Here is a 115,343-nt window from a genome sequence, read left to right on the forward strand (position 1 = left end):
CACCACCGTCTGGCGATCTACTCGCACTGACTGCCCCATGACTGAGAGAGTAACGAAGTCACCGGCACCACTCGGATCAGCAGTCACCTGACCTACCGGACCACGCAATGTATCGTCGTAACTGAGCTTCTCAGCGGTTCCCGTACCATCATCACGCCATTCGCCTTCGACCCTGAGGATCATTCCCTCGCTCAGCAAGCTCTCAGCGGTGATGCCATCGTCGCTTTCGACTTCCCGGTTCGGAATGTCATCGGTGCTGAACTCGACGCCATTAACGAACACACTGCCGAACCCGGAAACCGGCCCGACACTGGACCCGGTACCGCGTATACCACCATCGGCAACATCCAGCCCTCCCCCGCCCGCGCCACCACAGGCGGAAATCACCCCGAAGGCCACGGTTCCGGCGGCCAGCCCGATAACACGATTGCGGATGTGCCGTTTCATAATTGATCTCTCCATACCCGGCATTCCTGGCCGGACTTTATTAAATAGCATCATTGAAGCGCCTGCGGGGAATTTCATCCTCGGATTCATGAACCTGGCCAACTCGGGATGCCCCCGTAAGCCACGGCTGCGCTGGCGCATAGACACTTCGCCTCAGCATGAGGTAACCACTATCCAGGGGCTCGACCACACCCTTGCGAAGCAGTTCATTGAGAACCACCGTGGGGGCGAAATCAGGATTGGTCGCTTGCACCAGATTGCGGAAAGAATTCGTTGCGTGATTGTCCATCAACAGCATGACAGGGTCGTGATGCTCATCGAGAAAATCGCTGGAGCTGATCCACGAACGAATCACCTGTCGGGAAGATGCAGAAAGTATTGTGCTTGCAAGCTCCGTGGGCTCCCAGCGACAAACAATGTTCGGTGGCCTCGTGAGACTCATAGCACTCAATCTCCTTTCGGCTCTTTACCGGCACGCTCTTCAAAGAAGAAGATGCTGACGCCGGTGCGGACCGGATCCCCGGATTCACTGCCAGACTTTTGCCCTGAGATATCGCGATCATGGGGACCAAGCCATTTGTCCAGCTGTTCCAGCAGTGCCTGGGACTGGGCAGCGGCATGCTTGCGCCAGCGCTCCATCACTTCCGGAGGGATGTTGTTGTAGGTCAGGGTTCTCTGGAACAGCGGTGGCTGCCCGGATTCTTCACTGACCAGATTATGATCAATCGTCGCTATGAGATCTGATACGTCTTCACCGAATATCTGGAGCATTTCCTCGCTGTCTCCAGCCGGTACATAGGCCCTTTGCTGCAGGATCAGCCGGCCCGATTCGCCGTCTATCGACACCACGCCGACCCGAAGCAGTTCATCCAGCACGGCGCGGGGCGGCATATCACCGCTGTAGCGCTTGACCAGTTCACTGAAACTGCTCGATCCGTCGAAAGACAGCATGGCTGGCTCTCCGTCTTCAGCCTGGAAACCAGCATCGTGGACCCAACCTGAGACCACCCGGGACGCCCGGTTGGCATGAATGACATCGCGGCTCCCGGCATCTTCCCCTGCCAGGATTTCCCGCTGGCGTTTTACTTCCTTACGGGTCAGCCCGGTCATAACCGCAGCCCGAGAATCCGTGGGCTTTCGGCGGCCGTCGGCAAAGTCTTCCAGGGCGGCTTCCACGTAGGCACGTTTCACCAGCTCCGAGAACTCACCGAAGGGTATGCCGTTCCGCAAGAGCAACCTCGCCAGAGGGCGCAGAATGCGGAACAGCGCTTGATGCAGGGGGTTGGTCTTTTTCATGTTTGGGATTGTATTCCCATAGCGACTTCGAAAGCCAGGAGTCGGGCCGACAACCGTCTGGCCCGCACCCTCGGCTCACTGGTCAATCATCATCACTGTCGTCGTCACTGTCGTCGTCGACTTCAACATTATCGGTCAGTTCATACTGACCACCGCTGGTCTGGCGGTAATCGATTTCCACTTCATCACCAACCTGGGCGCCTGAAAAGCTGTAGCCGTTGCGGAGCACCTCAAGATTCATGATGGTGATCGACTCGGCGCCGATCGCAGTCACCCGTGCTTCGAGTTCAAAATCGTCATCATCGTCGTCATCCTCACGCTCGATGCTGAGGGCTTCGAGGAATCCGCCCTCACTGCTGCGCTGGCGGCCTTCAATCTCGAGATAGTCACCCACCTGCAGGCTCTGGACGTCCTGAACTCGACTGCGACGGTCATCGTCATCATCATCGTCGTCATCGATCAGGGTATTGCTGGTGAGCTGAACCCGAACGCCACTGACGAGCATGGATTCATTGGCCAGATCAATGGACTCGATACGGCCATCCAGCTCTGCGTCGGACTCCCGGCCTTCGATTTCTTCAGCCACCAGGACGCCTTCGCGGAAATCCCCTTCCACTTTCACAAACAGGCCATCGGCGAGGCTGCTCTCGCGGAGATCGTCGAACTCGGTGCCGCCGTTAATCTGAACTCGTACCCCATTTATCGAGAACTGACGGCTGGCAGAGTCATAGTCGTAAATGCTTCCGGAGATTTCGACATCATTGTCATCGTCGAATAGGTCGTCCTCGTCGTCGATTTCCTCGGCCATGATGGTATTGCCGTCCAGGTAGCCTTCCACTTCCACCACGATTCCATCTGCCAGATCATCCAGGGAGAAGTCGTCATCGCCGACAGCACTGGTGTAATCGATCAGGAAACCGTTGATGGTGAAAGTTTCTGCGCTTGTATCCAGGTTCGCGACAACGCCTTCAATTTCCACTTCGTTGTCGTCATCGAAATCGAGGCCGATGGCACGAGCGCCAACAAAGCTGGCCCGGAAGCTGCCATCCTCCAGGCGCCAGGCGCTGACCCTTACCCGATATCCCTGGGGATTGCCGGCGAGAGCCGTCGGGGTGGCGCCGCGGAAGACCGTTTTGCCGTCCAATGAGATAGTCTGGCCCAGCATCGTCAGGCTTCCGGTGCGAGTCACCTCGTCCCAGCTCATACCGGAAATCGGGCCGCGCAGGGTATCGTCATAGCTGACCCTGTCGGCCCGGCCCTGGCCACGGTCATCCCAGTTGCCCTCAACTTTCAGGATCATGCCCTTTTCAAGCTGATCCTCGCGTTCCAGGCCGTCATCGCTGCTAACGCTCCCACTGGTTTCAAAGCGAGTACCGTTAACGTAAACACTGCCGAAGCCGGAAACCGCCCCGACACTGGTGCCCGATGAGGTGCCACTGGTAGAGGTGTCTTCCGAGCCACCGCCACCACAAGCGGCGAGGGCACCGGCCAGAGCCCCTGTCATGGCCAACTTCACTGCGATTGTTAAAGGTTTGCGATTCATCGTTCTTCTCCAGGCTTGTTATTGCGTCCGCGGGCAGTCACCGAGAACCACCCAAACCCTGATTGGGATTATTTTCCCAAAACATTATTTGGGAATTTAATCCCATATTTTCGAGCTGTCCAGTTTTTGATCATGAAAATTTTGTGAACTTTATGGGGCAGAGAGCGTAAAGCTCTGAACAGTCAGCCAAAACAGGGTCATCACCATGCTGGGATTTTTGAAAGGCGATCCGAAGAAAAAACTGCAGAAGGAATACGAGGCCAAACTTGCCAAAGCACTGGATGCCCAGCGCAACGGCGATTTGAGAACTCACGGTACGCTTATGGAAGAGGCGGAAAAAATCTACGCCGAGATTCAGGCGCTGGAAGAAAAGAAGTAAGCGGGGGAGCGTTTACTCCCCCATCAATTGCCGGATGCGATGATTGAGACGGCCCACTTCCCGACGCATTTCCTCCACCTCGTCGAGCAACTCCAGTGACATGGCCAGACCGGGCAGATTCATTTTCAGGTCCCGCTGCAGCCTCTGGGCCTTGCGCAACCGGCTCAGGGCGACGACATCGAACTCCCATTGCCGTGCTTCCGGTGACTCCTCAACCGGGGCAATGATGCCGTAGTCCACCAGCTTGATGACAAACTCTGCATGGCACTCACCGCGCTCGCAGATTTCACGCAGGGTGAAGGTGCTGCCATCCTGATCGAGCACCTCGACCGTCAGAATATGATCTTGCTTGCTCATACCTTACTCCCGCTCACACGTGAAGCTTGCTGCGTGGATTGAAGTTCTTCTCGGCCTCCGCAAGTTGCTCGTAGAGCTTCTCCGCTTCGGCGCTGTGTTTCTCGGGCATGGCGATCTGCAGGATAACAATCTGATCACCCGGATGTTTGCCCGGAAAGCCCTTGCCTTTGAGCCGAAGCTTACGGCCACTGGTGGAACCTTTGGGCACTTTCACATTCACCTTCGAGCCAACAGTCGGCACCGTCACCGTTGCCCCCAGAGCCGCTTCCCACGGCGCTATCGGCACAGTCACCATGACATCCCGGCCCTCCACGGAAAAATGGGGATGCGGCGCAAACTCGACTTCGATGAACAGATCACCCGGCTCTCCGCCGCCAATACCCGGCGAGCCCTGGCCCCTAAGGCGGATATTCTGGCCCTCGCGCATGCCGGCGGGAATCTTCACTTTCAGGGTCTTTTGCCGGGGAATCACCCGGCCATGCTCATCAGTCTCATGGACCGCGAAAGACACCTGTTTTTCACAGCCATGAAACGCCTCTTCCAGGAACAGCGCAATCCTGGCGTGCACGTCCTCACCACGCATTCTCATGTTCTGGCGGAAACCGCCGCCACCGAAGCCACCGGAAAAGCCGCCGCGACGGCCGCCACCGAAGATCTCCTCGAAGAAGTCGCTGAACTGGCGGGCGTCGGCTTCGGTGTAACCACCGCCACCGAAGCCGGATGCGCTTTGCCAACCCGGGGGCGGCTGGAAGGAGCCATCCGCTCTGGCGCCGTACTTGCGCAGCTGATCGTATTCTGCCCGTTTCTCAGGATCTTTCAGTACTTCGTAAGCTTCACCAACATCCTTGAATTTGGTGTCCGCATCTTCCTCCTTGCTGACATCCGGATGGTACTTCCGCGCCAGCTTCCGGTAGGCCTTTTTAATCTCCTCGGCGGAGGCAGACTCACTCACACCGAGTACGGCGTAATAGTCTTTGAAGTCCATGGCACTCCTCGTTACTGATCATCATGGTGATCAACAATTGATCTCAGTTACCTATAGTTGACGCTGGCAGCGAAATTACAAGCACCCGGTGCTGCGCAGTTGCGGTAGATCAAACACGTGAGAGCTTGTGACCCACCCCACTGTGATAATTCGTATGGCATCTCGTTCCGGTAGAGGTGAGAATTACCGGTTTTACTCTTTAAACCAGCGCCAGGGAGAGCTTTTTGAGTAGCGAACCAGCCACACGACTCCGGATTTTCCTGATCGAATTCGCATTGGCACTTGGTGGATTTGCCATCGGTACCGGTGAATTCGCCATCATGGGTCTGATGCCAAATGTGTCGCAGGATCTCGGCGTCACGGAGCCACAGGTGGGACATCTGATCAGCGCCTATGCGTTGGGGGTTGTCGTGGGCGCGCCACTGCTGGCCGTGATCGGAGCCCGCTTTTTCCGGCGCCAGCTGCTGATCTGGCTGATGGCCTTTTATGCGGCAGGGAATCTGGCGAGCGCCCTGGCGGAAGACTACACCGGGGTCATGATTGCCCGATTTGTAGCCGGCCTCCCTCACGGGGCGTATTTCGGCGTTGCCTGCCTGGTGGCGGCGTCCCTGGTTCCAGTCCATCAACGGGCAAAAGCGGTCAGCCGCGTCATGATGGGGCTGACGCTGGCGCTGCTACTGGGCAACCCCATGGCCGCCTGGATGGGGCAGTCTCTGGACTGGCGTTACGTGTACATGTTCGTGGGGCTCATTTCCGTACTCACGCTGACCATGGTGATTTCGGTGTTGCCAACTGATCCGCAGGAACAACGGAAGGGAGCATTCAGCGAGATTCGCGCGTTCAACCGCGCCGGCATCTGGTTCGCCCTGGCGATCGGCGCCATCGGTTTCTCGGGTATGTTTGCCGTGTTCAGCTACCTGGCGCCGACACTGCTGGAAGTCACACAAGTTGAAGAGTACTGGATTCCCCTGGCATTGGCCGTGTTCGGGCTCGGCGGCTTCACCGGCAACCTGCTGGGCGGCTGGTTGTTCGATCGCCTGGGGTTCCGGGCGGTCGGCGTCATCCTGTTGCTGAGCGCCTGCATCCTGGTGGTATTCCCCTCCACCACCGGCACGCTTCCGATACTGCTGGTTGCCTGTTTCCTGATCGCCATGATGGGCGCCCTGGGCCCGGCGCTGCAGACCCATCTGATGGATGTGGCGCACGGCGCCCAGAACCTGGCAGCCGCCTCTCACCATGCTGCCTTCAATGTTGCCAACGCCCTTGGGCCCTGGCTGGCAGGCATGGCTATCACCGCTGGTTTCGGCTGGTCTTCGACAGGCTATGTCGGGGCCACGACGGCAACCATCGGTCTACTCATTTTCCTTGCGGCCTGGCGCTACAAACAAAAAGGCCTCCGCAATGCGGAGGCTGATTCGGTTCCAGTCTCTTAAGCTTACTTGACCTTGGGATCCAGCTCGCCAGAGGCGTAACGCTCGAACATGCGCTCGAGGTTAACCGGCTTGATCTTGCTGGCGTTGCCGGCACAACCGAAGGCTTCGTAGCGTGCAACGCACACGTCGGTCATGGCCTTCATGGTTTCCTTGAGGAATTTGCGCGGGTCGAACTCGGCCGGGTTTTCGGCCAGGAAGCGACGGACGGCGCCAGTGCTGGCCAGACGCAGGTCGGTGTCGATGTTGACCTTGCGCACGCCGTGCTTGATGCCCTCTACGATTTCTTCAACCGGCACACCATAGGTTTCCGGAATCTCGCCACCGTATTCGTTGATGATCTTCAGCCATTCCTGGGGTACGGAGCTGGAGCCGTGCATAACCAAGTGGGTGTCCGGGATGCGGGCGTGGATGGCTTTGATCTGGTCGATGGCCAGGATGTCGCCCGTCGGCGGACGGGTGAACTTGTAGGCGCCGTGGCTGGTGCCGATGGCAATGGCCAGGGCATCAACGTGGGTTTTCTTGACGAAGTCCGCCGCTTCTTCCGGGTCGGTCAGCATCTGGCTGTGGTCCAGGGTGCCTTCGGCACCGATGCCGTCTTCTTCACCGGCCTGGCCGGTTTCGAGGGAGCCCAGGCAACCAAGCTCGCCTTCTACGGAGACACCACAGGCGTGGGCCATTTCAACCGTGCGACGGGTAACGTCGACATTGTATTCGTAATCGGTGGGGGTTTTGCCATCTTCACCGAGGGAGCCGTCCATCATCACGGAGCTGAAGCCCAGCTGGATGGAGCGCTGGCACACGGACGGGCTGGTGCCATGGTCCTGGTGCATGACCACCGGGATGTGCGGGAATTCTTCGATGGCCGCCAGGATCAGGTGGCGCAGGAAGGGGGCGCCAGCGTACTTACGAGCACCGGCGGAGGCCTGGACAATTACCGGGGAGTCGGTTTTGTCGGCGGCTTCCATGATGGCGCGCATCTGTTCCAGGTTGTTGACGTTAAAGGCTGGCACACCGTAACCATGCTCGGCGGCGTGATCCAGCATTTGCCGCATCGAAATCAGGGCCATGGGTCGTCTCCTTCATTTGGACTATGGGTAGTTGAATTCTGTTTCTGTGCAGGACTCGTCTGGTTTGGCCTGGGAGTCTGCTGCGGCAGGTGGGGGAACCCTTCCCGGGACACGCTGTTAATACGTCCCTGTACGCTTGACTGCAGCATCCATGCTGCAGACAGTCCCGGGAAGCGATCCTCCACCTGCCTTGCGATTCTGGTCTTGTTGTAGGGCCCGATCAGAACCGCTTCTGTTTGTTTACTCGCCGCGTTCTTCCAATACCGCTACTGCCGGGAGTGTCTTGCCTTCTACGAATTCCAGGAAAGCGCCACCACCGGTGGAGATATACGAGATTTTGTCAGCAACGCCGTACTTGTCAACGGCGGCGACGGTGTCACCACCGCCGGCGAGGGAGAAGGCGTCACTTTCGGCGATGGCTTCGGCCAGGGCTTTGGTGCCGTTGCCGAACTGGTCGAATTCGAAGACGCCAACCGGGCCATTCCACAGGATGGTTTTGGCGTTTTTCAGCAACTGGGCGAATTCGCCAGCGGTTTCCGGGCCGACGTCGAGGATCATGTCGTCGTCGGTGACGTCGGAGATGTTCTTGACGGTGGCGGTGGCGGTCTCGGCGAATTCGCTGGCAACAACCACGTCGACCGGCAGCGGGATTTCAACGCGGCTGGCGATGTCTTTGGCGGTATCTATCAAATCGTGCTCACACAGGGATTTGCCCACCGGGTGACCGGCCGCTGCCAGGAAGGTGTTGGCGATGCCGCCGCCGACAATGATCTGGTCGCAAACTTTCTCCAGGGCGTTGAGCACGTCCAGTTTGGTAGAAACCTTGGAGCCGCCAACAATGGCAACCACCGGTTTGGCCGGGTTATCCAGGGCTTTGCCCAGGGCTTCCAGTTCCGCCGCCAGCAGGGGGCCGGCGCAGGCTTCGGGGGCGAATTTGGCAACGCCGTGGGTGGAGGCCTGGGCGCGGTGGGCGGTGCCGAAGGCGTCCATCACGTAGACGTCGCACAGGGCCGCGTATTTCTTGGCGAGGTCTTCGTTGTCTTTCTTTTCGCCCTTGTTGAAGCGGACGTTTTCGAACAGGACGACTTCGCCATCGGCCACTTCAACGCCGTCCAGATAGTCCTTGATCAGGCGAACTTCCTGACCCAGTACTTTGGTCAGGTGATCGGCAACAGGCTTCATGGAGGAAGCTTCGTCGTACACGCCTTCTTCCGGACGGCCCAGGTGGGACATCAGCATGACTTTGGCGCCGGCGTCTTTGGCGGCCTTGATGGTCGGCAGTGACGCGCGGATGCGAGCGTCGCTGGAGACTTTGCCGTCCTTGACCGGCACGTTCAGGTCTTCGCGGATCAGCACTCGCTTGCCGGCGAGGTTGAGGTCGGTCATTCTTTTGATGGCCATAACGTTCGTCCCTTCAACAAAATTTCAGATTAAGAATGTTTGGTTAACCAGCTTTTGCTGACATCGAGCATCCGGTTCGCGAACCCCCACTCATTGTCGAACCAGCACAGTACTTTCACCATGGTGCCCCCGGTTACCCGGGTCTGGCCGCCGTCCACCACGCCGGAATGGGCGTCGTGGTTGAAATCGGAGCTTGCCAGCAGTTCGTCGGTGTAGCCGAGTATGCTCTTCAACGGGCCATTGGCGGCCTCTTTTAGCAGGCTGTTCACCGCTGCCACATCGGTGCTCTTGCGCACATTCACCACCATGTCGATGGCGGACACGTTCATGGTCGGTACCCTCATGGCCACCGAGCTGAACTTGCCTTCCATGTTGGGCAGCAGCCGCTCGATACCCTTGGCGAGACCAGTTTCCACCGGGACGATGTTGTGCAGGGCACTTCGAGTGCGCCGCAGATCCTGATGGTGGTAGGCATCGATGACCGGCTGGTCGTTCATGGCGGCATGGATAGTTGTGGTGCTGCCCTGCTCCACACCAAACGCGTCGTCCAGCACTTTGATCACCGGAACGAGGCAGTTGGTGGTGCATGAGGCGGCGGCCACGATCACATCATCAGCTGTGAGATCGGCGTGGTTCACACCGTAGACCACGGTGCGGTCTACATCTGACTCGGCCGGCTGCGAGAACAGCAGCTGTTTGGCGCCAGAATCGATATGTTTCTGGGCCGTGGCGCGATCTGAGAAGGCGCCGGAACATTCCAGTACCAGATCGACATCAAGCAGCCGCCAGGGCAGTTCTGCCGGGTCAGCATGACTCAACACGCGGATCGCATCGCCATTGACCATGAGATCCTGGCCCGATACCGAAATATCACCCTGAAAACGACCGTGGGTGGAATCGTATCGGGTCAGGTGGGCAATGGTGTCGATATCCGACAACTCGTTAATCGCGACCACCTGCAGGTGGTCGCGGAAGCCGTTTTCATAAAGCGCACGCAACACGCACTGGCCGATTCGGCCGTACCCGTTGATGGCGACACGAAAAGGCGCAGAGTCTGTCATCAGGCGTCCAGCAGCTCAGCCGCCACTTCCAGGACATTGTCCACGGTAAAGCCGAATTCCTTGAACAGTTCGCCAGCAGGGGCAGACTCACCAAAGGTGGTCATACCGATGATGCGACCGTCCAGGCCAACGTACTTGTACCAGTAGTCGGCAATGCCGGCTTCGATGGCGATGCGGTTGGTCACGTCCAGCGGCAGAACCTGCTGCTTGTACTCAGCGCTCTGGGCGTCGAACACATCGGTGGACGGCATGGAAACAACGCGCACCTTCTTGCCCTGCTCCCGCAGCTTGGCAGCGGCGTCCTGGGCCAGGGCCACTTCGGAACCGGTGGCAATCAGGATCAGATCCGGAGTGCCCTCGCTGTCGGAGAGGATGTAGGCGCCTTTAGCCACGTCAGCCAGTTGCTGGGCGTCGCGATCCTGGGCCGGCAGGCCCTGACGGGAGAACACCATGGCGGTCGGGCCATCTTTGCGCTCCAGTGCGGCTTTCCAGGCCACCGCAGATTCAACGGTGTCAGCAGGACGCCACATGCTCATGTTGGGCGTGGTGCGCAGGCTGGCCATCTGCTCGATCGGCTGGTGTGTCGGGCCGTCTTCGCCCAGGCCGATGGAATCGTGAGTGAACACGAAGATGGAACGCTGCTTCATGAGCGCGGCCATGCGCACGGCGTTACGGCAGTATTCCATGAAGATCAGGAAGGTCGCACCGTAGGGCACGAAACCGCCGTGCAGGGCGATGCCGTTCATGATGGCGGCCATGCCGAATTCACGAACACCGTAGTAAATGTAGTTACCGCTGGCATCTTCCTTGGTAAGGCCCTTGGTGTCGGACCAGATGGTCAGGTTGGAACCAGCCAGGTCGGCAGAGCCGCCCATCAGTTCCGGCAGCAGTGGGCCGTAGGCATTCAGGGTGTTCTGGGAAGCCTTGCGGGAAGCCACGGTCTCGGCCTTGTCCTGGCATTCCTGGATGTAGGCCTGGGCCTTCTCGGCAAAATCGGCAGGCAGGTCGCCGGCCATGCGGCGCTTGAATTCTGCGGCAAGCTCCGGCTCGGCCTTCTCGTAGGCGGCGAACTTCTGCTCCCACTCGGACTGGGCTGCGGCGCCTTTCTCACGCGCATTCCAGGCACTGGCAATGTCGGCCGGGATTTCGAACGGGCCGTGCTGCCAGCCCAGTTGCTCGCGGGTCAGGGTGATTTCGTCGTCACCCAGGGGAGCCCCGTGACAGCTTTCCTTGCCCTGCTTGTTCGGGGAACCGAAGCCGATGATGGTCTTGCAGCAGATCAGGGTGGGCTGATCGGTGTTGGCCCGGGCTGCTTCGATAGCAGCGCGGATGGCATCGGCGTCGTGGCCGTCGACGGCGGGAATCACCTGCCAGCCGTAGGACTCGAAACGCTGCGGGGTGTTATCGGTGAACCAGCCTTCAACCTCGCCATCGATGGAGATGCCGTTATCGTCATAGAAGAACACCAGTTTGCCGAGACCGAGGGTGCCGGCCAGGGACGCTACTTCATGGGAGATGCCTTCCATGAGGCAGCCGTCGCCGAGGAATGCGTAGGTGTAGTGATCAACGATCTCGTGACCCGGGCGGTTGAACTGAGCCGCCAGGGACTTTTCGGCAATGGCGAAACCAACGGCGTTGGCGATCCCCTGCCCAAGCGGACCGGTGGTGGTTTCAATGCCCGGCGTATAGCCGTACTCGGGATGGCCCGGCGTCTTGGAGTGCAGCTGACGGAAGTTCTTGATGTCGTCGATGGAAACGTCGTAACCGCTCAGGTGCAGTAGGGAGTACTGCAGCATGGAGCCATGACCGTTGGACAGCACAAAGCGGTCACGGTTGGCCCACTGAGGGTTGGCCGGGTTGTGGCTCAGGTAATCGTTCCACAGAACCTCGGCGATATCCGCCATACCCATGGGCGCACCCGGGTGGCCGGACTTGGCTTTCTGAACCGCATCCATGCTCAGCGCGCGAATGGCGTTGGCGAGATCTTTACGAGACGGCATTGACGTTTCTCCAGTGTTTTGCAGGAAAAGAATTCGTAGTGATTAAAGGGCGATCAAAATGAGGCGCGTATTTTCGCCGATTAGTGTGTGCCGGGGCAAATCGGCATACGCCTGTTTCACGATTGTTTGCCTGTGGATTTCCGAAAGGGTCTGATTTCAAAGAATGATAAATCTATATCAAAATTTTTTGATATGCCTATTGATTGGCCACCCGAAGCACCCTACACTTCGTTGCCATGACATCCATGAACGCACACGCCGATAACCCGTCCTCCGTGGACGCACTGGCCCCGATCTTCAAAGCGAGCGGGGATCCATTGCGCCTGGAGATTTTGCGTGTGTTGAGAAGGGATACCTTCGGGGTACTGGAACTCAGCCAGTTGTTCGATATGCGCCAGTCCGGCATGAGCCACCACCTGAAAGTGATGAACAAGGCCGGTCTGCTGGAGCCACAGCGCGAAGGCAATGCGATCTTCTATCGCCGCCCGCTGCATCTGGACAGCGACAAGCCAACCGACCAGACCATTCGCCAGATATTTGAGGTGGTCGACCGGGTGCCGCTGCCGCCGCACCTGCAGGAACGGATTGAAGCCATTCGCACCCAGCGTGCCGATCAGTCCCAGGCCTTCTTTGCCCGCCATGCAGAGCAGTTCCGGGAACAGCAGGAGCTGATCGCGGCCTTTGACCTTTATGCCGAGCCGGTGGCGGAGATGATCCGTAAGCGGTCTCGCAAGCACCAGTGGCAGTCGGCCCTGGAAATCGGCCCCGGTGAAGGCGCCTTTCTTCCTGTTCTGGCTGAACTTTGCGGACACGTGGTTGCCCTTGATAACAGCCGGGACATGCTGGCCAAGGCAACCCGCACGTGTATTGAAGAACGGTTGAACAACATCGATCTGATTGAGGGCGTAACCGACACCCTGCTGGCCCGGGGCGATGCCTTCGACCTGGTGGTTGCCAACATGGTGCTGCACCACGTGCCCAGCCCCGCTGACATCTTCCTGGATGCCGCGGCACTGATGAACAACGGCGGCTGCTTTGTGATCAGCGACCTGTGCAGTCACGACCAGGACTGGGCCAAAGAAAACTGCGGTGATCTCTGGCTCGGTTTTGAGCCTGAAGAGCTTACAAGCTGGGCAGCGGACGCTGGCCTGGTAGCCGGGGAACAGCTGTTCATCGGCTTGCGAAACGGTTTCCAGATCCAGGTTCGCGAATTCTGGAAACACAGCGGCCAGATTTGACGACCTGAATCGCAATATCAACAAATTTTGATATACGGATACGTAGTTTTACGTATCCTTACACAGACCACCAAACCGGATACCGGAAAGCGCTTTAAGAAAGCCACTTACCGGCCTGAATTTGAATCGCTCACAGAGGAGCATGCGTTATGGCTGACTACAATATCTTCACTTCCGAATCGGTCTCTGAAGGCCACCCGGACAAACTGGCAGACCAGATCTCTGATGCCGTGCTGGACGCCATTCTGACCGACGATCCCCACGCCCGCGTTGCCTGCGAAACCATGGTAAAAACCGGTGTGGCCATCGTTGGCGGTGAAATCACCACCAGCGCCTGGGTCGACCTGGAAGACCTGGTGCGCGGTGTGATCAAGGACATCGGCTACACCTCCTCGAAAGTGGGCTACGACGGCGACACCTGCGGCATCATCAACATCATCGGCAAGCAGTCGGTGGATATCGCCCAGGGCGTTGACCGCCAGAAGCCGGAAGACCAGGGTGCCGGCGACCAGGGCCTGATGTTCGGCTACGCCAGCAACGAAACCGACGTGCTGATGCCGGCACCGATCACCTTCTCCCACCGTCTGGTGCAGCGCCAGGCCGAGGCCCGCAAGAGCGGCCTGCTGCCGTGGCTGCGTCCGGACGCCAAGAGCCAGGTAACCTGCCGCTACGAGAATGGCCGTGTTGCCGGTATCGACGCGGTGGTTCTGTCCACCCAGCACGATGAAGACGTGACCCAGGAAGACCTTAAAGAAGCGGTGATGGAGCTGATCGTCAAGCATGCCCTGCCCGCTGAACTGCTCCACAAGGACACCCAGTTCCACATCAACCCGACCGGCAAGTTTGTGATCGGCGGCCCGGTGGGCGACTGCGGCCTGACTGGCCGGAAGATCATTGTCGACACCTATGGCGGCATGGCTCGCCACGGTGGTGGAGCCTTCTCCGGCAAGGATCCGTCCAAGGTAGACCGTTCCGCCGCTTACGCCGGCCGCTACGTAGCCAAGAACATTGTTGCCGCCGGCCTGGCCGACAAGTGCGAGATCCAGGTGTCCTATGCCATCGGCGTTGCCCAGCCGACATCGATCTCCCTGAACACCTTCGGCACCGGCAAGATCAGCGATGACAAGATCATCCAGCTGGTTCGCGAGAACTTCGACCTGCGCCCGTATGCGATCACCAACATGCTCGACCTGCTGCATCCGATGTACCGGGCCACGGCAGCTTACGGCCACTTTGGCCGCGATCCGTACGAAATGACCGTGGGTGGCAAGACCTTTACTGCCTTCCCATGGGAGAAGACCGATCGCGCCGCCGCTCTCAAGGATGCTGCTGGTATCTAAACCGATTTGGGGCGTATGTCACCAGACATATGCCCAAGCCAAACTGACTGACAGGAGAACACCATGAGCACTCCCGCAGAAAAACTGAACAGCTTTGACGACTACAAGGTTCGCGACATCTCCCTCGCCGGCTGGGGCCGGAAGGAAATCAACATCGCTGAAGGCGAAATGCCGGCCCTGATCAAGCTCCGTGAGAAGTACAAAGCAGAGCAGCCGCTGAAAGGCGCCAACATCATGGGCTGTATCCACATGACCATCCAGACCGCCGTGCTGATCGAGACACTGGTGGAACTGGGCGCCAACGTGCGCTGGTCTTCGTGCAATATTTTCTCAACCCAGGATCAAGCTGCTGCGGCCATCGCGGCACAAGGCATTCCCGTGTTTGCCTGGAAAGGCGAGACCGACGAAGAGTACGACTGGTGCCTTGAGCGCACCGTGGGTGCCGACGTTGACGGCTGGGAGCCGAATATGATCCTGGACGACGGCGGCGACCTGACTGCCCTGCTCCATGAAAAATACCCGGAGATTCTGGCCAAGTGCCACGGCGTGACCGAAGAGACCACCACCGGCGTGCACCGCCTGCAGGAAATGCTGCGCGAAGGCACCCTGAAGGTTCCGGCCATCAACGTGAACGACGCGGTCACCAAGTCCAAGAACGACAACAAGTACGGTTGTCGCCACAGCCTGAACGACGCCATCAAGCGCGCGACCGACCACCTGCTTTCCGGCAAGAAAGCCCTGGTAATCGGTTACGGCGACGTAGGCAAGGGCTCTGCCGCCTCGCTGCGTCAGGAAGGCATGATCGTGAAAGTCACCGAAGCCGATCCGATTTGCGCCATGCAGGCGTGCATGGACGGGTTTGAAGTGGTTTCTCCGTACATCGACGGCGTTAACACCGGCACCGAGGCTGGCGTGGACCGTGATCTGCTGCAGAACACCGACCTGCTGGTCACCACAACCGGCAACATGAATGTGTGCGATGCACACATGCTCAAGGCCCTGAAGAGCGGTGCCGTGGTGTGCAACATCGGCCACTTCGATAACGAGATCGATACCGCCTACATGCGCAAGAACTGGGAATGGGACGAGGTGAAGCCGCAGGTGCACGTGGTGTACCGCGACAAGGCCACCAACGACCACCTGATCCTGCTCTCCGAGGGCCGCCTGGTAAACCTGGGCAACGCCACCGGTCACCCGTCGCGGATCATGGATGGCTCCTTTGCCAACCAGGTTCTGGCCCAGATATACCTGTTCGAGCGCAAGTTCGCCGACTTGCCGGAAGATGCGCGTGAGAAAGGCGTGTACGTTCAGGTTCTGCCCAAGCACCTTGACGAGGAAGTGGCCCGGGCCATGGTGGAAGGCTTTGGTGGCGTGATCACCAAGATGACGCCGGAGCAGGCCAAATACATCGGTGTACCGGTCGAAGGCCCGTACAAGCCAGAAAGCTACAAGTACTGATCGGGTAAACAGATGCAATCCCAGAAACAGTTCAAGCGCCGTTTCAGCTTTGAGTTTTTCCCGCCCAAGACCGATCAGGGCAAGGAAAAGCTGCAGAACGTGCGCAACCAGCTGGCCGAGGTGAATCCGGACTTTTTCTCGGTCACCTTCGGCGCCGGCGGTTCCACCCGGGACCGCACCATCGAGACCGTGCTCAACCTGCATAGCCAGGGCATTTCCACGGCTCCGCACCTTTCCTGCGTCGGGGGCACCCGCCAGGAAATCGGCGAGCTGCTGGATCTTTACAAGGAGCATGGAATCAACCGGATTGTCGCCCTGCGGGGCGACATGCCCTCTGGTATGGGGGCAGCCGGTGAGCTGCGCTACGCCAACGAGCTGGTGGAGTTTATCCGCGAGCACAGCGGCGACACCTTCAACCTGGAAGTGGCAGCGTACCCTGAGTTTCATCCCCAGGCCCGCAACGCCGAAGAAGATCTGAAGAACTTTGCCCGCAAGGTTCAGGCTGGCGCCAACAGTGCCATCACCCAGTACTTCTTCAACGCAGACAGCTACTTCTATTTTATCGACCGTCTGGAGAAGATGGGCGTTACCATTCCGGTGGTGCCGGGCATCATGCCCATCGTCAATTTCTCCAACCTGGTTCGTTTCTCGGACATGTGCGGCGCGGAAATCCCCCGCTGGATACGCAAGCAGCTCGAGGCCTATGGCGACGACAGCGATTCCATCCGCAAATTCGGTGAGGAAGTAGTCACCGATATGTGCGAGAAGTTGTTGAAGGCCGGCGCGCCGGGCTTGCATTTCTATACCCTGAACCAGGTGGAACCCAGCATCAGCATATGGAAGAACCTGGGCATCAGTGAGCGGGAGAAGATTGCTTTCTGATGTGCGTAACCGGTGTCGGATTACGGCCCGTTGGGCCTAATCCGACCTACCTCTCTCCCTCAAATTCAAGCCACTCACCGTAGGTTGGATCAGGTCCAAAGGACCGTAATCCAAAAACTCCCGCCACCCGCACCTCCCCGCCAAGCATTTGATTTCCTGTGTCCATCTGCGTAATAGTCTAGAGTGTATGTGATGCAGTTCCATCAACGCTCCCCGGAGATCGCAGTCAACAGCAGTGATTGGTCCGGCTTGCCTTACCGGGCAAATGGAGCCTCATAAGAAAGAAAAGGAGAATGTATGAGCACGAAGTGGCTAAAGACCGTAAGCGCCAGCCTGGCACTCACCGTTGCCGCAGGAACCGTCAGCGCAGAGACCCTGCGCGTCGTCACTGACCCCAGTTTCGTTCCGTTTGAAATGATGGATCAGGAAACCGGCGAGATGATCGGTTTTGACATGGAAATCATCCGCGAGGTGGCCGACCGTGCCGGTTTCGAGATTGATCTGAACACCATGGATTTCAACGGCATCATCCCTGCCCTGCAAACCGGTAACGTCGACATTGCCATTGCCGGCATCACCATTACCGAAGAACGTGAAGAGATCGTCGACTTCTCAGACCCGTACTACGATTCCGGTCTGCGCATTCTTGTTCGCGAGAGCAACGGCGATGTCAGCGAATTCGACGACCTCGAAGGCAAGAAAATCGGCACCAAGATTGGCAGCACCAGTTACGACTACCTGGTCAAGAATCTGGAAGCCGATGACGGCGTAACCCCCTATCCGGGCAGCTCGGACATGTACATGGCGCTGATGTCCCGCTCCATTGATGCTGTCTTCTATGATGCGCCGAACGTTGGCTACTTCGCCCGCACCAAAGGTGAAGGGAAGGTGAAAACCGTTGGCCCGCTGTATGAAGGCCAGCAGTACGGTATCGCCCTGAAGAGTGGCAGTGAGTGGGTTGATGACGTTAACGAGGCCCTGGCCGCCATGAAAGAAGATGGTACCTACAAGACCATCTACGAGAAGTGGTTTGGCCCCATGCCCGAAGACATGTAAGGCCTCCCGGACCCTATTGGTCTGATTCCCTGTGCCGGGGCACCATTGCCCCGGCAATCCGTGACTCCAAAACTCTGCGGAGACTCTCACTGTGGAATTCCAGTTTCAGTTCGACTGGCAGGCAGCCATCGACTCCATCCCTTTTCTGATCAAAGGGATCCCCTACACCCTGCTGATTTCTTTTGGCGGTCTTCTGATCGGTTTTGCTCTGGGCATTGTCTTTGGCCTGCTGAGCATCAACAAGAAGTGGTTCCTGCGGTGGCCGGCAACCGCCTACATTGAAATCTTTCGCGGCACGCCGATCCTGGTTCAGGTGCTGTTCATCTTCTACGGTCTGCCCGACCTTATCGGCGGCCCGATTGATCCCCTGACGGCCGGCATCGCGGCGATCGCATTGAACTCCGGCGCCTATATATCCGAGGTGGTCCGTGGTGGTGTGCAGTCCATCGACAAGGGGCAGACCGAAGCCGGGCTTTCCCTTGGGCTGTCCCGCACTCAGACCTTCTGGTCTGTGGTCTGGCCCCAGGCGTTCCGCCGGATGATTCCGCCGCTGGGCAACCAGGCCATCGTCAGCATCAAGGACACGTCACTGTTCTCGGTGATTGGTGTGGGTGAGCTGGTTCGCCAGGGTCAGATCTATATTGCCAACACCTTTACCGCGTTTGAGGTGTACTTTGTGGTCGCGATCCTCTACCTGGCCATTACCCTCTCATTGTCACTGATTCTCCGCTTCGTTGAGCGGCGCGGTCTGGCTTCTGTCTGAAGGAACGTTACCCATGACTCAGATTGTAAAAATGAAGGGCATGAACAAGTACTTCGGCAAACTGCATGTCCTGAAAGATATTGATCTTACTGTCGAAAAAGGCGAAGTGGTGGTGATCATCGGTGCCAGTGGCTCCGGTAAATCCACCCTGATCCGCTGTGTAAACGGTCTTGAAGAGTTCGAGTCCGGCACCCTGGAGGTGGATGGCCACCCGCTGGCGCCCAAGAGCGGCAACCCGAAATCCCTCGCGGAAATCCGCAAGGAAGTGGGCATGGTATTCCAGCAGTTCAATCTGTTTCCGCACCTGACGGTGAAGAAGAACATTATGCTGGCACCCCAGAAGGTGAAGAGCACGTCTCAGACCGTAGCCAACGCGACCGCCGAACGACTGCTGAACAGGGTGGGCATTGGCAACCAGGCCGACAAATACCCAAGCCAGCTGTCCGGCGGCCAGCAGCAGCGGGTCGCGATCGCCCGGGCCCTGGCCATGGAACCGCGCCTGATGCTGTTCGACGAACCCACCTCAGCCCTCGATCCGGAAATGATCGGCGAAGTGCTGGACGTTATGCGCGAGCTGGCCAAGGAAGGCATGACTATGATGGTCGTGACCCACGAAATGGGCTTCGCCCGTGAAGTAGCCGACCGTGTGATCTACATTCACGAAGGCCAGATTGTGGAACAGGGCAAACCGGACGATGTGTTCGACAACCCGCAGAATGAGCGCACCCAGGCATTTCTTTCGCGGGTGTTGGCACACTGAGCCAGGCCAGCTTCGAAAGCCTCCGCTTGCGGGGGCTTTATTTTATCTGTCGCCAACAATGACAGTCCCCGACCCAATAGTCACCCCACCACATGAAATCGAACCGCCTGTCACCGCTGCCGGCCTGCCATTGATCAGGACAGTCGACGAACCTCCTGTGATGGTCCTCGGATGAGGCGGATGCTTAGGTTTGGAGTGGGGTGCCAGCGGGTCGCCCACCCGGGCAACGGGCTTGCCATCAATCAGTACATCGGGGGAACCGGCAATCACCGGCGTGGGCGGGAAACCTTCGTGATCGGAGCCGAGGTCTCCGAGCAGAACAATCGCTTTACTCATGTCGCGTCCTTTGCGTTTTTGCAGAGCCATCCTGGCTCTTTAGCAGTGAACCGGCAGTTTATACTGAAGCTCTCTGCCAGCCAAACCCTTCGATCTCACAGTGTGATGGAATCAAGGGGTAGGAAACGTCAGGCAATTCCGGGCCAGGTCGACCCGAAATCCGGGTGGCCGATATCCGCTGTTAACTGTAACATCCGCACAGGTTAACAGCGACAACCCAGAATCAGACCGTCTGACGGAGAATTATCATGCGCAATGCTGACCTCGTCACCCGTGGCCTCAAGTCCGTGTGGCACCCCTGCACCCAGATGAAAGACCACGAGGGCGCCGTGCCCCTGGTGCCCATCAAGCGGGGCGAGGGTGTCTGGCTGGAAGACTTTGAAGGCAATCGCTTTATCGATGCCGTCAGCTCCTGGTGGGTCAATCTGTTTGGCCACGCCAATCCGAGAATCAACGCGGCAATCCAGAAGCAGATTGGCGAACTTGAGCACGTTATCCTTGCCGGTTTTACCCACGAGCCGGTCGTCAATCTGTCCGAGCGTCTTATCGAAGTCACTCCACCGGGCCTGAACAAGGTTTTCTACGCAGACAACGGCTCCTCGGCCATCGAAGCCGCCCTGAAGATGAGCTTCCACTACTGGAAGAACCACGGTAAACCGGGCAAGAAAAACTTCGTGAACCTGAGCAACAGCTACCACGGTGAAACCCTTGGCGCTCTGGCCCTCGGCGATGTATCGCTCTACAAGGACACCTACCAGCCATTGCTGATGGAGGTAATGACAGCCCCTTCCCCAGACGCCTTCAACAAAGAGCAGGGTGAGACCGATGAGGCCTACGCACTGCGCCAGTTTGAGGCCATGGAAAAGCTGTTGGCAGAAAAGCACGACGAAATCTGCGCCGTGGTGGTGGAACCGTTGATCCAGTGTGCCGGCGGCATGCGGATGCATCACCCCATCTACCACACCAAGCTTCGGGAGGCCTGCGACCGCTATGGCGTGCACCTGATTGCCGACGAAATCGCCGTTGGTTTTGGCCGTACCGGCACCCTGTTTGCCTGTGAACAGTCCGGCATCACTCCGGATTTCATGTGCCTGTCCAAAGGACTTACCGCCGGCTACCTGCCACTGTCCGTGGTATTGACCACCGATGATGTCTATAACGCCTTCTATGACGACTACGAAACCCTGAAGGCCTTCCTCCACAGCCACAGCTATACCGGCAACCCCATTGGTTGCGCCGTGGCGTTGGCGACCCTGGACATCTTCCGTGATGACAATGTCATCGAGAGCAACCACCGGCTATCTGCCTGCATGGCCGAATCCGTCGCCCATCTTGTGGACCACCCCAATGTCGGCGACATCCGCCAGCATGGCATGACCCTAGCGGTGGAAATGGTGAAAGATAAAGCCTCGAAAACGCCCTTCCCCTGGCAGGAACGCCGTGGCATTCGTGTTTACCAGCATGCATTGACTCGCCAGGCCTTGCTTCGCCCCCTGGGTAATGTGGTTTACTTCATGCCGCCTTACGTGATCACCGAAGAACAGATCCGCCATCTGGGCCAGGTTGCAACGGAAGGCATTGAGATCGCAGTTCGCGACTGACAGCCGCCCGGAACCTGAGAGACCAGCCCATGCGTATACCCCGCATCTACACCGATTCCGCCCTCACGGAGGGCGGCACCGCAGCACTTGATGACAACGCGGCGCAACACGTCGGGCGGGTATTGCGCATGCAACCGGGGCAGGAACTGTTGCTTTTCAACGGCGATGGCAACGACTACCCCGCCACCATCACCAGCGCCAGCAAGAAGAACGTGGAAGTCCAGGTGGGCACTCCACAGGCCAACGCCACAGAATCCCCCCTCGAAATCGTCCTCGGCCAGACTCTCTCCAAGGGCGACCGCATGGACTACGCGGTGCAGAAAGCCGTGGAAATGGGTGTTACCCGTATCGTGCCGCTGACAACCGAACGATGCGACGTAAAACTGAAGGGCGACCGGGAAGACAAACGCCTGCGCCACTGGCAATCCGTTGCCATCAGCGCCGCCGAACAGTGCGGGCGCGCCCGGGTACCAGAGATACTGCCGGTGATGACGGTTTCCGAGTGGCTGGAACACAGCCGCGATTGCGAAGTCCGCCTGGTTCTCCACCACCGCACCGAACACGCCCTGAAGTCCATTATTCCCCCAGAACGGGTGGCTCTGATGATCGGCCCGGAAGGCGGACTTTCGCCCGAGGAAATCGCCCAGGCCGAAAAAGAAGGTTTCCTGCCGGTAGCCCTTGGCCCCCGGGTGCTGCGCACCGAAACCGCACCGGTTGCGGCCATGGCGCTTTGCCAGTGGCTGTGGGGTGATATCGGCAGCTGATCGATCCCGACCGTGCCGCCGTCTCATGTCGGCACGCAAGTCATTGACATGGAGGGGTGTCAACAACATTATCCCTGTCGACTCCGACATCAAAAAAACGATCACACGCGAGTAACGGGATGACAAGCCTGCTAAGCACCCAAGAATTCTGGCAATACCTCAGTATCCCGGTTATTGCCGCCCTGATCGGCTGGACCACCAACTGGCTGGCCATCAAAATGACTTTCTATCCCCTGGAATTCATTGGCAAACCACCGCTGCTCGGCTGGCAGGGCATCATCCCCTCGAAGGCCCGGAAAATGGCCGCTATCAGCGTCGACGCCACCATCTCGAAGATCGGCACCGTTCGGGAAATCTTCCAGCAGATTGACCCCAAGGTTCTGGCCACCCACATCGTTCACTCTGTCGACCCCCGAATCGAGGAGTACGTGGACGAGATGATGCTCAAGGAATACCCCACCTTCTGGGAAAACCTGCCCGCCTCAGCTCGCAAGATGGTCTACGATCGCGTCCGCAAATCCACCCCTCAGCTGGTGGACAACCTGGTGGAAGACGTCTCCGACAACATCGAAGACCTGCTGGACATCAAGGGTATGGTCATTGACCGCCTGGCCAGCGACAAGGAGTTGCTGAACCGGATCTTTATTGAATGCGGTGAGGTCGAATTCCGCTTCATCATCAACTCGGGCCTCTACTTCGGCTTCCTTTTTGGCCTTATCCAGATGGCGGTCTGGTATGTCTACCCGATCTGGTGGGTGCTGCCCTTCTTCGGCCTGCTGGTGGGCTGGGCGACTAACTGGATTGCGCTGAACGTGATTTTCCGGCCGCTGCACGCCAAAAAAGTCGGCCCATTCCGGATTCAGGGCCTGTTCCTGAAACGCCAGCCGGCCGTGGCGGAGTCCTTCTGCCACATTGTGACCCACGAGATTCTTACCGTGGGCAACATCATTAACGCGATTCTCGACGGCCCCAAGGGCGACCGCGCCCGCAACATGGTCAAGAAACACATTAAACCGCTGGTGGATGAAACCGCTGGCATGGGCAAGGCGCTGACGCAGATGGCCTTTGGACCCACCGGCTTTGCAACGCTTAAGAACCAGGTGGGCGAAAAAGCCATCGAGATATCGCAGACATCGTTCAACAACCCGGTGTTCGAAAAGGACCGGGCCCAGGCGGTCGAATCAATCATGGTCGAGCGCATGATTGCCCTGTCTTCCGAAGAATTCCAGGACCTTCTCCGACCCTGCTTCCAGGAGGATGAAATCAAACTGATTCTGGTAGGCGCTTTCCTGGGCTTTGGTGCCGGCATCTGCCAACTGGTGTTCGTGTTCGGAGAATCGTTACTGTAGATTTCCGTAGTAATTCACGGGCTTGAAACCTGTGCAAGGATGCGTCGTACATCTATACTCTCGGAAACGGAGGTTCATTACTTCGAACAGGTTCGACCCGGAGGCAACGGATGCCAGGTTTTCTCTCCTGGATTTCAGGATTATTCGCGACACAACAGCCGGCACCACCAGCTCCAGAAGCGAGGTTGTTCAATCCATCCCCGGACAACCCGGCCAAAGATACCCCGGACACAGGCCCTGAACTGGCTAAACAGTTGGAAGAGCACCTGTTCTGCTGGCTGCTCGACGCCGAACCCGCGGCGTTACGGGCTGACCTTTCGTCTTATGACGAGGTACTGGCGGAACTCTATCAGCGCCTGTCCAACAACAAACTGGAAGAACTTCCACGGCAACCCATGAGCCTGCCCATGCTCATGCGGGCTCTCTCCGATGAATCGACCGACCGCCATCGGCTGACCGAAATCATCCTGGGTGATCCATCGCTGACCGACCAGCTACTGCAAATTGCCAACAGCCCCTACTTCCGCACCAGTGACCATGCGATTGAATCCGTGGACCAGGCGGTGTTCGTACTTGGGGTGGATGGCATCAGGAACGTTATTTCCGCCGCGGTAATGCGCCCCATGATGGCCGCGAGGAACAGCCGCGAAGCACTTTTCGGGCAACGCGTCTGGCGCTGGGGCCTGACCTGCGCACGATCGGCGGAATTGATTGCAAGGACTCAGGGCGAGGATACCAGTGCACATTTCATGGTGGGTTTGCTGCCTGCACTTGGGTACATCACCATCCGCCGGGAACTGCAACGGATTTGCCGCTCACTCTCTGCCGCAGGAGAACCAGAGCCAGCGCTTATCCGCCACGCTCTGGCAAGGTACCAGTGGGCGACCTGCCAGTTACTGGCGAACGAATGGAACCTTCCCCCCAAGTATCATGCCTACCTTCTGGCGGCCGAACGGCCGGCGCCGAGGCAGAAGCACACGCCGCTAACGGATGGCATGGTCATTGGTACCCGAGAAGTACTCAGGCACGCACACCAGCGGAATCTTGCCGAAGAGCAGTTGCCAAAACTGGTGCGTCTAACCCCGGAGCAAATCAGCGACGTGCGCAACGCGGTGCAGAAGATGCTCCGGGAAGGCGGGCGCTCAACTGTCAGGAGCTGACACCGGCTCGGGTTCGGCCAATGATGTGGTCGTTTCCTGCTCATCATCAGCTCGCAACAACTCGGCGAATGTTCGCGTTTCCTCAACCTTGCGCGAGCCAGTTAATTCAGCCGGGATCACCGCTGGCAACCGGTCAACGATCCGATCCTCATCGTTGCGAACCACTTTCAAGACTTCCCCCACGGTGATGAGATCCAGCGCACGCCCCGGCACGAGTCGATCGCCCTGGCTTCCGGCCAGGCTAAGCAAACCCGCCCGGATCAACTTGTCACTGAGCGCACGGGTCACTTCGCCTGGCACTCTCAACTGGTGCTCCAATACTTCCTGCTGAGGCGCCGGCTTCCCCTCGCTGAAGGGTTTGGCGACCAGCCACATGGTTGCAAGCGCTACCTTCTCCTGCAGTTCCGGCGCCAATTGCACCTGGCGTCGCTTGGCCACTGATCCGGGATTCTGCAGATAAAACGCCAAACTGGCACCGAGTAGCAGAATCATCCAGTTCAGATAAATCCAGATCAGCAGGATGATGCCGATGGCGAAACTGGAGTAGATCGCGGCGTACTTGGCCGAACCCGCCACAAAAGAGGCAAACAGCATTCCGCCAGCCTGCCAGGAAACCCCGGCCACCAGACCGCCGATGGCTGCGTAACGCAGTTTGACCCGGGTATTGGGCATGAACACGTAAACGAAGGTGAATGCGCCAACCACCAGGAAAAACGGCGTGAAGCGGCTGGCAACCAGAATGACCGAACCGAACGGCTCGATTTCAATCAGTTTCTGGACAATGGTGGAGGAAAAAATGGTCGCGCTCACACCAATGGCTGAAACCATCAGCAGAGGCCCCACCATGATGACGCTCAGGTAGTTGCTGAAGCGCTGCGCCATGGAGCGCATGTCTGGTACGCGCCAGATCATGTTGAAGGAGCGTTCGATTTTCTGCAGCAGGGAAACCACCGTGTAGACCAACAACGCCAGACCCACAGAGCCGAGCACCCCAACCTTCATGTTATCCACGAATCCGAGGATCTGCTCGGCGAGCTGTATCCCCTGGGGGCCCAGGGGTTCAAAGAACTGGAACAGGAACGGTTCCATCCGCTGATGCACACCCAGCGCCTTGAGAACCGAAAAGCTCAAGGCAAGAAGCGGCACGATACTCAGCAGCGTGGTGTAGACAAGGCTCATGGCATGGAGAGTGAGCTGCCCGCTGAGTACGTCCCGGGCCATGGCATAGGCCGTGCGCCCGACCTTGTACAACCAGGTCCAGGGCCAACTCTGGGGCGGGTTGGGATTTGCCAGAATCCAGCTTTCAGCGGCCTGAAGCCGTTCTTTCAATTGGAATGCAGCCACTTTAGGTCCTGTTGTTCCATGTTTTGTTCAGATTATCAGTCAGATATCCGGTCTAACCAGAGTATGGCCGATTAATAGTCGTTTGCGAGGGCGATGCCTTCAATATAACCATATCAGCATTTATTACTTCCCCTTATAACAGAATTTGTGTAAAACGACCGCTAATTCCGATATGACGTTTTCCTGATCAGGTATGTTCTCATGCGAATCAAGCTTGCTCTGGGAGTGGCCGCACTCACGGCCCTCTCTCCTTTGACCGCCCAGGCCACCAACGGCTACTTCAGTCATGGTTATGGCACCATCAGCAAAGGGATGGCCGGTGCTGGCACTGCTCTGTCCCAGGACAGCATTGCAGCGGCGACCAATCCGGCGGGCATGGCGTTTGTTGGCAATCGCATTGATGGCGGTCTCGAAGTGTTTTCTCCCAGGCGGGAATACACAGTAGAGGGTCCGGTCTCTCCTCCCCCCGCGTTCTCCCTGCAGCCGGGCACTTACAAAAGCAGCCGCAACGGTTTCGTTATCCCCCACCTGGGCTTTAATCGGGAACTGTCCGACACCACAAGCTTCGGCGTTTCGGTGTTTGCCAATGGTGGCATGAACACCGACTACTCCGGTGAAAGCGGTGGTCCGTTTTACGCGGGCCGCACCGGGGTCAACCTGGAGCAGCTATTTATTGCGCCTACCTGGTCCTGGGAGTTCTCAGATAACCAGGCCATCGGCATTTCGCCCGTTATTGCCTATCAGCGTTTTGAGGCAGAAGGCCTGCAAAGCTTCGCACCCTTTTCCTCAGACGCCAGTGCCCTTTCCAACAATGGCACTGATGACGCCTGGGGTTACGGCTACCAGATCGGCTGGCAGGGCGAAATCACCGACACCCTCCGCGGCGGCGTAAGCTGGCGCAACATTCTGAAGATGAACGAGTTCGACAAATACCGCGGCCTGTTCGCCGAGCAAGGCGACTTCGACATTCCACAGATGTTCAACGCAGGCATTGCCTGGTCTGGACTCGAAGACCACTGGTTCCTGCTGGATATCCAGCATATCCGCTACAGCGAGATCAACAGCGTGGGCAATCCGCTCCTGCCCAATCTGCAGACGGCTCAACTCGGCGACGATGACGGCGCAGGCTTTGGCTGGGACGACATGACCATCGTCAAACTGGGCTGGCAGTGGCAGCAAACAACCTCCCACGCATGGCGGGCCGGCGTAAGCTACGGAGAGAATCCCATCTCCGATGAAGATGTGCTGTTCAACATCCTCGCACCGGGAGTCCAGGAATGGCACTTTACCGGCGGATTTACCCACAACTTCAGCGAAAACCTGGATGTGTCGGGTATGGCGTTTTACTCACCAGCCAAGACCGTGACCGGATCCAACCCGCTGGCACCGAACCAGACCATCGATCTGGAAATGTACCAGTTGGGTGCCTCTGTCAGCGTCGGCTGGAAGTACTGAGCCAACCCTAGCTAGTCCCAAAAGCCCCGGTTCGCCCGGGGCTTTTCTTTTACAGCACCGAATTGAGATTCGCCGCAGTAATACCAACAATCCGCTGCCTCGCCTCACGGCTGGCCCAGGCAGAGTGCGGGGTAATAATCAGGTTCGGAATATCGTCCGCCAGCAGGGGATTGCCGTTGCGGGGCGGCTCCTCGGTCAGCACATCGAACCCGGCACCGCCGATCTCGCCGGCACGCAGCGCGTCTGCCAGCGCCTGCTCATTCACCAGGCCGCCGCGGCTGGTGTTGATCAGCAACGCGTCCGGCTTCATCATTTTCAGTTCACGGGCACCGATCAGATCCCGGGTTTCATCCGAGAGCAGGCAATGCAGTGAGAGCACATCCACTTGAGGCAAGAGTTCATCCAGGGGGATCCGGGAATACCCGTCCACCTCTCCGGCTTCCTGACCCGGTCGGGCCCCCAACAAGACCCGCATGCCAAAGGCCGCAGCCCGCTCCGCCACGCCTTCACCCAGATCGCCGTAGCCGACAATACCAAGCGTGCGCCCCTCCAGCTCCATAATCGGATGATCCATCAGGCAGAACATATCACTCTTGCCCCAAAGCCCGGACCGCACATCCCGGTCGTAATCCAGCAGCCGGGTGGCCAGCGCCAGCATCAGAGCCATCGTGTGCTGGGCCACCGTCGAGCGGCCGTAGTTGGTCACGTTCATCACCTTGATGCCATGATCCCTGGCTGCCGCCTGATCAATATTGTTCAAACCGGTCGCAACCACCGCGATGGTTTTGAGCTCCGGGCACGCCTCGAAATGCTCTCTGCCCAGCACCACTTTGTTGACCAGCACGGTGTCGAACCCCCGGATGCGCTCCAGCACGTCATCCGGCGCAGTTCGCTCATACTTTTCAAGCCCGCCGGTCACCGACTCGATGGGCGAGAGATCCACATCATCGCCAAGCGTTTTGGCATCAAGGAACACCGCTTTCATACTTTTCTCCTGAATCCAGATGGCCACAGATTAGGGTAGACTGAGGTAAACGTCCAAGACTCAAAATGTCCAAGCAATAACAGGGTGTGAACCATGGAACATGAATTCTGGCACGAACGCTGGGCCAAAAAGGAAATCGGATTCCACGAGGGCACGGTCAACCAGTACCTCCACGACCACTGGCCGGAACTGGCCGGCAAAGGCACTGAGGCCGTTTTCGTACCCCTGTGCGGCAAAGCCCACGACATGTGGTGGCTCCACGACCGCGGCCACCCCATCATCGGCGTGGAACTCAGCGAACTGGCCTGCAAGGACTTCTTTGAAGAAGCCGGCGAAAAAGCCAAGGTCCACCCGGGCGAGCCCTTCATCACCTTCAAACACGACAACCTGCAACTCTGGTGCGGCGACTTCTTCCAGCTGGTTCCAGACGACCTCAAACACGTGCGACTGGTCTACGACCGCGCTGCCCTGATCGCCCTGCCGCCCCACATGCGCAAAGACTATGTAAACCACCTCACCGCCATCATCCCCGACGGCACAAAAATCCTGCTGATCACCCTGGACTACGACACAGAGATCAAAGGCCCCCCGTTTAACGTCAGCGACGAAGAGGTGCGGGAGCTCTACCAGGACGACTACAAAATCGAACACATCCTGACCAACACCCTGGCCAAGGATCATCCGTTTACCAAACGGAAAGGCCTGGAAAACGCCTCGGAAAGCGTGTTCCGTCTGACCAAAATCTAAGCTGCCTTCAAGCGGTCGCATCCGTAGTCCGATCGGAGTGTATCGGGGGTCTTTCTGAAAACGAATTTGATGTCTGAGCGCAGCGAGTTGCCAATTCGTTTTTAGAAAGACCCCGGTGCACTCCAGCCCCTCATTTCGACTCTCCGAGAACTAGGCAAGCTACAAAACCAACACACCCGCCTAACATAATTTAATGAACCTTAACCACTCACACACTGTCCAACTCCCGAACCGTGAACTAAGCTCAAAATAACCAAGCCGGCCACGAGTTGATCGTTCACAGGCTTGTAAGTATCCATTCCTTCCACCCATAACTAAACGAACCGCCCGGATGGGCGGAGCCGACTGCAACGGGGAAATTGCGTGAATTGAAAGCTGAAGATACAGCGAGCGAGGGCAATCTATGAGCATACTGCAGCACTTCAAAGACCGGTATGAGAGTACCCAGGAAGAAGAATACAGCCTGGAGGAATACCTGGAGATCTGCAAAAAGGACCCAACGGCCTATGCCACGGCCGCTGAGAGAATGTTAATTGCCATTGGCGAACCAGAGCTCGTCGATACTTCCAAAGATCCGAGGCTTTCAAGGATATTTTCCAACAAGGTCATCAAGCGGTACCCCGAGTTTTCCGAGTTCTATGGCATGGAAGACGCCGTGGAAAACATCGTTTCCTTCTTCCGCCACGCCGCCCAGGGCCTGGAAGAAAAGAAACAGATCCTCTACCTGCTGGGCCCAGTGGGCGGTGGTAAATCGTCCCTGGCGGAAAAACTCAAGTCACTGATGCAGAAAGTGCCCTTCTACGCCATCAAGGGCTCGCCAGTAAACGAATCTCCCCTGGGTCTGTTCGACCCGGCCGAAGACGCCCAGATCCTCGAAGAGGAATATGGGATTCCTGCCCGTTACCTGAAAAACATCATGTCGCCCTGGGCCGTGAAACGCCTGCATGAGTACGGCGGCGACATCAGCCAGTTCCGGGTTGTAAAAATGTACCCCTCGGTACTCGACCAGGTTGCTGTTTCCAAGACCGAGCCCGGTGACGACAACAACCAGGACATTTCCGCCCTCGTCGGGAAGGTCAACATCCGCATGCTGGAGGATTTCTCCCAGGACGATCCGGATGCCTACAGCTTCAGCGGTGGCCTGTGCAAGGCCAACCAGGGGCTGATGGAATTCGTGGAGATGTTCAAGGCACCCATCAAAGTGCTGCACCCATTGCTGACCGCGACCCAGGAAGGCAACTACAACACCACCGAAGGCATGGGCTCTGTCCCGTTCGACGGTGTGATCCTGGCCCACTCCAACGAATCGGAGTGGCAGACCTTCCGCAATAACAAGCACAACGAGGCGTTCCTTGACCGGGTCTATATCGTCAAGGTGCCCTACTGTGTGCGGGTGACCGAAGAAATCGAGATCTACAAGAAACTGCTCAGCAACAGTTCGCTCGAAGGCGCTCCCTGCGCGCCAGACACCCTGGACATGCTGGCCCAGTTCTCGGTGCTCTCGCGCATCAAGGAGCCGGAAAACTCCAGCATCTTCTCCAAGATGCGGGTTTATGACGGCCAGAACATCAAGGATACCGACCCGAAAGCCAAATCCATCCAGGAGTACCGTGACGCCGCTGGCGTGATGGAAGGCATGGACGGGCTCTCTACCCGCTTCGCCTTCAAAATCCTGTCCAAGGTCTTCAACTTCGACACCACCGAAGTGGCGGCGAACCCGGTACATCTGCTCTACGTTCTGGAAAAACAGATCGAACAGGAACAGTTCCCGCCGGAGACCCATGAGAAATACCTGAGGTTCATCAAGGAATTCCTGGCGCCGCACTACGTGCAGTTCATCGGCAAGGAAATCCAGACTGCGTATCTGGAAAGCTACAGCGAATACGGCCAGAACCTGTTCGACCGCTATGTCACCTATGCCGACTTCTGGATCCAGGATCAGGAATACCGGGATCCGGACACCGGCGAAATCCTCGATCGCTCCTCCATCAACGAAGAGCTGGAAAAAATCGAGAAGCCCGCGGGCATTTCCAACCCGAAGGATTTCCGGAACGAGGTGGTCAACTTTGTGCTGCGGGCCCGGGCCAACAACGGTGGCAAGAACCCGTCCTGGCTCAGCTACGAAAAGCTGCGCAGCGTGATCGAGAAGAAGATGTTCTCGAACACCGAGGATCTGTTGCCGGTGATTTCGTTCAACCCGAAAGCAAGTCAGGAAGACCAGAACAAGCACAAGCAGTTCGTCGAGCGTATGGTCGATCGAGGCTACACGGAGAAGCAGGTCCGGCTGTTGGCCGAATGGTACCTGCGGGTTCGCAAGTCTCACTAAGTCAGTGACCATTCACTGATCTGGAGTAACGCCATGGGAATGACCCACATAGTCGACCGGCGACTGAACGGTAAAAACAAGAGCGCGGTGAACCGGGAACGGTTCCTGCGCCGCTACCGCCACCACATCAAGCGTGCGGTGTCGGATGCGGTTCAGAAGCGCTCAATCACCGATATAGAACGGGGCGAGAAGGTCAGTATTCCGTCCCGGGACATTGAAGAACCCATCTTCCACCACGGCCAGGGCGGCAAACGGGAGGTGGTGCACCCCGGCAATCAGGAATTTGTGGCCGGCGACACCATCCCCAAGCCAGAGGGCGGCGGAGGCCAGGGCTCCGGACAGGGCCAGGCCAGCCCGGACGGCGAAGGTATGGATGAGTTCGCCTTCCAGATCACTCAGGAGGAATTCCTCGATTTTCTGTTCGACGATCTCGAACTGCCCAACCTGGCCCGCAAGAAACTCAAGGACACCGAGGCCTTCAAGTATATCCGCTCCGGCTTCAGCACCGAGGGGGTGCCGGCCAAGCTGGATGTCGTACGCTCGTTGCGCGGTGCCCACGCCCGACGCCTGGGCCTGGGAGGCGCGCGCAAGAAGAAGATCCGGGATCTGGAAAAACAGCTGGAAGCACTGAAATCAGCGCCGGAAGACCTGGATCCCGCGTTCAGCCACGAAGACCAGATTCAGGTTCTGGAGGAGGAAATCGCGCGACTGAAGGCGAATGTTCGCCGCATTCCCTTCATTGATGAGATCGACCTGCGCTATCGCCAGCACGTGAAAAAGCCACAGCCGGCCACCAGTGCCGTGATGTTCTGCCTGATGGACGTGTCCGGGTCCATGACCCAGATGCACAAAGACATTGCCAAGCGCTTCTTCATCCTGCTGTATCTGTTTCTGAAGAAGAACTACAAGAAGATTGAAGTGGTCTTCATCCGGCATCACACCAGCGCCAAGGAAGTGGACGAGGAGGAGTTCTTCTATTCCCGGGAAACAGGCGGCACCATCGTCTCCAGCGCCCTAAAGCTGATGCACAAGATTATCGAATCCCGGTATTCCCCTGCCGAGTGGAACATTTACGCTGCCCAGGCATCGGACGGTGATAACTGGAACGATGACTCGCCGGTGTGCGGGAAGATCCTGGCAGACAATATCCTGCCCCTGGTGCAGTATTTTGCCTACGTGGAGATCACACCCCAGGACCACCAGATGCTCTGGTACGAATACGAGAAGATCCAGGAGCAATTCCCACAGAGCTTTGCCCTGCAGCAGATCGCCGACCCCGGCGAAATTTACCCGGTATTCCGGCAGTTGTTCGAGAGGAAAGCCGCATGACTAACCTCATGGACCGTCCAAATTCGCCCGAAAGCGATCAGCCCAGAGCCCGGGAGCCGATCTCTACCGGTTCTGAATGGACGTTCGAGCTGATCCAGAAATACGACGACGAGATTGCCAAGTGCGCCGCCGAGTTCGGCCTGGACACCTACCCCAACCAGATCGAGGTGATCAGCGCCGAACAGATGATGGACGCCTACAGCTCCGTGGGCATGCCGGTTGGCTACCATCACTGGTCCTTCGGCAAGCAGTTTCTCAGTACCTCCAAAGGCTACCAGCGCGGCCAGATGGGCCTGGCCTACGAGATCGTGATCAACTCCAATCCCTGCATCGCTTACCTGATGGAGGAGAATACCCTTCCGATGCAGGCGCTGGTCATTGCCCACGCTTCGTACGGCCACAACTCGTTCTTCAAGGGAAACTACCTGTTCCGCACCTGGACCGACGCCAGCGCGATCATCGATTACCTGGTGTTTGCCCGCCATTACGTTGCGGAGTGCGAGGAGCGCTATGGCGTGGATGCCGTCGAGGAAATCCTGGATTCCTGCCATGCCCTGATGAACTATGGCGTAGATCGCTACAAGCGCCCTGCACCGATATCGGCTTCAGAAGAAGTGCGGCGCCAGAAGGAGCGTGAGGAGTACCAGCAGCGGCGCATCAACGATCTCTGGCGCACCATTCCGAAAATGGACGACGAGGATGACCCGGTTAGACGCGGCAAGCGCTACCCGGAAGAGCCACAGGAGAACATTCTCTATTTCATCGAGAAGAACGCGCCCTTGCTGGAGACCTGGCAGCGGGAAATCATCCGTATCGTGCGGAAGCTGGGCCAGTACTTCTATCCCCAGCGCCAGACCCAGGTGATGAACGAGGGCTGGGCCAGCTTCTGGCACTACACCCTTCTACACCGTATGTACGACAAGGGCCTGGTGACCGACGGCTTTATGCTGGAGTTTCTCCAGAGCCACTCGGCAGTGGTGTATCAGCCACCGTTTAACAGCCCCTGGTACTCCGGCCTGAACCCTTACACTCTGGGATTCTCGATCTTTAGCGATCTGCGCAGAATCTGCGAGAACCCCACAGACGAAGACCGGGAGTGGTTCCCGGACATCGCCGGCGGCGACTGGCTGGAAACCCTGCATTTCGCGATGAAGAACTTCAAGGACGAGAGCTTCATCCAGCAGTTCCTCTCACCCAAGGTGATGCGGGATCTTAAGCTCTTTGCGATCCAGAACGACGATCAGGAAGACGTCTACCGGGTAACCGCCATCCACGATGAACCTGGCTACCGGGACCTGCGCGAGAAACTGGCGCGCCAGTACAATCTCAGTTATCGGGAACCCAACATCCAGGTATGGAATGTGGATGTGCGCGGCGACCGCTCCCTGACCCTGCGCCACATACCGGTAGACCGTGTGCCACTGGGCAAGGAAACCGACGAGGTTCTGCGCCATGTGCACAGGCTCTGGGGCTTTGATGTGCATTTGGAAAGCGTGGACGATGGCACCGTGGTGGAAGACCACCACTGCCCGCCAAGGGAACTTGAGGAGGACTGAATCTGGAGCCTGATGGCAAATTCGGGCCGGTACTGGCCGGCCCGATTCTACGTCATTCCGCGCCGGACTCGCTTGTTCTGTGGCTGGTAACCAGCGAACGGACAGCGCTCGCCGTTCAGGTATTCAAAGGCAAAGAGCTCCTGCTGGATCGTCCGCTAGCCGAATCAGAGGTTTCACGGCTTCGAATTGGTACCCGTGCCTGGCTGAACCTTCTGACCATCACACCGGACTCCGCTCTGCCCCGGGACACCCCGCTTGAGTACGACCTGGGGCTCACTGGTGACGGATCCGCCCCACCCCGATGGATCCGCAGCTGGGCTACGCATCTTTGCCCGGAGAGCCGCGATCGCCCTGGCTTTACCCTGAAGTCGAAACTGGATCGCATACTCCATGGCTCCTGCCGGAGACCTCACCATCCCTCGCGAGACGGTTTGGTTCGGGTGGATGAGGAACTGCAGAAGGCACAGAGACTAGAGGACGTTCCGTCTCTGCTGCTGATGACCGGCGACCAGGTCTACGCCGATGATGTGGCCGGTCCGATGTTGCACGCCATCCAGTGCGTTATTCACCAGCTGGGTCTTTACCAGGAAGTGCTGGAAGGCGCCTCGCTTTCACACAGCAAGGAACTGACTTCGGTAGCAAATGCCTATTACCACCGGGATGAACTGCTGCCGGAATCCGAATTTAACGAGGACCTCACCGAGCGTTTCTTTGGTGGCGTCCGCAAGCCAGTGTTCACAACCGCCAACGCCGGCAATCACCTGATCTCGTTCGCCGAGGTGATGGCCATGTACCTGCTGGTGTGGTCGCCGGAGCCCTGGCACCTTGTTACCAGCGCGGAGCCAGTCGAAGATCCGGACGAACTGGCGCGTTATCGGAAAGAACATGCCGCTATCGACGAGTTTCGCAGAACCCTTCCGCGGGCAGCGCGGGCCATGGCTAACGTGCCCGTCTATATGATCTTTGATGATCATGACGTTACCGACGACTGGAATCTCTCGGCCCTCTGGGAAACCACCGCTTATGAACACCCCTTTTCCCGGCGCATCATCGGCAATGCCCTGCTGGGCTATCTCTTGTGCCAGGGCTGGGGTAACCAACCGGGTAATTTCGGGGACCTGATCGAACAGTGTCAGAAGCTGTTCGATTCCAGTGACGGACAACACGAGCTGGACAAGGCCATCCAGGATGAATTGATCGACCAACTGTTTCACTTCCAGCACTGGCATTACAGCCTGCCCACCTCGCCCAGACTGGTGGTTCTGGACACCCGCACGCACCGCTGGCGCAGTGAGATCCGGCGCAGCCACCCGTCCGGCCTGATGGACTGGGAATCGCTGACCGATTTCCAGCATGAGATCATGGGCGAGGACGCGGTCGTGGTGGTCTCCCCGGCGCCCATGTTCGGGGTGAAGCTCATCGAGATGATCCAGCGGGTGTTTACCTTTTTCGGCAAACCCCTGCTGGTAGACGCTGAAAACTGGATGGCGCATCGAGGCGCCGCCAGTGTACTGCTCAATATTTTCGGCCACCCCCGAACGCCCAGACACTTCGTGATTCTTTCCGGGGATGTCCACTATTCGTTTGCCTATGATGTTAGGCTGCGCCACAAACAGAACGGTCCACATGTCTGGCAGATCACCAGTAGCGGCATCAAAAATGAATTCCCCAACACCCTGCTGGAATGGCTGGACCGGCTCAATCGCTGGCTGTTTGCGCCCTGGTCGCCCCTGAACTGGTTCACCAAGAGACGGCGAATGTGGATCTCTCCCAGGCTACCGGAGGGCCGGGAGGCCGGTGAGCGGCTGTGGAACGGAGCCGGCATCGGAGATGTGCGGCTGGATGAAGAAGGCGCACCCACCGCCATCCGGCAACTGGATGCCGGCGGCGGGGGTACGATTTTTCAGCGGCGCGCTAAAGACGACTGATCAGGCGTTGACCGAAGGCAGTCCGGACAGCGCCATCGCCAGTTCCTGTTCGTCGTATTCGTGGTCGCTCAGTTCACCGGCGAAGTAGGAGGTATAGGCCGCCATATCGAAATGGCCGTGACCGCAGAGGTTGAACAGAATCACCTCTTCCTTGCCTTCCCGCTTGCAGCGCAGGGCTTCATCAATGGCGCCCTTGACCGCATGGTTGGCTTCCGGAGCCGGCACGATACCCTCATTCTTGGCGAACAGCACACCGGCCTCGAAGCACTCCCGCTGGGTATAGGACACTGCATCAAACAGCCCCAGCTCCTTGGCGTGGGAAACAAGTGGTGCCATACCGTGGTAGCGCAGGCCACCAGCGTGGAAGCCGGGCGGTGTAAATCCGGAGCCCAGGGTATGCATCTTGGTGAGCGGGGTCATATGGGCGGTATCGCCGTAATCGTAGGCGTATTTGCCCCGGGTCAGGGTGGGACAGGCCGAGGGTTCCACCGCCACAATCCGGGATTTCTCACCGCCTCTCAGGGCGTGGCCCATGAACGGGAAGGCAATACCGGCAAAGTTGGAACCACCGCCGGTGCAACCCACGATCACATCCGGCCAGCAGTCCGCCATTTCCATCTGCTGCATGGCTTCCAGACCGATGATGCTTTGATGGAGCAGCACATGATTGAGTACCGAACCCAGGGCGTACTTGGTGTTCGGATCCTGCACAGCCAGCTCCACCGCTTCGGAGATTGCGATGCCCAGACTGCCGGTGTGGTCAGGATTCTCGGCCAGCACTTTGCGGCCGAACTCGGTCAGCTCCGAGGGTGAGGCCACACATTTGGCGCCATAGGTTTCCATGACGGCCCGGCGATAGGGTTTCTGGTTGTAGGAAACCCGCACCTGGAAGACGGTAACGTCGATATCAAACAGGGAGCCAGCAAACGATAGCGACGTGCCCCACTGCCCGGCACCGGTTTCAGTGGTCAGGGTACGAATGCCCGCTTCCCGGTTGTAGAAAGCCTGCGGAATCGCGGTATTGGGCTTGTGACTGCCCGCCGGGCTAACGCCCTCGTACTTGTAGAAGATTTTTGCCGGCGTGCCGAGGGCCTTCTCGAGGCGATGGGCCCGGTACAGAGGCGCTGGACGCCAGAGATTGTAGACGTCACGCACCGGCTCCGGAATCTCGATTTCCCGCTCGGTGGTTACCTCCTGTTCGATCAGCGCCATCGGGAACAACGGCTCCAGATCCGACGGTTCCACCGGTTTCTGGGTGCCCGGGTGGAGTACGGCCGGCAACGGCTCAGGCAGGTCCGCCTGCAGGTTGTACCAGTATTTGGGCATCTGGCTCTCTTTGAGAAGGAACTTGGTTTGCATGAATAAAAAATCCCTACTGTTTGTGTTGTTATAGGTATTCAGAATACCCATTCCAGGCCCGCATAAAAAGTTCTTCCGGGACCTGGTTCGAAATATCCCCGGTCTTCCACCGGGCGGTTCGCATTGGCGTTTATGCGCACATTACTGAAATAACCCTGATCCAGCAGGTTGCGAATGCCGGCATACAGGTTCAGGGTCTGATCCGCCATGCGAATTGAATCGCCGGCCCGCAAACCAGCCAGCCAGTAATCACTGACCAGGGTCTGGTTACTGTTCTCGGCGTAGAACTCGCCCACATACTGCCACTCGAGGGCCGCAAAACGGCCGCCTGTTCCGCGCCACTCCAGTTCGTTCACCCAGAGCTGCTCGGGCAGACCGGGAATGGCATTGCCGCTGGCATCGTTGCCCTGCTCATCGGCAAAGTCCCGTAATTCGTAATCCGCCAGGGTCAGCGCGCTGGTTACCCGCCAGGCGTAGGACAGCTCCCAGGCCAGCCCCAGTTCGAAGCCATTGCGACGGGTTTCACCGGCGTTTTCATAGAAGGTCTGATCGCCCACGTTGAAGGGCAGGATCTCGTCCTCCACCCGAATGGAAAACAGCGCCATATCATAGCTCAACCCTGCACCCAGCATGCCGCGCATACCCAGCTCGCGATTCAATGCCTGCTGGGGCTCCAGATCGGGATTGAAGCCACCGCCGTTGGGGTTGGCAAACTCGGTAAAGGTGGGGGATTCGAAGGCGGTACCCAGGGTGACGTATACCTGGTGCCTCGGTGCCAGTTTGTAGCTGATTCCGGCAACACCACTGTACTCCCGGAAGGTCCGGTTGCCCGAATCATCGCTACCATCCTGCAGCCATTCGTCGTCGATGGCCATACGCAGCCGGTCGAACCGCACGCCCAGGGAGACATTGAGTGCGTCGCTCAGGGCCAGATCGCCCTGGCCAAATACCGCTACATTGGTGGCACTCTGGTTTTCGGCCTGGGTCTGACCGGTAATATCGCCATCAATCGATACCGAATAGCGACGCCGGTCGTCGGACTGATGATGTGCATCCAGGCCAGTAACCCAAACCAGAGGCAATCCGGCCAGCATCAATTCCTGCTGGTACTGGGAACTGATGCCGTAAAAGTGCCGGTCGTAGGCTATCCGGCTGCTTCCGGGAAACGGCAGTTGCTGCGCGAAATCCCGGTGGGTGTAGAAGGTATCGAGGGTGAGCTGACCGGGCAGCAAAACGGGATCCTCCCATCTTACACCCAGGGTCTGCTGGTTCACGGTCTGGCTGCTGTCCAGTCGCTTGGCGAGCGCGGTGGCCTGCTCTGGATCCTCTTCGGCCTGGGCCAGGGTAAGCCCGCCGGGGTCTTCGGATTTCGGGTTATGCAGCGCGTTGAACGTTACGGTCAGACGCCTTCCTGACTCCAGATCCCGCGCGACACGGGCGTTGAACAGCGCCTTTTCCGCCTCGCTCTGCTCCCTGTGGCCATCGAATGTCAGCCACGAAAGCGTCGCTATGCCACTGGTATCGCCATCCACGCCGTTGCCCTGTATGGCAGCCTTGCGATAGTCGTCACTGCCGCCATCCAGCCGCAGCCGACCACCCTCAGGCAACTCATCTCCCAACGCAGTGGAAATATCGATGACACCGCCGGCAGCGTTTCCGTACTGTACCGAAGCAGGCCCCCGAATGACCTCGATGCGCTGGGCCGAATCCAGATCAATGGCATCAATCTGCGACTGGCCGTCCGGCAGCGTGTAAGGGATGCCGTCCACCTGGATCCGGATACCCCGAATACCGAAAGGCGCCCTCGCCCCGAACCCGCGAGTGGACAGCCGAAGGTTCTGGGCAAAGTTGTAGCGGTTCTGGAAGAACAGGCCGGGGACGGTATTGAGAGATTCGTCCAGCTGCAACCGCTGCTGTCCCTCACGGATGTCCGGAGCATTGACCACGGAGACCGCTGCGGGCGTTTCATACAGGTCCCGCACCAGCCTCGGAGACGTAACCTCCAGAACCAACTCTTCCTCTTCCTGGCCTGCCGTTGCTTGGGCCGTCACTACAGGGGAGACTGAAAAGCAGATGGGAACCAGTGCCAGAGTTGCAAGGTAATTATTCTTGTTCAAAGGGCCTCCAGGGGACTCGTTATCAAGAACTTCTCCTGACAACGGGTACGCCAGCAATCGGAAAATGGTGTCATCCCATTCAATCCGGCGGAAAGCCAGTTTTAAATAATCATTTCATCTGTTTTTTATAGGACTTTGGTTGCAGGTACAAGGCGGCGAAATCAGGCGGGGATCCAGACCGCAAGCAGATCAACCAGCCAGGGAACCAGCAAAGCCGTTGCGAACGCCGAAAGTGCCATCGCCAGACCTGAGAAAGCCCCCATCTGGGAGCTTACCTGAAACGCCCGGGCGGTTCCGATACCGTGGGCTGCAACACCCATGGCGATGCCTTTGGCGGTGTCATCGCGAACCCGGATCCACTCGAAGAGTTTTGTGCCCAGAACGGCGCCGGTGATGCCCGTTATCACGACCAGGACGGCCGTCAGAGACGGGAGCCCGCCAATTTTTTCAGAGATACCCATGGCTACCGGTGCCGTTGCCGATTTCGGGGCCAGGGACATCTGGATCTCCGTAGACCCTCCGAGAACGCGGGCCAGACCAATGGAACTGCCGGCAGCGATGACGACGCCGCAGAGGAGCGAGATCGTCACGGGCAGCCAGAGCTGTCGCAGCCGGGAAAACTGCTGATACAGGGGAACAGCCAACGCCACCGTCGCCGGACCCAGCAGAAAGTGAACAAACTGGCCGCCTTCAAAATAATCGCTGTAGGAGGTGCCTGTTGCCAGCAGCAGGATGATGAGCATGGCGACGGACGTGACGACCGGATTGGCCAGGGGATTGGAGTTGGTTTTCAGGTACAGCCGGTAGGCCAGACCATAGGCCACCAGGGTAATGGTCAGACCCAGGAGCGGCGACGTGGAAAGGTAGACCCAGATGTCTTTCAGCCCCGGCTCAGTCATCATCAGCCTCCTTTTCCGAAACGGGCGACGCAAACCAGCGCGTGGTTACCTGCATGATCAGGGCCGTGGCAACCATGGTTATGACCGTACTCAGCAGCAGCGCGAGGGTTATTGGAATCCACTCGTCGGCGATGCGGCCGAAATGCGCCATCATGCCCACACCAGCCGGAACGAAAAGAAGCGAAAGATGGCTGAGCAAGGCGGTAGACGCCTGGTCAACGGACTCCGGGGCTTTGCCCCGGATCATCAGCGTAATGAACAGCATCACCATACCCAGCACCGGCCCTGGAATGGGCAGCCCCAGCAATCGAACCGTGATCTCACCCACCAGCTGATACACCAGTAGCAGGGTAATGCCGTTCAGGAACTGCATGGCGCAGGACTCCAGTCAGGGTTTGCTTTGTAAGGTCGAAATGGGAATGATACTCCGGCCATACATGGCCAGGACAAAACCGATCGGGAACATCAGCACTCCATATACCGCTGCCGGAATGGACATGGCGCTGTACTCCAGCAGGGTCAGGGTAACCATCAGGGCAATGGTACCGTTCTTTACCCCCAGTTCCACCGCCACCGCCAGCGACTCCCTTTGGGTCAGACCCGCCAGGCGACCGGCAGCAAGGCCCAGCCCGATACCGGCCACATTCAACAGAATAGTAGCCGGCCCTGCCTGCTTCAAAAGCTCCCAGATCTGGTCACGAACCCCGTACACCAGGGCCACAATCAGGACGGCCAGCACAATACCGCCGAAGATGCTAACGATGCTTTCTGCCTTGCGGGCAACTTCAGGGTTGCGGGTACGAACCACCATTCCAATGGCTACCGGGAGGAGCACAATACCAACCAGCATGCCGATGGTCTTCCACACCGGCAGCACAATGTCTTCCTCGGTTCCCATGTAATGCTGAAGGGCAATGTTGGTGAACAGCGGCAGGGTAAGGATGGTGATCAGGCTGGCACTGACCGTCAGCACAATAGACAGTGCAATATTACCCCGTGAGAGCAGCACAAACAGATTCGATGTGGTGCCCCCGGGGCACGCGGCAATAATCACCAACCCAACGGCGATGGCCGGTGGAACCGCCAGCAATGTGGCCAGCATGAAAGCAATGAGGGGCATGACCAGAATCTGGGCAACGGTGCCGACAATCATTCCTTTCGGATACACCGCTACCTGGCGGAAGTCACGTATCGTCAGGGTCATGCCGATACCGATCATGATAATGAACAGAGCAATCGGCAGTCCTGCCGAGATAAGCGGGCTGGATTCCACAACGCCTCCGGATGTTTTTGTTTTTACTGCAACCAACCGATGAAAAGTAGCACACACTGTGCCCTTTCGGGAGCTTTCAACGGCAACAGCGTGTAACCGTCAAACGCTGTAAAACCGGGAACTTTGTGGCCGCAAGCATCGTGTCCAGAAGCAGTTGCACGTATACTTGCATCAGACAATTAAAATACCTGGACACTGGTGGAGACACACAAGGAATGAAACGCCTGGGAACCCTGGATGCCTCTTGGCTGGCCGTAGAATCTGAAGACACCCCCATGCACGTGGGCAACCTGCAGATTTTTTCGCTACCGGAGGGCGCCCCTGACACTTTTCTGCGGGACATGGTGACCCGTATGAAGGAGACCGGCGATGTAGCGCCTCCCTGGGGTTACAAGCTTGCCTGGTCCGGATTGCTGGGCCGGGTTCTGGCGCCGGCATGGAAAGTCGACAAGAAAATCGATCTGGATTATCACGTTCGCCATTCCGCCCTGCCGCGCCCTGGCGGTGAGCGGGAACTGGGTATCCTGGTATCGCGCCTGCACTCCAATCCCCTGGATTTCGCCCGCCCGCTGTGGGAATGCCACGTTATTGAAGGTCTTGAGAACAACCGGTTTGCGCTCTACACCAAGATGCATCATTCCATGATTGATGGCATCAGTGGTGTGCGCCTGATGCAACGGGTACTGACCACTGACCCTGACAAACGGGATATGCCGCCCCCCTGGTCGGTACGTCCGGAGCGTCGCCGCGGCAGCAAATCCGACTCCGAGGCCAGCGTGCCCGGCGCGGTTTCACAGGCCATGGAAGCCCTGAAGCTGCAGGCGGATATGGCGCCACGCCTGTGGCAGGCGGGCAACCGGCTGGTGCATTCGGTGCGTCATCCCGAAGACGGCCTCACCGCGCCGTTTACCGGGCCCGTTTCCAAGATCAATCACCGGGTCACCGGGCAGCGCCGGTTTGCCACCCAGCATTACCAGCTTGACCGCATCAAGGAGCTTGCCCACATCTCCGGCGGCTCCCTGAACGACATTGTTCTGTACCTCTGCGGTACTGCCCTCCGACGTTTTCTGGTGGAGCAGGACGAGCTGCCAGACATTCCGCTGACCGCCGGTATCCCGGTGAACATTCGCCCCTCCGATGACCAGGGCACAGGCACGCAGATCAGTTTCATGATCGCATCCCTGGCGACCGACGAGGCGGATCCATTAACGCGGCTGCAGAACATCAAGACATCCACCCGCAGGGCCAAAGAGCACCTGCAAAAGCTGCCCAAAAGCGCCCTGACCCAATACACCATGCTGTTGATGTCTCCCTACATCCTGCAACTGATGTCGGGTCTCGGCGGACGGATGCGACCGGTGTTCAATGTCACGATTTCCAATGTGCCGGGCCCCCAGAGGACCCTCTACTACGAGGGCGCGAAACTGGAAGCCATGTACCCGGTGTCCCTGATCGCACACGGCGGTGCGTTGAACATCACCTGCCTGAGTTATGACGGATCACTGAACTTCGGCTACACCGGCTGCAGGGACACACTGCCAAGCATGCAGAGACTGGCGGTTTACACCGGTGAGGCGCTGGACGAACTGGAAAGCCTGATTCTGCCGCCAAAGGCCAAATCAGAAGCGGCGGCCAAGCCCAAGGCACCACGAAAGCCGGCGACAAAAAAGAGTAAAGCAGACTGATCGAGCGTAAGATCAGCCCGCGCTTTGCCAGTGGGCAGCGCCCACGAAAATCAGCTGAAGGAAGCGGGTGGTCCGCTTCCGGATCTGCTCGATCTGGTAGTCGTCATCGGCCGAGACGCCGAGCAGATCGGTCAGGCTGAAGGCCACACTGCGCACTACCAGATCACAGGTCATGTCCAGATCCTGGTCGGTGAGGTGATCTACCATCCTCAGCCTGCGCAGGTCGTTGGCAAGCTCACTGGCAAAGAAACGCATCTCGCTCCGGATACCTTCCTGCACCGCCCTGCTTTCACCGGCCAGCCCTTGAGCCATAAACAGGAAAAAGCTCCGGTTTGCCTGGGCGTGACTGATAAAAATGGCCACCGATTCCTCAATCAGTTTATCCGCCTGCGACACGTTGGCCCGGGCCTCTCGCATCATTCTGCGCAACACCAGTCCCAGCTCATCCACGAGCTGAAGCCCCAGATCGTCCATATTGCGGAAATGCCGGTAAAACGAGGTTGGCACCACACCCGCCTGACGGGTCACTTCCCGGATACCAAGACTGGCGAAATGCCGCCCCTTGCCGACCAGCGTTAACGCCGCGCTCATCAGTTTTTCGCGGGTTTCGCCGGGCTTTCTGCGTTGTTTTTCCGCCATCTTTTGTCCGTACCGCCTGCCGTCAACGAATGGTTCACAAGTGTACACATCCAAAAAAATAAAAGTACAGAATGCTTGTCATTTCGAGCCATTACCAGCTGATCCGTTGTCACTTTCATTCGTCGTGTGTACAGTCGTACACATAAGTGAACACTTGTACACATGGATAACCGAAAGCCTCAGGGAGGCACTCAGCATGTTAGCGAGAAACACCCAGCACAAAGCTCTGCAATGGCTTGGCAGACAGCTGTTCAACCGAAACGATCCAGAGGCATTTTTCGACCCTCTGCTTGAGCGCATCAATCCGATGTGGGTACAAGAGTACACACCGGCCCGAGTAGAGCAGGTTCTCTCTGAAACCCATGACACCAAAACCCTGGTTCTGAAACCGGCCCGACGCTGGTCCGGCTTCAGCGCCGGCCAACATGTGAACATCTGTGTTGAAGTCGATGGAGTCCGCCGCAACCGCACGTTCAGCCTCTCAAGTTCGCCCCTGCTCTGGCGGGAGCAGGGGCTGGTCACCCTGACCATCAAACGCCTTCCGGGCGGCCTGGTGACCAACTGGCTTCACGATCATCTGCAAACTGGTGCGGTAATCGGTATGGGCGAGGCCTTTGGCGACTTCCTGATACCAGAACCTGCCCGACCGGTCCTGTTCATTGCCGGCGGCAGCGGCATTACGCCAGTCCTGAGCCAGCTTGAGAGCATGGCGGCACAGGATTATCGGGCACCGGTGACATTGCTTTATTTCGTTCGAACCCGTGAAGACGTCATCGCCCGGGAAAAACTGCGGGCACTGGAGGCACGCTATAGCGCACTGACGCTGAATATCATTGCCACCAACGAGTCAGAAGAACCCCGCTACCTGCGTGACCGGGATCTGGAAGCGGTGCCGGGCATCAAGGCACGGCAGGTCTATCTGTGCGGACCGAAGGGGCTCATGGATCTGGCCCGGGACCTTCTGTACCGGAGGGGTATTGCTGACTCGGATATCCACAGCACCTTTTTCTCGGTGCCAACGGCGGATCTGGACAGAGCAACGCTTGGTGGCGAGGTTCAGTTTGAAACCAGTCAACTGGAAGTCGGATCCGAGGGCGATGCCACCTTGCTGGAGATCGCCGAGGCCGCAGGCCTGACTCCGCGCCACGGCTGCCGTATGGGCATATGCCACCAATGCAGTTGCCGGAAAACCACGGGCACCGTCATCAACCGCCTGACCGGCCAGGCCTCCGGCCCCGGCGAGGAAAACGTTCAGCTTTGCATCTCCGTACCCCGGGGCCCGGTGTCACTCGACCTTTAAGCCTATCACCCGATTTTATCGTGGAGCCTTGATGCTCCGCAGGGAGAATCACCATGAAAAAGATGACTGAAGCGCAACTCGCAGAACTTGAAACCGATCTGAACGCGATCCGGGACGAGGTTCTAGCAGACCTCGGCGACCGGGACGCGCGCTATATCCGGCGGATGGTCCGCCTGCACCGAAGTCTCGAAGCCGGCGGCCGGCTCATGATGCCGTTTGGCTTTATACCGCCTGTATTCGTTGCCGCGACGGTGACCCTGGGCATCGCCAAGATTCTGGAAAACATGGAGATCGGCCACAACGTCATGCACGGCCAGTATGACTGGATGAATGACCCGAGCCTCCACTCCCAGACCTACGAATGGGACACGGTGTGTACAGCAGATTCCTGGCGCCGCACCCACAACTACGAGCATCACACCTACACCAACATCATCGGCAAGGACCGTGACTACGGCTACGCCGTGCTGCGACTCACGGATGAGGAGCCCTGGAAACCCTGGCACGCACTTCAGTTCATTAATTACATCCTGCTGAGTGTGTTTTTTCAGTGGGGCGTGGGGCTGCACGAACTCGAAACCGAGAAACTTCGCAGCCGGGAAATCAGCTGGCGTGAAAAGCTTCCGTTTCTCAAAGAGTTTGCTCGTAAGGGTGGCCGGCAGGCGTTCAAGGACTACGTCTTCTTCCCGCTGCTCACGTTTCCGGTGGCCCCGATTGTTCTGGCGGGGAACGTGGGCGCCAATCTGATCCGTAATCTCTGGTCGTCCACGGTAATTTTCTGCGGCCACTTTACGCAGGATGCGGAAACCTTCACGGAAGAGGAGTGCGAGGGTGAAAGCAAGGGCCACTGGTACCTGCGCCAGCTAACAGGGTCCTCAAACTTTACCGGAGGCCGCTGGCTTCACATTCTGAGCGGGCACCTGAGCTACCAGGTGGAGCACCACGTATTCCCGGACCTGCCCGCCCACCGGTATCCGGAAATTTCCGGGAAGGTTCAGGCCGTGTGTCAAAAGCACGGCATTCACTACAACACCGGCCGCTTTGCGAAGCAGTACGGCACAGTGTTGAAGCGGATACTCCGGCACTCACTGCCTGAAAAGGTGACCGGAATGGCCAGAGCGGCTTGAGCAGACCCGACCGGCCAGTCGCTTAAAGGCGGCTGGCCGGATCAGGCTATCTGAAGCAATCTCAAAAGCTGGGGTCTGTGCTGATCCTGGATAACGTCGGCCAGAGTGTATTTGTCGAGCACTTCCAGAAAAGCCTTCAGAGCTTCACCAAACATCGATTTCAGACCACAGACGGGAGTTATCTTGCAGGCATTCTTGGAGGAAAAGCACTCCACGATGCTCAGATCCTGTTCGGTTTCCCGAACCAGAATACCGATACTGATGTCAGAAGGGGAACGGTGCAGGCGCATGCCTCCTTTCTTGCCCCGGATGGTTTCAATGTATCCCTTCTTGTTCAACTGATGCACCACCTTCATAAGGTGGTTCTTGGAAATGTCGTAGCTGTCGGCGATTTCCTGAATGGTGGCCAGACGATCACCCTGAACTGCCAGATATATCAGTACTCGAAGTGAATAATCCGTGTAGCGGGTGATGTGCATTCAATACTCCAGTTATTGTCACAATCGTTCAGTAAGAAGGTCGGGTTAACAGATAGCAGGCTGTGCCACACAGAAATACGCCAGAGATACCCAACACCACTCCGGACGCCCCAAGCGCAAACAGCATTCCCCAACTCAGCGCCATCATGCTGCAGGCCAGCACCTTCGCCCGTGCCGGCACGGCTCTGCGTGTGCGCCACTGATCAATGGCCGGACCAAACCTGGGATGGTCTTCAAGCCACTTGGCAAAAGCCGGAGACCCCTTGCTAGCGAAAAATGCAGCCAACAGAACAAAAGGCGTCGTGGGCAACAGTGGAAGCACGACACCAGCGGCAGCCAGCGCAACAGACATATACGCAAGAATTCGGAATCCGGTTTTCCCAAAACGGTCGCCCATTGCGGGGTTCTCACCAAGGTTGATAACTGCATCTATTCTACCGGGATTCAATGAACAGGTCTGCCCAAACGGCTCAGAAAAACCAGACGCGCCACATAGGCCACCTTGACACCAACTGCAAAAACCAGGGTTCCGATGTGCGCGGCAATTTGCACAGAGAGCAACAGCGCGTCCGCAAGCGGGTAGGCAAGCAGAATCGTAGCCAGCAAACCGAAGACGGACAGTCCGAGAGCACCGTTTGCTGCGAACAGCCATTTTTCATAGTCAGCCATGACAAACCTCTTTAACATTTACTCTAAATGCATTTTAATGATATGACCACTTCCTCAGAAAATCAAACCGGAGAGGTTCACCTGCTCTTCTCAGAAGCTCTACGGGCAATACCTCATCGGATATACCCATAAATTAAATTTGACACCTGAAATGCACCTAATCAAAATCCCGCCATAAAGATTTATTTTGTATGAATGTTAAAGAGGAGAAGTTTCATGAAGTTCAAAGAAGCCTACACAAGCCGACTGGAGGGAGCGCACCATGGCTAAATATCGCCGCCTGTGGTTTTTGCTGATCGGAATCCTGGCAGTAACTTTCACGCTACTGGGGTATTTCGGTGCGGAGGTGTATCGCGAAGCACCGCCAATTCCGGAGCGGGTTGTATCCGCCGATGGCGACACCCTGATGACCGGGGAAAGTATTCTTGATGGCCAGACAGCCTGGCAGTCCGTCGGGGGTATGCAGCTTGGCTCAATCTGGGGCCACGGCGCCTACCAGGCACCGGACTGGACCGCCGACTGGCTGCACCGGGAACTGCAGACCTGGCTGGAAATCGCTGCCCGGGAAGAGTACGGACAGAACTGGCACAGCCTCAGCGGGCAACAGCAAAACGCCCTGCAGTACGCCCTGAAAACCGAGTACCGCACCAACACCTACGACGCCGCAACCAGCACCCTGCACCTTTCCGAGCGCAGGGTCGAGGCCATTGCCGAAACCGCCGACTACTACAGCCGACTGTTCAGCGATGCGCCGGAACTGCAGTCTACCCGTGAAAACTACGCCATGAAGGAAAACACCCTGCCCAGCGCCGAGCGTCGGGAGCGGATGACCGAGTTTTTCTTCTGGACCGCCTGGGCCGCCGCTACCGAGCGCCCGGACAGTGACGTTACTTACACCAACAACTGGCCCCACGAGCCGCTGATCGACAACCGGCCAAGCGGCGAGAACGTGGTATGGTCGTTGATCAGCGTGGTTCTGCTGATTGCCGGTGTCGGTGGCCTGATCTGGGCCTGGGCCTTCCTTCGCAAAGAGGACGAGGAGCCTGAGGCGCCAGTCCAGGACCCGCTGACTGCCGTTGGCCTCACGCCCTCCCAGAAGGCACTGGGCAAGTATCTGTTGCTGGTGGTTGGCCTGTTCACCTTCCAGGTAATGCTGGGTGGCTTTACCGCCCACTATACGGTGGAAGGTCAGGGCTTCTACGGCATTGAAACGTCCGAGTGGTTCCCCTACTCCCTGATGCGCACCTGGCACATTCAGTCGGCCATGTTCTGGATTGCCACCGGCTTCCTCGCCGCCGGCCTGTTCCTCGCCCCCATTATCAACGGCGGCAAGGATCCCAAATTCCAGAAACTGGGTGTCGATGTGTTGTTCTGGGCACTGGTGGCTGTGGTTGCCGGCTCGTTTATCGGCAACTTCCTGGCCATCAACCAGATCATGCCGGCCAACCTCAGCTTCATGCTGGGCCACCAGGGGTATGAGTACGTCGACCTGGGCCGCCTCTGGCAGATCGGCAAGTTCCTCGGCATCGTGTTCTGGCTGGTGCTGATGCTTCGCGGCATTGTGCCCGCCCTGCGACAGCCCGGTGACAAGAACCTGCTGGCCCTGTTGACTGCGTCGGTCGTTGCCATCGGCCTGTTCTATGGCGCTGGCTTCTTCTACGGCGAGCGCACCCATATCTCGATCATGGAGTACTGGCGCTGGTGGATCGTCCACCTGTGGGTCGAAGGCTTCTTTGAAGTGTTCGCAACGGCGGCCCTGGCGTTCATTTTCTGCAGCATGGGCCTGGTATCCCGCACGGTGGCGACAGCTGCCAGCCTGGCTTCCGCCAGCCTGTTCATGCTCGGGGGTGTACCCGGCACCTTCCACCACCTGTACTTCTCCGGCACCACCACACCGGTCATGGCAGTGGGCGCCACCTTCAGTGCACTGGAAGTGGTACCGCTGGTGGTCCTCGGCTACGAAGCCTGGGAAAACTGGCGCCTGAAATCCCGTGCCCCGTGGATGGAAAATATCCGCTGGCCGCTGACCTTCTTTGTGGCCGTAGCCTTCTGGAACATGCTGGGTGCCGGCGTGCTCGGGTTCATGATCAACCCGCCCATCGCGCTGTATTACATCCAGGGGCTGAACACCACGCCCACCCATGCCCACGCAGCCCTGTTCGGTGTCTACGGCTTCCTGGCACTGGGCTTCGCACTGATGATCCTGCGATATATCCGCCCGCGCATCGTCTTTGACGAGCGGCTGATGAAAGTCGGCTTCTGGTGGCTGAACATTGGCCTGGTTCTGATGCTGTTCACCAGCCTGTTGCCGGTCGGGTTCATCCAGTTCATTGCCAGCGCCAGCGAAGGTCTCTGGTACGCACGCAGCGAAGCCTTCATGCAGAGCGATATCCTGCAGACCCTGCGCTGGGTAAGAACCATTGGCGACGTGGTCTTCATCGTCGGCGCCCTGGCCGTCACCTGGCAAGTGGTGAAAGGGGTCTTCTTCCCGGATCTCGAGCCGGTTGCCCTGGAAACCGATGAAAAGGGCGCTGCCAGCGAGCTAAGCGCCTGATCAAACAGAGGAGGGGCCAGGGACGGCCCACTCTGGAATACCGGATGGGAGGCTTACCTCCCGAGGGGTATCGGAATTGGTGATCTGATCTGTAATACTTGGTCTATAATCAGGTTAAAAAACAATCGGCAACAGGACCAACCCGATGCCCCAGAACAAGCTGACAGACCGTTTTGGCCGCACCGTCAACTACGTGCGTCTGTCCGTCACCGACCGGTGTGACTTCCGCTGCGTGTACTGCATGGCCGAGGACATGACTTTCCTGCCCCGTCAGCAGGTTCTGACGCTTGAGGAAATCGCCCGCGTTGCCCGCAACTTTGTTGATCTGGGTACCGAGAAAATACGCCTGACCGGCGGCGAGCCCCTGGTTCGCAAGGATATTCTGGAACTGGTCAAGGAAATCGGCACCTACGGGCTGCGCGATTTCGCCATGACCACCAATGGCAGCCAGCTACCTGCCATGGCCGAGCCCCTGCGCAAGGCCGGTATGCATCGCCTGAACATCAGCCTGGATTCTCTGGATGCGGATAAATTCCACAACATTACCCGCACCGGCAAACTCTCCCAGGTGCTGGACGGCATTGATGCTGCCCGGGAGGCCGGCTTCCGCGGCATCAAGATCAATACCGTGGTGATGAAAGGCCGCAACGATGAAGAGGTCCCCGATTTGGTCGAGTTCGCCCGGAAGAAGAACGTGGACATCACCTTTATCGAAGAAATGCCCTTGGGTGAGATTTCGGAGCATGATCGTGGCCTGGCCCTGTGCACCAGTGAGGAAGTGCGGGACATCATCCGAAAGCACCACGAGCTGGTGCCTGCCACCGAGGATACCGGCGGTCCTGCGCGTTATTACCGCATGGAAGATAGCAAGACCCGGGTCGGTTTCATTTCACCCCATTCCCACAACTTCTGCTCCACCTGCAACCGAGTGCGGGTAACCGTCGAAGGGCGGCTGCTACTGTGTCTGGGCAACGAGCACTCGGTGGATCTGCGCCGCGTGCTGCGGGGCAATCCGGTGACCGATGACAAGCTGCGGGAGACCATCATCAACGCCATGGATCTGAAGCCGGAGCGGCATCACTTCTCCAGCAATGGGGATGTGCAGATTCTTCGGTTCATGAACATGACTGGCGGTTGAACAGCCAGCACAAAAAAGGGGTCAGATGAAGGCTTTCATCTGCCCCCTTTTTCATTTCTAGTGATCCATTCCACCCATACTGTGCATTGCCATGCCGGAATTCAGGTGATCCATCGTGATCTCCGGGAAAGCCATAGTCTCTCCGCCGTATTCCATTGCAAACTTCTCGGCTTCGGCCTTTGCTGCAAAGGAAGCTAGCGTTGGGCCCATGGCTCCCTTGCGGTTGGAACCGACAACATAGAAGGCTTCGCGGGCGTCGATCAGGGCGATGTCGTCCGGGCTTGCCCACTCGGTTTCGGCCATGTCGTGTACGTACAGGGTATGATTGCGGTTAACGTTCTCTGGCTGGAGCGCCCACGCGAACATGTCCCGGGTGGAGCAGAATTTGCGCACGTGCTGGTCCTTTTCGGTGATCGCCTGGCCCTTGGGACCGGGGAAGTTGGTAATGACCATGCCGCAGACGTGGCACTCGTCGCCGGTTGCGAAATTGACCGGGGCGGCTTTGGCAGTTGTTTGTTCTTCGCTACCTGAGCAAGCGGTCAATGCGAAGGCTGCCAGGGCGACCAGGAGCCAGTTGGATTTACTTCTGTTCATCGGGATAACTCCGTTCAGATACGGCGGTTTCGGAAAAGTAACAGAGCGCCTGCCAGCGGGATGGCAAACCACAACACCAGGCCAATCCACAGGCCTGCGGCGCCGACGGGCAGATCGGCGCCAAGGCTGAGCACGCCACTGAGCTGGGCGCTGTCGCCAAAGGCAACGATATTGAGCAGGCGGTAGATATCCGTGGGGTTAAGCATCAACAGCCAGGGCAGCAGTTCCGCGCTGAACTGGCCTTCGCTGGCCACCAGGGTACCCAACAGCATCAGGTCGAAGATCAGCACGAAGAAGAACCAGATCGCCAGGGCCAGGCCGGCGGCGATGGGCTTTTCGCTGACCCGGACACTGATCACATAGGCAAGGGCAATAAAGCCCCACCCCAATAGCACGGTAGAGCCGATGAAGCGCAGCATGGCTGCCGCGAGACTGGCGATGGCCACGTCTTCGACCAATACCGCAATGGCCACGCCCGCTACGCCGAAACCAATTACGGTGGCCAGCGCGAGGGTCAGACCATGGCCCAGAAACTTGCCGAGTAGCAGTTGGCTCCGACTCAGTGGGTAGGTCAGCAGCAACAAAAGGGTTCCGCCCTCTTCTTCGCCCACGATGGCGTCGTACGCCAACAACAATGCGATCAGTGGAATGAGGAAAATCCCGAGGCTCGCGAGGCTGGCAATGGTGGCCGGCGTGGAGGCATACCCCACCTGCCCCGACGCTGCGGCGCCAAACCAGGCGATGCCCAAAGCCAGGGTCGCAAACACCAGGGAAATGGCCATCAACCAACGATTGCGCAGGCTATCGCTGAGTTCTTTTCGGGCAATGGTCCAGATACTGTTCACTGGCTGCCTCCCCGGTGGGCCAGGCCACCAGAACCGATAAAGTGCACGTAGATGTCCTCCAGGCTGGGCTGATGAATGCTGATATCGGCCACTTCCCCCGAGGCCATTACGGCATTCAGCAGCGTCATCTTTTCCCTCGGCTGCACATCTACCTGCAGGCGCCCGCTGTCAGTCCTGAGGATCAGGCCGTTGTTACTCGATGCCCTGTCAATTGCCTTTTCCAGCGCCGAGATACTGTTCGCGGGTTCCAGAGACAGGGTTACCGGCATGTTCGCCTGCCGCCTCAACGCGGCCAGATCCCCAGCAGCCTTCAGCGCACCATTGGTAAGAATGGCGGCACGATCAATGTAGGGCTCGACACCGGGCAGGACGTGGGAACACAGCACAATGCCCGTGCCCCCATCTCGCAAATCCCGTAGCAGCCGGTACAGGTCTGCCGTGGCGACCGGATCCAGTCCAACGGTAGGCTCATCCAGCATCAGCAGCTTGGGCTCGCCCAGCAGCGCCTGAGCCAGACCAAGACGCTGGCGCATGCCCTTTGAATAGGTCTTGGTACGGGCATTCATGGCATCGCCCAGGCCCACCTGTTCAAGCAGTCGGGGCACTTGCTGCAATGACGCACCTTTCAGCCGGGCAAAATGGGTGAGAATCTCCCGCCCGGTCAGCTGCGGATAAAACATCACATTCTCTGGCAGGTAACCGATATGCTGGCTCACCTGCGGATCTCCGGCGTGACCACCCAGCACGGAAACCGAGCCCTGATTGGGCGTCATCAACCCCAGGATCAGCTTGATGCACGTTGTCTTTCCGGCCCCGTTGTGACCAAACAGTCCCAGGATCTCGCCCGGCTCCAGGCGCAGATCAATTCCGTGCAGCACCGGGCTCTTGTCGTACCGGTAACTCACATTTTCAAGGTAAAAACAGCTCATCGGATCTCCGGTTGAAGCTCTGCGGGCATCCGCATCAGAGGGTGGGAATCGGTGACACCGGCGGCCTTGACCACCGGAAACGCATCCTGCACCCAGCGCAGGGTATCCACCGCCGGGCTGAACATCAGAACCTTGGCTTCCGGGTATTTCCACAGCAGCCGGTCCACGTTGTCATTGGGCTCATAGGGCACATCGCCAACGCCATCCTGATTCCGGTCCCAGCCCAGGTAATCACTCCAGAAATTGCCGCTATTCCCTTTCGACCACTCCTGGGTGCGGGTGGCCACATACTTGACCTGCCGCTGATTGTTCACGAACGCATTGCCAAAAACCTCGTTGTCTTCCGAGCCCGCCGTCAGGTGAATGCCGATATTACTGTCAGCGAAAACATTGCCCTCAAACGTGTTGTACAGGGAGTTATAGATAAACACCGCCTTGCCTTCGGCGCCCTCAATCGCAACACCAGCTGTCTGCCCCTGGGACACCCCCGTCACCACATTCCCCCGCAACTCTGACTGGGTAATGAAATTCATCAGAATCCCGTAGTTCTCATCATTCACCGACCGGTTGTTGATCACCGTCAGACGCTTGCTCTGCATCAGCGCATAACCCGTTCGGGTGTTGCGGGTAACGTTGTTCTCCAGCAGATTGTTCATCGAGTACATGTAATGAATGCCATAACGCAGATCCGCCATCTCATTGCCGCGGATCGTATTGTTATTCGCCGTCTCGATATAGATCGCATCCCGGGTCTGACGAATGTCATTACCCTCAATCAATGCCCCCGTCGTATTGAACAGATGAATCCCGTTACCCCGGTCATTCGGACGCAGCGAGTCATCACCTCGAATCGTATTATTGCGAACCGTCACATCCGGCGTTGCATCGAGCCACACCCCAAAACCCGGCCCCTCTAACCGGTTGTTCTCCACCACGGCACGACGCGCCTCCCGGGCCACAAAAATCCCCGCATCCAGCTCGTTCAGATTGCTGCCCCAGTTGCGAACGGCACAGCTGGAAAACGTCACCCCCTCGGCGACGATATCCACCGCATTGCCCTGCCCGCCCGGGTCAATCACTGTTTCTTCATGACAAGACACAGACACCCCGGGCACCCGGATTGCCAGAGACGAAATCTGCTCAGGGGGAAGCTCAAAGCTCGCACCCGGTTCCAGGGCATCAAGCTGTTCTTGCAGGTCCGCTTGCGCGGTCAGCGATAACAGAGCGACTGTCAGGGCCACTCCATAACGCAACTGTGGATACATCAATGTCTCTCTATAAAACGAAAAGGTTGCAGAGGCCTGCACTCAAGCTTGGCGAACCAAGAGGGAAGCCCTTTCCAAAACTGTGCGGAGCCATGGATGGCGGAGCCCAAGCGCCACAGGGATGTGCCGCCAGGAGCGTGTTTTGGAAAGGGCTTCCCTCTTGGTTTGCTTCTCCGAAGTCGGTGGATGGAGTGCCGGGGCCCGTTCAAGAGCCCCGGCAAGCTAGAGACCTATCAGGCCTTCTCTACAATCATGCGACCGCGCATCTCCATATGCAGCGCATGACAGAACCAGTTGCAGTAGTACCAGTGCACCCCGGGACGATCCGCCTTGAAGGTCACTGAAGACGTCTGCTGCGGACTGATCTCCATGCTCACGCCATGGTTCACCATGCAGAAACCGTGGGTCACATCCTCAATGGTGTCCAGGTTGGTCACATACACCGTAACCTCATCACCCTGCTTCACCTTGAACTCAGTCATCCCGTACTGCGGCGCAATCGAGGTCATGTAAACACGAACCTTGTTGCCATCCCGGATAACCTTGTTGTCGGCTTCCAGAGTCACACCATCCTTCTTGGCCTGCTCAACAGCAGAGGCAAAGAACGGATCGTCGCGCTCGTAGATCTTCCGTGTCTTGATCTGATCACGACGTACAAGGATGCAGTCGTGGGGCTCAGCGAAGGTCGGGCCGTCGTGAACCAGCTTCATCTCCTCGCCGGAGATATCGATCAACTGGTCGTTCTCCGCGTGCAGAGGTCCAACCGGCAGGAACCGGTCCTTGGAGAACTTCGACAGTACCACCAGCCACTTGCCATCCGCATCCCGGGATTCGGTCAGGGACGCGTGGTTGTGGCCCGGCTGATAATGCACGTCCAGCTTCTGGCGGATGTAGTTCACATCCTCGCCGTTGTAGTGCCTGATGGCATCGGCAATGTTCCACTTGGCCACCTGGCTGTCGATAAACAGAGTGGTGTAGGCATTGCCACGGCCGTCAAAGGTTGTGTGAAGGGGCCCAAGACCCAGTTCTGGCTCGCCCACCACGGTATCCCGCGGCTCGATCTTGCCATCAAACAGATCATCCAGCTTGTCGATCGCAATGATGGTCACCGTCGGAGACAGCTTGCCGTTGGCAATGAAGTATTTGCCGTCCGGGGAGGTATTCAGGCCGTGCGGGTTCTTCGGAACCGGAATGTAGCGGGTCAGCTCCGAGCCGGCCCGACCGTCTACGACAGGCACCTTGGAATCACCCAGGGTCTTGTAGTTGCCATTCTTGACCGCCTGCTCAATACGCTCGATGTTGAACACCACCGCCCAGTCGCGATCGTTGCGCATGGTACCGGCCAGATCCAGCGCCTTCTCCGAGTTGTAGCAGGTGGAGCAGGCGTATTTGCCGGTGTAGTCGGCATCGGTGTTATCGAGGTTACCGTCAACAATCACCTGGAAGGCCACCTCCATGGTTTCCGCATCCAGGGCGTTAAACATGGTAAAGCTGCTCTCAAGGCTGGTGTCGCTGCCATCGTTCGGATGGGGAATGACATACTCGGCGTTGCAGAACACATACTTGGTCTTGGGCACCTTCTGAAGCCGCAGGCCGTGAATGGCCTGAACGTTCGGAATCGTGGTGATCTTGTCACACTTCATGATATCCAGGCGGATACGGGCAACGCGGGTGTTGGCCTTGTCGTTGATGAACAGGTATTTGCCGTCGTAACGACCGTCCGTCATGGAAATGTGGGGGTGGTGGGAATCGCCGTTCAGGTGGGTATTGTCATGGCCCAGAACGTCCTTGCTCTCGTTGCTGATACCCCAGCCCGTCGCGGAATCCACGTTGAATACGGGGATACGCATTAGCTCCCGCATGGAGGGTACGCCCAGAACCCGAACCTCACCGGAGTGACCACCGCTCCAGAAGCCGTAATACTCATCAAGCTCTCCCGGATGGATCACATATTTGTTGCGGGCCTCCTCGGCTGCGGCCGCGAATGCCTCACGGGACATTACCGCGGTGCCAAGCCCTGTTGCACCGGCGACACCCGCCAGAGCAGCAGCCCCCATGAACCGACGGCGACTCTGGCCGCTTTCCGGAAGCTCGTTCAGGTCTTTGGTCAGATCATCTCTTCTTTTCATAACATCCAACTCCGTTATTGGTAATGGCGGTTTACTTCTCATGCTTTCTTTTTTTGGGACTACTCAGGACACCTGAACCACGGGTATTTCCTCCGGGTGGCCCGGTGCATTATGACCACGGCGCTTACCGCGTCGCTTGACGATCAGCGGCGGGCACTTGTGGTCATCGAAATAGGTCATCTGGCAATCCAGGCAGTAATGGCATTCCATGTAGTTGATGTGCCCGTCCGGATGGATCGCCTGGACTTCGCACTCGTGATCGCACAGCCGGCAGGGGTTGCCACACTCCTTGCGCCGCTTGAGCCAGTCGAACACTCTCAATTTGCTGGGCAGCGCCAGGGCTGCACCCAGCGGACACATGTAGCGGCAGAACACCTTGCGGGTGAACAGGTTGACCACCAGCAACAGGACGGCGTAAGTCACGAAAGGCCAGCTACGATCAAACTTGAGGGTGATCGCGGTCTTGAACGGCTCTATCTCGGCCAGGCGCTCGGCGGTTGCCATGGAATCGAGGGACACCCCGAACAGCACCAGCAGGATGATGTACTTGATGGCCCAGAGCCGTTCGTGCACTGCAAAGGGCACGGTGTATTGAGGCACCTTCAGCTTCCGGGCAATTTCATTCAGCAATTCCTGGAGTGCACCGAATGGGCACAACCAGCCGCAGTAAACCGCCCGCCCCCAGAGCAGGACGATGGCAGCCACCACGGCCCAGAGGATGAACAACATCGGGTCGATCAGGAACGTGCTCCAACTGAACCCGCTGATCAGGCTATTGGCAAATGTGAGCACGTTGACGATGGACAGCTGCCCCATGGCGTACCAGCCGATGAAGAACAGCGTGTAGGTCAGAAAGGCGTGGCGAATCCAGCGCATCATCTTCGGCTTTTTCACCAGCCAGTCCTGGAAAAACAGGATGAACATCAGCACACCGATACCGATACCCAGCACCACAATCTGGAATTCCCGCTGGTACCACACCTGGACCCACATGGGCTGGCTCTCCAGCCATTCTTCCTCGGAGACGACAGGCTCCGGACGGGTGTAATACTGCTCCGGCAGCTGATACTCCAGCAGAAACACCTGGAATTCACTATCCAGGGGACCGGTCTGGCGCTTGACCGTGAGTTCGAGTGTCCAGGGGGTGCCGGGATCGAAGTTGTACTGCTGGCGAATAATGAAGATCGCCATCTCGGTGAATTCCGGCATGCCCTCGGCGTAGACATCGCTCAGCCGGTAGAAATCCAGGTCGCGGAAGTTGAAGGTGTCGCCGAACTGACGGATCTGGATGCGGTCGAAAATGCCACCGCGAACATAACCCGAGCCCTTGAAGGAGTACTCGCCGTTGGCCATGACGGCAATGGCGTGCTCGCCCTCCTCAAGCTCGGATGTCAGCCACTGGTACTGGCTCTCTCCCAGCAGGTTACGACCAATAGTCGGAACATCCAGGTAAGCGGTATACAGATCGATCAGTGGCTCATTTCGTTCTTCGGGCCCTGCGGTATCAACACCCTCGGCTTCCGTACCCTTGAAGGAATCATCCACCTGCCCCTTGGTGAGCAGCAGCCGGCGCACCGAGCCGTCTCCGGTCAGTTCCTCCCAGGTTTTCTGCTCGAAGGCCTGCTTGTCCACGGTAGCCAGCGGCGGACGGGTGCCGTCCTCGCCCTCGACCATACCCAGTTCCACGCCCACCCGATGGGCAGTACGCATGATCACTTCGTTGATGACCATTACGGTTACCGTGGCGCCGGACAGTCCGTCAACGGCTACCTTGCGCTCCGAGGACGTTCCGCCCACGGTTACCCGCTGGTCGGCTTTCAGGCCCGTGTACTGATCGGTAAAGGTGTGAAGCTTGCTCTCCGGAATACCCACCAGAAGTATGGGTTCATCGTGGTGGATGACCTTGGCGGCCTTGATGGTGCCTTCGGTATCCAGTACCACCAGGGCGTTGACGGGCTTGCCCGAGTACGCGGGTGTCTGGACAAAGTCCAGGGACTGATAGGCGTAGCCCACCAGTTCATCACGGGTATAGAGTTCCTGAATGGCTCGGTTGCCCTTCCGGGGGACAACCCGGGTGACTTCCGGGAAAGCCTGCCCGATGACCTGGCGACCGGCAACGGGCTCATACTTGGCCAAAGGCGCTGCATTCAGGGCCATGGCCATGATCGACGCGAAAAAGAGAACAGCGAAGCGGGAAAAAACGGACACAGAAGACTCCCTGAGAAAAAGCGCCTTATTGCTTCAGCCTAGGCAAATTAGAGGAAAATCAAATACCTCTTATTGAATACACCTGGCAGGTAAACCGATCGGATTCTCGCTGTCAGCCCAGGCTGACAGCGTTTCCCTGCGTATCGAGAGGGAGGTAATTATTGATATGACCAAGGCGGATGGACTCCACCATCATGGTCAATGGTTGCTGCGCTTCGTCAGTGGATGGAGGCGTGCCGCCCCGGCCAGACATGGCGGCAACAAACACCACGTCCCAGGACTGGCCCGTGGCCCGGGACTCTTCATGCAGCATCGCGAAATCCGGGGCTTCATCGGGGGTCTTGTCGACGCAGACTACCGGCGTCAGGGCGCCACCCTCGCCGCGCTCGAAGGCGGCTTTTTCTTCCGGGGAGGCCTCGTCCGGCAACTCTGCCCGGCAGAACACGAATAGCAGGCGCTGGGGCTCCTGCTGGCTGTAGGAGGCCTGAATCAGGTCACTGTAACTGCTGATCATTTTGGTGAATCCTTACTGGTACCGGGCCGCAGCGATTTACGCCTGGCGGGCAATGAGCTGGTCGTTTGATGCGAGCCTGCGAACTTCGTCGCACACTTCTGCCACGGCGTCTTCGCCGTAGCTCTGTCCATAACGTTTTTTGAAGCCGAAGTCGTAGAGCCGGACATGCTCATCCGGCTCGACACCGATGTTCTCGAGGCAAGCCCGGGCACAGTGCAGCGGGCAGCCATCAATAACCGTGATCGGGCGACCGGATCGGGCGGTTTTCACCAGGGACCGAACCTTGCCACCGACGCCCGAGATGCAGGACATTTCAAATTCGCCGGCATGGTCGAGCCTGACCGCCACATTGTTGGCCAGCTGCGCCACGTCGGAGCAGCCGGAACATGAGTAGATCAGTGGGCGCTGTTTTCTCGCGGTCACTTGTCCTCCCTTCCAGACGCCTGGAGGCTCGCTTTAATGTGGTTAGTTACTGACTGATCTCGATCAGTCGCTGGGGGTCTGAAATAAACAGTCGGCTACGGTTAACCCGCACCAGGCCGTTGGATTTGAGATCCGCCAGAATCCGGGAGAAGGTTTCCGGCTGCATGGCAAGTCTGGAAGCCACCAGGCACTTGGGCAGCGGCAACTCTACTTCTCCACCTTCCTCTGCGCCGTTGGGCAGCAGGTCGATCAGGTAGCGGATCAGGCGGTCACGGGCGTTCTGGACGGTCATGATTTCCAGGTCATGGAACCGGGAAACGGCGCGTTTGGCGTAATGCCGCAGCGCTGCCTGGGCGTATTCGGGGTTGCTTTCCAGCATGTCCTGATAGGCCTTGACCGGAATCATCAGCACTTCGCTGGATTTGAGGGCCTCAGCGTAGCAGGCATACCGGGGCGGATCGGCGTAGATCATGACTTCGGCGAAGCAGTCACCGGGGGCAATGCTGTCGAGGGTTCGGTCGATGCCGGAGGAGTCCAGGCGGTAAAGACGCAGGCGGCCGGAGATCACGAAGAAGAAGTGGTGCGCCGGCATATCCTGGCGGTAGAGCAGCTGGTGATGGCCAAGGCGGATTCTTCGGGATTGCTGGATCAGGTGCTGCAGATCTTTGCCATTAAGTTCCGAGAACAGTGGATGGCTGCGCAGGGCCTGAAGGCCGTCTTCGTCATCGAAAGGCTTGTTGACGGCGACGAGCACGGGTTTGGTGTAGCGGGTTTCGGCCGTTTGGGTCATTGCCATGGGTGTATCCTCTCTGCATATTCATGCATTCAAAATCATGATTAAAATAGTAGAAGGATACTGGGGGAAAATCGCTCCCCCCATGGGGGTAGTTGGGGGGTTATTCGGGAGTAATTGACCTAACTCAAAGTGTTCTGTTGCTAACTGATTTGAGCCGAAAAGACCAGTTTTGAGCGTTGCCCGCGGCGCATCGGACATAGAGCACAGGTTGGCAGCCAGTAGAGCTTCCCAAAACGCGCTCCTTGCGGCACGTCCCTGTGACGCTTGACTGCAGCCATCCATGGCTGCAGACAGTTTTGGGAAGCCCTACTGACCACCAACCTCCCGATCCTGGAGCCATACTTTCAATTACTGCATCAGGGGCGAGTCCGGGAGTTCCAGATCGACACCTTCTACACCCGTTTCCGCTGCCAGAACCTGCAGGTACTGACGGAATGCCCGTCTTGTGACGCTCTCGCTCAGGTACTGGCGGATCTGGGGTTTGACGTGCTCGTACGGGAGCTGCTGGCCGTCGATTCGCTGGTCGACGCGGACGATGTGCCAGCCGTAGCGGGTTTCGATCAGTTCCGGGTTCAGGCCTTCTTCCAGAGCGAGAACCGGGCGTTCGAATTCGTCGACGGTCTGGCCCTTGCTGATCTGGCCGAGGCTGCCGCCCTGGTGACGGGATTCGCAGGCGGAGTATTGTTTGGCCAGTTCGGCGAACTGGGAGCGGCCGTCGATAAGGGACGACAGTAACTGTTGGCCGGCTTCTTCCTGGCGGATGCGTTCCTGGACGTCGTCCGGGGCAGCGGCGAGGAGGATGTGGCTGACGGCCATGAGCGTGGGGCTGCGGAAGCGGGCCGGGTTGGCGTTGTAGAAGCGTTCGCAGTCCTGTTCGGTGGGCTCCGGAACGTTGAGCTCAAGTTCCAGAACGCGAGCAATGCGGTCTTCTTCGTCAGCGATGTCGTCGAGCTTGAGACGGTTGGCTTGCTGCAGGAGTAACTCGCGGATGACGAGGCTTTTGGCAGCTTCGTGCCAGGCTTCGGCGACTTCCTCGGCCGGGTGATGCTGCATTTCCCGGGCGATGTCGTCTTCGCCGATGAGGGTTTCACCCACATAGACCGGCGGGAACTGGTTTCTGGGTTTTTCGGCGTCGCCGACGGGGATGAGTTGCATAGCAATAACCTCAGGGAAGATGGGGTCAGATGAAGGCTTTCATCTGACCCCGTTTTCATTTACATCAAGCGCGCTTGCGTACCACCTGGTACTTCCGCCCGAAATACTCCACCGGCACGCTGAGCATGTGCACCAGGCGGGTGAATGGGAAGAGTACGAAGATGGTCAGGCCCAGGAAGATGTGGGTCTTGTAGATCCAGTGCACATCGGCGATGTAGCCGGCCACGCCGCCCTGGAGGGTGACAATGCCCTGGGCCCAGGCCGAGAACTTCAACATGGTGCTGCCATCCAGATGGCCCATGGTGGGCAGGATGGTCAGAAGGCCGAGTGCCAGCTGAACCACCAGAATGACGATGATCATGTTGTCCGCAAAGGTGCTGCTGGCCTTCACGCGTGGGTCGGTCAGGCGGCGCCAGGCGAGCATGCCGCCGCCGATGATCGCCATCACGCCTGCAATACCGCCGACGACGATGGCCATGACCTGCTTGGTGCCGGGGGTCATGAACGGCTCGTAGAAGGCGTGTGGAGTCAGCAGGCCCACCAGGTGGCCGAAGAAGATCACCAGCACACCCACATGGAACAGCACGCTGGCCATCACCATGTTTTTCTTGCGCAGCATCTGGCTGGAATGGGCTTTCCAGGTGAACTGGCCCTGGTCATAGCGTGCCCAGGTACCAATCACCAGAATCGCGAGAGCAATGTAGGGATAAACCCCGAACAGTAGTGTATTCAGATAGGACATCATTTCCGTTTCCTCCTGCGCCCTCAGGCGCGCCCTGCCTGACGGGGTGTTGCATCCGTCATCAGCTGATCACTCAGGTGAATGGTCTGGGTCTGTTCCAGTTCGCGGCGGCGTTGGCCTACAACGCTGCCGGTACTGCAGGAGCTGCCCTGATCATCAACAAATTTCACCATTTCCTCTTCCCAGACCTTGTCCAGAGCCTCCGGGGTATCGTCGCGTTCTTCCGCGGCGACAATCTCCGCAAGCTCCTGGCGGTTCGCGCTTCGACCGGACAGGGTCAGCAGGGAATCCATCACCACGTGATAGAAGCTTTCCCGTTGATACAGTCGCTCGCCCAGCAAACCCAGGATGTGGTGGATGTCCTCCAGCCAGTTCCGGATCTCGTCCCAGGGGCGGGTGGAGAGGTATTCCAGGAACAGCGGCAGGTAATCCGGCAGCTCCCGGGCGTCGATCTCCAGACCGTTGGTACGGTACTCCTCCATCAGGTCCACCATGGCCTGGCCCCGGTCGCGGGATTCCCCGTGCACGTGTTCGAACAGCAGCAGGGATGTCGCCCGACCCTTGTCGAACATGCCCACGTAGTTCTCCTGCATGTCCAGCAGGTCGCCATCGCAGATCATTTCCACGCAGCGCAGCAGTTGCTCCTTGTTCTGCCTCGGCAGCCGGCTGTCCTCAAGGACAGCGGCTACCAGGGCGTCTTTGGAGGCCTGGAGTTCTTCGGTCGGGTACTCGAGCACCCGTGCCAGTACTTTCAAGAGTTGCATCTCGGCCTCCTTATTCCTGCAGCTGTTTCGGGTCAACCTGCTTCACGGTCGACAGCTTCTGGACCATGCTGGTGGTCTGCTTTCGGCCACCGAACATGTTGAACTTGCTGTCGCCGTTGCAACCTTCACCGAAGCTGAAACCACAACCGTTGCGCTCGCCGTGGGCGGTGGCATCGGGGAAGGCTTCCTTCGCCAGCTCGCGGTGGCTGGTGGGAATCACGAAGCGATCCTCGTAGTTGGCGATGGCCAGGTAGCGATACATTTCGTCCGCCTGGGCCTTGGTCAGACCGGCTTCCTCAAGGGCGCGCAGGTCTTCCTTGCCTTCAACGGTTTCAGCACGCTTGTACAGGCGCATGGCCATGATCCGCTTGAGAGCCAGCACAATCGGTTTCTCATCACCGGCAGTGAGCAGGTTGGCCAGGTACTTCACCGGGATCCGCAGGCTTTCGATCTTCGGCAGTACGCCGTCGAACTCGACCTTGCCGGCCTCCGCCGCAGACTGGATCGGGCTCAGGGGCGGAACGTACCAGACCATGGGCAGGGTGCGGTATTCCGGGTGCAGCGGCAGGGCCAGTTTCCAGTCCACCGCCATCTTGTACACCGGGCTTTGCTGGGCCGCTTCGATCACGTTCATCGGAATGCCATCCTTCTTCGCCTGCTCGATCACTTTCGGATCGAACGGGTCGAGGAAGATTTCCAGCTGCTTCTCGTACAGCTCGTGCTCGCCCGGGGCGCTGGCCACTTCCTCAATGCGGTCGGCGTCGTACAGCAGCACGCCCAGGTAGCGAATCCGGCCAACACAGGTCTCGGAGCACACGGTGGGCATACCGGCTTCGATCCGCGGGTAGCAGAAAATGCACTTCTCGGATTTGCCGGTTTTCCAGTTGAAGTAGATCTTCTTGTACGGGCAGCCGGAGACACACATCCGCCAGCCACGGCACTTGTCCTGGTCGATCAGGACGATGCCGTCTTCCTCACGCTTGTAGATGGCACCGCTCGGGCAGCTGGCCACACACGCCGGGTTCAGGCAGTGCTCGCACAGGCGCGGCAGATACATCATGAAGGTGTTCTCGAACTGCCCGTAGATATCCGCCTGCACCTGGTCAAAGTTCTTGTCCTTGCGGCGCTTGGCGAACTCGGTACCGAGAATCTCTTCCCAGTTCGGGCCCCATTCAATTTTCTGCATGCGCTGGCCGGAAATCAGCGAGCGCGGCCGGGCAACCGGTTGATGCTTGGTATCGCCAGCGGTGTGCAGGTGCTGGTAATCGAAATCGAACGGCTCGTAGTAGTCGTCGATCTGGGGCAGATCCGGGTTGGCGAAGATGTTCGCCAGTACCCGGAAACGGCCACCGATCTTCGGGCGGATCTTGCCGGAGCTATCGCGCATCCAGCCGCCCTTCCACTTGTCCTGGTTCTCCCACTCTTTCGGGTAACCGATACCTGGCTTGGTCTCAACGTTGTTGAACCAGGCGTACTCCATGCCTTCGCGGCTGGTCCAGACGTTTTTGCAGGTGACTGAACAGGTGTGGCAACCAATGCACTTGTCCAGGTTCAGCACCATGCCGACTTGGGAACGGATTTTCATTTTACAGCCTCCTGAACAGTGTCATTGCCTTCACCGTCGAGCCAGTCGACGTTGTGCATCTTGCGGACCACTACGAATTCGTCGCGGTTGGAGCCAACAGTGCCGTAGTAGTTGAACCCGTACGAATACTGGGCGTAACCGCCAATCATGTGGGTCGGTTTCGGGCATACCCGGGTAACCGAGTTATGGATACCGCCCCGGGTGCCGGTGATTTCAGAGCCGGGAACGTTCACGATCCGCTCCTGGGCGTGGTACATCATCACCATGCCGGGCATCACGCGCTGGCTGACCACGGCCCGGGCCGCGATGGCGCCGTTGGCGTTGAACAGCTCGATCCAGTCGTTGTCTTCAATCGCCAGTTCTTTGGCGTCGTCCTCACTCAGCCACACGATGGGGCCACCGCGGGACAGGGTCAGCATCAGCAGGTTGTCGCTGTAGGTGCTGTGGATACCCCACTTCTGGTGCGGCGTGATCCAGTTCAGCGCTTTCTCGGCGTTGCCGTTGCTGCGCTGGTTGAGCATGCTGCCCACCGCCTTGGTGTTGATGGGCGGACGGTACACCAGAAGGCTTTCACCGAAGGCACGCATCCACTCATGGTCCTGGTAGAACTGCTGACGACCGGTCAGGGTGCGCCAGGGGATCAGCTCATGCACGTTGGTGTAGCCGGCGTTGTAGGACACATGCTCGTCTTCCAGGCCAGACCAGGTGGGGCTGGAGATGATCTTGCGCGGCTGCGCCACGATGTCCCGGAAGCGGATCTTTTCCTCTTCCTTGTTGGTCGCCAGGTGGGTGTGGTCCAGACCGGTAATGTCAGACAGCGCCTGCCAGGCCTTCACCGCCACCTGGCCATTGGTTTCCGGAGCCAGGGTCAGGATCACTTCCGCCGCATCAATCGCACTTTCAATTTTCGGGCGACCCGCGTTGGCGCCGTCGATGTGCTTGTAGTTCAGGTCACCCAGGAACTTCACTTCTTTCTCGGTGTTCCAGTTGATGCCCTTGCCACCGTTACCCAGCTTGTCCATCAAGGGACCGAGAGAGGTAAAGCGCGCGTAGGTGTTCGGGTAATCCCGCTCAACGGTCATGAAATTGGGCGCGGTTTTGCCCGGGATCAGGTCGCACTCGCCTTTCTTCCAGTCTTTCACATCAAACGGCTGGCCCAGTTCCGCTGGCGCATCGTGCAACAGCGGTAGTGTGACCACGTCTTTCTCGACACCCAGGTGGCCTTCGGTGGCTTTGGAGAACGCCTTGGCAATGCCCTTGTAGATCTCCCAGTCACTGCGTGCTTCCCAGGCCGGATCGGTGGCCGCGGTCAGCGGGTGAATGAACGGGTGCATATCCGAGGTATTCAAATCATTCTTTTCGTACCAGGTTGCGGTCGGCAGAACGATGTCCGAATACAGACAGGTGGTAGACATGCGGAAGTCCAGGGTGACCAGCAGGTCCAGCTTGCCTTCGGGCGCTTCGTCACGCCATTTCACTTCCTGGGGCTTGGCACCACCTTCGTGGCCCAGGTCCTTGCCCTGCAGGCCGTTCTTGGTGCCCAGCAGGTACTTGAGCATGTACTCGTGGCCCTTGCCGGAGGAGCCCAGCAGGTTGGAGCGCCAGATGAACAGGTTGCGCGGGCAGTTCTCGGGTGCTTCCGGGTCCTCGCTGGCAAAGGCCAGGGAGCCATCCTTCATGGATTTGGCCACATAGTCGGGCACTTCCATGCCCGCCTTCTCCGCTTCAGCGGCAATGGTCAACGGATTGCGGTTCAGCTGTGGTGCCGACGGCAACCAGCCCATGCGCTCGGCGCGCACGTTGTAGTCGATCAGGCTGCCACCAAACTTCGACTTGTCAGCCAACGGTGACAGGATCTCGTCCACGCCCAGCTTCTCGTAGCGCCACTGGCCAGAGTGGGCATAGAAGAAGGAGGTGGAGTTCATGTGCCGGGGCGGACGCTGCCAGTCCAGACCAAACGCCAGCGGCTGCCAGCCGGTCTGCGGGCGCAGTTTTTCCTGGCCGACATAGTGGGCCCAGCCACCGCCACTCTGGCCGATACAGCCACACATGATCAGCATGTTGATCAGGCCGCGGTAGTTCATGTCCATGTGGTACCAGTGGTTCATACCGGCACCCACGATAACCATGGAACGGCCCCTGGTCTTGTCGGCGTTATCGGCGAACTCACGGGCAATGCGGATCACTTTCTCGGCGGGCACGCCGGTGATCTTTTCCTGCCAGGCCGGGGTGTAAGGCTTCACTTCGTCATAGGAAGTGGCGCCGTCGTCGTCGCCCAGACCACGACTGATGCCGTAGTTGGCAACCATCAGATCGTAAACGGTGACAACGCGGCCTTCGGAGCCATCCGCCAGCTGTACCTTGCGGGTACCCAGCTTGTGCTTGAGCACATCCTTGATTTCAACGTGCTTGAAGTGGTCATGCTCGATACCACCGAAGTACGGGAAGGCAACGTCCACAACCTCGTCGTGCTTCTCGACCATAGAGAGCTGCAGGTTGACGTCTTTTTCCTTGGCGGTCTGCTTGAGGTTCCACTTGCCCTTCTCGCCCCAGCGGTAGCCGATGGAGCCGTTGGGCGCGGTCAGTTCACCAGACGCCTCATCAATGGCAATGGTTTTCCATTCCGGGTTGTTCTCTTCACCCAGTCCGTCCACCAGATCGCTGGCGCGCAGGAAACGGCCCGGCACATAGCTGCCGTCGTCCTTCTCTTCCAGCATGACCAGGTAGGGCATGTCGGTGTAGCGGCGTACGTAATCGGTGAAGTACTCACTGGGCTTGTCGACGTGGAACTCTTTCAGGATCACGTGGCCCATGGCCATGCCCAGAGCCGCATCGGTACCCTGCTTGGGGTTCATCCACTCGTCGGACAGCTTGGAGACTTCGGCGTAATCCGGAGTAATGGCGACGGTCTTGGTGCCCTTGTAGCGCACTTCGGTAAAGAAGTGGGCGTCCGGGGTACGGGTCTGGGGTACATTGGAGCCCCAGGCAATGATGTAGCCGGAGTTGTACCAGTCCGCGGACTCGGGGACGTCGGTCTGCTCACCCCAGGTTTGGGGGGAGGCCGGCGGCAGGTCGCAGTACCAGTCGTAGAAGCTCATGCAGACGCCACCGATCATGGACAGGTAACGGCTGCCGGCCGCGTAGGAAACCATGGACATGGCGGGAATCGGCGAGAAGCCGATGATGCGGTCCGGGCCATACTTCTTGGCGGTGTAGACGTTGGAAGCCGCGATCAGCTCGTTGACTTCATCCCAGCTGGAGCGAACGAAACCGCCCATGCCGCGACGAGGCTTGTATTCCGCCGTTTTCTTGGGATCTTCAACAATGGACGCCCACGCATCGACGGGATCCTTGTGCTCGACTTTTGCCGCGCGCCAGAGCTTCATCAGGTGCTTGCGCATCAGCGGGTATTTCAGGCGGTTGGCGCTGTACATGTACCAGGAATAGCTGGCACCACGGGGGCAGCCGCGAGGCTCATGGTTGGGCAGGTCCGGACGGGTACGGGGGTAATCGGTTTGCTGGGTTTCCCAGGTTACCAGGCCGTTCTTGACATAAATCTTCCAGCTGCAGGAGCCGGTGCAGTTTACGCCGTGGGTGGAACGCACGATCTTGTCGTGCTGCCAGCGCTGGCGGTAGCTGTCTTCCCACTCGCGACTGACTTCGTGGGTTTCGCCGTGGCCGCCCGCGAACGGTTCGCGCTTCTTCCTGAAGTAATTCAGTTTATCGATCAAATGACTCATGGTCTCTCTCTCCGTCTGCCGGATCGTTGCTCCGATTTGAGACCATTGTGTGTGAGAAAAACCGCGAAATCTGCGTGGTTACTACCTCATAACCCGCTTCTACCACCCAGGGGGTAGACGGCTTATATCCCCGGGTGGAGAAGATGTTCGCGCTCGTGCCGACGATTCTCCCGCGCAAACAGAAACAGGCAGCCCACAAGCAGCAGGAAAAGAATCATGAACACCGCACTGCGTATGCCGAGCCAGTGGTTAACACTGCTGAACACCACCGGCAGGGCAAACGCAACCGAGCAGGCACTCACCAGAAGCAGACCGGCGACAAAGGCCGCCACCGGACGGTTTTCGATGATCACCAAGCGCTGGAGGCTCCCCATGGTGCAGCCCATGGCAAGCCCTAGCGTGACCACGAACACGCCCTCCACGGGCATGGGCAAGGCGAACTCAACGCGGATGGTGGCGTCCACGCCCTGGATAAAGAGCGTCATTGGCGGGTAGGACAAAACAAACAGGGCGATCAGACAGACAACAAGGGCACGGCCAATCACCCGAGCACTGCCGAAGCGATCGGAAAGCGCGCCCCCAACCACCTGCGCAAGGGCACCTGGAATGACAAACCATTGCGCCAGCCGCGCGCCGGAGTCTACTGGCAGATCAAACTGGGAAGAAAGGTAATCGGGCAGCCACAGGGCCAACGCGAAGAAACTGCCGGCGACAACCCCGAAATAGCCACAAAGCTGACCGGCCCGCCTGGTCTGCATACGGTGCAGCAATACCCTGACCGATGTTTCGGCGGTTGGATCCGCCTCCGCATCTTCCGGATCCGTCAGCATGATCAGTAGCGCAATGATCAGCACCAGCACAATGAGATAGGCCAGTGGCACTCCGTGCCAGGAAAAGGCCTCGTGAAACAGTGGCACCAGGTAGTAGTTGAATCCCGCACCGGTGACACCCGCACCGAACACTCCCAGCACCAGGCCCAGGCGTGAGGATTCACAGTGCCCGGTCACGAACTGCAAACCGGCACTGTAAAAACCACCGGCCAGCCCCAGGCCTCCGGCGGCAACCAGGTAACCGGGGAACGTATCGGTAGTCAGGAGTATTACCATGCAGGCTGCGAGCCCGGCCAGACAAATAAGCATGATCCGGCGGGCACCAAATTTTTGCGCCGCCAGCCCGGCGGGAACCGCCAACGCCGCACCCACAGCCATCGGCATTGCCAGCAGGAAGCCAAACTGGAAGTTGCTCAGATCGAGTTCGGCGCGAAGATGAAGCCCGGCCACCGCGAAAAGGGTCCAGCAACCGGCAGCTACAACAAAGCCCGCCAGTGCCAACGGCAATACCACTGCCAATGACGCCAGCCGGTCATCTGCACGATCCGTTTCGGACTTCATTACCGTCGCTCTTATGGAAACCTGCTTTTAAGTGTCATCTTTTGATCGTAAAAGGGTCAAAGATTATGATGGGTTACCAACCATTGGGGTAATTGACTATCCTCAAGGAGGTATCACGGAATCCGGGTGTGGGGCATAATCCTTCTGCCCCTCCAAACGCATTGATGCGTAAGAGACTGAATGAAATCCAGAAGCCCGCTTGTAACCCGAATTGCCATCGTTGTTGGCGCCGTAGTGCTGACCGCCCTTGTCAGCATGGCAACCACCCTTGCGGTGTCCAAAAGCATCGAAGGCAATGCCACCGCGATCAATCTGGCTGGCGCCCTGCGAATGGGAGCCTTCCAGCTACTCGCCCGCAGTGCAGGCCCCTTTGCCGTCGAATCCGGGCAGGGATCAATCCGGGAACTGCTGGATCGGTACGAAACAAAGTTGGCCAACACCGGGATCACTGACGCTATTCCGAAGAACCCTGAGCATCCTCTGGCCCGCCAGTACCAGGCTATCCTCGACTCCTGGAAAGCCATGCTTCGCCCGGCGCTTCAGAATCACCTGCAGGGCACACCGGTCGATGATGCCATGCTGGACGCAACACAGAACTACGTGGACGATGTGGACCAGCTGGTTACCATGCTGGAACAGAGAACTGAAGCCCGCATTGACCTCCTGCACCTTATTCAGATCATCAGCCTGGCCTTCTCTATCCTGATCATTGTGGCGCTGTTCATTGATCTGAAAAACCGCATCCTTCGACCACTGCGAAAGCTGGTCAGTATCGCCATTGCTGTTGGCGAGCAGGACTTTACCCGTAAAGCCAACCTGGGCGGCTCCGACGAACTGGCGAAGCTGGGCCAAGCCTTCGACCAGATGACCAGCGAGCTGGCCCTGACCTACTACGAGCTGGAAGAAAGGGCCCGCCTGAAAACCGAGGAGCTCGAAAAGAGCCATGCGGCCCTGCAGCTCCTGCACTCCGCCAGTCGGGACCTTTTCGCCAAACACGACCTGTGTAACGGGGCGATTCCCATGCTTCAGGAGCTGGAGCAGCTACTGGGCATCGGCCCGATTCGCCTGTTCCTCCATGACAAACAATCCGCGGAACCCGTGGAGGCAATCACAACAGCCACTCGTGAAAGGCCCTTCTATTGCCGCGACCACCACTGCAATGCGTGCCTGGTGACACCAGAGGCGTACGACGAACTTCCCGTGGAATCCAACGACGGTCGCCGGCTCCTGCTTCCCATCCGCACACCCGGGCAACTGCTGGGCACCCTGGAGGTCTGGTACCCGGCCGAGGAAGGCCTGTCGAAAACCTCCCGCCGGCTTCTGGAAACCCTCAGCGACCAGCTGGCCACCGCCATTTTCCTGGAGCGGCAGATTACCGAGGAGCAGCAGCAGACACTGGCCGAGGAACGCACAGTAATCGCCCGGGAACTACATGATTCTCTTGCCCAGTCACTGTCGTACCTGAAAATGCAGGTTGCCCGGTTACGGCGTCTCAACATAGAGGGCGATCAGCAGCAGATTCACGAAGCCATTCTCGATGAACTGAGCACCGGCCTGAACAGCGCCTACCGGCAGCTGAGAGAGCTGCTGGCCACCTTCCGGTTAAAGCTGGATACTCCCGACCTTGCAAGCGCCCTGGAGAAAACCATTGAGGAATTTTCCGAGCGGTTGGGTAAGCCGGTTGAGCTGAAGTACAATCTGCCGCCACAGACCCTGTCTGCAAATGAGGAGATTCACACCCTGCAGATCGTCAGGGAGGGCCTTGCCAACGCAGTGAAGCACGCAGATGCCACAAACATAACCGTGGATGTTCTGTTCGAATCACCACAAGTGCGGGTACGTATCCGGGATAATGGCAAGGGCCTGCCCGGCAGTGATCAACCCATCAACCATTACGGCCTGATCATCATGCAGGACCGTGCCCGAACCCTGGGCGGCAAGGTCGAGGTAAGGAACCGGGATGAAGGGGGCGTGGAAGTTACCCTGGGCTTTGTTCCCAAAAGCCGGAATCTGATTCCCACTGAAGCATCAAAAGCCTGACAACAAGAGAGAGCCCCATGTCTGAGTCACCCGCAAGCATTCTGTTGATCGACGATCACCCGCTTCTTCGCCAGGGCATCAAACAGTTGATCGACATGGAAGACGACATGGTCGTGGCCGGGGAGGCCAGCAACGCCGCAAAGGGTATTCAGCTGGCTACCGAACTGGAGCCCGACCTGATTCTTATGGATCTGAACATGCCCGAGATGGACGGCATCGAAGCGCTGAGAAAGCTGCGGGAACAGAACATCAGCTCCCGCATTGTCATGTTTACCGTGTCGGACCAGGAAGACGACGTTGTTGCGGCACTTCGGGCCGGCGCCGACGGCTATCTGCTCAAGGACATGGAACCTGAAGACATGATCGCGCAGCTTCACCAGGCAGCAGTGGGCAAAATGGTGATCAGCGACCGACTGACCACGCTGCTGGCCGAAGCTCTGCGCTCCAACAAGCCCCAGCAGGCATCGCGCCCGGATTTCGACAGCCTGACACCCCGGGAGAAGGACATTCTGCGCCTGATTGCCGAGGGCCTTTCCAACAAGATGATCGGCCGCAAACTCGACATCAGTGACGGCACCGTCAAGGTTCACGTGAAGCACCTGCTGAAGAAACTGAATCTGCGCTCACGGGTGGAAGTTGCCGTTTGGGCGGTGGAAGAAGGCCTTCACAAAGGCTGAGTTATATCAAATCGTTGCAGAACGCTTTGCTTTACTCTGTGCCGGTTACTGACCGCCCGGAGTAAAGCATGGCTCTTCCATTACCTTCCATCGCCTCTCTGAACTCCCCTCTTTTTGCCCAAACGCTCTCGGTAGTTCGGGAATACCTGCCCTCCCCCGTGCCCATGCTGGGCACTATTGATCGCAACATCCCGGTCCCGCTCAAGCAGCTGGCTGCAGAAGCACCGCTGAACCGCATTTTCGCCCAGGCAATTGATGACGGGGAATTCGATGACTTCGAAGGCAGACGTATTCGCCTGGAGGTAAACGGCGGACAACCCGGTATCACCATTGGTTTCTGGGCCGGCCGCCTCAGGGTGATCGACGGCCCCGGCGAGGCAACCATCCGCGGCTCGCTGACCGCCTTCAAAAAGCTGGCTGAACGCAATCTGGATCCGGACCAGCTATTCTTCCAGCGTAAACTCGTTATCGAAGGTGATACCGAACTGGGATTGGCGCTCAAGAACCTACTGGACAGTGTCGAGTGGCGCTTCCACCTTCGTTATCTGCTGATGCGATGATGCTTCAGATTCGGTGGCCATTCTGCCATCGGGACAGGACGACAATGAGAGAGTAGCGCCAGGCGAGGAGCAAACAGTTCAAAATAAAGGCATAATCACCCAGTGAAACCTGCAACTACTCCTCATGGAGTAGGCCTTTAATAGGTATGGCACAGGCTGTCAGAGTGGGCGAGAATCATACCAAGACTTTTCCAAAGCTAATCCGCCAGATTCCATGACCAGCCCGCCACATCTATCAGCAGAATCATTTGCCGTTGCTGACCGTTTAAAGACCCCGGTTTGGGTTTTCGATATTGAAAACCTCGTTATGTGCGGGGCCAACGCTGCCGGAGTATCGATATGGGGCGCAGGAGATCTGGAGGAGCTACGCTCAAGGGATTTCGCTACGGAAATCTCAGTGTCCGCGCGAGCCCGCCTTCGGAACTATCTGGCCCGATTCAAAGCCGGCGAAACGGTGCTCGAGACCTGGACCCTCTACCCCAACGGCAAGCCAGTGCCCATGCGTTGTGTCTGTTCGGGCTTTCCCTTGCAGAATGGCCAGGGAATGCTGGTAGAGGCGCAGCCTGTTACAGAGCCGGATCTTCAGGCCCTTCGCGCCCAGGAGGCTCTGCGTCATACCCCAACGCTGATGTCCGCCTTTGATAGTCAGGGCAACTTGCTCACCCGTAATCCGTCGGCCATGACCATGCTGTCGGCTGGCGCAGATTTAACCAGCAGCTTCGCTCGCCAGTCAGACAGGGAAAAAGTACGCCTCTGGGCGGAAAGCGGCGCAGAAAGCTACTCGCTGGAAGCACCGGTTCAGACCAGCGCCGGGGCACGTTGGCATCGGGTGGATTTGCGACGGACTCTCGACCCTGCGACAGGCGAGCGTGTGATACTGGCCAGTGAAACGGACATTACAGCCCGGGTGGAAAGCGAAACGGCTTTGATCAACGCCCGCGAACGATTCGCTGCTCTGCTACAGAACCTTCGGGGCGGCATTGTGGTGGAAGATGAAAACCGCAAAATGTTGCTGGCCAACCAGAGCTTCTGTGACATATTCAGTATTCCTGTGCCACCGGAAGCACTGCATGGAATGGACTGTGCGGCCGCCGCGGAGCAGAGCAAAACGCTCTTCCGCGACCCCGACGCTTTTATCGCCGCCATTGAAGCCGCATTACGCGCCCGGCAAACCAGAACTGACGAGCTGCATCTGTGCGATGGACGGGTCCTGGAGCGCACCTACATTCCGGTCTTTAATGAGCAGACTTACGTTGGCCACCTCTGGCAATACTGGGACATAACCGACCATAAAAAGACCATGGCCAGGCTTGAGCACGAGGCCTTCCACGACCCCCTGACCGGACTATGGAACCGGCGACGTTTCGAACAGTCGCTGCTGGAGACTCACGAAGAAGCAATCCGGTACAGCCAGCCTTACTCCCTGGTCCTTGTCGACATTGACCACTTCAAGAGGGTCAACGATCAATTCGGCCATGACGCAGGAGATGTAACCTTACAGATCCTGACCGATGAGCTACGTCAGCGCCTGAGGCAGGCGGACCGGTTGGCACGATGGGGCGGGGAAGAATTTTTACTGCTGCTTCCGCAAACTTCATTGCAAGGGGCCCTGCTACTGGCCGATGCCCTTCGTAAGAGAATCAAGGAAGTATCCTTTCCTCTGGTGGGCCGCCTGACAATCAGCCTTGGCGTTGCTGAAGTTTCGCCAGATGAGCTGCCCCAGCATGCATTGATTCGGGCGGACAAGGCTTTATTCCGAGCCAAGACCAATGGTCGAGACCGGGTGGAGGAAGCTGAGTCGGGCACCTAGAGCACGCGCCCCGACTGAGCCTGTCTTTTAGAAACGTTCACGCACGCAAGTTAAACCCAATATCGAGGATAACCTGATGAAACGAGAAAACACCGACCTCCCCAAGACCTTTGTTGCCTTCACCGACCGCTTTCCGGAACTTCAGGAGGCACACCAACAGGTCGGCAAAGCCCTCGCCGATGCCGGCCCCCTGGATGAAAAGTCCCGTGCGTTGGTCAAACTCGGCGTTTGCGTCGGTGCGGGCCGCGAATCTGCGCTGAAATCCCACATTCGCCGCAGCCTGGAACTGGGCCTCACCCGTGAGGAAATTGAGCATGCGCTGGTGCTGGGCATGAACTCAATAGGCTTTCCGGCGACGGTTGCGGCCTGGCAGTGGGCACAGGAAGCGCTCAGCCAGAAATAGGGTTGGTCTGAAAGATCAACTCCCGACACGGTCCATCCCCGGCTTGCCATACCAGTACCCGTTGCAGGGTGGCGCCTCCACCAACTGCAGCGGGTCAGTGGCCGGTATCTCCCCTCGGCGTACCTGGTCAAAACGCCTGATCACTGCCTCCATGCCCTGATGCTCCGGGCTGAGGCGTACAGTACTGACGCCCATACGCTCCATGTCCGGTAGCTCCCGCATCAGGTCGTAACGGGAGCCGGACAAGGTGGAAATGCCGTTGATGCGAAACAGCTCCTGGCTTTCCCGGGAGCGCAACTCCATGCCGTCCGGATGCTGCAGGCAGCGGAACTCGCAATTGTCTTTGGGCAGATTGTAATGGCGGGCGGTAAAACAACGGGAGGACCAGGCCAGGGGCAGGAAGCCCCAGGAAAATACCTCGGCGGGGAGATCCAGTCCTTCCTGCTGCAGTTCCTTGATTAGTTGCTCAAGGGTTTCCTTGCCCAGTTCCACCGGCAGGCTCCAGGCTTTCAGGCCCTGCCTGGCGAGGATCTTCAGGGTGGCCGTGTTGTAGATGTTCATCGAGGGGCCGGTAATAAACGGAATCCGGTTCCGGATAGCCACTTGCAAGGCGCTCTGATCGTTGGCCTCCACCAGGAATTCACCCTGCTCACAGAATCGGCGCAAGCGACGCAAATCGGCCTCCGACTCAATCAGTGTGAGCGTGGAGAGCACTACATTCTTGCCACAGGCTTTCAGGTCACGGGCCAGATCCAGCCAGTCATCCGGTTTCAGTTCCCGCCGGCGAGAGCACACCACCTCGCCCAGATAAATGGTTTCCACCGGCCACTCGGCGGCATTGGCGTAGAAATCGAAAACCGTCTGCCTGGACCAGAACCACAGGATCGGCCCCAAGGATAACTTCAGCATGGGTGGTGAAACCTTATTTCCATTTGCGATGGTAGGCGCCCAGTGTGGTCAGGCCGCCTTCGGAAAGACCCGCCAGCGTTCGTTGCCATTGCGGTTCAACAGTAAAGCTTCCGGTGCCGTCCTCAAGATTATCCAGGGCATGGCGCCAGGTCCTGGCTACATCTGCGATGTAGGCAGGGCTTCGCTGACGCCCTTCAATCTTCACGGCACTGATACCCAGCGTCTGCAGCTCCGGCAACAGGTCCAGGGTGTTCAGGCTGACTGGCTCCTCAATGGCATGGTAAACGTTACCCTCCACCTCGAAACGGCCTTTGCAGAGCGTGGGATAACCGGCGGATTCACCCGGGCCATAACGGTCAATCAGCACATCGTTGAGACGGGATTCGAGCCCTTGCGGTGTTTCCTGCCAGCGCACCGCCTTGGCTGGTGAACAGGCACCGCGGGTATTGGGCGACTCGTCGGTCAGATAGGAGGAGAGATAGCAACGTCCCTCGGCCATGATGCACAGGCTGCCGAAGGCAAAGACTTCCAGCTCAACCGGGCTGTGTTTGGCCACGCCACGCACCTGGTCCAGCGACAAAACCCGGGGCAGCACGGCCCGACGAATGTCGAAATTGTCCTTGTAGAAGGAGAGCGCTTCGTGGCTGGTGGCAGATCCCTGAACCGACAGATGCCTGGGGATATGCGGGTACCGGTTGGCGGCATAATCCAGCAGGCCCATGTCGGCCAGGATAATGGCGTCCACGCCGAGACTCGCGGCGCGGTCTACCGCCCCCTTCCACTGCTCCCAGCCATCTGGCTGGGGGTAGGTGTTGATGGCACAGAAAACTCTCGCGCCTCGGAGGTGAGCGTACTCGATACCCTCGGCAGCGCGTTTATCGTTGAAGTTCAGGCCGGCAAACTGGCGGGCGTTGGTGCTGTCTTTAAAACCGAAATACACGGCGTTGGCGCCGTTATCAACGGCGGTTTTCAGGGCCGGGAGGCTGCCGGCCGGGCAGACAAGTTCCATGGCATTCTCCACTGCAAGAATGCTCATACGTTACCGTCACTTACGCAGTAACTGCCTTGACCATTGTCAGCCTCGGGCAAGCCGCTCTCCTCGCTGGTTCATCGAACGAGAGAACTACCCCGGGAGAGGTACCCTCAGCAATGCTACTCACCAGCAACGTTTCTTGATCAATATCAGGCGATTAACACAAGATCACAGGAACTTACACACCTGAAACTACCCCATCGGCTACCCCGTCAAGATTATAGAACCTGCCTGGGACAGGCCGGGATAATTGACTCAACGTCTATTTGATCAAGGCACGGCTATGAAACTCATTAACAACCTCTCTATGCGAGGCAAGCTGGTTACCCTCGTGGTACCGGCTCTGCTCGTTATTCTCTTCTTTGCCGCAGGCAGTATCGTGCTGAGCTATGGAAAACTCGGCGACATGCGTGAGCTGGGCGAAATGGTGGAACTGGCCCAAGCCGGCGATCCGCTGACCGAAGCCTTGCAAAAAGAGCGTGGCCGTTCTGCAGTGTTCCTTGCCAGCAAACCGGGAAGCGATGCTGCTCGCCAGGCTGAGAGAGACCTCAGGGACCAACGGAACCAGACCGACAGCCGGATCTCAGCCTACTTTCGCGAAATCGAGGCCCTGATGGCTGACACGGAGTTCGATCAGTCGGTTGAAACAAGCATTCGGTCTGTCCGCGAGGGCCTCGGCAATCTCGGTGCCCTCCGCAACTCGGTGGACAACCGCAGCGACGCTGCTCCCCGCTATACAGCGATGATTATGGATCTGATCGACCGGATTGGCCTCATCGTCCGGCGCTCGACGGATCCCGAAATCACTCGCGAGGTTAACGGTTACTATGCCCTCGCCAACGTCGCAGAGATGGCCGGTCGCGAGCGGGCTGTCGGCGCGTCGATGATTCGCAGCGGTGACTTCAATCTGCCTACCGTGGCCCAAATTGCACGACTTGGTGGCCATCAGGAAGCCTACCTGAATGAAGCCATGGCCATGCTCTCGGCGGATGACAAGACACGTGAAACCCTGGAAAAACAGCACCTGAGTGTCGCTAGCCGGGCTCTGGCGGAGCGTCGTGAAACCTTGTTCAGCAGTCCATCTGGCATGTATGCACTGGACGCATCTGAGTGGTTTGCCACCACAACCCAGAGAATCGGTGTCCTCAATCAGGCCAGACAGGAAATGCTCTCCGGACTCATGAGCCTCACCTCGGCAGGCGTCGCCGATGCCCGTCGGGACCTGATGGTGGCTGCCGTCATTTCCGCCGGCGCGGTTCTGATCGTCTTGATCCTGATGCTGGTTATCATCCGGGCGATCAATTTGCAGGTCGGTCGACTGCTGGATGGAGTACGCTTTGCCATGGACCACAAGGACCTGACCCGCGAAATCGAAATTTCGAGCCGCGATGAAGTGGGCACAATTGGCAAGGCCATCAACGAGCTGTTCGGTCGCTTTGGCAACGCACTGCTGCACATCGACAAATCCAGCGTCCAGCTAGCCACTGCCACGGAAGAAACCAGTTCCACCGCCGGCCAGAACGCCAGCCAGGTGAAGAACCAGCAGCAACAGATTGAGCAAGTGGCGGCGGCGACCGAAGAGATGTCTGCCACTTCCGAGGAAATCTCACGGAACACTCAGCAGGTTGCTGATGCCGCACGCAGTGCCATGGAGAAAAGCCGGAGTGGCGAGCAGGTATTGCACGGAAGCGTGAAGAGTATCCGGTCGCTGGCCAGGTCGGTTCAGAAGGTGAACGAGGTGATCGAAGAGCTGGAAAGCCGCAGCTCAACCATCGCCGATGTGGTCGATGTGATCCGGAAGGTTGCCGACCAGACCAACCTGCTGGCGCTGAACGCGGCTATTGAAGCCGCCCGCGCCGGCGAGCATGGTCGAGGGTTTGCGGTGGTCGCCGACGAAGTCCGCACGCTGGCGCAGCAGACCCATGAATCCACCACCCAGATCGAGGAGATTATCACCAGCTTTCAGAGCATTACAGACAATGCCAGCCGCTCGATTGTCGAAAGCCATAAGTTGGCTAACGCCACCAGTGAGCAGGCGTCCGAACTGGAGCAGACCTTCGCGGATATCCTGACCGATGTGAACAGCATCTCCGATATGGCCAGCCAGATTGCCACGGCCTCTGAGGAACAGGTAGCCGTTACAAGGGAACTGGCAGGCAGCATGGAATCGGTCAGTGAGGCCGCCATTCTGACCCTGACCGGCTCCCAGGAAATCACCCAGGTAACCGGCGAGCAGGCAAGGCTGGCGAGGGTGCTTCAGGATCTGGCCAATGAGTTCAAGGTGCCGGCGTATAGCTGACGCCAGTAGATGCACAAAGGGGCTGTCCGGTAACGGGCAGCCCCTTTTTTAATTTGGAAAAATGAAAAGGGGTCAGATGAAAGCCTTCATCTGACCCCGTCTTCGGTTCCCGCCTATCAGATAATCCGGGAGAACCGCTGGCTGGCGCCTTCCTTGCGATAGAGATCAAAGATCTGGCAGATAGCCCGGATCAGCAGACGGCCGGCAGGCTGAACCTGAAGCGCATTGCCATCATCTGCTATCAACTCATCCTGAATCATGGGCTTCAGACGGCTGAGCTCATCGGCAAAATAGCGGTTCAGATCTTCCTGCCAGACATCTGCAAACAGCTGACGATCCAGCCGGAACTGGCAGATCAGCTGGCCGATCACCCAGCGGCGAATCCGGTCGTCGCGAGTCAGATTCACGCCCTTGGTGATGGCCAACTGACCGGCATCAATGGCGGCCTCCCAGGAAGGCAGGTCGTGATTGTTCTGGAAATAGGCATCGTCGGTCTGGCCGATAGCGGAAACACCGAGCGACACCAGGTCGCATTCGGAGTGGGTGGTATAGCCCTGGAAATTCCGGTGCAGGCGGCCTTCGCGCTGTGCCACAGAAAGGCTGTCGTCCGGCTTGGCGAAATGGTCCATGCCGATGTATTCATAACCGGCGTCCAGCAGGCGATTGATGGTGTTGTGCAGGATGGTCAGCTTCTGCTGCGGACTGGGCAAGGTGTCGCCCTGAATCCGGGTCTGCGGATAAAAGCGGTCCGGCAGGTGGGCATAGCTGAACACCGACAGCCTGTCCGGAGACATCTCGATTACCGCTTCCAGTGTCTCGGCAAAACTTTCCGGCGTCTGATACGGCAGGCCGTAGATCAGGTCCAGGTTGATGGACCGGAAGCCGATGCGCCGCGCTTCGTTGAGGACGGCTTCGGTCATGTCCCTCGGCTGGATGCGGTTCACGGCTTTCTGAACCTCAGGGTTTACATCCTGTACCCCCAGACTGATCCGGTTGAAGCCAAGTTTCCAGAGCGTGGGCAGCGTGTCCTGGTCCACTTCCCGCGGATCAATTTCCACGCTGTAATCCCGCTCATCACCGGTTTGCAGGTTGAACAGCTCACCGTATCCCGCCATCAGGTGCTCCATCACATCTTTTGGCAGGAACGTGGGGGTACCGCCGCCCCAGTGCAGCTGGGTTACCGGCCGGTCGGCCCCGAACAGTTTTGACTGGATGGCCGCCTCTTTCAGCACCCGCTCCACGTAGGGCATGGCTTTGTCGCGCTTCTTAGTGATCACCTTATTGCAGGCGCAGTAGTAACAGAGGTGCGCGCAGAACGGCAGGTGGGTGTAGAGCGACAGCGGACGGTTGCTGGCCTTGCTGCGGGCCGCAGCCTTGACCATCTCTTCAATCGGGTAGTTCTGGTTGAACTCGACGGCCGTGGGATAGGAGGTGTACCTCGGGCCGCTCAGGTCGTAGCGGCGGATCAGGGCGTCATCCCAGATGAATTCTGGCAGTGTTGAGTCCTGGGCTTTGAGTGCGGGTGTGGAGGTCATAATAAGCGCTCTGGGGTATAACGGGGGCATCGAGGATTTGCCGGCATTCTAGGGCAATCCTTTGGCTGGCTTCTTGATTCGGGTCAGGTGACTGATGGTTTGAGTTTACCAGCCTGGATACTGAACCACCCTTGGGCTCTTGGCGTACTTGGTTTACCCCTTTGTGGGCATAGCCCGCAGCTTACTGACTGGAGGATTCCCCCACCATGGCCAACCTGATTCTGATTCTCGGCGACCAGTTAACGAGAAACATCAGCGCTCTCGACAGCGCCGACAAGGATCGGGATCTGGTGGTGATGGCCGAAGTTCATGACGAAGCCAGCTACACCAATCACCACAAGAAGAAGATTGTGCTGCTGTTCAGCGCCATGCGCCATTTTGCCCGGCAACTGGAGAGCGATGGCTGGCAGGTGCACTACCAGCCGTATCACCCGGACAACAAGCACCAGAGCCTCGAAGCGGTGGTTTGCGAGCAGGTGGAGCGTATCAACGCGGAAAAAGTCATCACCACCGAGTGCGGGGAATGGCGGCTGCACGAACAGATCAGTGGCTGGCATGAACGCCTCGGAGTGCCGGTGGAGATCCGCCCGGATACACGGTTCATTGCCACCAAGCAGGAATTTACGGACTGGGCCGAAGGCCGGAAACAGTTGCGGATGGAGTTCTTCTACCGGGAGATGCGGCGCAAGACCGGTTTGTTGATGACCGCCGATGGTGAACCGGAAGGCGGGCAGTGGAATTTCGATGCCGACAACCGCAAGAAGTGGACCGGAAAGCCGCCGGCCCCGGCGACCTTTCGGGTGGAACCGGATGCCATTACCCGGGAGGTGATCGCGCTGGTGGACGAGCATCTTGCCGATCATTTCGGCACCACCGACGACTTCCACTTCGCCGTGACGGCGGAAGACGCACAGGCGGCGCTTGAGCACTTCATTGACTATGCCCTGCCCTGCTTTGGCGATTACCAGGACGCGATCTCCGACACTGAAGACTGGCTGTTCCATTCCATCCTGTCGCCCTATATCAACTCCGGGCTGCTGGATCCGCTAACGGTTTGCGAAGCGGCGGCCCAGGCCTGGTATTCGGGACGGGCACCGATCAACGCGGTGGAGGGCTTTATCCGGCAGATCCTGGGGTGGCGGGAGTTTGTTCGGGGCATTTACTGGATGAACATGCCGGAGTATGCCCAGGAGAATCGCCTGGGCAACACCCGCTCCCTACCCTGGTTCTACTGGACCGGGGATACGAAAATGCGTTGCATGCACAAGGCCATCGATGCCACCCGCCGCAACGCCTACGCCCATCACATCCAGCGGCTGATGGTCACCGGCAACTTCGCACTGCTGGCAGGCATCAAACCAGAGGAAATCTGCGACTGGTACCTGGCGGTCTACGCCGATGCCTACGACTGGGTGGAACTGCCCAACGTGCTAGGCATGGTGATGCACGCCGATGGCGGTTACCTGGGCTCCAAGCCCTACGCCGCCAGCGGGAAGTACATCCAGCGCATGTCGGACCACTGCGCCAACTGCCACTATAAGGTGAACAAGGCCACCGAAGAGGACGCCTGCCCGTTCAACGCCCTGTACTGGCATTTCATAGATCGCCATCGGGACGACTTCGCCAACAACCCGCGAATGGGCATGATGTACAGGAACTGGAACAAGCAGAAACCCGAGAAACGGGAAGCGTTGCTCCAGCGCGCCGAATACCTGCTGGCGAACGTGGAGCAACTATAAAGCCGCAACAGCCAGTCAGTGCGGGGCGATCCGCTTTTCTGTGTCCGGATCGAAGAACACGACCTTTTTCATATCGAACATCAGCTCGGCAGTCTCGCCCCAGGTCACCGGGTGCTCCGGGTCGATCCGGCAATGGACGTTGGTATCGTTCAGCTGAATCAGAGCGATCACATCCGGACCGGTGGGCTCGGTGACTTCAATCGTGAACTCACCTTTCGCCACCAGAGACTGGTCGTTCTTCTGATCCTGGGGCTGGGTGATGTGCTCCGGTCGGATACCGAGAATCACCTTTTTTCCAACCCGGTTGGCCAGGTAATCCGGCACCGGAAGCCTGAGGGTGCCGCCATTGTTTCCCCGTACCTCAGCATACAGCCCCTGTTCTCCCTGGGCCACTGTCACCGTCACAAAGCTCATGGCCGGCGACCCCATGAAACCGGCCACAAACAGATTGGCAGGGGTGTTATAGACCTCTTTTGGAGTGCCCAGCTGCTGCAGTTCGCCGTCCTTGAGCACGGCAATCCGGTCCGCCAGGGTCATCGCCTCGATCTGATCGTGGGTTACGTACACGATGGTGGTTTTCAGGCGCTGATGCAGCTTCTTGATCTCGGTACGCATCTCCACCCGCAGCTTGGCGTCCAGGTTGGACAACGGCTCGTCAAACAGGTAGATGCGCGGCCGCCGGGCCAGTGCCCGGCCCATGGCGACCCGCTGCTGCTGGCCGCCGGACAGGTTGGCCGGCTTCTTGTTGAGCAACTGGGAGATTTGCAGCAAATCGGCCACGCGCTCCACTTCCTGATCGATCTCGTGCTTTGGCAGACCGCGAATCTTCAGGCCGAAGGCGATGTTCTCGCGCACGGACATGGTCGGGTAAAGGGCGTAGGACTGGAACACCATGGCGATGTCCCGGTCTTTGGGCTCCATGGTGGAGATGTCCTTGCCGTCGAGCACTATCGAACCGTCGCTGATCGTTTCCAGACCGGCGATGGTGTTCATCAGCGTGGACTTGCCACAGCCGGACGGGCCCACAAGAATGATGAATTCACCGGAGGCGATGTCGATGTCGATCCCCTTTAGGGTTTCCTCGGCCACGCCCGGATAGGTTTTGCGGATGCTCCGCAGTTCCAGTTGAGACATTGTTGTTATCCTCTCAGATCAACCTTTCACAGATCCGGCGGTCAGACCCCGGATGAAATATTTGCCGGCGACGATGTAGACCACCAGTGTGGGCAACGCCGCGATCATGGCCGCCGCCATATCCACGTTATATTCCTTTACCCCGGTGCTGGTGTTGACCAGATTGTTCAGCGCCACGGTGATGGGCTGACTATCACCGCTGGCGAACACCACGCCAAACAGGAAGTCGTTCCAGATCTGGGTGAACTGCCAGATCAGCGACACCATGAAAATGGGTGTGGACATGGGCAGCAGGATGCGGAAGAAAATGGTGAAAAAGCCGGCACCGTCCAGGCGCGCTGCCTTGATCAGGGCATCCGGAATGGCCACGTAATAGTTTCTGAAGAACAGCGTGGTAAAGGCCACCCCATAGATCACGTGCACCAGCACCAGACCAGTTGTTGTGTTGGCCAGGCCCAGTTTCCCCAGGGTGGCTGCCATCGGTAACAGAACCACCTGGAACGGCACGAAGCAGCCGAACAGCAGCATGCCAAAGAACAGGTCAGAGCCCTTGAACTTCCACTTGGACAGCACATAGCCGTTGAAGGCACCCAGCAACGTGGAAATCAGTACCGCGGGCACGGTCATCTTGAACGAGTTCCAGAAATACCCACTGATCCCTTCGCACTGGACCCCGGTACAGGCCTCGGACCAGGCTTTGGTCCAACCGAAGGTAGTCCACTCCGTGGGCAGGGCCATCAGGTTGCCGGTGCGGATATCCATGGGTGTCTTGAAGCTGGTCACCAGCATGATGAACAGCGGAATCAGGTAGACTAGGGCGGCCAGGAGCAAGAGCCCGTAGATGGCCACGCGGCTCGGACGAAAGCCGGTGCGAACGACATCAGTCATGGCGTTTCTCCCTCAGTTCCGAGTACAGGTAGGGCACGATCAATGCCAGGATGGCGCCAAGCATCAACATGGCACTGGCGGAACCCAGGCCCATCTGGCCGCGGGTGAAGGTGTGGGCGTACATGAATACCGCCGGCAGGTCGGTGGAATAGCCCGGACCACCAGCGGTCATGGCCATCACCAGGTCAAAGCTCTTGATCGCAATGTGGGCCAGTACCATGACGGCACTGAAGAATACCGGCCGCAGGGACGGCAGGATGATTTTCCAGTAGATCAGCGGCAGGCTGGCGCCATCGACCCGGGCGGCCCGGATAATGGATGAATCCACACCGCGAAGCCCGGCCAGGAACAGAGCCATGACGAAGCCTGATGCCTGCCAGACCGCGGCCATCACGATGGTATAGATGGCCATGTCCGAGCTCACCAGCCAGTCGAAGCTGAACGACGTCCAGCCCCAGTCGTGCATCAGCTTTTCCAGCCCGAGGCTGGGATTGAGGATCCATTTCCAGACGGTGCCGGTGACAATCATCGACAGGGCCATGGGGTAGAGATAGATGGTGCGGATGGCACCTTCCTGACGAATCCGCTGATCCAGGAAAATCGCCAATATCACGCCAATAACCAGGCAACTGAGAATGAAAAGGCCGCCAAAAATGCCCAGATTGACAGAGGCGGTCAGCCAGCGGTCGTTGGCCATCAGCTTGGCGTACTGATCGAAGCCGACAAAGTCATAAACCGGCAGGAAGCTGGAGCTGGTGAACGACAGAACGCCGGTCCAGAGCATGTAGCCGTATATGCCAACACCGATAAGAACGAATGTGGGTGCCACAACCAGCTTTGGCAGCCAGCGCTGCAACGCGTCCAGAAAGCGTGACGGCGCCCGGGCCACCCTGGCAGGTTGGCGTTGAGTGTGTTCCATGATGAGTCTCCCGAGAGGATAGGGGGCCACCCGGACGGGTGGCCCCTACCGGATCAGAGCGCCGCCTGGATGGCCGCTGCCAGCTGATCGGTGGCCGTGGCCGGATCCTTGTTATCGGAGTTCACGAAGTTGGTGACAACGTCAAAGATCTGGCCCTGCACATAGCTGGTGGTGGCCAGGCCATGGGCAAAGCTGGGCACCAGTCCGCCGTCGTCAGCACTGCTCTTGAACGTGTCCATGGACGCCTGGGCGCAGGTGTCAAAGCCGGACATGTCCATGTCGGTACGGACCGGGATCGAGCCCTTGGCCTTGTTGAACACGGTCTGGAACTCTGGCTCCATGATCGTGCGGGCCAGGTCTTTCTGCGCCTTGGTGTTGTCCTCATCGCTGAGGCTGAACATGGCGAACGAGTCGACGTTGAAGGTGAACTGGCCACCAGTACCTGGGGCCGGGGCACAGATGTAATCCTCACCAGGAGTCAGGCCAGCAGCAGTGAACTCCCCCTTGGCCCAGTCGCCCATGATCTGCATGGCCGCCTCGCCTCGAATAACCATGCCGGTGGCGGTGTTCCAGTCACGGCCGGCTGCATTGTCATCCACGTAGCTCATCACCTTGGCAAACTCGGCGAAGACCTCTTCCATCTGTGCGCTGTTAATCACGTCCATGTCATGCTCAACGAAGGCACTGGCAAAGTCTTCCGGGCCCATGACCGCAAGAGCCACGGCCTCGAAAACCGTTGCGTCCTGCCAGGGCTGGCCACCATGGGCCAGGGGAACAATGCCATCGGCTTTCAGCTTCTCGGCCGCGGCGTAGAATTCTTCGAGGGTCGTGGGCAAGGAAACCCCGGCGTTCTCAAGTACCTCCGGGTTGGCCCAAAGCCAGTTAACCCGGTGCACATTCACCGGTACGGCGACATAGCTGTCCTCGTACTGCATGACATCGGCAATAACCGGCGGAATCAGCTGATCCCAGTTGTTGGCCTCGGCCACATCATCCAGGCTGGTTAGAAAGCCCAGCTTGGCCCACTCCCGGATATCCAGGCCCTTGATCTGGGCTGCAGCCGGCGGGTTGCCGGAAACAGCGCGGGTCTTGAGCACAGTCATGGCCGCTTCACCGCCACCACCGGCCACGGCAAAGTCTTTCCAGGTGTGGCCCTGCTCTTCCATCATTTCCTTCAGTGCAGCCGCGGCCCGGGCTTCACCGCCAGCGGTCCACCAGTGCAGAACTTCTACTTCGCCCGCCTGGATGGCCTGGGTGGGAAGCAAGGCTGCAGATACGGCTGCAGCAGCAAGCGTTTTCTTGAACTTAGTCATGGTCAATTCCTTCCTGTTTTGTTGTCCAGATCAGGTTCAGAACCAGATTTCCATCTGGGTACCAAAGGTCCACTGACTGCTTTCGAAATCACTGTCGCCGCCAAGTGCATCGCCAGCAGCGTAGGTTTCAAGCTCGTCATCCCAGGTTGAGTAACTTGCAAACACGCGGATTTCCGGACGGTTCCAGAATCCGCCGACCTGGGGCTTGAAGGTGGGCGCTACCGTAAAACGGCTGTAGTCGCCATCCACGGAATTTCTACCCTGGTAGCCGAGGGTGGTGAGATCCATGGTCTGCCAGGAGGCCTCGTACTGCATTTCAAAATTCGCACTCAGTTCCTGGGCAACACGGGCATTGAAGGTCAGCCACTGGTATTCGTCGCCCTTGATGTAACGGTCCTCACTGGTTTCCGCCAGAATCGCCGGGGCAAACCGCCAGCTTTCGCTGAGATAGGTGGTGCCGTAGACAGCAACACGGGTGCTGACTGCATCCTCATGCAGGTCGCCATCAGCGCCGATGTTCTTGGTTTCGGCACCCAGACCGGTGCCGTGGATGACCGCGGCCTTGAAGTTACCGTCTGACAGCCCGAAGAAACTGTCCCCGTGATACGCCAGCATGGTGTGCAAGCCGGTTTCGGCAGCTTCAGTGACACCACCAACCACGCGGAGATCGTTTTCCTGGGCCTTCATGCCATTGATCAGAAACTGCACGTTACCGAAGTAGTTATTGGCGGTAAGGATCAGGTTGTCTGTGTCTGATGTGATGTCCTGGTCCTGAATGTCGGAAGGGAATTCCAGAAAGCTTCGGCCGTAGAGGGAGAAGTTGGACTTTACGCCGTCCGCAAAGGTCACGTCGTAGACGCCCGCGCCCAGACCACCCAGAAAAACGATGTCGCTGTCGAGCCAGTGGATATCGAAATTCAGGTCCCGGTCAAAACGCTTGCCAGCCCATATCGCGGCCTCCTCGAAAACACCGGAAAAACTGGCCAGGTTACTGAATTCCACGTAGGCCTGACGAACGTTCAGAGCGCCATCGCCGGCGGTCCAGTCATTCGAAGACGTTGTGGAATCGGCGATCATCAGCCGGTAGTGGGATCTGGTACCGTTCTCGGCCACCTGTTTGTAGTTCAGGATGGCTTCAAGGTAGGTATCAGGCTCATTGCCGAGGCGGCCCACAGCGCCACCAACGGAGCCCGCGGGGGTCAGGTAAGGACCACCCTGTGCGCTTTGCAGGTCGCCATTGAGAAGCAGCCCGGACCGGGCATAGGTATTGAACGAAAAGCCCTCCAGGCCACTGGCCTTCGGTTCCACTTCGGCCAGCTTTGCCTCAAGGGCCGCGAGCCGCTCTTCGACCGTCTGGTCCTGGGCCTGCGCCTGTCCGGCCATCAGACCCAGCGATGCCAGGCCAACCGCAGCGGGCAACAGACGTGCGATAGGTGTTCTTTTTGCAGGGGTAGTGCCATCGATAACATTGAGCATTCTTGACTCCTTGTTTTTGTTTTATTGGCAACGATGGAGTCTATGGCAAGAAACGAACACTCTACGTATCAAAGGGAAATAGCCATGTAACAGGGTTGTTACATGGGCTGTCAGTGGCGCGGCAAACTAAGCTCTACATGCAGCCCACCGGCGGGGCGGTTACTGATCTCCAGGTCACCGCCATGGCTTTGTGCGATGTTACGGGCTATTCCCAGACCGAGACCAAAACCCTGGTGCTGGTTTTTATCCAGCCGGTAATACGGCTCGAAGATGCGGGACAACTGTTCCTCGGAAACACCGGGGCCCTCATCCTCCACGTGGATCACCAGTTGGCCCGCCATGTCTTCAATTCGCACCAGGGCTGTGTTGCCATACTTGACGGCGTTATCCACCAGGTTTCCAAGGCATCGTTTCAGAGCCAGAGGCTTGCCCCGATAAGGGCTGCAGTGGCCCTGCACGATCACCCTGTCGGGCCCGTCGCCCTGATAGGCTTCTGCCATTCCCCGAAGCATACGCTCCACATCCACGGGCTCGGCATTTTCGTGTATATCGGTGTCTTTCATGGACTGGAGGGCATTTTTTGCCAGTAGCTCCAGCTCATGGAGATCAGCCTCCAGGCGTTCGCGCATAACGTCGTCGTCAATCAGATCCACCCGCAAACGCAACCGTGTGATCGGGGTTTTGAGATCGTGGGAAATGGCACGGAACAGCTGATTCCGGTCGCTGATGTAACTTTGCAATCGGCGACGCATGGTATTGAAGCTTCGGGTCACTGCCCGAATCTCCGCACTGCCCTTTTCCACCAGTGGGGGCTGATCATCCTCCAGGGGCAGATCCCGGGCGGCCTTGGCCAGCTTGCGTAGCGGACGCGTCTGTTGGCGGATCAGCCATGCAAGTACCGGAAACAGTATGGCGATCATTACCACCAGGAACAGGACCTGCTGCCCGGGAATACCCTCATCCTCAAGCGACACGAAGGGGGCCGGCAGTGCCGCGGCCAGGTATAGCCATTCGCCGTCAGCGACTTCAACCTGGGTAACCAACACTGGTGGATTCAGGGGCTCCAAGGTCAGTGCATAGTGGGCCCAGGACTGTGGCAGCGCATCAAGTGGCAACTCAGTGTTCAGGATCCTCAAATCGGCTGGATCCACAAAGTCGACGTAGAGGTTGATCTCATTACCCAGTCTTTTGCGAAGTACCGTTTCGACCTCTTCCGTTACCAGCCGTTTCCGCTCAGTGTCCGGTAAAGGCTTCATATCGATACGTTTGTCATTGAGAGAGACGAAAAAGCGGGTCCCGCCCATGTCCCGTAGCTGATCGAGCACGATATGACGGTATTCCAGCGGAAGCGAATTGAAGAATTGCGCCGTTGCAGCAGCCGACTGCGCCAGGTTACGGGTGGTGGCCACCAGACCCTCAACCTGCTGGGCCCGGAATGTAGCAATCCAGGCGGCGCTGGAAATAATCTGGGCACTCGCCATTGCCAAAAGCGTAAGCAGAAGCACCCGCCCGAGCAGTGAGGAGGGAAACCAGCGCCAGTTTCTTTCCTCCGATCGACCTTCCCTACTCGGAAACATGGGTCACCGTTGCCGCCAGAAGGTAGCCGGCGCCCCGCACAGTCTTGATCAACCTGGGATTACGCCCCTGATCGCCCAACCGTTGCCGTAAACGACTCACCGCCACATCCACCACCCTGTCCAGGGGCATGGATTCACGGCCACGGGTAACGTCAGAAATAGTGTCACGGTCCAGCACTTCATTGGGATGACTGAGAAACAGCTGGAGCAGGGCAAAGTCTGCGCCGGACAGCGCCGTGCCCTGCTGATTCTCGTCGATCAGTTCGTGGGCCAGGGTATCTAAACGCCATCGATCAAAGACGACGTAGCGGGGGTTGTCGGATCGACTGAAGCTGGCCCTGCGAAGAAGCGCCTTGACTCGGGCCTGTAGCTCCCGGGCACTGAAGGGTTTGGCGAGGTAGTCATCGGCGCCCAGCTCTAGCCCAACAACCCGATCAGTTTCGTCGGAGCTCGCCGTGAGCATAATGATCGGCACCCGACTGTGTTCACGAATCTGCCGACACAGGGTGAAACCGTCATCGCCGGGCAACATGACATCCAGAACAATCAGGTCAACATGAGCCGAATCCAGCTGTTGACGCATCTGATCGCCGTCGCCCGCGGTCCTGACCTCATACCCGACCCGGGTCAGATGCTCTTCCAGCAGCTCACGGATCGCAGCGTCGTCATCCACTACCAGTATCGATGCTTTTCTTTCATTCATGGGTTGGACTTTGTTGTTATTCATACCTATCAGAATATGTCCTAACGTTGTGCAGCAAAAGCCCCACATTGGTGCTAGCCTGACATTAGGATTGTTAACATCACGGATGCTGCCTTCACGATGAACCTTCGACTCGCTCTGAGTCTGACAACAATACTGTATTCAACCGTGTGTCAGGCCCAGCCTCCGACACTGAACCTCTACACTTTTGAAAGCCCACCCTACCAGGTGGCAAGCCAGGAAAAGGGTGGAGGCAATCGAATTTCCGGCGAAACCGCCGACACGGTGGTTTGTGCCGCAAACCGCGCTGGCTGGGCAACGCGTATTCGGATTACGCCCCAGAATCGCGCCATACACTCGCTGGAACGCAACATGATCGATGGCTATTTTGCCATTGATCCCTCCGCCGAACTCGACAACATAGCCAGGCGCAGCGATCCGGTGGCTCTGGAGAAATGGTACTTTTTCACCGGGGGCAATAAAGCGTTTACCGACAACCTGCGAATCGGAGTCGTGGCCGGCAGCAACGAAGAGGCCTGGCTGGAAGCCAACGGCTATGCCATCTTTCTGAGCGTGTCTTCGCCCTCGCAGTTGCTTGCGCTGCTCGAACGAGGCCGAATCGATACGGCATTGATGGATGAGCGCGTGATGAATCGTTTGCGTTACGAAAACGATTCAGAAGCAACACAACTGACTGCGAATTTTGTCCGTTACGCGCCGCTTTACCTGTACCTGAGCGAAGCGTTCGTTTCCGACTATCCTGATTTTCTTGGCACTTTCAACCGTACTCTGAACAGTTGCATGGCCGGTCAGCTCGCACTGTCCGAAGAGGAAACACGCCGAATCACGGAACTATCGGGGCGCCTGTTCAAAGAAATGAACAGCGTTCTGGACATCAACCAGATCATTGAGGCAGGCCCCAGGCAGGAAAGCTTTACCGATGTCATGACCATCGACAGTCAGTGGCAAGCGCTGGTGCCGGTCACAACGCCGGATCTGGCCGAAAGGATCCTCGCGCTGCCCGGCTCCAGGGCACTTCTGGCCTGGCAGGAGTCTCACAGGGGCCTTGTTACCGAGGTAATGCTGATCAACGACATGGGAACTCTAGCGGCGATGAGCCAGCTAACATCTGACTACTGGCAGGGTGACGAACCCAAGTTCCAGAGGGTAATGGAAAACCGGGTCACCGGCACCGAAGCCGAAAGGCGGCTGTACATATCCCCGATTCGCTATGACACCTCCGCGGCCCGATTTCAGATCACCGCCAGCACGCCAGTGGTACCCGGCCACGGGAAGTCAGCCATCGGCGTGGCTGTAATCGGTCTCAGCATCGAGGAAGCACTCAGCCAGGTTGAACAGTACTGACCATTCTGGTCGCCTTCCCAGGTTCCGCCCTAATTCAAGGTGGCCCTACCTCGCAGGCCAGCACTAGCGCCCAGAACTCCGAGAAGTCATTAACTACCACGTCCGGTTTATCCGGGTGCTTGTGGGTGCCCGGGAAAATCTTGTTCAGCCAGGGCAGGTCCCATTGGGCGCCGTTGAAAAAAACCGAGGTGAGGCCGGCGCGCTTGGCGGCAATCACGTCGGTGGTGCTGTCGCCCACATACCAGACGCTCGGATCCGGCGGATAGTCCAGCTTCTGAACCGCCAACAACAGTTGATCGGGGTGCGGCTTTCGCAGGGGCGTGTCGTCGCCGCAGACATCGACATCAAACAGATGAGTCCATCCAGTGTCTTCCACAGCCGCCAGCTCATGCTCGAAAAACTCGCGATCCCGATTGGTAATAACGCCCACCTGGATACCAAGCCGTCTTAAACCTTCAAGAACCTCCCGAACCTTCGGTTCAAAGGCCTTCACGGTACCGTAGTGCTTTCGATAGTGATGATTGAACGCCTTGTGTGCGACCTGTTTGGCTTCCTGATCCTCCCCGAACAGTACCTCAAAGATATCGGTCCTCGAAATCTTCCGGTCCGCCTTCACCTTCGGGTGCAACTTCGCAAACTCGCGCACGTAGGCAACCAGCTTCACATCTTCCGGAGTCTTGCTGTCTTCCGGCGCTACCATGCGGTCCATCAGTTTTAGTTTGTGGAAATCCGGCAGCATGTCATCCACCGCGTGGTACATGGCGTCGAGGGTATCCACCAGGGTGGCGTGCCAGTCGAACAGGATGACCGCCGGGCGAATGAGCTTGACCACCGCCGGGTGCCAGTCCGGCTCGATGCGCCGCTCCGGGCGCTGTGGCGGCGGGAAGGGTCGTGGGCGAACCTCGGCAGGCGTCTGTTCAAAAGCTTCCGGCTGGCTCCGTTCGAGCAGGGCCAAGAGATCCATCAGGTCTTCAAAGCTGTCCAGAATGGCCGCGGGGGCGTCCCGGTGGGAAAACCAGCTGTCGATCCGGCCGGATTCCCAGCAGGCCCCGTTGTAGAACACGCCCGACACGCCCGCTTTGTTGGCGGTGAGCATGTCAACGTAGCTGTCACCCACGTACCAGGCCTTTTCATCGGCCGGAAGATCGAGCTTCTCAAGCGCCTTCAGGATCACCTCCGGGTCGGGTTTGTACTCGGTGACATCATCGGCGCAGACCGTGGCATTAAACAGGTTGCGCCATCGGCCCTCGTCCACCGTCTGTAATTCCCGGTCCAGAAACTCCCGGTTCCGGTTGGTGGAGACCGCCAGTCGGATTCCCATGGCTTTCAGGGCGGAGAGGTACTCGTAGGCGCCAGGCTGGAACGGCTTTACCTGACCGAAGTATCGCCGATAGGCCTCGTTATAGGCCTTGTGGGCGATCAGTTTGGCGTCTTTGTCATCACCAAAGATGGCGTTAAAGATGTCGGTCCTCGACACCCGGCGCTCCGCCAGGATACGTGGATGCAGCCGCCGGAAAATCCGGATATAGCGCACCAGGCGCGCATCGTCCGATGTTCGGCACTTGTCCTCGGGCAGCAGCCGTTCCACCAGCCCCAGATCCTCCAGCTGCGGCAGCATGTCTTCCATGGCACTGAACATGGCATCGTGAGTATCTACCAGCGTGCCGTGCCAGTCGAAGATCAACACCGACGGCGCTGAAATGGAATCGCAAAATCGGGCCATGCCCCGTCTCCGTCAGAAGTTTCCTGAAGCCGGCCTTGAAATCCGCCGCCGGGCCGGCAAAACTCGGCGGTACTGACAAGAAAGATAAACCCGGTTTCCAGTGCGTGCACGCATCGAGTCCGATCCATGCCAATATCGAGCTACCTGCTGCCCTACGATTTTTCGCCTCTGACCCTGCTCAGTTACATGCTGGTGCTCGGGTTTTATGGTGTCGCGCTACTGAAGATGCCGGAGAAAGACCGGCCGGGATCGGGCCGGATTATCACGTTCACACTCGGGGTCATGCTCTGTTACGGGGTGATGCAGACCCGATTCGACTACTACTCCCAGTACATGTTTTTCGTTCACCGGGGGCAGCATCTGATTCTGCACCACCTGGGGCCAATACTGATCGCGCTGTCCAATCCGCTGCCAGTAATGCGCTTCTGGCACCAGAAAATGTCACGGTCTTTGCGCTACTGGCTACAACCATTTGGCTGGATTTACCGGGTATTGCAGCAGCCCTTTATCGCCTCGTTCCTGTTCGTGGGGCTGATCTATTTCTGGCTCTGGCCGCCTATCCATTTTGACGCCATGCTGAGCCGGCAGCTCTACTGGATCATGAACTGGAGCATGTTGCTGGATGGCCTGCTGTTCTGGTGGCTGATCTTCGACCCCCGATCGCCGGCCATTACCAACGCTTTGGGTTACGGCAAGCGTATTCTGCTGCTGGCGCTGGTGGCCATCCCCCAGATGATACTTGGCGCCTGGATCGTCTTTTCCCGGGGTATGGTGTACGACGTGTACGAAGTATGCGGCCGGGCATGGCCCATGCCTCCCGAAACCGATCAGTTATTGGGCGGTCTGCTGACCTGGATCCCCCCGGCCATGATGAGCATCATCGGCATTCTGATCGTGCTCCGCCGGGCCATGCATGAAGATGGCAAATTTCCCAGGCGCCGCTCTCTGGCAGGAGGAAACGCATGAACCGAACGCTGCCACTGTGGTTCGTCTTCATTGCCCTGGTACTCGCTGGCTGCGCTGGCGATGAGAAAAGCTGGCATGGCAAGGACATATCGGGCCTGATGCCCGAGCTCCAGTTCCAGCTGGAGGGCACCGATGGGAAAACCGTGACTCCTGATGACTCACAAGGCAACATCCGGCTGGTGTATTTCGGCTTTACCTCCTGCCCCGATGTCTGCCCAACCACGCTGACCGATCTGCGCCGCTCGGTTCAGCAACTGCCCGCAGAGTATCAGGACGATGTCACCACCCTGTTCGTCAGCGTTGACCCGCGCCGGGATACCCCCGAACGCCTGGCCAGTTACGTAAGCTTTTTCGGGGAAGGAATCGTTGGCCTCACCGCCGAAGAGCCCACGCTTCGAAAGCTCGCCAAACGCTACCGGACCACCTTCGGTTATGACCAGCCCGACGCCAACGGCAACTACAACGTCTCCCACAGCAGCGCCGTTTATGTGTTCGATCGCAGTGGCAGCGCCCGGCTGCTGCTTCGGCCCGGCCTATCGCCTGAGCAGATCAGTGAAGATCTGGCCCAGCTGGCCAGGGAGTCGGGTTAATCTGATTCTTGACCCTGTAGCTACTACAGGGTTTTGAATGCTCACCAGACGCATCAGAAAATGGAGAGCAGACAATGCACAGCCACCACGATCACGGGTACGGCCATGCGAAGCATTTCGACACCCACAACCGCTCGTTTGCGCTGGCCGTCGTGCTTAACGTGGTCTTTGTTGCCATAGAGGCGGTCTACGGAGTCCTGTCCGGATCCCTGGCCCTGCTGGCTGATGCCGGCCATAACCTGAGCGATGTGCTGGGCCTCATCATGGCCTGGGTTGCGAGCTGGATGGCCACAAAGAAAGCGACCGACCGGAACACTTACGGACTGAAAAAATCCACTATCCTGGCAGCCCTGTTCAATGCGCTTTTTCTGATCGCAGCCGTTGGCGGCATTGCCTGGGAAGCCATTGGCCGCTTCAGCGAACCGGCGGAGGTTACCGGTTTGACCGTCATCGTGGTCGCCGGCATCGGGGTCGTTATCAATGGCCTCACGATGCTACTGTTCATGAAAGGCCAGGAGGGCGACCTCAACATCCGCGGCGCGTTCCTGCACATGGCTGCAGACACGGCGGTGTCCGTTGGCGTTGTGGTTGCCGGACTTGTGATCATGTTTACCGGCCTCAACTGGATCGATCCTCTGGTAAGTCTCGTGATCGCAGCCGTGATCTTTCTGGGAACCTGGCGGTTGCTGAAAGATTCCCTCAATCTGGCAGTGGACGCGGTACCGAGAGAGATCAACCCCGAGCAAGTTCTCGATAGCCTCAAGGAACTGCCCGGCGTCGAATCGGTTCACCATCTTCATATCTGGGGGCTAAGCACAACGGAAAACGCCCTCACGGTGCATCTGGTAAAGCCTGACCCGGCCAGTGACGATAAGGTCATCGAGCAGGCCACCCGCATGCTGGCAAGCGACTTCAACATCCATCATGTGACCATCCAATGGGAGCGCGAGGCCGGCAGTTGCCCAACACTCGCCTACTGCTGATCCCCGCGTGTGAGCCGGACGTACTATGGCCAGAAACCTGAACGGAGCCCGCTAGTGCCCCACAAAAAGCTCAACCTGCCCGAAAAGACCTGCCCGGTCTGCCAGCGGCCCTTTAAGTGGCGGAAAAAATGGGCCAAAGACTGGGACAACGTGCGCTACTGCAGCGAACGTTGCCGGCGTGAAAGGAGCGCATCGTCATGACCACCGTGGTGTGGTTCAAGCGCGACCTTCGCACCCGTGATCATGCCCCGCTGGTGGCGGCAGCCGCCCTGGGAGAGCCGGTCATACCCTTGTACGTCATCGAAGATGAGTACTGGCAACTGCCGGACACCAGCGGCCGCCAATGGGCGTTTATCCGGGATTCTCTGGACGACCTGGACCGGCAGTTGCGCAAGGCCGGCAGTCAGCTGCTGGTGCTGCGAGGGTCGATGATTGATGCCCTCAAGCAGATTCAGGCCCACCAGCCAATTAACCGCATCTTCTGCCATCAGGAAACCGGCGGGCAGTGGACCTACGAGCGTGACAGGTCGGTGATTGGATGGTGCTCGGAGAACCATGTGGAGTTCCGGGAGTGGAACCAGTTTGGTGTGGTTCGTCGCCTGAGCGACCGGGATGTGTGGGACAAAGCCTGGACCGATCTGATGCGGCAACCCGTACTTGAGGCTCCGACTGTAATTCCGACATCGGATACGTTGAAGACCCTTTGCGCTGGCAACAATGACAAGGCTTTTGAAGTACCTGACGAGTGTCCGGACCGCCAGATAGGTGGTAGCGCGAGAGGCGAAAAGCTTCTGACCTCGTTCCTGGATCGCCGTTGCGTCGGCTACCAGTACAATATCTCCAGCCCGAACACCGCCGTAAGAGCCTGCTCGCGCCTGAGTCCGCACATCGCTTATGGCACTGTCAGCCTTCGGGAGGTGTATCAGGAGGCAAAGGCCACCGGCAATCACCGCAACACCCTGCCCCGGAAAAAGAAAAGCCTGACCAGCTTCCGCTCCCGGCTGCACTGGCACTGCCATTTTATCCAGAAACTGGAAGATGAGCCCGAACTGGAATTTCGGGCCATGCACCGGGAAATGGAGGCGCTCAAATCGGGGCCTAACGATTCCGAGCGCCTGCAGCGCTGGCAGGAAGGCCAGACCGGCTGGCCCCTCGTGGACGCCAGCATGCGGGCCCTGGCCCATTCGGGCTGGATCAATTTCCGGATGCGCGCCATGTTGATGGCAATCGCCAGCTATCAGCTCTGGCTGCACTGGCGGGACCCGGCCCTTCATCTGGCCCGCCTGTTTACCGATTTCGAGCCGGGCATCCACTACTCACAGACCCAGATGCAGTCTGGCCTCACCGGCATCAACGCCCTGCGCATCTACAATCCGGTGTTGCAGAGCCAGAAACTGGATCCAGAAGGCGAATTCATCCGGCGCTGGATCCCGGAGCTGTCGGGCGTGCCCAGTGAAATGATCCACACGCCCTGGCTGATGACTCCGGCCCAGAAAGAGCGTTATGGCGGCAATACCTACATCTCACCGGTGTGTGACCATGAGCAGGCGGCCCGGGTTGCCCGCAAGGCGGTTGGCGACTTTCGCAAGCAGCACGTCAGCAAGGCAGAAACAGACCGGGTGCTGGTCCGCCACGGCAGTCGCAAGGGACCTGTCCAGAAACGCCCCGGCGTGCCAGCGAAGCAGCAGCCCGATCAACTGTCACTGTTCGACTAGAAGGAAGGAACACATCAGTTGCGGTTCATTTGCCGCTGATGCTCCAGCATTTGCTCCATCATCATCTGCATCTGGTTCATCCGGTTCTCCATCATCTGAAGACGCTGCTCGTTGTCCATCCCCGGACCACCAGAGCGATTCCCCTGGGCATTACCGGACTGCTTTTTACCCTGGCCCTGATTATTCATCATGCCCTGGTTGTTCATCATGCCCTGGCCATTACCCATCATTCCTTGGCCACTGCCCATCATGCCGGGGCCCATCATGCCGCCACGCATCATCTGCATGTGCTCCTGCATGTATTCCATGTGTTGCTCGCGCAGTCTCTGGCGTTCAGCGTTGGAATTGGCATTCCGCATTTCCTGCATCATGGCCTGCATCCGTGCCATGTTTTCATTCATCTGCTGCACTTGTTCCTCGGTCATCATGCCGCCGCGAGGCATTTGCCCCGAGTTTCCCTGTGCAAAAGCAAAGGCAGGCAAAGCAACGAGCACGGAACACGCTACAAAACGGGTTAATCTGTTCATGAGATCCTCCTTATCGGCTGCAACTCTGTGCATCCTTCTCAGTAAAGACCATGAAACTGAATTGAGGCTGAAAAAAGACTCTGGAGAAGCATTAACAGCTTGCATCTTGACCTGAGTCATCCAGATATGTCGCAGACTATTACCAGGGATCAGTCCTTCTATTGCTTTGGTTCAAGTTTGATAACCCGAAGGCGAAGAGCATTTATGATCACGCTCACCGAAGAAAGCGACATTGCTGCGGCAGCAAAAATCGGCGACAGCAGTATGCCGAAAAATGGATACAGAACACCCGCTGCAATAGGCACGCCTGCAGAATTGTAGACAAACGCAAAGAACAGGTTCTGCCGGATGTTACGCATGGTTGCCAGCGACAACTGACGCGCCTCAACAATGCCCATCAGGTCGCCGCGCAGCAGAGTAATACCAGCACTCTCAATTGCTACATCGGTGCCAGTGCCCATAGCGACACCCACATCCGCCGTGGCCAGTGCAGGCGCGTCGTTCACGCCGTCGCCCGCCATCACGACAACCCGACCTTCGTCCTTCAGGCGTTGAACAATCTTGCCCTTATCTTCCGGCAGCACTTCCGCTTCCACTTCGTCGATATGCAACTTGCGGGCAACAGCCTCGGCTGACGTACGGTTATCGCCGGTCAGCATGACGACGCGAATCCCGTCTTTCTGCAGCGCTGAAATGGCGGCTTCAGTGGTTTCCTTCACCGGATCGGCTATCGCGAGCAAGCCTGCGACGTTGCCGTCGACGGCCGCAAAAATCACAGTAGCGCCGTCTTTCCGGAGCTGGTCGGCTTCGCCGTCATATTTTGCGGTGTCGACATTCTCGGACTCCATCAGGAGGCGATTGCCGAGCAGCACCCGCTTGCCATCGATTCGACCGGTAACCCCTTTTCCGTTAGGCGAATCAAAGTCCTCTGCATCCGGGAGCTCCAGATCCATACCCTTGGCCTTATCGAGAATGGCGTGGGCCAATGGATGCTCGCTGCCCTTTTCCAGACCACCGGCATAGCGCATCAGATCGTTGTCACTGAACCCGTTTGCCGCGACAAGTCGGGTGACTTGCGGCTTGCCTTCTGTCAGCGTGCCGGTTTTATCCACCACCACGGTGTCCACCTTTTCCATCCGCTCAAGAGCTTCTGCATCACGGATCAGCACGCCACTCTGGGCACCGCGTCCAACCCCAACCATGATAGACATGGGTGTTGCCAGGCCCAGTGCGCAGGGGCAGGCAATGATCAAAACGCTTACGGCAGCAATCAGGCCGAAGGCCATGGGCGGCGTGGGGCCAAAAACAGACCATGCGATAAAGGCGATGATCGCAATCACGATGACTGCCGGCACGAAGTAAGCGGCAACCTTGTCTGCGAGCCCCTGAATCGGCGCCCGGCTGCGTTGCGCGCTGGCCACCATCTGAACGATCTGCGACAGCATGGTATCGCGGCCAACCTTGTCGGCGCGCATGATGAAACTGCCCTGCTGGTTAATACTGCCGCCGATCACCTGATCGCCGGATTTCTTGCTGACGGCCAACGGCTCACCGGTCACCATGGACTCATCCACGTTGGAACTGCCTTCGAGCACTTCGCCGTCCAACGGCACCTTGTCGCCGGGGCGCACCCGCATACGGTCACCAACCTTGACCTGATCCAGCGACACATCGGATTCGCTGCCATCGTCATCCAACTTCCTGGCAGTGGCAGGCGCCAGATCCAACAAAGCCTTGATGGCGCCGGAGGTTTTCTCCCTGGCCCGCAGTTCCAGCACCTGACCAAGCAATACCAGCACGACGATGACGGCTGCCGCCTCGAAATACACCGCCACCGAGCCGTCTTCCTGCCGAAAGGCACCCGGGAATATCTGTGGCGCCAATGTCGCCACCAGGCTGTAGATCAGTGCCACGCCAGTACCAATGGCGATAAGAGTAAACATGTTCAGGTTACGGCTAACCACGGATTTCCAGCCACGGACGAAGAAGGGCCAACCGCACCAGAGCACCACCGGCGTCGCCAGCACCAACTGAATCCAGTTAGACATCTGAGGAGCAATAATGTGATCAAGCCCGGTCAGGTGTCCGCCCATTTCCAGCACCAGGACCGGCAATGTGAGCACCAGGCCAATCCAGAATCGGCGAGTCATATCCTTGAGCTCTTCCGACGGCCCGTCGTCCAGACTCACTTGCTCGGGCTCCAGGGCCATTCCACAGATGGGGCAGTCCCCCGGGCCTTGCTGACGAATCTCCGGGTGCATGGGGCAGGTATACATGGTGCCCGGCGCTACCGGCTCTTGCGGCTTGTCCTTCTGGCCGAGATATTGCTGAGGATCCGCCTCGAACTTTGATTGACAGCGGGACGAGCAGAAATACCAGGTTTTTCCAAAGTGCTGACTTCGATGCTCCGCCTTATGCGGATCCACATTCATGCCACAAACCGGATCTTTGACCTGATGTTCCCCTGCCTCAGCGTGATCGTGACCGGCGGTATCATGGTGGTGGGCGTGTTGGTGCTCAGCCATTTTGGTCTCCCGTGGTTTCTGTCGGCCAGTCCGCAAACGCAATGAAATACAGCAAAAACAGATTGGCGACTGGAATGAGGATCAGAATGCCCATCCAACCCGGATACCCCGTGCGCTGGCAAATTCGCCAGGCGGGTATAACCACCACAATGGCAATCACCAGCATCCAGAGCCAGTGGCCTGCCCACATCGTGTTCCCAAACATGTTGTCGTCCATCATGGCCTTGGCCTCCCGCCCAATTACAGTTAATGGTGATGTAAGTGACTCCCTTCCTGATAGCGTGTCTTCCCGTCCTTCGTTTCGGCCGTTCAACCTCCGATCATTTTCGTTTAATTGGTGGCATTTTGGAGCAGCAGTGGGGCTGATGTTGCGCGTTAGCCCGAACGTTGTCATCGGTGAATCGGTACCAGGCCAGCTTTCGCTGAGCCCACCAACCGCCTTTCAGCTGGCCGCCCCGGGCAGTGACCATTTCCAGCAGATCGTCGACGGACCAGTGGCTTGCATCGTAGGCAATCCGCAGAACGTTGGTCGGTTTTCGTTCGGCAAGATCAACGCAGGGATGGTGATTGAGATCCTCAAGCAGGTCGTCCCACTGGCTTTCCGCCAGGCCCCTTATGGGGAGTGTGCGGCGCTGAAGGAAGGCCTCCTGAGTGCCCATTTTGTGTGCCTTGGCCATGGGATTTCACCTCGGGTGTCGGTGACTTCAAGACCATTACAGCACCGTTAACTGAATTGCCGCTGAAAACCGGCGTTCAATTCAGATTGATTTGAGGTGCATCAAAATTAAGAAAAAAAGCCCGGGTGCGAGCGCCCGGGCTTTTTGAAGTGGCGTTCAGAATGCGATTCGCGCACCAACAACGGCAAACCAGTCTTCGGTACTGCCGCCCTCGGCCTCAGCCAGGTCGGCGGTGTCGCCGTATTTGCGTTCGTGCACCACACCAATGTAGGGAGACACGGCCCGGTCGATCAGGTCATAGCTCAACCTGAGGCCGGCCTCTGTTGAGCTAAGCCCCTTACCCAGGCCAATCTCCCGATCCTCACTGAATGCCACCGTTGCATCCAGAGCAGCGGAGAGAATCCAATGGTTGGTGAGCAACAACTCGTATTCGGCATCTACCTCCGCCGATGTGTCGCCCTCATCACTGACGTACAGGCTTGCGTCCACTTCGAACCACTGGGGCGCCAGGCCGGTTACCCCAAGAACCGCATAGGTTCGATCGGGTCCTTCCGGCGTATCGAACCGAACGCCCGCCTTGGCATCGAAAAACTTGGAGATGGGCGTCTGCGCAACCAGCTGGTTTTCGAGGCCCTCGTAGGCCTGCTCCTGAATGGCATACTCTCCCTTGCCCAACCAACGGAACTTGAACTCGTCGGTGCCATAGAACACGTCAGATTTCCAGACACCAAGCTCCTCATCCGAATCGCTGTAACGGTACTCCAGCTCCTCGAATTGAACACCCCAGGTCGCCAGGGGCTGCTTACGGGCAGTGGTGTCCTGGATCATGGTCTGGGCCGTCACCGGCGTTGACACTACCAACGAGCTCAAGAGCCCCAGAGTCAGGAATTGCACACGGCTCATGCTTCACCTCCATTGTCGGCAACAGCGTCAGTTTTCGCCTGAGTCGTGTCGGGACCACCCTCAACAATCACCTTGCGGAACATACCCGCGGCGGCGTGGTAGGAAAGATGGCAATGGAAGGCCCACTGTCCCGGCTCGTCCACCTCGGTTTCCATATAGACAGTGGTGCCAGGCTGAACACTGATGGTGTGCTTGATGGGGTTCCACTGATCGGCGCCGACATCCAGAATGGACCACATGCCATGCAGGTGCATGGGATGCGTCATCATGGTTTCGTTCACAAACTTAAAGCGGACACGTTCGCCATATTGCAGGCGGATCGGGTCAGCGTCCTCGTATTTCACGCCGTTGATGCTCCAGGTGTAACGCTCCATGTTGCCGGTGAGCTTCAGCTCGATCTCGCGGGTGGGTTCACGGTCCTCATAAAGGGGGTTCTGTGCCCTGAGATCGGCGTAGGACAGAAACTTTCCGCCATTGGCGGCGACGGGGACAATCCCACTGCCTTCGGCGTAGAAAGGATCGCTGGCACCTTTGCTGGACATCATCATGCCGCTGTGATCCATGCCCGCCATGTTTGAATGATCCATCCCCGACATCTCAGACTCATTCATACTTCCCATGGCAGAATGGTCCATACCTGCCATATCACCGGAACCGCTCATATCCATGCTTCCGTGATCCATACCGTGCATGCCGGCCATATCGGCCATGGTCAGCCGAGCCGGCTCGCGCAATTCGGGGACCACACCTTCCATGCCTTCTTCTGGTGCCAGCGTTGCCCTTGCATAACCCGAACGCCCCATGGATTCAGCAAAGATGGTGTACGCCTGCTCATCGCGGGGACGAACGATGACGTCATAGGTCTCGGCCACGCCGATGCGGAACTCGTCCACATTTACGGGTTGGACATTGTTACCGTCAGCCTGAACCACCGTCATGTTCAGACCCGGGATACGAATATCGAAGTAGGTCATTGCCGACGAGTTGATAAAGCGCAATCGGATTCTCTCGCCTGGTTCAAAAATGCCCGTCCAGTTCTGGTCAGGACCCTTGCCGTTGATCAACGCGGTAAACCCCTGCAGGTCCTCGACATCCGCCTTCATCATCCGCATATCGCCCCAGGCCATCCGGTCCTTCAGGGTATTCATGAAGCCATGCTCGGCGGCATCGGAGAAGAACTCGCCAACAGTCTGCTGCTGCCGGTTGTAGTAGTCAGGCATCATCTTCAGGTTGCGCATGATGCGATCCCCGGAGTGCGGGTGTTTGTCAGTCAGCTGAACCACATACTCGCGGTCATAACGGAACGGCTCTCGGCCTTCCGGTTCGATAACAATGGCACCGTAGGCACCGTCGGGTTCCTGGAAACCGGAGTGGCTGTGAAACCAGTAGGTGCCGGCCTGTTGGATGGGAAAACGGTAGGTGAAGGTTTCGCCTGGCTTGATACCCGGGAAACTGATGCCGGGCACGCCATCCTGTTGATAGGGCAGGATAAGCCCGTGCCAATGGATGGAGGTCATTTCATCAAGATTGTTGGTGACATTGATGGTCACCTCTTCGCCCTGCTTGAAGCGCAAAACGGGTCCCGGGGATTCGCCGTTATAGCCAATGCCCTCTTTGACAAAATCGCCGGTATCAATCTGGACCCGGTCCACTGTCAGGTTGTATTCACCAGCCAGGCCAAACGCCGGCATCAGCAAGGCCGCAAGGCCTGCCAGAAAGGATTTCTTCATGGTTGACTACTCTCAACTACGTCGTTGTTTGGAGGGATCAGTTGAAATTCACATCTCCGTACATGCCGGCCTGATAATGCCCGGGCACGTTGCAGGCAAACTCGATATTGCCCTCCTCGGAGAATTTCCAGACGATCTCTTTGCTCTTGCCGGGCTCGAGAAGAACGCTGTTGGGATCGTCGTGCTTCATGGAGTGGCCGTCGCCCATGTCCATTTCCATCATGTCGTGATTGAGAGTTCCGCCCTGGATCACGCCATGTTCAACCATCATCATCATTTCTTCCTGATGGGCCTCATGCATATCGGGCGTGCCAATGTTGAACTCGTGAACAAGGTTGCCCTTATTTTCGATAACAAAACGAACCGTTTCACCGGGATTGACCTCGATGGACTCGGGCTCGTAATAGTTGTCGTGCATCTCAACGTTGATCGTTCGGCTGACCTCGGAGGCCTTGCCCGGCTCTCCGCTTCCTCCCCCGTGGCCACCGCTGTGGGCGCCGGCGGCAAAAGCCGTTGCTGACATGGTCATGGCTGTGGCGGCAACCAGAAATGCGGATGCGTTCATCTTGTATACTCCTGTGAATTGGTGAGACTCAAACGAACCATGGTTTGCTTCGAAAATTGAGCAATATCCAGAAACGATGAATACCATCGCGCACAAACCTGAATCCTTTCTGAAAATGACGAATTATTTAGCGTTCAGGCTGGGTTCAGTTAACACAGGGATACTGAGTCGCTGAGGTTCACATTCTGAAGGACAGACTTATGCGTTTACTGCTCGTCGAAGATGACCGACTGCTGGCCGACGGTCTGGCCAGCCAACTTGAAAAGGCGGGTTTCAGTGTGGATTCAACGTTTACTGCCAAAGAAGCCTTGATGCTGGCAGAGCAGGAGGATTATCGGGCTGTTGTCCTGGATCTGGGCCTGCCTGACGGCAACGGACTGGACGTTCTGCGCAAGTGGCGGATGAACAGGGCCAGCTTCCCTGTCCTGATTCTGACTGCCCGAGGCGACTGGCAGGACAAGGTCAACGGACTAAAAGCCGGCGCCGATGACTACCTGGCCAAACCCTTCCAGACCGAAGAGCTGATTGCACGACTGAACGCCATCATTCGCCGGAGCGAAGGGCGGGTGCACTCTCTTGTGAAAGCCGGCAATCTCGAGCTGGATGAGAATCGCCAGAGCCTGAAACTGGCCGATGGCACAGAACACAGCCTCACCGGAACCGAGTTCCGCTTGTTACGTTGCCTGATGAGCCGACCAGGGCACGTGTTCTCGAAAGAGCAACTTATGGAGCAGCTCTACAACCTGAACGACAACCCCAGCGAGAACGTCATTGAAGCCTACATTCGCAGGCTCCGGAAACTGGTAGGCACGGACACCATCTCTACACGACGTGGCCAGGGGTACCTGTTCAATGACCTGGTTTAAAAAACCGGCATCCGTCAAGGGAACCCTGCTGGCACTGCTGCTGCCGGCCGGCATTCTTCTGATGGCTCTCGCATGGTTAGTGCACGGGCTGCTGCTTGACCGCATGTCCCGCCAATTCGTTGAAACCCGCCTGAAAGACGAAGTCGCTTTTCTCGAACATCAGATTCGCGATTCCAGTGGTCGGCTGGACACTTTACAGACCGGTGATTATTTCCAGGAAGTTTTTCACCACGCATTTGCGATCCATTCCGATACCCGAACCATTATCTCCCCGGAAACCTGGGCCCCACTTTTAATGCCGCTTGTAGAGTCCAGTCAGGAGGGTACGCTGCGGGTCAGTGGCGCCCAGATTGAAGAGGCGCCCTCGGATATCCTTGCTTACCGGAAGTCCTTTCGTGTGAACGACCAGCCCATCGTGGTGATCGTTTCTGAAGACCTTGGTGCCTTGAGCCGCAGTCAGGCCGAGCTTCATGCATGGACAGCCGTTGTTTCCCTGCTCCTGATCCTGCTGCTGGTTGGCGCACTCTGGCTGGGCATCAACCTGTCCATGCGGCCCGTAGTGAGTCTCAAGGCGGCATTGAGGCGGCTGCAGGATGGCGAGATATCACGGATCGATGTGAAAGCGCCTGAGGAGTTCCAGCCCCTGGTACTGCAACTCAACCAGTTACTCGACTCCCTGGACCAGCGGCTGGAGCGCTCCAGGGACGCACTGGCCAACCTATCCCACAGCGTAAAAACGCCCATCGCTGCCGTTCGCCAGATTCTGGAAGATACGGACCGACCTCTGGCCAACGATCTCAGACAACAGATGGCCGGCAGGCTCGACGATATCGACAGACAACTGGAAGCAGAAATGCGGCGCAGCCGCTTCGCCGGCCCACAGGTGGGCAAAAGCGCCTATCCCCTGAAGCAGGCCAGGGACCTTCTGTGGATGCTCGGCCGGCTGTACCCGGCAAAATCTTTTGAAATGTCGACCGTCCTGACCGAAGAAAGACGCTGGCCCATTGAGGAACACGACCTGAACGAGGTGCTGGGCAACCTTCTGGACAACGCCGGGAAGTGGTCCACCAGATTCGTGGAGCTAGGCCTGAACGAGGACCGGCAGGGATTTACCATCACCGTCAAAGACGACGGCCCCGGAATTCCTCCGGACGCGCTGGACACCCTGGGCACCCGCGGTCTGCGTCTGGACGAACAAACGCCGGGGCACGGACTGGGGCTTGCCATCGTGCGGGAGATTACAGAGCGCTATGGTGGTACCCTGAATTTCAGCGCCGACTCGATCGGAGGCCTCAAGGCCACGGTGCATTTTCCGGGTACAACCGGGGGGACCCCTCAGTGAAAATTGGCGAACTCGCAAAGACAACAGCCATTCCTGTTGAGACCATCCGCTACTACGAAAAGATCGGCCTGCTGCCGGAACCGGACAGGGACAGCAGCGGCTACCGCTCCTACCGCAACGCCCACCTGGACCGCCTTCTCTTTATCAAACGCTGTCGCAATCTCGATATGGCGCAGGACGAGATTCGTGAGCTGATAAGGCTAGCCGAACAACCGGAAGCGGATTGCAGCGAAGTCGACGCCCTGCTGGCTCGCCACCTTAATCACGTTCGGGAACGACTGAAAGAGCTAACGAGCCTTGAGGATACGCTCCAGCAGCTTCAGGAAGCCTGCTCCGATGGACGCACTGTGCGCGAATGCGGAATTCTCGGGGGACTCAACAAGGAGCTTGAGACGGCTGAGCCCGAGGATCCACACAACCACGTTCCTGGCACCCATGGGCCCGGCCATAACTGAGAGTTTCCACCCGCCGACTATCTCGCATCCAACAAGCAGTCCCCGCCTTAAATCCAACCGGCACGATTCGACAAAACTCTGGCAGTCATTCAAAAGCCCTCTCGGCATTGAAATGATATTTCTATGTCTTACAGATGCACGGTTAGGTTCGCCCGCCCCTGGAAAAGCCGGGTTGGTATTGGTAGCTCGGCTGAACTGTTTCTCATGAACACAGCAAACATTGTCAGGAGTCATTATGTACAAGAATAAACTCGCACTCTCGGTCGCTCTGGCCTCGTCGTTGTTCGTTGCCAATCCGGCGGCTTTCGCGCATGGAGGCTCAGCGGAGTACATGCCAGTCTCGAAAGCGCTGATTTCATCAGGTGCCCACTACCAACTGAGCCAGGACAAAAGCGAATTACTCGTCACTTCTGGAGACCGCGAATTCCGGGTCCCTCTGGGCGAAAAGACCGCCTTTTCCAATGGCGACCAAATTGAATTATCTGCTCCTGTAAAGCAGCACGATGGCGAAATTCTCGTAGAGAGGAGTTTTGCCAATGACCTGTTTTCCGGCCACGTTTCCCAAAACCTGAGGATTGGCAGTAAAGCCCATCCGCTGGATCCGTTATCCGCAGAAGAAATCACCACTGCAGCAAATGCAGTAAAGGCTTCCAAGCACTGGAAAGACACCATTCGCTTCACACAGATTCGACTCGCCGATCCCAGTAAAGAAAAAGTCTGGGAGTGGTCATTTGGTGAAGGCCACGACTTCTCACGTCAGGCCATTTTTACGGTCGTGGATGGCAGGAAAGTCTATGAGGGCACTGTTGATCTCGACTCAGAGTCAGTGGTTGCCTGGAAACACATTGAAGATGCCCACGGCATGGTGACCTTCGATGACTTCCTGGCCGTTCAGGAAATTGTCTCGAACAGCGAGGCCTACAAGAAAGCACTGAAAAAACGAGGTATCGAAAACGTCGAAAACGTGGTCGCTACGCCTCTGACCGTTGGCTACTTCGGTGGAGACGACGGTCTTGAGCACGATCTAAAGCTTTTGAAAGTGGTGTCTTACCTCGACATCGGCGACGGCAACTACTGGGCGCATCCGATCGAAAACCTCGTGGCTGTCGTGGATCTGGAAAAAAAGAGCATCCTCAAGATTGAGGACGATGGCGTTATCCCCGTTCCGATGGCCCCCCGTCCTTATGATGGACGTAATCAGGAAACAATCGCTGATGTGAAACCGTTGATGGTGGTCCAGCCTGAAGGCTCCAACATCGCAATGTCCGGCAATACCATCCAATGGCAGAACTGGAATTTCCATCTAAAGCTCAATTCCCGCGTTGGCCCCGTCATTTCCACACTTACCTATAACGACCAGGGTGAAAAACGGAAAATCATGTACGAGGGGTCACTGGGTGGCATGATCGTGCCCTATGGCGATCCTGACGTGGGCTGGTACTTCAAGTCTTACTTGGACTCGGGCGATTATGGGATGGGCAACCTGACCTCGCCTCTGGTTGGCGGCGTCGACACCCCCAATAACGCGACTCTGCTGCCGGCGACCCTGGTCGATAACGGAGGCGAGCCCTTTACCATTCCCAACGCTATCGCAGTCTTCGAGCGCTACGCGGGGCCGGAATTCAAGCACACGGAAATGCTGGGCAGTAGCCCTGGCAACGAAAGCCGCGAACGAAGAGAGCTGGTTGTGCGCTGGGTAAGCACTATTGGCAACTACGATTACATGTTCGACTGGATTTTCATGGCCAACGGAAATATCCAGTTAACCGTCGGAGCGTCGGGCATCGAGGCGGTGAAGGCCGTGAAATCGCGCACCATCCATGATGAAACTGCCGAAGAAGATACTCGTTACGGCACCTTGATCGATCACAACATCGTTGGGACTACCCACCAGCACATCTACAACTTCCGACTGGATATGGATGTAGATGGCGAACAGAACAACCTCAAGGAAATCAATCCGGTAGTCGCGGAAAACACAGCGGGCGGCCCACGGAAGAGCGTGATGATTACCAATGAACGAGTTGTCTCCACAGAACAGGAATCAGTGCAGAAGTTCGACCCATCGACCGTGCGTCTGATAACCAACCCCAACAAAGAAAACCGAATGGGCTACCCGGTTGGCTACCAGATCATCCCATTCGCTGGTGGCACCCACCCCATCGCTAAAGGCGCTTTGTTCAGCGAGGACGAGTGGCTGTTCAAACGTGTCAGTTTCATGGACAAGCAGATATGGGTAACTCAGTACAAGCCAGAGGAGCGTTATCCGGAAGGCAAATACCCGAACCGGGCGAAAACTGACACGGGGCTTAAAACCTTTGTCTCGGACAACGAGTCTATCGAGAACGTCGATACGGTGCTCTGGATGACTACCGGTGCCACGCACGTAGCCCGGGCTGAGGAGTGGCCCATCATGCCGACAGAGTACGTCCACTCGATGCTCAAACCATGGAACTTCTTTGACCAGACCCCGACCCTGAATCTGCCCGAGCAACAGACGCCGGAGAACTGATTCGCTGAAAAAGGAACACCATCCAGGCAGGGAAGCCTGAACATAAAAAAACAGAGATACGGGAATCATAAGAGATGAAACATCAGCATTTCATGAAGAGCATTTTGTGCCTGGCGGTCGCCGGATTGTCGGCACCCGCTTCGGCCTACAACGTTTACAACCAGAACGGTACAGAATTGAATCTGGATATCGAGGCAGCTCTGGGTGTTTTTTCCAGCCAGGAAACCTACAACCTTGGCGCCAAAACCCAAGTCGGTGATTCGCAGTGGCAGGAGGGTTACATCAAGTATGGGCTTTCCGGCACCCAGGGTGTTGGCTCTGGCAGCCAGATATACGGCGCAGTGAATCTGGTCTCCTCAGGGACCTGGGGCGATGGCGATGCCGGAGGCATTACGTCCGGTAACGAGCGGGAAACCGATCTGGAAGATGCCTACCTCGGCTGGCGCTCCGGGACTCTGATCCCTGCGCTCGGCGAAGACGGTCTGGATCTTTCCGTAGGCCGCCAGCAGTTCGCCATCGGCGACGGCTTCCTGCTCAATAGCGACGCCCTGAATTTTGGCGATGCACTGAATGGCGGGGGCCTGGACTTTGACCGGGGAGGCGCCTACTGGCTTGCAGCCCGCAAGGCCTTTGACCAGACCGCCATTGCCCGTATTGGCGGCTCGGACGGCCTGCGTGCCGACCTTTTCTGGCTGGCCTCTGACAACAAAGCTCAGGCTGAGATGGAGCTTGCAGGTTTGAATGCGGAGTATGTGACTTCACAAGGCATCTTTGGACTGGCTTACATCGAAGGGTTGGACGTTGATGACACCTTTGCTCCGCTTCTGGGGTATGGATCAAGAGACGGGCAACAAACCACCAGCTTCCGTTATCAAGGAAATGCGGGTGTCGAAAATCTGTTCCTGTCCGCTGAGTTCGTCAATCAGGAAGCCGGAGAGGGCTCTGACGAGAATGCCAGAGCGTGGTACGCCGAGGCGGGCTGGACCTTCAGCGAGACCCGCTGGTCACCCAGCGTCAATTACCGATATTCGAGCTTCGATGAGGGCTTCGACCCGCTGTTTTTCGGCTTCAACCGGGGCTACGGAACCTGGTTTCAGGGTGAAGTCGCCGCCAACTACGCTGGACCGTTCAACTCCGATGCCTCCGTGCATCACGTGGGTCTGAAGGCAACTCCCTCAGAAACCCTGAGTATTGGCGCGCTCTTCTTCGACTTCTCTGACACCACAGGCGGTACAGGGAATCTGAACGCTCAGGAAGTAGATATCTATGCCGAATGGGTGGCAGCACCACACCTGATCATCAGCCCTCTCGTTGGCTTTTATATGCCTGACAAAAGTGCCGCCGAGGGGGGCAGCCAGATCGGCGGTAACGACACCAACGCTTACGCTCAAATCATTGCCATTGTTCCATTCTGATCCATCTCCATAAGCCGTGCCGGAGACTCTGCCCACGGACCAAACCATGGGCAGTTCTAACGGATTCTCAGTCTGGCTCTAACGAACACATTTGGGAGCGCATTGTTATGCAAACCTTTACAAATCTGGTGAATGGCAAGGCGGTTGAAGCAGCCGATCACCAGGAAATTTTCAATCCCGCCACTGGTGATTCTCTGGGGTTAGCGCCTCTGAGCAGCGAGCAGGATGTGAACGACGCCGTCATTGCGGCCCGCAAAGCACAGAAAATGTGGGCGAACACCAGTGATCAGGAACGTCAGGAAACGGTTACACGGGTAGCCGAGATACTCCAGGACAACTCGGAGTACCTGGCCCAACTGGTCACCCGCGAGCAGGGCAAACCTTTGGCTGGCCCTGGTTCCCGCTTCGAGATACAGGCATGCATCGGCTGGACACAGGTGCCAGCAGCATTGTCACTACCTCCGGAAACCGTCTACGAAGACGAAGAACGCAAAGACACACTCCACAGGGCGCCACTCGGGGTTGTGGCAGCGATTGCCCCCTGGAACTGGCCTCTGATGATTGCGATCTGGCAGATTATCCCCGCCATCCGCATGGGCAACACGGTGGTTCTGAAGCCGTCTGAATACACGCCGATTGCAACCCTGGAAATGGTCCGCCTGATCAATCAGGTGCTGCCTCCGGGTGTTCTGAATACCGTTTCCGGAGAGGGCCGCATCGGAGCTGCGCTGACCAGCCATCCCGACATCGACAAGATCATGTTTACGGGTAGCGAAGCCACAGGCCGTCGGATCATTGAGGCTTCTTCAAGAAACCTTGCACCGATAACGCTGGAGCTCGGCGGCAACGATGCTGCCATCGTGGTTCCCGGAACGGACGCCAAGGCCATCTCGGAGGGGCTTTTCTGGGGCGCATTCCTGAACATGGGCCAGACCTGCGCTTGCATAAAAAGGTTATACGTTCACGAAAACGACTACGACCAGGTGATTGCGGCCCTCAGCGACATTGCTCGAAAGATGCCCATTGGCGACGGCATGAACGATGCCAATCTGATCGGCCCGCTTCAGAATGAAATGCAATACAAGAAAGTAAAAGAGCTGGTCGACGACGCCCGGACCAATGGCTGCGACGTCATGGAATTCGGCGATACCCCTGAGAAAGGCTACTTTCTTCCAGTAACTCTGGTGGGCAACATCTCGGACGGGCAAAGGCTGGTAGATGAGGAACAGTTCGGTCCTGCTCTGCCCATAGTTCGTTACAGAAATCTGGACGACGCAATCGCGTCTGCCAACGGCCTCTCAGCTGCCCTGGGCGCATCAATCTGGGCTAACAGCCTTGAGGAAGCGGAACCCATCGCCCTGATGCTGGAAGCCGGGACCGTCTGGATCAACCAGCACGGTGCCATTCATCCTATGGTTCCTTTTGGAGGCAATAAAGCATCTGGCTATGGGGTCGAGTTCGGCCTGGAGGGGCTTAAAGCGGTCACCCAGCCCAGAGTCATCAGCATCAAGAAGTAAAGCGGCGGCGACACTGCGTCTTTCGGGAGCTGCCAGAATCAACGGCCTGACAGCTCCCCTTTTTCAAGACACTTGGTCCTGGCAGAAGCTTGAGGGTGTCATCCCAAAATGCTGCCTGAAAGCAGTGGAAAAGGCACTGGGGCTGGCAAAGCCGAAACGGTATCCGACTTCGGTCAGGTTCACTTTGCCCTTGGACGTCTTCAGGTAATCGGCACACATTTCCAGCCGCTGGGTCCGGATATACCCGGATACGGTCAGAGATCGGGCCGAAAACGCCCGGTAAAGTCCGCGAACCGATGTTCCAGTGGTGTTTGCTACCATCCGCGCGCTCAGCTCGGACTCTCCAATGTTTTCCCGTATGTACGAGGCGGCTTGCAGAAAGATACGCTCGCTGGGACTTTTCTGTCCCACGCTTCGGATCACGGAGGGTTTGATCAGCATGATCAGCGAGTCAATGATCGCGGCGCCTTCTTCCTCATCAAGACTGTCGTAATCAGCTGCTCCGCTAATTAACAGGTTCGCGACTCGGGCAATGTGACTATCGGAGGGAATGCGAACACCAAGCTCAATGCCTGACACATTCAATGTCCGCTCGATGATCGCGCGTGGCAGGATCAGGGAAATCTGCTCAGATTCATAATCATAGGTAAAGCTAAACGGAAGGGCGGAGTCTACCAGGACAATATCCCCTGCCTGCAGAATGGACCTATTACCTGCCTGCTCAACCCGCGACTTTCCTCGCAGCTGGAACACACAGAAGAATTCAGGGGTGACGCAACGACGGATTTCTGTTCGGCCCCGAACAAGCTGCGCTCCACGAATGGTAACGTGGGACATATCCAGTGCGCTGGAGCCCATTTTACTGATATTTCCGGAGAATTCCTGTTTGAGAGGTTCTGCCGAAAAAGGCCCACAAATCTGGTTTACATCACTGATCCAGCGATCAAATCGTAGCTTTGGGGAGGTGTCTGCAAGCATAACCGGCCTACCGAAATCGGCTTTTATGATTGTTTGCACAGAGATTGACCAGTTCCTTCGTATATGTCAAGAGCGCATATTTGGCGACATTGAGAGCACTTAGCAAGAAACTCGATACCCAATTGCCATTCTTTTTGGCATTTCTGAATCGCATCTTTCATCGTTCCAGAAACGATGAGTGCATGAAATTTTGTCGGTGAGGCTTGACCCTGTAGCAACTACAGGGTTTTCAATAGAGGCATCTGGACGAAGGAGGTCTTTATGGCGTGCAGTTGTTCTGCCCCCGAACCCAAATCCCCGGCCCCGGGC

Annotated in this window: 100 protein-coding genes (2 of these 100 cut by a window edge); 44 read left to right on the plus strand and 56 right to left on the minus strand. The window is 57.9% G+C overall.

What is annotated here, in order from left to right; genetic code table 11:
* From NUW46_RS15740 to NUW46_RS15755, 4 genes are all read right to left on the minus strand, one after another.
* Positions 1-447 carry the 5' end (the start) of a DUF5666 domain-containing protein gene (locus NUW46_RS15740; protein ID WP_418140635.1) on the minus strand. Its footprint begins 1,071 nt before the window's first position, so the window shows 447 of its 1,518 coding nt (coding positions 1-447); the start codon lies at positions 445-447; its stop codon lies off the left edge, out of view.
* Positions 448-487: 40 nt separating this feature from the next.
* The gene (locus tag NUW46_RS15745) at positions 488-889 is read right to left on the minus strand and encodes a hypothetical protein (RefSeq protein ID WP_418140636.1); all 402 of its coding nucleotides are present in this window, start codon (positions 887-889) and stop codon (positions 488-490) included.
* A gap of 5 nt (positions 890-894) precedes the next feature.
* On the minus strand, positions 895-1,743 hold the full coding sequence (locus tag NUW46_RS15750) for a DUF6502 family protein (RefSeq protein WP_418140637.1): 849 nt from the start codon (positions 1,741-1,743) through the stop codon (positions 895-897).
* An 82-nt stretch (positions 1,744-1,825) separates the two neighbouring features.
* Positions 1,826-3,286, minus strand: coding sequence for a DUF5666 domain-containing protein (locus tag NUW46_RS15755; RefSeq protein ID WP_418140638.1), 1,461 nt, complete (start codon positions 3,284-3,286; stop codon positions 1,826-1,828).
* A gap of 205 nt (positions 3,287-3,491) precedes the next feature.
* Here NUW46_RS15755 and NUW46_RS15760 point away from each other — a divergent pair, with 205 nt between their 5' ends.
* The gene (locus NUW46_RS15760) at positions 3,492-3,665 is read left to right on the plus strand and encodes a DUF6435 family protein (protein WP_104321698.1); all 174 of its coding nucleotides are present in this window, start codon (positions 3,492-3,494) and stop codon (positions 3,663-3,665) included.
* Positions 3,666-3,677: 12 nt separating this feature from the next.
* Here NUW46_RS15760 and NUW46_RS15765 read toward each other — a convergent pair whose 3' ends face one another.
* Positions 3,678-4,022 (minus strand): chaperone modulator CbpM, encoded by a 345-nt coding sequence (locus NUW46_RS15765; RefSeq protein ID WP_222465263.1) that lies wholly within the window; start codon positions 4,020-4,022, stop codon positions 3,678-3,680.
* Between the two features lie 13 nt (positions 4,023-4,035).
* Positions 4,036-5,007, minus strand: a complete 972-nt coding sequence (locus NUW46_RS15770) for a DnaJ C-terminal domain-containing protein (RefSeq protein WP_418140639.1) — start codon at positions 5,005-5,007, stop codon at positions 4,036-4,038.
* A gap of 224 nt (positions 5,008-5,231) precedes the next feature.
* Here NUW46_RS15770 and NUW46_RS15775 point away from each other — a divergent pair, with 224 nt between their 5' ends.
* Complete coding sequence (locus tag NUW46_RS15775; protein ID WP_418140640.1) at positions 5,232-6,440, plus strand: MFS transporter; 1,209 nt, start codon at positions 5,232-5,234, stop codon at positions 6,438-6,440.
* A gap of 2 nt (positions 6,441-6,442) precedes the next feature.
* Here NUW46_RS15775 and fba read toward each other — a convergent pair whose 3' ends face one another.
* From fba to tkt, 4 genes are all read right to left on the minus strand, one after another.
* On the minus strand, positions 6,443-7,507 hold the full coding sequence (gene fba, locus NUW46_RS15780) for a class II fructose-bisphosphate aldolase (protein ID WP_209400328.1): 1,065 nt from the start codon (positions 7,505-7,507) through the stop codon (positions 6,443-6,445).
* Positions 7,508-7,747: 240 nt separating this feature from the next.
* The gene (locus tag NUW46_RS15785) at positions 7,748-8,908 is read right to left on the minus strand and encodes a phosphoglycerate kinase (RefSeq protein WP_418140641.1); all 1,161 of its coding nucleotides are present in this window, start codon (positions 8,906-8,908) and stop codon (positions 7,748-7,750) included.
* A gap of 29 nt (positions 8,909-8,937) precedes the next feature.
* Positions 8,938-9,969: a type I glyceraldehyde-3-phosphate dehydrogenase gene (gene gap / locus NUW46_RS15790; protein ID WP_069184426.1), complete on the minus strand. Its 1,032-nt coding sequence runs from the start codon at positions 9,967-9,969 to the stop codon at positions 8,938-8,940.
* A complete protein-coding gene (tkt, locus tag NUW46_RS15795) occupies positions 9,969-11,969 on the minus strand; it encodes a transketolase (protein ID WP_136630155.1) in 2,001 nt (666 codons plus the stop codon). Before tkt ends, gap begins: the two co-directional genes overlap by 1 nt.
* Before the next feature lie 236 nt (positions 11,970-12,205).
* On the opposite strand from tkt, the gene NUW46_RS15800 reads away from it, so the two are divergent.
* From NUW46_RS15800 to NUW46_RS15830, 7 genes are all read left to right on the plus strand, one after another.
* Entirely contained in the window at positions 12,206-13,207 is a 1,002-nt protein-coding gene (locus NUW46_RS15800; protein ID WP_418140642.1) for a metalloregulator ArsR/SmtB family transcription factor, read from the plus strand.
* Positions 13,208-13,356: 149 nt separating this feature from the next.
* On the plus strand, positions 13,357-14,547 hold the full coding sequence (gene metK / locus NUW46_RS15805; protein ID WP_069184429.1) for a methionine adenosyltransferase: 1,191 nt from the start codon (positions 13,357-13,359) through the stop codon (positions 14,545-14,547).
* Positions 14,548-14,610: 63 nt separating this feature from the next.
* On the plus strand, positions 14,611-16,005 hold the full coding sequence (ahcY, locus tag NUW46_RS15810; RefSeq protein WP_418140643.1) for an adenosylhomocysteinase: 1,395 nt from the start codon (positions 14,611-14,613) through the stop codon (positions 16,003-16,005).
* Between the two features lie 12 nt (positions 16,006-16,017).
* Positions 16,018-16,887, plus strand: coding sequence for a methylenetetrahydrofolate reductase [NAD(P)H] (gene metF / locus NUW46_RS15815; RefSeq protein ID WP_418140644.1), 870 nt, complete (start codon positions 16,018-16,020; stop codon positions 16,885-16,887).
* Positions 16,888-17,184: 297 nt separating this feature from the next.
* Entirely contained in the window at positions 17,185-17,943 is a 759-nt protein-coding gene (locus NUW46_RS15820) for a transporter substrate-binding domain-containing protein (protein WP_136630158.1), read from the plus strand.
* A gap of 91 nt (positions 17,944-18,034) precedes the next feature.
* Positions 18,035-18,706, plus strand: coding sequence for an amino acid ABC transporter permease (locus NUW46_RS15825; RefSeq protein WP_069184433.1), 672 nt, complete (start codon positions 18,035-18,037; stop codon positions 18,704-18,706).
* A gap of 13 nt (positions 18,707-18,719) precedes the next feature.
* Positions 18,720-19,466 (plus strand): amino acid ABC transporter ATP-binding protein, encoded by a 747-nt coding sequence (locus NUW46_RS15830; protein WP_069184434.1) that lies wholly within the window; start codon positions 18,720-18,722, stop codon positions 19,464-19,466.
* A 42-nt stretch (positions 19,467-19,508) separates the two neighbouring features.
* Here the strand turns inward: NUW46_RS15830 and NUW46_RS15835 are convergent, their stop codons facing one another.
* Complete coding sequence (locus NUW46_RS15835) at positions 19,509-19,802, minus strand: type VI secretion system PAAR protein (protein WP_418140645.1); 294 nt, start codon at positions 19,800-19,802, stop codon at positions 19,509-19,511.
* A gap of 248 nt (positions 19,803-20,050) precedes the next feature.
* On the opposite strand from NUW46_RS15835, the gene NUW46_RS15840 reads away from it, so the two are divergent.
* The 4 genes from NUW46_RS15840 to NUW46_RS15855 all read left to right on the plus strand — a co-directional run bounded on the left by NUW46_RS15840 (position 20,051) and on the right by NUW46_RS15855 (position 24,676).
* Positions 20,051-21,403: an adenosylmethionine--8-amino-7-oxononanoate transaminase gene (locus tag NUW46_RS15840; protein WP_418140646.1), complete on the plus strand. Its 1,353-nt coding sequence runs from the start codon at positions 20,051-20,053 to the stop codon at positions 21,401-21,403.
* Between the two features lie 29 nt (positions 21,404-21,432).
* Positions 21,433-22,167, plus strand: coding sequence for a 16S rRNA (uracil(1498)-N(3))-methyltransferase (locus NUW46_RS15845; RefSeq protein WP_418140647.1), 735 nt, complete (start codon positions 21,433-21,435; stop codon positions 22,165-22,167).
* Positions 22,168-22,286: 119 nt separating this feature from the next.
* Positions 22,287-23,516, plus strand: a complete 1,230-nt coding sequence (locus tag NUW46_RS15850) for a DUF445 domain-containing protein (protein WP_305965828.1) — start codon at positions 22,287-22,289, stop codon at positions 23,514-23,516.
* A 110-nt stretch (positions 23,517-23,626) separates the two neighbouring features.
* Complete coding sequence (locus NUW46_RS15855; RefSeq protein WP_418140648.1) at positions 23,627-24,676, plus strand: HDOD domain-containing protein; 1,050 nt, start codon at positions 23,627-23,629, stop codon at positions 24,674-24,676.
* Here NUW46_RS15855 and NUW46_RS15860 read toward each other — a convergent pair.
* Positions 24,659-26,020 carry a YihY/virulence factor BrkB family protein gene (locus NUW46_RS15860; RefSeq protein WP_222465274.1) on the minus strand — a complete coding sequence of 454 codons (1,362 nt, stop codon included), beginning with the start codon at positions 26,018-26,020 and terminating at the stop codon, positions 24,659-24,661. The genes NUW46_RS15855 and NUW46_RS15860 overlap by 18 nt on opposite strands.
* 201 nt (positions 26,021-26,221) lie before the next feature.
* On the opposite strand from NUW46_RS15860, the gene NUW46_RS15865 reads away from it, so the two are divergent.
* On the plus strand, positions 26,222-27,475 hold the full coding sequence (locus tag NUW46_RS15865; RefSeq protein ID WP_418140649.1) for an OmpP1/FadL family transporter: 1,254 nt from the start codon (positions 26,222-26,224) through the stop codon (positions 27,473-27,475).
* Between the two features lie 49 nt (positions 27,476-27,524).
* On the opposite strand, the gene NUW46_RS15870 is transcribed toward NUW46_RS15865, so the two are convergent.
* Entirely contained in the window at positions 27,525-28,460 is a 936-nt protein-coding gene (locus NUW46_RS15870) for a D-2-hydroxyacid dehydrogenase (protein WP_418140650.1), read from the minus strand.
* A 93-nt stretch (positions 28,461-28,553) separates the two neighbouring features.
* Between NUW46_RS15870 and tmpT the strand changes: the two genes are divergently transcribed.
* The 5 genes from tmpT to NUW46_RS15895 all read left to right on the plus strand — a co-directional run bounded on the left by tmpT (position 28,554) and on the right by NUW46_RS15895 (position 36,346).
* Positions 28,554-29,207 (plus strand): thiopurine S-methyltransferase, encoded by a 654-nt coding sequence (gene tmpT, locus NUW46_RS15875; protein ID WP_136630174.1) that lies wholly within the window; start codon positions 28,554-28,556, stop codon positions 29,205-29,207.
* Positions 29,208-29,610: 403 nt separating this feature from the next.
* The gene (locus NUW46_RS15880; protein WP_069184449.1) at positions 29,611-31,533 is read left to right on the plus strand and encodes a PrkA family serine protein kinase; all 1,923 of its coding nucleotides are present in this window, start codon (positions 29,611-29,613) and stop codon (positions 31,531-31,533) included.
* A gap of 33 nt (positions 31,534-31,566) precedes the next feature.
* The gene (locus NUW46_RS15885) at positions 31,567-32,862 is read left to right on the plus strand and encodes a YeaH/YhbH family protein (protein WP_069184450.1); all 1,296 of its coding nucleotides are present in this window, start codon (positions 31,567-31,569) and stop codon (positions 32,860-32,862) included.
* Positions 32,859-34,418, plus strand: coding sequence for a SpoVR family protein (locus tag NUW46_RS15890; protein ID WP_418140651.1), 1,560 nt, complete (start codon positions 32,859-32,861; stop codon positions 34,416-34,418). Before NUW46_RS15885 ends, NUW46_RS15890 begins: the two co-directional genes overlap by 4 nt.
* A complete protein-coding gene (locus NUW46_RS15895) occupies positions 34,415-36,346 on the plus strand; it encodes an alkaline phosphatase D family protein (RefSeq protein ID WP_418142048.1) in 1,932 nt (643 codons plus the stop codon). Before NUW46_RS15890 ends, NUW46_RS15895 begins: the two co-directional genes overlap by 4 nt.
* On the opposite strand, the gene NUW46_RS15900 is transcribed toward NUW46_RS15895, so the two are convergent.
* The 5 genes from NUW46_RS15900 to NUW46_RS15920 form a co-directional block, all read right to left on the minus strand.
* Entirely contained in the window at positions 36,347-37,705 is a 1,359-nt protein-coding gene (locus NUW46_RS15900) for a TrpB-like pyridoxal phosphate-dependent enzyme (protein ID WP_418140652.1), read from the minus strand.
* A 38-nt stretch (positions 37,706-37,743) separates the two neighbouring features.
* On the minus strand, positions 37,744-39,822 hold the full coding sequence (locus tag NUW46_RS15905; RefSeq protein WP_418140653.1) for a TonB-dependent receptor family protein: 2,079 nt from the start codon (positions 39,820-39,822) through the stop codon (positions 37,744-37,746).
* 161 nt (positions 39,823-39,983) lie between these two features.
* The gene (locus tag NUW46_RS15910; RefSeq protein WP_418142049.1) at positions 39,984-40,721 is read right to left on the minus strand and encodes an LrgB family protein; all 738 of its coding nucleotides are present in this window, start codon (positions 40,719-40,721) and stop codon (positions 39,984-39,986) included.
* Complete coding sequence (locus NUW46_RS15915; protein ID WP_153633917.1) at positions 40,714-41,094, minus strand: CidA/LrgA family protein; 381 nt, start codon at positions 41,092-41,094, stop codon at positions 40,714-40,716. The genes NUW46_RS15910 and NUW46_RS15915 overlap by 8 nt, the downstream gene beginning before the upstream one ends.
* 15 nt (positions 41,095-41,109) lie before the next feature.
* Positions 41,110-41,994 carry a bile acid:sodium symporter family protein gene (locus NUW46_RS15920; RefSeq protein WP_418140654.1) on the minus strand — a complete coding sequence of 295 codons (885 nt, stop codon included), beginning with the start codon at positions 41,992-41,994 and terminating at the stop codon, positions 41,110-41,112.
* A 215-nt stretch (positions 41,995-42,209) separates the two neighbouring features.
* On the opposite strand from NUW46_RS15920, the gene NUW46_RS15925 reads away from it, so the two are divergent.
* Positions 42,210-43,679 (plus strand): WS/DGAT/MGAT family O-acyltransferase, encoded by a 1,470-nt coding sequence (locus NUW46_RS15925; RefSeq protein ID WP_305965818.1) that lies wholly within the window; start codon positions 42,210-42,212, stop codon positions 43,677-43,679.
* Between the two features lie 12 nt (positions 43,680-43,691).
* On the opposite strand, the gene NUW46_RS15930 is transcribed toward NUW46_RS15925, so the two are convergent.
* Positions 43,692-44,318, minus strand: a complete 627-nt coding sequence (locus NUW46_RS15930; RefSeq protein WP_418140655.1) for a TetR family transcriptional regulator — start codon at positions 44,316-44,318, stop codon at positions 43,692-43,694.
* Between the two features lie 196 nt (positions 44,319-44,514).
* Here NUW46_RS15930 and NUW46_RS15935 point away from each other — a divergent pair, with 196 nt between their 5' ends.
* Complete coding sequence (locus tag NUW46_RS15935; RefSeq protein ID WP_418140656.1) at positions 44,515-45,618, plus strand: ferredoxin reductase; 1,104 nt, start codon at positions 44,515-44,517, stop codon at positions 45,616-45,618.
* 53 nt (positions 45,619-45,671) lie between these two features.
* Positions 45,672-46,745 carry a fatty acid desaturase family protein gene (locus NUW46_RS15940; RefSeq protein ID WP_418140657.1) on the plus strand — a complete coding sequence of 358 codons (1,074 nt, stop codon included), beginning with the start codon at positions 45,672-45,674 and terminating at the stop codon, positions 46,743-46,745.
* Positions 46,746-46,786: 41 nt separating this feature from the next.
* Here NUW46_RS15940 and NUW46_RS15945 read toward each other — a convergent pair whose 3' ends face one another.
* Genes NUW46_RS15945 through NUW46_RS15955 form a run of 3 tightly spaced genes read right to left on the minus strand, consistent with a single transcriptional unit; the run spans position 46,787 to position 47,893 of the window.
* Positions 46,787-47,224, minus strand: a complete 438-nt coding sequence (locus tag NUW46_RS15945; protein WP_069184461.1) for an RrF2 family transcriptional regulator — start codon at positions 47,222-47,224, stop codon at positions 46,787-46,789.
* A gap of 28 nt (positions 47,225-47,252) precedes the next feature.
* The gene (locus tag NUW46_RS15950) at positions 47,253-47,621 is read right to left on the minus strand and encodes a YbaN family protein (RefSeq protein WP_069184462.1); all 369 of its coding nucleotides are present in this window, start codon (positions 47,619-47,621) and stop codon (positions 47,253-47,255) included.
* A gap of 47 nt (positions 47,622-47,668) precedes the next feature.
* Positions 47,669-47,893, minus strand: coding sequence for a hypothetical protein (locus NUW46_RS15955; protein WP_069184463.1), 225 nt, complete (start codon positions 47,891-47,893; stop codon positions 47,669-47,671).
* A gap of 262 nt (positions 47,894-48,155) precedes the next feature.
* Between NUW46_RS15955 and NUW46_RS15960 the strand changes: the two genes are divergently transcribed.
* Complete coding sequence (locus NUW46_RS15960) at positions 48,156-50,447, plus strand: nitric-oxide reductase large subunit (RefSeq protein WP_418140658.1); 2,292 nt, start codon at positions 48,156-48,158, stop codon at positions 50,445-50,447.
* A 145-nt stretch (positions 50,448-50,592) separates the two neighbouring features.
* Positions 50,593-51,585, plus strand: coding sequence for a GTP 3',8-cyclase MoaA (gene moaA, locus NUW46_RS15965; protein ID WP_418140659.1), 993 nt, complete (start codon positions 50,593-50,595; stop codon positions 51,583-51,585).
* 57 nt (positions 51,586-51,642) lie between these two features.
* On the opposite strand, the gene NUW46_RS15970 is transcribed toward moaA, so the two are convergent.
* From NUW46_RS15970 to NUW46_RS16040, 15 genes are all read right to left on the minus strand, one after another.
* On the minus strand, positions 51,643-52,179 hold the full coding sequence (locus NUW46_RS15970; RefSeq protein ID WP_418140660.1) for a nitrous oxide reductase accessory protein NosL: 537 nt from the start codon (positions 52,177-52,179) through the stop codon (positions 51,643-51,645).
* A gap of 14 nt (positions 52,180-52,193) precedes the next feature.
* On the minus strand, positions 52,194-53,024 hold the full coding sequence (locus tag NUW46_RS15975; RefSeq protein WP_209400285.1) for an ABC transporter permease: 831 nt from the start codon (positions 53,022-53,024) through the stop codon (positions 52,194-52,196).
* The gene (locus NUW46_RS15980) at positions 53,021-53,953 is read right to left on the minus strand and encodes an ATP-binding cassette domain-containing protein (RefSeq protein WP_418140661.1); all 933 of its coding nucleotides are present in this window, start codon (positions 53,951-53,953) and stop codon (positions 53,021-53,023) included. Before NUW46_RS15980 ends, NUW46_RS15975 begins: the two co-directional genes overlap by 4 nt.
* A complete protein-coding gene (locus NUW46_RS15985; protein ID WP_418140662.1) occupies positions 53,950-55,218 on the minus strand; it encodes a nitrous oxide reductase family maturation protein NosD in 1,269 nt (422 codons plus the stop codon). Before NUW46_RS15985 ends, NUW46_RS15980 begins: the two co-directional genes overlap by 4 nt.
* 233 nt (positions 55,219-55,451) lie before the next feature.
* Entirely contained in the window at positions 55,452-57,347 is a 1,896-nt protein-coding gene (nosZ, locus tag NUW46_RS15990) for a TAT-dependent nitrous-oxide reductase (RefSeq protein ID WP_418140663.1), read from the minus strand.
* Positions 57,348-57,410: 63 nt separating this feature from the next.
* Positions 57,411-59,510 (minus strand): transcriptional regulator NosR, encoded by a 2,100-nt coding sequence (gene nosR, locus NUW46_RS15995; protein ID WP_418142050.1) that lies wholly within the window; start codon positions 59,508-59,510, stop codon positions 57,411-57,413.
* Positions 59,511-59,667: 157 nt separating this feature from the next.
* Positions 59,668-60,069 (minus strand): ribonucleotide reductase subunit alpha, encoded by a 402-nt coding sequence (locus tag NUW46_RS16000; RefSeq protein ID WP_418140664.1) that lies wholly within the window; start codon positions 60,067-60,069, stop codon positions 59,668-59,670.
* A 36-nt stretch (positions 60,070-60,105) separates the two neighbouring features.
* Entirely contained in the window at positions 60,106-60,492 is a 387-nt protein-coding gene (locus NUW46_RS16005; RefSeq protein WP_418140665.1) for a putative zinc-binding protein, read from the minus strand.
* A 46-nt stretch (positions 60,493-60,538) separates the two neighbouring features.
* The gene (locus NUW46_RS16010; protein ID WP_222465292.1) at positions 60,539-61,288 is read right to left on the minus strand and encodes a Crp/Fnr family transcriptional regulator; all 750 of its coding nucleotides are present in this window, start codon (positions 61,286-61,288) and stop codon (positions 60,539-60,541) included.
* A 348-nt stretch (positions 61,289-61,636) separates the two neighbouring features.
* Positions 61,637-62,443, minus strand: coding sequence for a peptidylprolyl isomerase (locus NUW46_RS16015; protein WP_418140666.1), 807 nt, complete (start codon positions 62,441-62,443; stop codon positions 61,637-61,639).
* A 64-nt stretch (positions 62,444-62,507) separates the two neighbouring features.
* Entirely contained in the window at positions 62,508-63,185 is a 678-nt protein-coding gene (gene narI / locus NUW46_RS16020) for a respiratory nitrate reductase subunit gamma (RefSeq protein ID WP_069184500.1), read from the minus strand.
* A gap of 23 nt (positions 63,186-63,208) precedes the next feature.
* The gene (gene narJ, locus NUW46_RS16025; protein WP_069184477.1) at positions 63,209-63,949 is read right to left on the minus strand and encodes a nitrate reductase molybdenum cofactor assembly chaperone; all 741 of its coding nucleotides are present in this window, start codon (positions 63,947-63,949) and stop codon (positions 63,209-63,211) included.
* Between the two features lie 10 nt (positions 63,950-63,959).
* On the minus strand, positions 63,960-65,534 hold the full coding sequence (narH, locus tag NUW46_RS16030) for a nitrate reductase subunit beta (RefSeq protein WP_062781173.1): 1,575 nt from the start codon (positions 65,532-65,534) through the stop codon (positions 63,960-63,962).
* Positions 65,531-69,274, minus strand: coding sequence for a nitrate reductase subunit alpha (locus tag NUW46_RS16035; RefSeq protein WP_418140667.1), 3,744 nt, complete (start codon positions 69,272-69,274; stop codon positions 65,531-65,533). The genes narH and NUW46_RS16035 overlap by 4 nt, the downstream gene beginning before the upstream one ends.
* Positions 69,275-69,396: 122 nt before the next feature.
* Positions 69,397-70,665: an MFS transporter gene (locus NUW46_RS16040; RefSeq protein WP_222465295.1), complete on the minus strand. Its 1,269-nt coding sequence runs from the start codon at positions 70,663-70,665 to the stop codon at positions 69,397-69,399.
* A gap of 180 nt (positions 70,666-70,845) precedes the next feature.
* Between NUW46_RS16040 and NUW46_RS16045 the strand changes: the two genes are divergently transcribed.
* The 5 genes from NUW46_RS16045 to NUW46_RS16065 all read left to right on the plus strand — a co-directional run bounded on the left by NUW46_RS16045 (position 70,846) and on the right by NUW46_RS16065 (position 76,155).
* Positions 70,846-72,705, plus strand: coding sequence for a histidine kinase (locus NUW46_RS16045; RefSeq protein ID WP_418140668.1), 1,860 nt, complete (start codon positions 70,846-70,848; stop codon positions 72,703-72,705).
* Between the two features lie 17 nt (positions 72,706-72,722).
* A complete protein-coding gene (narL, locus tag NUW46_RS16050) occupies positions 72,723-73,382 on the plus strand; it encodes a two-component system response regulator NarL (RefSeq protein WP_222465297.1) in 660 nt (219 codons plus the stop codon).
* A 68-nt stretch (positions 73,383-73,450) separates the two neighbouring features.
* Positions 73,451-73,942 (plus strand): ubiquinone anaerobic biosynthesis accessory factor UbiT, encoded by a 492-nt coding sequence (gene ubiT, locus NUW46_RS16055; RefSeq protein ID WP_418140669.1) that lies wholly within the window; start codon positions 73,451-73,453, stop codon positions 73,940-73,942.
* Positions 73,943-74,339: 397 nt separating this feature from the next.
* Positions 74,340-75,752, plus strand: a complete 1,413-nt coding sequence (locus NUW46_RS16060) for a diguanylate cyclase (protein WP_418140670.1) — start codon at positions 74,340-74,342, stop codon at positions 75,750-75,752.
* Positions 75,753-75,828: 76 nt separating this feature from the next.
* Positions 75,829-76,155 (plus strand): carboxymuconolactone decarboxylase family protein, encoded by a 327-nt coding sequence (locus NUW46_RS16065; RefSeq protein ID WP_222465299.1) that lies wholly within the window; start codon positions 75,829-75,831, stop codon positions 76,153-76,155.
* Between the two features lie 15 nt (positions 76,156-76,170).
* Here NUW46_RS16065 and NUW46_RS16070 read toward each other — a convergent pair whose 3' ends face one another.
* Both NUW46_RS16070 and ubiU read right to left on the minus strand, forming a co-directional pair.
* Positions 76,171-77,064 (minus strand): U32 family peptidase, encoded by an 894-nt coding sequence (locus tag NUW46_RS16070; RefSeq protein ID WP_418140671.1) that lies wholly within the window; start codon positions 77,062-77,064, stop codon positions 76,171-76,173.
* Positions 77,065-77,077: 13 nt separating this feature from the next.
* Entirely contained in the window at positions 77,078-78,073 is a 996-nt protein-coding gene (ubiU, locus tag NUW46_RS16075) for a ubiquinone anaerobic biosynthesis protein UbiU (protein ID WP_418142051.1), read from the minus strand.
* A 307-nt stretch (positions 78,074-78,380) separates the two neighbouring features.
* Between ubiU and NUW46_RS16080 the strand changes: the two genes are divergently transcribed.
* A complete protein-coding gene (locus tag NUW46_RS16080; protein WP_418140672.1) occupies positions 78,381-80,396 on the plus strand; it encodes a methyl-accepting chemotaxis protein in 2,016 nt (671 codons plus the stop codon).
* Between the two features lie 116 nt (positions 80,397-80,512).
* Here NUW46_RS16080 and hemN read toward each other — a convergent pair whose 3' ends face one another.
* The gene (gene hemN, locus NUW46_RS16085) at positions 80,513-81,931 is read right to left on the minus strand and encodes an oxygen-independent coproporphyrinogen III oxidase (RefSeq protein ID WP_418140673.1); all 1,419 of its coding nucleotides are present in this window, start codon (positions 81,929-81,931) and stop codon (positions 80,513-80,515) included.
* 206 nt (positions 81,932-82,137) lie between these two features.
* Between hemN and NUW46_RS16090 the strand changes: the two genes are divergently transcribed.
* Positions 82,138-83,670, plus strand: a complete 1,533-nt coding sequence (locus NUW46_RS16090) for a cryptochrome/photolyase family protein (RefSeq protein ID WP_418140674.1) — start codon at positions 82,138-82,140, stop codon at positions 83,668-83,670.
* A gap of 15 nt (positions 83,671-83,685) precedes the next feature.
* Here NUW46_RS16090 and NUW46_RS16095 read toward each other — a convergent pair whose 3' ends face one another.
* From NUW46_RS16095 to NUW46_RS16125, 7 genes are all read right to left on the minus strand, one after another.
* Complete coding sequence (locus tag NUW46_RS16095; RefSeq protein ID WP_069181798.1) at positions 83,686-84,804, minus strand: ABC transporter ATP-binding protein; 1,119 nt, start codon at positions 84,802-84,804, stop codon at positions 83,686-83,688.
* Between the two features lie 18 nt (positions 84,805-84,822).
* Positions 84,823-85,692, minus strand: a complete 870-nt coding sequence (locus tag NUW46_RS16100) for a carbohydrate ABC transporter permease (protein WP_418140675.1) — start codon at positions 85,690-85,692, stop codon at positions 84,823-84,825.
* The gene (locus tag NUW46_RS16105) at positions 85,685-86,611 is read right to left on the minus strand and encodes a carbohydrate ABC transporter permease (protein WP_136629281.1); all 927 of its coding nucleotides are present in this window, start codon (positions 86,609-86,611) and stop codon (positions 85,685-85,687) included. The genes NUW46_RS16100 and NUW46_RS16105 overlap by 8 nt, the downstream gene beginning before the upstream one ends.
* 53 nt (positions 86,612-86,664) lie before the next feature.
* Complete coding sequence (locus NUW46_RS16110; RefSeq protein ID WP_418140676.1) at positions 86,665-87,924, minus strand: ABC transporter substrate-binding protein; 1,260 nt, start codon at positions 87,922-87,924, stop codon at positions 86,665-86,667.
* Positions 87,925-87,960: 36 nt separating this feature from the next.
* Complete coding sequence (locus NUW46_RS16115) at positions 87,961-89,400, minus strand: carbohydrate porin (protein ID WP_418140677.1); 1,440 nt, start codon at positions 89,398-89,400, stop codon at positions 87,961-87,963.
* A gap of 110 nt (positions 89,401-89,510) precedes the next feature.
* Positions 89,511-90,977, minus strand: coding sequence for an ATP-binding protein (locus NUW46_RS16120; protein WP_418140678.1), 1,467 nt, complete (start codon positions 90,975-90,977; stop codon positions 89,511-89,513).
* On the minus strand, positions 90,964-91,680 hold the full coding sequence (locus NUW46_RS16125; RefSeq protein WP_222465308.1) for a response regulator: 717 nt from the start codon (positions 91,678-91,680) through the stop codon (positions 90,964-90,966). Before NUW46_RS16125 ends, NUW46_RS16120 begins: the two co-directional genes overlap by 14 nt.
* A 120-nt stretch (positions 91,681-91,800) precedes the next feature.
* On the opposite strand from NUW46_RS16125, the gene NUW46_RS16130 reads away from it, so the two are divergent.
* On the plus strand, positions 91,801-93,045 hold the full coding sequence (locus NUW46_RS16130) for a substrate-binding periplasmic protein (protein WP_418140679.1): 1,245 nt from the start codon (positions 91,801-91,803) through the stop codon (positions 93,043-93,045).
* 34 nt (positions 93,046-93,079) lie between these two features.
* Here the strand turns inward: NUW46_RS16130 and NUW46_RS16135 are convergent, their stop codons facing one another.
* Positions 93,080-94,768, minus strand: coding sequence for an HAD family hydrolase (locus NUW46_RS16135; RefSeq protein WP_418140680.1), 1,689 nt, complete (start codon positions 94,766-94,768; stop codon positions 93,080-93,082).
* Positions 94,769-94,894: 126 nt separating this feature from the next.
* On the opposite strand from NUW46_RS16135, the gene NUW46_RS16140 reads away from it, so the two are divergent.
* The 5 genes from NUW46_RS16140 to NUW46_RS16160 all read left to right on the plus strand — a co-directional run bounded on the left by NUW46_RS16140 (position 94,895) and on the right by NUW46_RS16160 (position 99,022).
* On the plus strand, positions 94,895-95,734 hold the full coding sequence (locus NUW46_RS16140; protein ID WP_418140681.1) for a cytochrome c oxidase assembly protein: 840 nt from the start codon (positions 94,895-94,897) through the stop codon (positions 95,732-95,734).
* On the plus strand, positions 95,731-96,324 hold the full coding sequence (locus NUW46_RS16145) for an SCO family protein (protein WP_418140682.1): 594 nt from the start codon (positions 95,731-95,733) through the stop codon (positions 96,322-96,324). The genes NUW46_RS16140 and NUW46_RS16145 overlap by 4 nt, the downstream gene beginning before the upstream one ends.
* A 74-nt stretch (positions 96,325-96,398) precedes the next feature.
* Entirely contained in the window at positions 96,399-97,307 is a 909-nt protein-coding gene (locus NUW46_RS16150) for a cation diffusion facilitator family transporter (protein ID WP_418140683.1), read from the plus strand.
* Positions 97,308-97,361: 54 nt separating this feature from the next.
* Positions 97,362-97,508 carry a DUF2256 domain-containing protein gene (locus tag NUW46_RS16155; protein ID WP_083231714.1) on the plus strand — a complete coding sequence of 49 codons (147 nt, stop codon included), beginning with the start codon at positions 97,362-97,364 and terminating at the stop codon, positions 97,506-97,508.
* Positions 97,505-99,022, plus strand: coding sequence for an FAD-binding domain-containing protein (locus tag NUW46_RS16160; RefSeq protein WP_153633927.1), 1,518 nt, complete (start codon positions 97,505-97,507; stop codon positions 99,020-99,022). Before NUW46_RS16155 ends, NUW46_RS16160 begins: the two co-directional genes overlap by 4 nt.
* Positions 99,023-99,036: 14 nt before the next feature.
* Here the strand turns inward: NUW46_RS16160 and NUW46_RS16165 are convergent, their stop codons facing one another.
* The 7 genes from NUW46_RS16165 to NUW46_RS16195 all read right to left on the minus strand — a co-directional run bounded on the left by NUW46_RS16165 (position 99,037) and on the right by NUW46_RS16195 (position 105,949).
* Positions 99,037-99,549, minus strand: a complete 513-nt coding sequence (locus NUW46_RS16165) for a hypothetical protein (RefSeq protein ID WP_069181809.1) — start codon at positions 99,547-99,549, stop codon at positions 99,037-99,039.
* 158 nt (positions 99,550-99,707) lie between these two features.
* Positions 99,708-102,074: a heavy metal translocating P-type ATPase gene (locus tag NUW46_RS16170; RefSeq protein ID WP_418140684.1), complete on the minus strand. Its 2,367-nt coding sequence runs from the start codon at positions 102,072-102,074 to the stop codon at positions 99,708-99,710.
* On the minus strand, positions 102,067-102,294 hold the full coding sequence (locus tag NUW46_RS16175; protein WP_418140685.1) for a hypothetical protein: 228 nt from the start codon (positions 102,292-102,294) through the stop codon (positions 102,067-102,069). The genes NUW46_RS16170 and NUW46_RS16175 overlap by 8 nt, the downstream gene beginning before the upstream one ends.
* Positions 102,295-102,394: 100 nt before the next feature.
* Complete coding sequence (locus tag NUW46_RS16180) at positions 102,395-102,751, minus strand: hypothetical protein (protein ID WP_069181812.1); 357 nt, start codon at positions 102,749-102,751, stop codon at positions 102,395-102,397.
* A gap of 156 nt (positions 102,752-102,907) precedes the next feature.
* Positions 102,908-103,654, minus strand: coding sequence for a copper resistance protein B (locus NUW46_RS16185; protein WP_069181813.1), 747 nt, complete (start codon positions 103,652-103,654; stop codon positions 102,908-102,910).
* Complete coding sequence (locus NUW46_RS16190; protein WP_069181814.1) at positions 103,651-105,384, minus strand: copper resistance system multicopper oxidase; 1,734 nt, start codon at positions 105,382-105,384, stop codon at positions 103,651-103,653. The genes NUW46_RS16185 and NUW46_RS16190 overlap by 4 nt, the downstream gene beginning before the upstream one ends.
* Before the next feature lie 37 nt (positions 105,385-105,421).
* Positions 105,422-105,949, minus strand: a complete 528-nt coding sequence (locus NUW46_RS16195) for a cupredoxin domain-containing protein (protein ID WP_418140686.1) — start codon at positions 105,947-105,949, stop codon at positions 105,422-105,424.
* Positions 105,950-106,149: 200 nt separating this feature from the next.
* Between NUW46_RS16195 and NUW46_RS16200 the strand changes: the two genes are divergently transcribed.
* The 6 genes from NUW46_RS16200 to NUW46_RS16225 all read left to right on the plus strand — a co-directional run bounded on the left by NUW46_RS16200 (position 106,150) and on the right by NUW46_RS16225 (position 114,056).
* Positions 106,150-106,815, plus strand: a complete 666-nt coding sequence (locus tag NUW46_RS16200; RefSeq protein ID WP_209400227.1) for a response regulator transcription factor — start codon at positions 106,150-106,152, stop codon at positions 106,813-106,815.
* Positions 106,802-108,157 (plus strand): sensor histidine kinase, encoded by a 1,356-nt coding sequence (locus NUW46_RS16205; RefSeq protein WP_418140687.1) that lies wholly within the window; start codon positions 106,802-106,804, stop codon positions 108,155-108,157. Before NUW46_RS16200 ends, NUW46_RS16205 begins: the two co-directional genes overlap by 14 nt.
* Positions 108,154-108,612, plus strand: a complete 459-nt coding sequence (cadR, locus tag NUW46_RS16210) for a Cd(II)/Pb(II)-responsive transcriptional regulator (RefSeq protein WP_418140688.1) — start codon at positions 108,154-108,156, stop codon at positions 108,610-108,612. The genes NUW46_RS16205 and cadR overlap by 4 nt, the downstream gene beginning before the upstream one ends.
* A gap of 235 nt (positions 108,613-108,847) precedes the next feature.
* Entirely contained in the window at positions 108,848-111,124 is a 2,277-nt protein-coding gene (locus NUW46_RS16215; RefSeq protein WP_418140689.1) for a stalk domain-containing protein, read from the plus strand.
* A 74-nt stretch (positions 111,125-111,198) separates the two neighbouring features.
* The gene (locus tag NUW46_RS16220; RefSeq protein ID WP_418140690.1) at positions 111,199-112,539 is read left to right on the plus strand and encodes a hypothetical protein; all 1,341 of its coding nucleotides are present in this window, start codon (positions 111,199-111,201) and stop codon (positions 112,537-112,539) included.
* Positions 112,540-112,646: 107 nt separating this feature from the next.
* Complete coding sequence (locus tag NUW46_RS16225) at positions 112,647-114,056, plus strand: aldehyde dehydrogenase family protein (RefSeq protein WP_418140691.1); 1,410 nt, start codon at positions 112,647-112,649, stop codon at positions 114,054-114,056.
* 63 nt (positions 114,057-114,119) lie between these two features.
* On the opposite strand, the gene feaR is transcribed toward NUW46_RS16225, so the two are convergent.
* Positions 114,120-115,034 carry a transcriptional regulator FeaR gene (gene feaR / locus NUW46_RS16230; RefSeq protein WP_418140692.1) on the minus strand — a complete coding sequence of 305 codons (915 nt, stop codon included), beginning with the start codon at positions 115,032-115,034 and terminating at the stop codon, positions 114,120-114,122.
* A gap of 261 nt (positions 115,035-115,295) precedes the next feature.
* Here feaR and NUW46_RS16235 point away from each other — a divergent pair, with 261 nt between their 5' ends.
* A protein-coding gene (locus NUW46_RS16235) for a cation transporter (protein WP_418140693.1) crosses the window boundary here: on the plus strand, positions 115,296-115,343 show its start. 606 nt of this gene lie beyond the right edge of the window; 48 of the gene's 654 nt are visible here — the first part of the coding sequence; it begins with the start codon at positions 115,296-115,298; its stop codon lies off the right edge, out of view.

The organism is Marinobacter sp. MA (assembly GCF_048298425.1).
Lineage (GTDB): Bacteria > Pseudomonadota > Gammaproteobacteria > Pseudomonadales > Oleiphilaceae > Marinobacter > Marinobacter salsuginis.

What these genes read in the sequence shown, in the direction of transcription:
- NUW46_RS16150 (WP_418140683.1), top strand. Translation starts at nt 96,399, where the DNA reads ATGCACAGCCACCACGATCACGGGTACGGCCATGCGAAGCATTTCGAC.
- NUW46_RS16225 (WP_418140691.1), top strand. Translation starts at nt 112,647, where the DNA reads ATGCAAACCTTTACAAATCTGGTGAATGGCAAGGCGGTTGAAGCAGCC.
- NUW46_RS16170 (WP_418140684.1), bottom strand. Translation starts at nt 102,074, where the DNA reads ATGGCTGAGCACCAACACGCCCACCACCATGATACCGCCGGTCACGAT.
- NUW46_RS15820 (WP_136630158.1), top strand. Translation starts at nt 17,185, where the DNA reads ATGAGCACGAAGTGGCTAAAGACCGTAAGCGCCAGCCTGGCACTCACC.
- NUW46_RS16145 (WP_418140682.1), top strand. Translation starts at nt 95,731, where the DNA reads ATGAACCGAACGCTGCCACTGTGGTTCGTCTTCATTGCCCTGGTACTC.
- NUW46_RS16010 (WP_222465292.1), bottom strand. Translation starts at nt 61,288, where the DNA reads ATGGCAATGACCCAAACGGCCGAAACCCGCTACACCAAACCCGTGCTC.
- NUW46_RS16125 (WP_222465308.1), bottom strand. Translation starts at nt 91,680, where the DNA reads ATGAATGAAAGAAAAGCATCGATACTGGTAGTGGATGACGACGCTGCG.
- NUW46_RS16045 (WP_418140668.1), top strand. Translation starts at nt 70,846, where the DNA reads ATGAAATCCAGAAGCCCGCTTGTAACCCGAATTGCCATCGTTGTTGGC.
- NUW46_RS16035 (WP_418140667.1), bottom strand. Translation starts at nt 69,274, where the DNA reads ATGAGTCATTTGATCGATAAACTGAATTACTTCAGGAAGAAGCGCGAA.
- NUW46_RS15885 (WP_069184450.1), top strand. Translation starts at nt 31,567, where the DNA reads ATGGGAATGACCCACATAGTCGACCGGCGACTGAACGGTAAAAACAAG.
- hemN (WP_418140673.1), bottom strand. Translation starts at nt 81,931, where the DNA reads ATGACCTCCACACCCGCACTCAAAGCCCAGGACTCAACACTGCCAGAA.
- NUW46_RS16205 (WP_418140687.1), top strand. Translation starts at nt 106,802, where the DNA reads ATGACCTGGTTTAAAAAACCGGCATCCGTCAAGGGAACCCTGCTGGCA.
- NUW46_RS16185 (WP_069181813.1), bottom strand. Translation starts at nt 103,654, where the DNA reads ATGAGCCGTGTGCAATTCCTGACTCTGGGGCTCTTGAGCTCGTTGGTA.
- NUW46_RS15930 (WP_418140655.1), bottom strand. Translation starts at nt 44,318, where the DNA reads ATGGCGGAAAAACAACGCAGAAAGCCCGGCGAAACCCGCGAAAAACTG.
- NUW46_RS15955 (WP_069184463.1), bottom strand. Translation starts at nt 47,893, where the DNA reads ATGGCTGACTATGAAAAATGGCTGTTCGCAGCAAACGGTGCTCTCGGA.
- NUW46_RS15870 (WP_418140650.1), bottom strand. Translation starts at nt 28,460, where the DNA reads ATGAAAGCGGTGTTCCTTGATGCCAAAACGCTTGGCGATGATGTGGAT.
- NUW46_RS15950 (WP_069184462.1), bottom strand. Translation starts at nt 47,621, where the DNA reads ATGGGCGACCGTTTTGGGAAAACCGGATTCCGAATTCTTGCGTATATG.
- NUW46_RS15750 (WP_418140637.1), bottom strand. Translation starts at nt 1,743, where the DNA reads ATGAAAAAGACCAACCCCCTGCATCAAGCGCTGTTCCGCATTCTGCGC.
- gap (WP_069184426.1), bottom strand. Translation starts at nt 9,969, where the DNA reads ATGACAGACTCTGCGCCTTTTCGTGTCGCCATCAACGGGTACGGCCGA.
- metK (WP_069184429.1), top strand. Translation starts at nt 13,357, where the DNA reads ATGGCTGACTACAATATCTTCACTTCCGAATCGGTCTCTGAAGGCCAC.
- NUW46_RS15945 (WP_069184461.1), bottom strand. Translation starts at nt 47,224, where the DNA reads ATGCACATCACCCGCTACACGGATTATTCACTTCGAGTACTGATATAT.
- NUW46_RS16215 (WP_418140689.1), top strand. Translation starts at nt 108,848, where the DNA reads ATGTACAAGAATAAACTCGCACTCTCGGTCGCTCTGGCCTCGTCGTTG.
- NUW46_RS16175 (WP_418140685.1), bottom strand. Translation starts at nt 102,294, where the DNA reads ATGATGGACGACAACATGTTTGGGAACACGATGTGGGCAGGCCACTGG.
- NUW46_RS16220 (WP_418140690.1), top strand. Translation starts at nt 111,199, where the DNA reads ATGAAACATCAGCATTTCATGAAGAGCATTTTGTGCCTGGCGGTCGCC.
- nosZ (WP_418140663.1), bottom strand. Translation starts at nt 57,347, where the DNA reads ATGAAAAGAAGAGATGATCTGACCAAAGACCTGAACGAGCTTCCGGAA.
- NUW46_RS15985 (WP_418140662.1), bottom strand. Translation starts at nt 55,218, where the DNA reads ATGTATCCACAGTTGCGTTATGGAGTGGCCCTGACAGTCGCTCTGTTA.
- NUW46_RS15900 (WP_418140652.1), bottom strand. Translation starts at nt 37,705, where the DNA reads ATGCAAACCAAGTTCCTTCTCAAAGAGAGCCAGATGCCCAAATACTGG.
- NUW46_RS15970 (WP_418140660.1), bottom strand. Translation starts at nt 52,179, where the DNA reads ATGAACAGAAGTAAATCCAACTGGCTCCTGGTCGCCCTGGCAGCCTTC.
- NUW46_RS16190 (WP_069181814.1), bottom strand. Translation starts at nt 105,384, where the DNA reads ATGAAGAAATCCTTTCTGGCAGGCCTTGCGGCCTTGCTGATGCCGGCG.
- NUW46_RS16065 (WP_222465299.1), top strand. Translation starts at nt 75,829, where the DNA reads ATGAAACGAGAAAACACCGACCTCCCCAAGACCTTTGTTGCCTTCACC.
- fba (WP_209400328.1), bottom strand. Translation starts at nt 7,507, where the DNA reads ATGGCCCTGATTTCGATGCGGCAAATGCTGGATCACGCCGCCGAGCAT.
- NUW46_RS15865 (WP_418140649.1), top strand. Translation starts at nt 26,222, where the DNA reads ATGCGAATCAAGCTTGCTCTGGGAGTGGCCGCACTCACGGCCCTCTCT.
- NUW46_RS15785 (WP_418140641.1), bottom strand. Translation starts at nt 8,908, where the DNA reads ATGGCCATCAAAAGAATGACCGACCTCAACCTCGCCGGCAAGCGAGTG.
- NUW46_RS15800 (WP_418140642.1), top strand. Translation starts at nt 12,206, where the DNA reads ATGACATCCATGAACGCACACGCCGATAACCCGTCCTCCGTGGACGCA.
- NUW46_RS15840 (WP_418140646.1), top strand. Translation starts at nt 20,051, where the DNA reads ATGCGCAATGCTGACCTCGTCACCCGTGGCCTCAAGTCCGTGTGGCAC.
- NUW46_RS15765 (WP_222465263.1), bottom strand. Translation starts at nt 4,022, where the DNA reads ATGAGCAAGCAAGATCATATTCTGACGGTCGAGGTGCTCGATCAGGAT.
- moaA (WP_418140659.1), top strand. Translation starts at nt 50,593, where the DNA reads ATGCCCCAGAACAAGCTGACAGACCGTTTTGGCCGCACCGTCAACTAC.
- NUW46_RS16180 (WP_069181812.1), bottom strand. Translation starts at nt 102,751, where the DNA reads ATGGCCAAGGCACACAAAATGGGCACTCAGGAGGCCTTCCTTCAGCGC.
- NUW46_RS15980 (WP_418140661.1), bottom strand. Translation starts at nt 53,953, where the DNA reads ATGAGCTGTTTTTACCTTGAAAATGTGAGTTACCGGTACGACAAGAGC.
- NUW46_RS16160 (WP_153633927.1), top strand. Translation starts at nt 97,505, where the DNA reads ATGACCACCGTGGTGTGGTTCAAGCGCGACCTTCGCACCCGTGATCAT.
- ubiU (WP_418142051.1), bottom strand. Translation starts at nt 78,073, where the DNA reads ATGGAACTTGTCTGCCCGGCCGGCAGCCTCCCGGCCCTGAAAACCGCC.
- NUW46_RS15890 (WP_418140651.1), top strand. Translation starts at nt 32,859, where the DNA reads ATGACTAACCTCATGGACCGTCCAAATTCGCCCGAAAGCGATCAGCCC.
- NUW46_RS15915 (WP_153633917.1), bottom strand. Translation starts at nt 41,094, where the DNA reads ATGCAGTTCCTGAACGGCATTACCCTGCTACTGGTGTATCAGCTGGTG.
- NUW46_RS16105 (WP_136629281.1), bottom strand. Translation starts at nt 86,611, where the DNA reads ATGGAACACACTCAACGCCAACCTGCCAGGGTGGCCCGGGCGCCGTCA.
- NUW46_RS15745 (WP_418140636.1), bottom strand. Translation starts at nt 889, where the DNA reads ATGAGTCTCACGAGGCCACCGAACATTGTTTGTCGCTGGGAGCCCACG.
- tmpT (WP_136630174.1), top strand. Translation starts at nt 28,554, where the DNA reads ATGGAACATGAATTCTGGCACGAACGCTGGGCCAAAAAGGAAATCGGA.
- NUW46_RS16110 (WP_418140676.1), bottom strand. Translation starts at nt 87,924, where the DNA reads ATGACTAAGTTCAAGAAAACGCTTGCTGCTGCAGCCGTATCTGCAGCC.
- NUW46_RS16115 (WP_418140677.1), bottom strand. Translation starts at nt 89,400, where the DNA reads ATGCTCAATGTTATCGATGGCACTACCCCTGCAAAAAGAACACCTATC.
- nosR (WP_418142050.1), bottom strand. Translation starts at nt 59,510, where the DNA reads ATGGCCATGGCCCTGAATGCAGCGCCTTTGGCCAAGTATGAGCCCGTT.
- NUW46_RS15855 (WP_418140648.1), top strand. Translation starts at nt 23,627, where the DNA reads ATGCCAGGTTTTCTCTCCTGGATTTCAGGATTATTCGCGACACAACAG.
- NUW46_RS16040 (WP_222465295.1), bottom strand. Translation starts at nt 70,665, where the DNA reads ATGAAGTCCGAAACGGATCGTGCAGATGACCGGCTGGCGTCATTGGCA.
- feaR (WP_418140692.1), bottom strand. Translation starts at nt 115,034, where the DNA reads ATGCTTGCAGACACCTCCCCAAAGCTACGATTTGATCGCTGGATCAGT.
- NUW46_RS15755 (WP_418140638.1), bottom strand. Translation starts at nt 3,286, where the DNA reads ATGAATCGCAAACCTTTAACAATCGCAGTGAAGTTGGCCATGACAGGG.
- NUW46_RS15925 (WP_305965818.1), top strand. Translation starts at nt 42,210, where the DNA reads ATGAAACGCCTGGGAACCCTGGATGCCTCTTGGCTGGCCGTAGAATCT.
- NUW46_RS15940 (WP_418140657.1), top strand. Translation starts at nt 45,672, where the DNA reads ATGAAAAAGATGACTGAAGCGCAACTCGCAGAACTTGAAACCGATCTG.
- NUW46_RS15935 (WP_418140656.1), top strand. Translation starts at nt 44,515, where the DNA reads ATGTTAGCGAGAAACACCCAGCACAAAGCTCTGCAATGGCTTGGCAGA.
- ubiT (WP_418140669.1), top strand. Translation starts at nt 73,451, where the DNA reads ATGGCTCTTCCATTACCTTCCATCGCCTCTCTGAACTCCCCTCTTTTT.
- NUW46_RS15880 (WP_069184449.1), top strand. Translation starts at nt 29,611, where the DNA reads ATGAGCATACTGCAGCACTTCAAAGACCGGTATGAGAGTACCCAGGAA.
- NUW46_RS16195 (WP_418140686.1), bottom strand. Translation starts at nt 105,949, where the DNA reads ATGAACGCATCCGCATTTCTGGTTGCCGCCACAGCCATGACCATGTCA.
- NUW46_RS15910 (WP_418142049.1), bottom strand. Translation starts at nt 40,721, where the DNA reads ATGACTGAGCCGGGGCTGAAAGACATCTGGGTCTACCTTTCCACGTCG.
- NUW46_RS15770 (WP_418140639.1), bottom strand. Translation starts at nt 5,007, where the DNA reads ATGGACTTCAAAGACTATTACGCCGTACTCGGTGTGAGTGAGTCTGCC.
- NUW46_RS15850 (WP_305965828.1), top strand. Translation starts at nt 22,287, where the DNA reads ATGACAAGCCTGCTAAGCACCCAAGAATTCTGGCAATACCTCAGTATC.
- NUW46_RS16120 (WP_418140678.1), bottom strand. Translation starts at nt 90,977, where the DNA reads ATGTTTCCGAGTAGGGAAGGTCGATCGGAGGAAAGAAACTGGCGCTGG.
- NUW46_RS15830 (WP_069184434.1), top strand. Translation starts at nt 18,720, where the DNA reads ATGACTCAGATTGTAAAAATGAAGGGCATGAACAAGTACTTCGGCAAA.
- NUW46_RS16090 (WP_418140674.1), top strand. Translation starts at nt 82,138, where the DNA reads ATGGCCAACCTGATTCTGATTCTCGGCGACCAGTTAACGAGAAACATC.
- NUW46_RS16140 (WP_418140681.1), top strand. Translation starts at nt 94,895, where the DNA reads ATGCCAATATCGAGCTACCTGCTGCCCTACGATTTTTCGCCTCTGACC.
- ahcY (WP_418140643.1), top strand. Translation starts at nt 14,611, where the DNA reads ATGAGCACTCCCGCAGAAAAACTGAACAGCTTTGACGACTACAAGGTT.
- narJ (WP_069184477.1), bottom strand. Translation starts at nt 63,949, where the DNA reads ATGCAACTCTTGAAAGTACTGGCACGGGTGCTCGAGTACCCGACCGAA.
- NUW46_RS16135 (WP_418140680.1), bottom strand. Translation starts at nt 94,768, where the DNA reads ATGGCCCGATTTTGCGATTCCATTTCAGCGCCGTCGGTGTTGATCTTC.
- narH (WP_062781173.1), bottom strand. Translation starts at nt 65,534, where the DNA reads ATGAAAATCCGTTCCCAAGTCGGCATGGTGCTGAACCTGGACAAGTGC.
- NUW46_RS15845 (WP_418140647.1), top strand. Translation starts at nt 21,433, where the DNA reads ATGCGTATACCCCGCATCTACACCGATTCCGCCCTCACGGAGGGCGGC.
- NUW46_RS16100 (WP_418140675.1), bottom strand. Translation starts at nt 85,692, where the DNA reads ATGACTGATGTCGTTCGCACCGGCTTTCGTCCGAGCCGCGTGGCCATC.
- metF (WP_418140644.1), top strand. Translation starts at nt 16,018, where the DNA reads ATGCAATCCCAGAAACAGTTCAAGCGCCGTTTCAGCTTTGAGTTTTTC.
- narL (WP_222465297.1), top strand. Translation starts at nt 72,723, where the DNA reads ATGTCTGAGTCACCCGCAAGCATTCTGTTGATCGACGATCACCCGCTT.
- NUW46_RS16080 (WP_418140672.1), top strand. Translation starts at nt 78,381, where the DNA reads ATGAAACTCATTAACAACCTCTCTATGCGAGGCAAGCTGGTTACCCTC.
- NUW46_RS15835 (WP_418140645.1), bottom strand. Translation starts at nt 19,802, where the DNA reads ATGAGTAAAGCGATTGTTCTGCTCGGAGACCTCGGCTCCGATCACGAA.
- NUW46_RS16070 (WP_418140671.1), bottom strand. Translation starts at nt 77,064, where the DNA reads ATGCTGAAGTTATCCTTGGGGCCGATCCTGTGGTTCTGGTCCAGGCAG.
- narI (WP_069184500.1), bottom strand. Translation starts at nt 63,185, where the DNA reads ATGTCCTATCTGAATACACTACTGTTCGGGGTTTATCCCTACATTGCT.
- NUW46_RS16165 (WP_069181809.1), bottom strand. Translation starts at nt 99,549, where the DNA reads ATGAACAGATTAACCCGTTTTGTAGCGTGTTCCGTGCTCGTTGCTTTG.
- NUW46_RS16130 (WP_418140679.1), top strand. Translation starts at nt 91,801, where the DNA reads ATGAACCTTCGACTCGCTCTGAGTCTGACAACAATACTGTATTCAACC.
- NUW46_RS15760 (WP_104321698.1), top strand. Translation starts at nt 3,492, where the DNA reads ATGCTGGGATTTTTGAAAGGCGATCCGAAGAAAAAACTGCAGAAGGAA.
- tkt (WP_136630155.1), bottom strand. Translation starts at nt 11,969, where the DNA reads ATGCCGTCTCGTAAAGATCTCGCCAACGCCATTCGCGCGCTGAGCATG.
- NUW46_RS15960 (WP_418140658.1), top strand. Translation starts at nt 48,156, where the DNA reads ATGGCTAAATATCGCCGCCTGTGGTTTTTGCTGATCGGAATCCTGGCA.
- NUW46_RS16200 (WP_209400227.1), top strand. Translation starts at nt 106,150, where the DNA reads ATGCGTTTACTGCTCGTCGAAGATGACCGACTGCTGGCCGACGGTCTG.
- NUW46_RS16000 (WP_418140664.1), bottom strand. Translation starts at nt 60,069, where the DNA reads ATGATCAGCAGTTACAGTGACCTGATTCAGGCCTCCTACAGCCAGCAG.
- NUW46_RS16015 (WP_418140666.1), bottom strand. Translation starts at nt 62,443, where the DNA reads ATGCAACTCATCCCCGTCGGCGACGCCGAAAAACCCAGAAACCAGTTC.
- NUW46_RS16095 (WP_069181798.1), bottom strand. Translation starts at nt 84,804, where the DNA reads ATGTCTCAACTGGAACTGCGGAGCATCCGCAAAACCTATCCGGGCGTG.